The organism is Achromobacter ruhlandii, assembly GCF_902859695.1.
Lineage (GTDB): Bacteria > Pseudomonadota > Gammaproteobacteria > Burkholderiales > Burkholderiaceae_B > Achromobacter > Achromobacter ruhlandii.
On record NZ_CADIJL010000017.1, the window covers coordinates 1 to 111,058 of the forward strand.

Genomic DNA, 111,058 nt, shown 5'->3' on the forward strand with positions numbered 1-111,058 from the left:
GTTGGCGTTGCGCGGCGCGGCGTTGGCCGGGCGCGAACGGGGCGCGCCGGCGTTGCCGCCGCGGCCGCCGTTACGGCCGCCGCCGCCACGCGGCTGGCGCGAGTCTTCGTCGCGTTCCTGGCGTTCGAAGGCGGCGGCGCTGGTGGCGGGCGGGGTCCAGTCGGCCACCGGCTTGCGCTCGATGGTCTTCTTGATCAGGCGCTCGATGTCCTTGAGCAGCTTGATTTCGCTGTTGTCCACCAGCGAGACCGCGGCGCCGGTGGCGCCGGCGCGGCCGGTGCGGCCGATGCGGTGCACGTAGTCTTCCGGCACGTTGGGCAGTTCGAAGTTCACCACCTGGGGCAACTGGTCGATGTCCAGGCCGCGGGCGGCGATGTCGGTGGCCACCAGCACCGTCACGGTGCCGTCCTTGAAGCCGGCCAGCGCGCGGGTGCGGGCCGACTGGCTCTTGTTGCCGTGGATCGCGGCGGCGGTCAGGCCGTCCTTGACCAGCTTTTCGGCCAGGCGGTTGGCGCCGTGCTTGGTGCGCGTGAACACCAGCACCTGGTGCCAACCGCTTTCGCGGATGATGTGGCTGATGAGGTCGCGCTTGTGGTGCTGTTCGACCAGGTGCACCGTCTGGGTGACCAGTTCGGTGGCGGTGTTGCGCGGGGTGACCGAGACTTCGCCCGGGTTGTTCAGCACGCCGCGCGCCAGCGAACGGATCTCATCCGAGAAGGTGGCCGAGAACAGCAGGTTCTGGCGCTGCTTGGGCAGCAGGGCCAGGATCTTGCGGATGTCGCGGATGAAGCCCATGTCCAGCATGCGGTCGGCTTCGTCCAGCACCAGGATCTCGACGCCGGACAGGTCGACCGTCTTCTGGCCGCAGTGGTCCAGCAGGCGGCCGGGAGTGGCCACCAGGATGTCCAGCGGCTTGCGCAGGGCGGAGATCTGGGGGTTGATGTTGACGCCGCCGAACATCACCATGGACGTCAGCGAGGTGTGCTTGCCGTAGGTCTGCACCGATTCGGCCACCTGCGCGGTCAGTTCGCGCGTCGGCGTCAGGATCAGGCAGCGCGGGCGGCCGGCCTTGCGGGCTTCCGGCTTGCGCTGCATCAGCAGATGCAGGATGGGCAGCGTGAAGCCGGCGGTCTTGCCGGTGCCGGTCTGGGCGGCGGCCAGCAGGTCGCCGCCCTTGAGGACCTGCGGAATGGCCTGGGCCTGGATGGGGGTGGGCGCGGTGTAGCCGGTATCGGCAATGGCGCGCAACAGGGAATCGGCCAGCCCGAGGTCGGCGAAAGAGGAAGAGGTAGTCAAAACAACTCCAGCGGCAGCCCGTCGCTCAAGTTGAGAGACTCCAATCCAGGCGGACGAATAAGGAGAAAAGGGAAGCGCCCCTGAGGGCGAAGCTTGGCGGCGAAGTGCCTAGCGGACGCGTGCAGATTGGCAAAGCACGCGAAGCGATTGTAGCCGATGCGGCGCTGCGGCACGCATGGGCCGCCGGGCACGGTATTGCAGGGTAACAATTTGCATAACAATCGCACGAAATTAGTGTAATCCCTAGGCTGCCCTCCCTATAATCCGTCGGCTTACCTCCACCAAAAGAATCAAGGGTTGCTATGAAAAAGGCGGCAATAGCGGGTCTGGTCGTTGCACTGGGCGCAATCTGGACCGGCACGGCCTGGTACACCGGCCAGAAGGCCGAGGCGTTCGTCAAGCAGTCGATCGAAGACGGCAACGTCGAACTGCGCAAATTCGGTGAAAAGTGGGGCGTGACGCCCGTGATCGAACTGATGTCGTTCGAGCGCGGCGTGTTCTCGTCGACCGAGCGCTATCGCGTCAAGTTCACCCTGCCCGCCAAGGATGGCAAGCCGGCGGAGGAGCGCGAGCTGCAGTTCGTCGAACACCTGTCGCACGGCCCCTTCCCGTTCTCGAACCTGGCCTCGGGCAAGCTGGCTCCGGCCATGGTCGCGAGCCGCTTCCAGATCGAGGAAACCCCGGCGATCAAGGGCTGGTTCACGGCCACCAAGGGCGCCACGCCGCTGTCCGGCGCCTATAGCGTCAGCTACGGCAAGCAGGTCACCGGCAGCTTCAATCTGGCGCCGGCCGAGGCCTCCAGCAACCAGACCAAGCTGACCTTCTCCGGCATGACCGGCGATGTCGACTTCGACACCAACACCAAGCATGGCGTCCTGGCGCTCAAGAGCGACAGCCTGGCGCTGGACGGTCCGGCCGGCGAGAGCGATATCGTCGGCATGGCGGTCAAGGGCATCACGCTCAACAGCGACCTGACGCCGGGCAAGAGCGATATGGCCATGGGCAGCCAGAAGCTGGTCTTCAAGGAATGGACCATCACGTCCAAGACCCAGCCGCCGGTGCTGTTCAAGGACACCAGCATCGCCGTGGACCTGGCCGAGGCCGACACCGGTGTGAACGCCAAGATGGTGCTGGATTTCGGCATGATCAATGTCCGGGAAAAGGACATGGCGGGCCTGCAGCTGGCCATCGGCATGAAGAACATGGACCCCAAGGCGCTCAAGGCGCTGAATGACGTCTATGAGGCGTCCTCGCGCCGCATGATGCAAAGCGGCGACGACGAAGCCAAGCCCGAGTTCACGCCCGAAGAGCAGCAGATCCTGAAGACCAACGTCGAACTGCTGCTGGCCGGCAACCCCAGCCTGTCGGTGTCGCCGCTGCAGGTGCGCACCGCCAACGGCACCTCGACCTTCAACCTGGACGTGGACCTGGCCAAGCCGGCCTCGACCGACAAGCCGGCCAGCGATGTGGCCATGGAAGCCATCCGCAAGCTCAACGCCAAGCTGGTGCTGTCCAAGGCCAATCTGGCCGACCTGATGGCGATCGAGCCGCAGATGCGTGGCGTGCCGGCCGACCGCGCGGCCCAGACCGCCAAGGGCCAGGCCGAAATGGTCGGCACCATGGCGGTGGCGATGGGCGTGGCCAAGGCGGAAAACGACAACATCGTTTCCTACCTGAACTACGCCGACGGCCAGGTCGACTTCAATGGCAAGAAGATGCCGCTGCAGCAGTTCGTGATGATGGTCATGAGCGGCGCGATGGGCGGCATGCGCTGAGGCGCGGACAACACCCTGGCGCCGGCATGATGCCGGCGCCCAATGCGGGCTGCGGCGCCATCGGGCGTGGCAGCCCGTTTTTCATGCGGGGCGTATGCTTGCGGAGCCGGCCCATGGGGGGCCGCACGGATGCAGGGGCGGGACGGACATCATGCGGAAATGGGTAGCGGCGGGTTGCACCATGCTGGCGTTGGGCGTTATCTGGACGGGGACGGCCTGGTACACCGGCAGGCAGCTGGAGACCGGCATGGCGCAGTTGGCCGAAAGCGCCGCCGAACAGGCGCGGCTGATCGGCGCGAAGCTGGGCGAAACGCTGTCGTTCGAGCAGCTGTCGTACGAACGCGGCGTCTTCACGTCGCGGGGGCGCTACCGCCTGAAGGCGACGCCGTCGCCCAAGGACGGCCCCGGCGCGGCAGGGCGCGATTTCGAGGTGGTGGTGCGCCTGGACCACGGCCCCTTCCCCCTGTATCGCCTGGCGCGCGGACAGCTGTTCCCGGCGATGGTGGCGGCCCGCGCCGACCTGGCGCAGACGCCGTCGGTCGAAACCTGGTTCATGGCAGCCGGGGGCGCCGTGCCCATGACCGCCGAGGCCGTGGCGGGCTATGGCCGCGACATCCGCGCCACGCTGGAACTGGCGCCGGTCGAGCGCGCGCGCGACGAGTCGCGCTTCAGCTTTTCGGGCCTGAAGCTTGAGGCCGACGTGGCCGCCGGCGGCAGGCACGCCGCGGTGGACATCCGCGCCGACCGCGCCGACCTGTTCGAACCCTACACCGAGGACGGTCAGCGCCATACGCGGCGCCTGGCCATGCGCGATCTGGCGATCAGGTACGACGCGAGCCGCGCCGCCGATGAGGCGGGGACCGCGGCTACCCGCGCGAACCTCAAGCAATGGACCATCGAGATCGACGGCGAACCGGTCACGCTGCGCGATGTCGCCTTGACCGCCGACGCCAGGGGCGCCGAGAGCGCGATGAACGCCAAGCTGGCCGTGCAGGTCGCGGGCATCGACACGCGGGCCGGCCAGGCGGCCAACCTGCGCCTGGCCGCCGAGGCGCGCAACTTCGACATCGTGTCGTTCCGCGCATTCCAGGCGTCGGTGGAGGCGACCCGAGGGAGCGCCAGCCTGGGTGACAAGATGGTGGGCGTGGGCCACCTGATGAAGTTCCTGCTGGCCCAGCCGGGCTTTTCGCTGTCGCCGCTGCAGGTGGATACCGCCAACGGTTCCGCGACCCTGCGGCTGGATCTCGACCTGAGCGCGCCCACGCTGTGGAACCACTCGCCCGGCGCGGTCGTCAAGGAAACCGTGCGCAAGCTCGATGCGCGGATGTCGGTGCCGGTCGTCAGCCTGGCCGACCTGATCGCGGTGCGGATGCAGGCCGAAGGCATGCCCGAGGCCGCCGCGCGCGAGGCGGCTGGCCGGCGGGCCGACGAGATGCGCGATCGCTTCCTGCGCGGCCAGTGGGGGCGCCTGGAGGACGGCAAGCTGGTCGCGAGCCTGAACTATAAGGGCGGCCAGGTGGACCTCAATGGCGAACGCATGCCGGTCGAGAGTTTCCTGAGCTGGCTGATGGCGCGTGGCGTGAAGTAAGGCGCCGGCGCGCGTTGCCGTTCAGGCCGGCAACGCGCCAGCCATGACTTCGCCATTGCGCAACACCGCCACATGGAAGCGCCTGTCGGCGGCCCGCATGATGTCCTCGGTCGGGTCGCCGCGCACCAGCAGCAGGTCCGCCACGGCGCCCGCCTCCACCACGCCGTGACCGGCCATGCCCATCAGGTCATGGCCGCGCGAGGTGGCGGCAATCAGCGCGTCGACCGGCGTCATGCCGAATTCCACCATGTAGGCCAGCTCCATCGCGTTCTCGCCATGCAGGTTGAACGGCGTGCCGGCATCCGTGCCCAGCGCGATGCGCCCTCCCGCCTTGTAGTACATCTGGATCGATTCGCGATGGCGCTGCTCCACCGCGCGCGCCTTTTCCACGGCATAGACGGGTATGCCGTTGTCGGCGTTGGCGACGATGTTGCGCACGGCCGCGATGGTCGGCACCAGGTAGGTTTCGGCCGCCAGCATTTCCTCCAGGCACTGTTCGTCCATGAAGATGCCGTGCTCGATCGAGTCGATGCCGGCGCGCACCGCGTTCAGGATGCCCTGCGTGCCTTGCGCATGGCTGGCGGTGCTCTTGCGAAAGCGCTTGGCTTCGTGCACGCCCGCCTTCATTTCGTCGAAGCTGTAGTGCGCATCCATCGGGCTCACGCCCGGCGTCATGACGCCGCCGGTGGCCATGATCTTGACCAGGTCGCAACCGGCGTGGACCTGCTCGCGCACGGCCTTGACCACCTCTTCGCCGCCGTCGGCGACACGGCCGATGCGGTTGCCGTGGCCCCCCGTCATGCAGATGATGCGGCCCGAGGCCTTGATGGTCGGGCCCGGGAACACGCCGCGCGCGATGGCGTCGCGCACGCCGAACTCCAGGTAGTCCTTGCCGCCGCAATCGCGCAGCGCCGTGAAGCCGCCGCGCAGCGCGGCCTGCGCGTTCTCCAGCGCGGTCAGCGTAATCTGGGCCGGGCCTTGTTTCGACATCTGTGTCTGCGGGTCGGCGCCGCCGGTGTAGACCAGGTGCACGTGGCAGTCGGCCATGCCGGGCATCAGCGTCATGCCCGTGGTGTCGATGCGCCGCCCGGCGAAGCCGTTGAATTCGGCGGCCGGCGCCACCCGCGTGACCTGCTTGCCCTCGACCAGCACGCCATGGCCCGGCAGCATTGCGCCATGTCCGTCGAACACCTTGCCGCCGATGAACAGGGTCTGTGGCAACGCACTCATGTCTCGCTCCTTGTCGTGTGGGTGGGGCTCAGCCTTCCACCTCCAGTCCCTCGCGGGACATGGATTGCAAGCGGGGCATCAGCCCCAGCAGGTGCTGGCTGTAGGGATGTTGCGGATGCTCGAACAGCGCCTCGGTGTCCGCCACCTCCAGCAGTTCGCCGTAGCGCATCACGCCGACGCGGTCGCACATCTGGCGGATCACGGGCAGGTCGTGGCTGATGAACAGCATCGTCAGGCCCAGCTGTTCCTGCAGGTCCTTGAGCAGGTTCAGGATCTGCGCCTGGATCGACACGTCCAGCGCCGAGGTCGGTTCGTCGCAGATCAGAAAACGCGGCCGCGTGGCCAGCGCCCGCGCGATGCAGATGCGCTGGCGCTGGCCGCCGGAAAACTCGTGCGGGAAGCGCTCGGCGGCGCGCTCGCCCAGCCCGACCACGTCGAGCAGGTCCGCCACCACGCGGCGCGTCTCGGCCTCGCTGGCCGCCAGCTTGTGGAAGCGGATCGGCTCGGCCACGATGTCCAGCACGCGCATGCGCGGATTGAGCGACGAGAACGGATCCTGGAAGATCATCTGGATCTGGCGCCGGAACGGGTTGAGCTGCTTTTCGCCCTTGAGCGCGGTCAGGTCGGTGCCGCCGAACGTGACCGAACCGCCGCTGGGCGTGTACAGGCCCGAGATCAGCCGCGCCACGGTCGACTTGCCCGAGCCGGATTCGCCCACCAGGCCGAATACCTCGCCTTCGCCGATCGAGAAGTTGACGCGCTTGACGGCATCCAGCGTGCGCTGGTTGCGCTTGAACAAGGCGCTCTTGAGCACGAAGCGCATGCTCAGGTCCCGGACCTGCACCAGCGGGCCTTCGCCGCGTGCGCCGAAGTCGCGCCGCTGGCCGAGCCAGTGCGTGGCCAGGTCGAGCGGCTGGGCCGGCGTCTTGACGTCCTCGATGTAGGTGACCAGCGGAAAGCGCTTGAGCTTGATGTCCGGGCGCGGCACGGCCGAGATCAGGCTGCGGGTGTAGGGATGATCGGGATCGCCCAGGATCTTGGCGGTGGGCCCCTGCTCGACCAGCTTGCCGTGGTACAGCACCGCCACCCGGTCGGTGACGTCCGCGATCACGCCCATGTCGTGGGTGATGATGATCATGCCGACCTGTTCCTGGCGGCAGAGCTTTTTCAGCAGCTCCAGGATCTGCGCCTGGATCGACACGTCGAGCGCGGTGGTGGGTTCGTCGGCAATGATGACCTCGGGTTCGCAGCACAGCGCCAGCGCGATCACCACGCGCTGCCGCATGCCGCCCGAGAACTGGTGCGGATACTGTTGAACGCGCAGCTCGGGCTGGTCGATGCCGACCTGCGCCAGCAATTGCACCGCGCGCTGCCTGGCCTGGTCGTGCGTCAGGTCCAGGTGCACCAGCATGGTTTCGACCAGCTGGCTTTCCACGGTCTGCAGCGGGTCGAGCGAGGTCAGCGGATCCTGGAAGATCATGCCGATGCGGCGTCCGCGCACCTTGCGCTTCTGTGCCGGGGTAAGGGTGTCGATGCGTTCGCCGTCGAGCAGCACCGCGCCGCCGGCCAGACGGCCGGGCGCTTCGAGCAGGCCGATCACGGCGTTGCCGATGGTCGATTTGCCGGCGCCGGACTCGCCAACCACGCCCAGGATCTCGCCTTTCTCCAGCGACAGCGACACGCCGTCCACCGCCACCAGCGTGCCGCGGCGGCTGGGGAATTCAATGCGGATGTCTTCGATGTTCAACAGGGCCATGGCATCCTCAGCGCAGCTTGGGGTTGAGCGCGTCGCGCAGCCAGTCGCCCAGCAGGTTGACCGACAGCACCAGCGCGACCAGCGCGATGCCAGGGAAGATCGAGATCCACCACATACCCGAGAACAGATAGCTGTTGCCGATGCGGATCAGCGTGCCCAGCGACGGCGCGGTGGGCGGCACGCCCACGCCCAGGAACGACAGCGTGGCTTCGGTGATGATGGCGATCGCCAGGTGGATGGTGGCGATCACCAGCACCGGCCCCATGACGTTGGGCAGGATGTGGCGGCGCAGGATGGTGACCGGGCCGATGCCGATCAGCCTTGCCGCCTGCACGTATTCCTTGTTGCGTTCCACCAGCGTCGAGCCGCGCACGGTGCGGGCATACTGGACCCAGCCCGAGATGCCGATGGCGAAGATCAGCACGTACAGGGCCAGCTGGTCGTGCATGTCGCGCGGCAGCAGGCCGCGCGCCACGCCGTCGATCAGCAGCGCCACCAGGATGGCGGGGAACGATAGCTGAACGTCGGCGATGCGCATGATGAAACTGTCGACGCGGCCGCCGGCGTAGCCGCTGATGAGACCCAGCGTGACGCCCAGCACCATCGAGAACAGCACCGAGGCGAAGCCCACCAGCAGCGACACGCGCGAGCCATACAGCACGGCCGAGAGGATGTCGCGGCCCTGGTCATCGGTGCCGAGCAGGAAGTCGGGGCTGCCGCCCTCCTGCCACGCTGGCGGGGTGTTGGCGTCCATGATGTTCAGGGAAGCCAGGTCGAAGGGGTTGTGCGGCGCGATCACCGGCGCGAACAGCGCGCCCAGCAGGATGGCCAATGTGACCACGGCGGCGATGATGGCGCCGGGCGAGCGCTTGAAGCTGTGCCAGAGGTCGCTGTCGGCGGCGCGCGCGAAGAAGGGAGCGATGCGGGCGTTCATGAGGCGGTTCCCTTATTTGCTCTGCACGCGCAGGCGCGGATCGACGGCGAAATACAGCAGATCGACCACCAGGTTGATGACGACGAACATGAAGGCGATCAGCACCAGGTAGGCGGCCATCACCGGGATGTCCACCATGCTGATGGCCTGGATGAACAGCAGGCCCATGCCGGGCCACTGGAACACCGTCTCGGTGATGATGGCGAAGGCGATGATGGAGCCCAGTTGCAGGCCGGTGATGGTAATGACCGGCACCATGGTGTTCTTGAGCGCATGGCGGAAATTGATCAGCCGCTCCGGCAGGCCGCGAGCGCGCGCGAACTTGATGAAGTCGGCGCGCAGCACTTCCAGCATCTCGGCGCGCACCAGCCGCATGATCAGGGTCATCTGGAACAGCGCCAGCGTGATGGCCGGCATGATCAGCGCCAGCAGGCCGGACTTGGTTAGGAAGCCCGTGGTCCACCAGCCCAGCCCGACCACGTCGCCGCGCCCGAAGCTGGGCAGCCATCGCAACTGCACGCCGAAGAACAGGATCAGCAGGATGCCGATGAGGAAGGTGGGCAGCGAGATGCCGGCCAGCGAGATCGCCATGAAGGTCTTGGACAGCACGCCGTGGCGCTTGAGCGCGGTGTAGATGCCCATGGGGATGCCGAGCGCCAGCGCCATCACGGCGGAGACGAACGACAGCTCCAGCGTGGCCGGCAGGCGTTCTTCCAGCAGTTCGCTGACCGGCCGGCGGTGGCGGTAGGAAATGCCGAAGTCGCCGCGCACCGCGTTGGCGACGAAATGCGCGTACTGCACCACGAAGGGATCGTTCAGGCCCAACTGTCCACGCAGCTGTTCGCGCTGTTCGGGCGTGGTGTCCTGCCCCACCATGCTGGCGATCGGGTCGCCGACATACCGGAACATGGAGAACGCGATCAGCGCCACCGTCAACATCACCAGCACCGACTGGATCAGCCGCTGCGCAATAAAGGAAAGCATGGTTGGATGCCCTCTTGGTCGGATAACGCCGGGCCGCGCGTTGCCGGTCGCGGCAAGCGGGGCTGGGCCGGGCGCGCCCGGACGGCTGGCGCCGTCGCGGGGGCCGCATCAAACACGGCGCCGTGCACGCCCTGCGGCGTGGCGCGGCGCCCGGGGACTACGGCAGGACCACGTCGCGCAGGTCGAGCACGTCGTCGGCGCGCTGGATGACCTTGATGTTGTCCTTCACGCCCCATGACATCGGCTGCTGGTGCAGCGGCAGGTAGCCGAAGTCGCTGCGCACGATGCCGAAGGCTTCCTTGATCATCGCGTTGCGCTTGGCCTGGTCGGTCTCGACGCCGATCTTGGCGGTGAGCTCGTCGACCTTCTTGTTGCAGTAGCCGCCCAGGTTGAACTGGCCCGCCGCCGTCTTGGCGTCGCGGCACGCGGCCAGGTTCAGCAGCGTGTTGTGCGCGTCCGTCGAGCTGGGCGTCCATCCGAGCATGTACATGCTGGTCTGGTTGCCGGCCTGCAGCAGGATCTTGCCGAAGTACTTGGACTTGGTCTGCGCCAGCAGGTTGATCTTGATGCCGACGCGCGCCAGCATGCCGGCCACCGCCTGGCAGACCTTTTCGTCATTGACGTAGCGGTCGTTGGGGCAGTCCATGGTGACGGTGAAGCCCTTCGGATAACCGGCCTCGGCCAGCAGCTTCTTGGCGCGTTCCGGGTCCGGTTTGTAGGGCGCGCCGAACGATTCGTCGTAGCCGTTGATGGCGGTGGCGATCAGCGAACCCAGCGGCTTGGCCGCGTTGCGCATGATCTTTTCATTGATGGCCTTGGTGTCCACGGCCAGCACCACCGCTTCGCGCACCTTCGGGTCCTTGAAGGGGTTCTTGCCCTTCACGTCCGAGAACAGCAGTTCGTCGCGGTCCTGGTCCATGCCGATGAAGATGGCGCGGGCCTCGGGCGCGGTCAGCGGCTTGACGCCCTTGGCGTCTTCCAGGCGCTTCCAGTCCTGCACCGGCACCGGCTGCACCAGGTCCATCTCGCCGGAGATCAGCGCGGCCACGCGCGTGGCTTCCTGCGTGATCGGCTGGAAGATGACCTCATCGACGTTGGTCTTGATGTTCTTGTTCCAGTAGCCGTCGTAGCGCTTGAGCACGGTCTTCACGTCGGGCTGGCGCGACACCAGCATGAAGGGGCCGGTGCCGTTGGCGTTGAGGTTGGCGTAGTTGCCCTGGTTGTCGCCCTTGACGTTGGTGGCTTCGGTGGTCTTGTTCTTCTCCGACCACGACTTGCTCATGATGTAGAGGAACACCCACTCGCGCGGCAGGATCGGGTTGGGCGTGGGGGTGGTGACCTCGATGGTGTAGTCGTCGACCTTCTTGATGTCGGAGGCCTTGGCGCCGTAGCCCTTCATGTCGGAGCCCGGCGTCAGGCTGCGCTTCCAGGAGAAGATCACGTCATCGGCGGTGAACGGCGAGCCGTCGTGGAACTTCACGCCCTTGCGCAGCTTGAAGACCCATTTGGTGGGCTCCGGGTTTTCCCAGCTCTCGGCCAGCAGCGGCGTCAGTTTCAGGTTGCCGTCATAGCCGGCCAGCGTTTCGTAGATGTTGCCCTGGAAGCCCAGCGTGAAGGTTTCGTTCAGCGCCATCGGGTCCATCGACGTGGCGTCGCCCTGGTATGACCAATGGAAGGTCTTGGCGGCCGCGCCGGCGCTGAATGCCAATGAGGCAGTCAGCGCAGCCGCCAGCGCCGCGTGTTTCAGGTGGGGGAAAGTACGCATAGCCCTCATGCTCCGTAATGCGCGGATAGCGCGACAGAAGTGATAGGGCCCTGGCCCCACGGGGAGCCGGGGCATGGCGTTGCTGCTTACGACGAAAGGCGGTTCACGGTAGATCCAACCCCTTGTGATTGTCATGGCGGGATGGACCGCACCGATGCAGAACGAATCTTATAGATCGATTCGTTTAAGCGTCAATCGGTTTGGATTGGGGTTAGTACTTGCTTGCTTCGCGTTGCGAATGGTGGGTTTGGCGCGCCACCGGCAGGCCGGCCTCAGGCCTTGGGCGCGGGATCGGCGGCCAGGGTCCGCGCCAATTCGCGCACGATCTGCTTGCGCCGTTCGCTGTCTTCATGGCCCTTGGCCAGCGCCGACCATTCGGGCCGGCTGCGCGCTTCCTTCAGGGCCTCGGGCAAGGGGCCGCGGCGCAGCGCCTCGTCGTCGGGACGGTCGAGCCGCAGCGGCGCGCGGGCGGCGTGGCCGCGGCGCTCCAGTGCGTCGATCAGCTGCCGCTGGCGCAGCGCCAACAGGCGCAGCACCGCGTCGTCGACGCTGATCTCGCGCCAGCCGCGCAGTTTGCCGGCAACGCGTTTGCCAAGCTTTTCCACGCCCTGCCACAGTCCGCCGGCGGCGGCCCCGATCAGCATGCCGGTGCCCAGGCTGAGGCCGGCGCTGAGCAGGTCCACCGCCGCGCCGGCCATGGCGCCGGCCGCGGCGCCCATGCCGACCTGCACGCCCATGTCCTTGAGGGTCTGAGGGTGGAACAGGTCCATGCCCCAGCGTTCGCCTTGCAGCGGCAACGCATCATCGTCGTAATCCGACGCGCGGAAGTTGTACAGCGCCAGCAACGCGGTGACGCAGGCCTGCTCGCGCTGGCGCACTTGCTCACGCAGTTGCCGCGCCGCGGCCGCCAGCGCGGCTTCGTCGCTGGCGCTGGCGATATGCAGCGCGGCGACATCGACCAGCAGGTCGGCCAGCAGTTCGCAGGCGGCGGCGTGGCGCTCGCGGCGTTGGCGCGCCAGATTGTCGGCCAGGCGCGCCAAGGTGTCGGCGTGGCGGTCCAGCAGCACGCCGAGCTTGGCATACAGCTGTTGTTCGCCATTGAGCGGCGGCGCGACGGTATCGAACTCGACGGCGGCGTGCAGGCCCAGCCGCGCCAGCGCCTCGCGCCACTCGGCGGCGCGATGCGCTGGCGCATTGACGAAATTCAGCACCGGCAGCAAGGGCCGGCCGCAGGCCGCCAGGATGGCGAGTTCGTCGCGATGCTTGCCCAGCACCGGATCGCGCGCATCGATCACGTACAGCGCGGCGTCGCAGTCCAGCATCTTCTTCAGGACTCGGGCTTCCTGCTCGTAGCGGCCGTGCGCTTCGGGCGTGTCGAGAAAGCGCCGGATCCGGGCCGGCCCGTCCAGCCGCTCGCCCGGCGCTTCCAGCCGTTCCAGGTATTCGAGCAGCGCGATGCTGTCTTCCATGCCGGGCGTGTCGAACCATTCCAGCACGGCGCGCCCGTCGAGCCGCAGGCGCGCGCCCTCGACGTGGCGGGTGGTGCCGGGCTGGTCGGCGACCTCGCCGAAACGGGTATCGCGGGTCAGCGTTCGCAGCAGCGAGGTCTTGCCGGTGTTGGTGTGGCCCACCACCGCAATGTTGATGAGGCGTTCAGTCATGGCCGTGCTCCAACCACGCCAGCGCGGCGCCTTGGGCGCCAATGACGGCCTGGGCATCCATTCCCAGGGCCGCCAGCCGCTCGCGCCAGAGCGGTTCGCGCGTGTCCGCGCCGGCCGGCGCCAATAACCAAACCCGGGTCAGCGCGGCATGCGCGGCCAGCTCGGCGATCAGCGCCAGCGTGCCGCGATCGGGCGTCTGGCGCGCGTCGCAGGCGATCACGAGGCGCGAGGCGGCCGCGCGCGACAGCGCATCGAGCAGCTGATTGCGCTGCTCCCGGGTATCCAGCGTGCCCGCCATGCGGACCGAGGCGGGCAGGTCGGGCGGCGGCCAGGACAGGTCCGCGGGCAGTTCCAGGCCCAGCAGCACGGGCTGGCCCCCCAGGCCCTGCGGCGCCGATGAGGCCACGCGGGGCTGATGCAGCGGGTCGACCGGACGATCGATGCCGGTGGACTGCGCGGGCGGATCGAGCCGGTCGCGCAAGGCGGCATGGCCGGCCAGCGTGGGATCGATGGCGATGGCGCGCAGCGCGCGCCGGGCGGCGGCCATGCAGGCGAGCCAGGCCGCCAGCCGAGGCAGGATGCCGTAGGTCACCAGCACGCCGATCAACCATAGCGACCATTGCACCTGGGCATCGGCGGCCAGGGCCTGGCTGCCGTCGCTGGCCCGCACCATGGCGGCGTCGGGCAGCGGAAAGCCCAGTTGCGCCGGCAGCCAGCCCATGGCGTGCGTCAACCAGACAAAGGTGTCGGGCGCCAGCAGCGTGGTGGCCCAGACGAAGCGGTAGCTGGCGGTGGTCAGCAGCGCCAGCAGGGTGGCCAGCGCCGCGCCCAGCCCGGCCAGCCAGAGGCCATGGCTGACCGAACCGAACAGCCAGCGCAACGCGCCGGCGCGGCCGAGCAGGTTGAGGAACGCCTGCGGCACCAGGGCGCCGTCGGGGCCGCGCGCCAGCTTGCGCGTCGCCCAGAGCCAGAGCCGTCCCAATGGCGTCATGGCCGCCGGCCGCAGCAGGAAGCTGGCCAGCCACAGCAGGAAGGTGATGGCGTGCAGGCCCAGCAGCGCGCCCAGCGCCCACAGCACATTGACCGGACGGCTGCCGTCGCCCAGGGCGCCGGCGGCCACGCCAGCGCCCGACAGCAGGGCCAGCAGCACCAGCACGACCAGCACGGCGGCGGCGCTGCGGCGCCAGCCGTCGACCAGCGGCGTCAACTGCTCGCGTTGCGCCAGCAATTGGGCGCGGGCCAGGATGCGTTGCCGCAGGGGGACGTCGAGCTGGCGCACCTGGCGCACCACGCCGCTGTCTTCCAGCGGTCCCCAGTGCGCTTCGCGCAATCGGACCAGTTCGGCCAGCCAATGGGCGCGCAGCGGCGTCTGGCCGGCGGCATCGAGGGGGATGGAAACGTCGCGGGAAGTCGGCGATGGCATCGCGGGCGGGGCAGGCGATCAGGCCGCGAAGGGCGATGCGACATTGTAGACCGCGCGGCCCGCGCGCTTACTGCCGGCGGTGGGCGGCGCGGTACTGGCCGGGCGTGACGCCGATGGCGTCGCGGAACACCCGCGACAGGTGGCTGGCGTTGCCGAAGCCGGCCGCCTGCGCGACGCCGGCCAGATCGCCCTTGCCGCTGGCCAGCAGGCCGCGCGCGTGGGCCAGGCGCCGGGCGCGGACCCAGGCGTGCGGCGGCTCGCCGAACGAGGTGTGGAACATGCGGGCGAAGTGGTAAGTGGACAGCGCCGCCACGCCGGCCAACTGGTCCAGCGTCAGGGGCTCGGCGAGGTGCGCGTCGATGTAGTCCATGATCCGACGCCGCACCGCCGGCGCCAGGCCGCCGCGCGCGGGCGACGCGGCCTTGCGCGACACGCCCTGGCGCAACAGGTGGTGCAGCACCGTCTCGGCCGCGCTGCTGGCCGCCAGGCGGTCGGCGGGCGCGTTCCAGTCGGTGTCCAGCAGGGCCCGGCAGACATCGGTCAGCGAGGCGTCATGGATATAGGTGCGGTCGCGCAGTTCCAGCGCACGCGGTTCGCAGTCGAGCCGCAGCACGGCCTCGCGCGCCAGGCGTTCGGGCGCGATGTACAGGTGCAGGAAATGCACCTTGTCGTTCATGCACCAGCGCGAATGGTGTTCGGCGGGCAGCACGCAGAACTTGCCGGCGCCGCCATGCAGCGGATTGCCGATCCGGAATGATTTCTCGCCGCCATGCAGGTAAAGCGACAGCGTGTGGTGTCCGGGCGTGTCATAGCCCAGCGTTTCGTGGGCGCTGCGGCCCCACTGCGAAATGGCGATGCCATCGCCCAGCGAAGCGGCCCGTGCCAGCGTCGCACTGGACGCGGACAGCGTGCGAAAAACGGAGAAGTCGGACGGAGCCGAAGCGGTGGTGCCCATGGAACCGAAATGCTACTGCGATCCCCGCGCGCGTGGCAGGCGCAGGTGCGGAAAAACCGCAAGAACCGGCAATTTTTCCGTCCGCGGCAGGCGCAGACTGGGCGCCGGAGCCCGCGATTTTCGCGGTCCTGGATGTCATGTCCTTTTTGGCCCTGCCGAGCGTCCCAAAGTGAATCTCTTCCTGTATTTCCTGACCGTCATCATCTGGGGCACCACCTGGATCGCCATCAAGCTGCAGCTTGGGGTCGTGGCGATTCCCGTGTCCATCTTCTACCGTTTCGCGCTGGCCGGCCTGGTGCTGTTCGCCGCGTTGCTGCTGACCCGCAAGCTGCAGCGCCTGGATCGTCGCGGGCACCTGTTATGCCTGGGCCAGGGGCTGTGCCTGTTCTGCCTGAATTTCCTCTGCTTCTACACGGCCACGCAGTGGATTCCCAGTGGCCTGGTATCGGTGGTGTTTTCCGCCGCCACGCTGTGGAACGCGTTGAACGCGCGGCTGTGGTTCGGTACGCGGATCGCGCCGCGCGTCATGGTCGCTGGCGCGGTGGGCTTTTCCGGGTTGGTGTTGCTGTTCTGGCCCGAGCTGTCCGGCCAGGAGGCCAGCCACGAGACGTTGCTCGGGCTGGGCTTCGCGTTGCTGGGCACGTTCTGTTTTTCCACCGGCAACATGCTGTCGTCGCTGCAGCAGCGCGCCGGCATCCGGCCGCTGACGGGCAACGCCTACAGCATGCTGTACGGTGCCGCGGTGTTGCTGGCCGGTTGCGCGGCGGCAGGCGTGCCGTTCCGCTTCGATACCTCGTCGGCCTATGTCGGCGCCCTGCTCTACCTGGCGATTCCCGGATCGGTCATTGGCTTCACCGCCTACCTCACGCTGGTCGGGCGCATGGGCCCGGCGCGCGCCGCCTACTGCACGGTGCTGTTTCCGGTGGTGGCGCTGAGCGTGTCCACCTTCGCCGAGGGCTACCAGTGGACGCCGGCCGCGCTGCTGGGCCTGGGGCTGGTGATGTTCGGCAACCTGCTGGTCTTCACCAGGTGGTCGCCGTTCACGCGGCGGTTGGCGGCATAGGGATCAACGCGCTTGCCGCGCCAGGGTGCGCAAGGCGTCGAGCAGGCGCTCGATCTCGTCGTCGCGGGTCAGGTAGCTGACCGAGGCGCGCGCGATCTGCGCCAGGCCGCGCGCCTGCATGTCGAGCGGCGTGTACGGCACGCCGTTGCTGCCGATAGTGATGCCTTGCGCCGCGAGGGCGCGTTGGACGGCGCCGGCTTCCAGTCCGGCAAGATTGAACGACACCAGGCCAGAGCGTTCGCGGCCCTGGTCCAGCACCTCGATGCCGTCGATCGCGGTCAGTCCGGCGCGCAAGGCTTGCGCCACCGTATCGATGCGCGCGCGGATGGCGTCCAGCCCGATATCGAGCGCCTCGCGCAACGCATTGGCCAGGCCGGCGCGCAACGCCAGCGAGGCTTCGGCCGATTCGAAGCGCGCCGCGTCGCCGCGCAGTTGCGGCTGGCCATCGGCGCCCAGCGGCGCGGAATAGGTGTCGACGAAGGCAGGCGCCAAGCGCGGCAGGAAATCACGCCGCACATACAGCAGGCCGGTGCCACGCGGACCGCGCAAGGCCTTGCGGCCGGCGCCGCTGAGCACGTCGCAGCCTACCTCGGCCACGTCCACCGGCAATTGCCCCACCGCTTGCGCCGCGTCGATGAAATACGGCACGCCGGCCGCGCGCGTGACGCGGCCGATGGCGGCGGCCGGGTTGATCAGGCCGCCATTGGCGGGCAGCCAGGTCAGGGCCACCAGCCGCACCCGTTCGTCCAGCATGGCCTGGAGCGCGGCCGGATCGACACAGCCGCTGTCGTCCGACGGAATTGTCTCGATCGTGGCGCCGGTGTGTTGCGTGGCCAGCCGCATGGCAGCGAGATTGCCGCCCCATTCATGGCGGCCCACCAGGATGCGATCGCCGGCACGCCAAGGCCCGAGCGCCGCGAACGCCGCGCCCCAACCGGGCGAGTTGCCGCCGGTCAGGGCGATTTCGTCGGGTTGGGCATTGAGCAGGCGCGCGGCCAGTTGGCGCGCCTGGTCGGTCTGCGCGCGCGCGGCGACACCCGCTTCCATCGGCCCTTGTTCGGCTTCGCGCCGCAGGTGGGCCTGAATGGCCTCGAGCGTGGCCGTGGACGGCAGCGACGCGCCGGCATGGTTGAAGTGGACGGTGGTGCGCGTGCCGGGCGCGGCGGCGCGCAACGCGTCGAGGGCGGCGGGTGTCAGGATGGCGGCGGTCATGGCGATTCCAGGAAGGGCGCGCCGGGCGTGGCCCGGCGCCAGAGGGACATCAGGCGGGCGTGAGGGCGACGACCGCTTCCACTTCCACCGCCACGCCCTGCGGCAGCGAGGCCACGCCGACCGCGCTGCGCGCGTGGCGGCCGGCGTCGCCGAACACTTCCACCATCAGGTCCGACGCGCCGTTGGCGACCGCGCTCTGGCGGTTGAAATCCGGCGTGCTGGCGACGAACACGCCCAAGCGCACCACCCGTGCCACGCGGTCGAGACGGTCGCCGGTGGCGGCGGCGATCTGCGCCAGGAGGCCCAGCGCCGACAGGCGCGCGGCGGCGACGCCGTCGGCCTCGGAGACCTGGTTGCCCAGCTGGCCCAGGAATGCCGGCTTGCCGCCCGCGCGTGAAATCTGGCCGGAGATGTACAGCAGGTTGCCCTCCTGGACGAAGGGAACGTAATTGGCGGCGGGCGCGGCCGCCGCTTCCAGCGCAAGGCCGAGTTCGGCCACGCGGCCGGAGATCGTACGGGTCATGGGGTCACCTGTGAAATGGACGAGGGAATAAGTGATTCCCATGCTATCGGCGCGCGCGGCGCCTGACCAATCAATTCTTGCGCACTACGTATGAGCAAAAGTAATGCGTCAATCGGCGGCCGCGGCCCGCGCCAGCCATGCGTGGAAGGCCTGCGCGGTGGCATCGGCTTTGCCGCGCGGGCTGACGAACCACCAGCCGATGCGCGGATCGTCCAGCGCCGTGCCGGGCAGCGCTTCCACCAGGGCGCCGCTGGCCAGTTGCGCGGCGATCAGGCGGTGGCGGCCCATGGCAATGCCCTGTCCCGCCAGCGCCGCCTCCACCACGATGTTGTAGTCGTGCAGGTGCACTGTCTGGGCCCGGCCCAGGTCCAGTCCATGCTGGCGGGCCCAGGCATCCCACTCGAACGGCAACTGCGCGTGCGAGACCAGCAAGGGGTAGCGCAACAGGTCCGCCGGCACGCGCGGGCGCCGCCGTCCCGCCACCAGAGCGGGCGCGCACACCACCGACAGCCGTTCCGGCATCAGGCGCCGTGCCCGCAGGCCCGGCCAGGTGCCGCGGCCATAACGTATGGCCACGTCCACTTCGCCCGCCGCCACGTCGGCCAGCCCGATCGCCGGCAGCAGCTGCAGGTCGATGTCCGGATGCGTGGCGGCGAAGTCCGGCAGGCGCGGCGCCAGCCAGCGGGTGGCGAACGAGGCCAGCAGGCCGACCCGCAGCGTGCGTCGCGCGACGGTCGGCGCGCGGATCGCATCCGTACCCTGGCGCAGCAGCTCGAAAGCGGCGTGGACCCGCTCGTAATAGGCCTGCCCGGCCGGCGTCAGCGCCACCGCGCGGGTCCGGCGTTCGAACAGCGGCACGCCCAACTCGGTTTCCAGCCGCTGGATATGGTGGCTGATGGCGCTTTGCGTGACGAACAGTTCCTCGCCCGCCAGGCTGAAGCTCAGGCGCCGGGCCGCCGCCTCAAAGGCGCGCAGCGAGACCAGGGCGGGCAGGGAGCGGTGGGAACGCATGAGGCGGGTATGGGAGGCCTGAAACCGGGGGAGCCCCCATTCTCGCAAATCAGGCGCGGGCGTGGAAACGGTTCAGCGCGGCTGGGCGGTGATGGGCTTGCTGCGCAGGATTTCGTGCCGCACGATCTGCAGCGCCTGGACATGCGGCGGCTGGTCAACGGGGATTTCCCAGGCGCGGGCCGCAAACGGCGACGCCGGATCGAGCAGCCTGAAGGCCAGGTCCGTCAGCAGGTAGGACGCCGTGGCCCGGGTGTCGCGTTGTGTTTGCGTCGGCCAGCCGGTCAGGTCGCCGGTTTCGCAGATCCAGAGAATCGCGTTGACCGCATCGGCCTGATGGGCCTTCATTACCGCGACTTCCGGCAGCGCCCGCGAGGCATCGCGAACCAGCCAGGGCATGGCCTGCAACAGGCCGAACACAAGTTCAAAGGCGGTGGTCGAGTCGACGTTCTTCGTACGTTGGGGCATGCGCGGATCCAGGCTGGGACCAAGGCTTTAGCGATGATTCAGCCGCAATCGTAAAACCTTTCGGCCGCGTATCCGGGCCCTTGTCAGCGCTTGACGGGGTGATCGCGTCCGAGTTCGCGCGTGCCGCAAGCCCCGGGCGCGGGACCCTGCCCTGATGCGCGGCCCCAGATGCAAAAGGCCCGCAACCAGGTTGCGGGCCTTTCAGTACTGCATTCTTTGGCTCCCCGAGCTGGGCTCGAACCAGCGACCTGCGGATTAACAGTCCGTCGCTCTACCGACTGAGCTATCGGGGAACAGGTAGAGGGGGCGAATTATGCACAAATTTCGCGGGGAATGCAAAACGGCCCGGATGACCGCAGGGGTTATGACGGTTGGGCGTCAGGGCGATCCCTTATCATGGCAACCAGAAGGTTCGCGACCTCTCACGTTTTTTCCGGATTTCATACATGTCTTCGTTCGACATCCAATTGTTGCTTACCGCCCTGGTAAGCGTGCTGGTGCTGGTCGCACTCATTGTCTCGCGCATCCGCATGCATCCGCTGCTGGCGCTGCTGATCGTGTCCATCGGCGTCGGTTTCGCCACCGGCATGGAGCCCACCGCCATCGTCAAGAACCTGACCGACGGCGCGGGCAAGACTCTGGGCGCGGTGGGCGTGGTGATCGCGCTGGGCGCCATGCTCGGCAAGATCCTGGCGGATTCGGGCACCACCGAGCGGCTGGCCAATGCGATCCTGGCCCGCACCTCGCCGCGCCTGATTCCGTGGACCATGACGCTGGTGGCGTTCATCATCGGCATCCCGATGTTCTTTGAAGTGGGCCTGGTGGTGATGCTGCCGCTGATCTTCAGCGTGGCCCGCAAGCTGGAAGGCCAGGAACGCTTCAGGGGCTCGGCCTACGTGTACGTGGGCGTGCCGGTGATCTCGGCCCTGGCCGCCATGCACGGCATGGTGCCGCCCCATCCTGGCCCGCTGACGGCGATCGCGAGCCTGAAGACCACGGTCGGGCCGACCATGATCTACGGTTTTCTCGCGGCCCTGCCCGCCATGATCCTGGGCGGCCCGCTGTACGGCGCCTTCATCGCCCCGCGCATGACGACCCGCCCGGACGAAGCGCTGCTTGAGCAATTCACCGCCGTCCGCGCGGCCGATGCCGGCCATTCGGTGCCCGGCGTCGGCCTGGGCGTGCTGGCGGCCCTGCTGCCGGCGTTGCTGATGCTGCTGCACGCGGTGGCCGAGATGCTGTTGCCCAAGGCCTCGCCCCTGATGCACGTGGCGGCCTTCCTGGGCAATCCGCTGGTGGCCATGCTGCTGGGCGTGCTGTTCGCGGCCGTGGCGCTGGTGCTGGCGCGGGGCGGCGACGCCGAGAAACTGCGCGACGCGCTCGGCAAGAGCCTCAAGCCCATTGCCGGCATCATGCTGATCATCGCCGGCGGCGGCGCCTTCCAGCAGGTGCTGACCAGCGCCAAGGTCGGCGACGCCATCGTCCACCTGACCCACCAGTTCGCATTTCCGCCGCTGGTGCTGGGCTGGCTGATCGCCATGCTGCTGTCGGTGTCCACCGGCTCGGCCACCGTCGGCATCGTCGGCGCGGCGGGCCTGCTGGCGCCGCTGGCCGGCGCCGATCCCTCGCTGAACCTGCCGCTGCTGGCGCTGTCGATCGGCTGCGGTTCGCTGTTCTTCAACTACGCCAATCACGCCGGTTTCTGGATGGTGAAGGAATCGTTCGGCATGACCATGGGCGAGGCCACCAAGACGATCTCGGTGGTGCAGTCCATCGTGTCGGTGGCCGGCCTGGTCATGGTGCTGTTGTTCAACATGCTGCCGGCGCTGGGGTGAGCCGCGGCACGGGCGCGCCGGAATGCGGCCGCTGCCTGCGCGCAAGGAAACGCAAAAAAACGGCCGAATGGCCGTTTTTTTGTCGGCTGCACGCCGGAACTCCATCAGACAACGCGCAAGCGCGGGAAAATCAGGTCTTCGATAGCAACAGCCGGATGCCGGCATAGGCGAAGGCCGCAGACAGAATGCCCTCTATCCAGCGCCGTGATCTCTGGTAGGCCCGCACCATCAGCGGCGTGGAAAACACCACCGCGTATCCACCGAACACGAAAAGGCCGAGCACGGCGCAACCCATGACGATGGCGGGGAACGTATAGGAGGGCGAGTCGGCGCGCAGGCCGAGCGACATGATGGCAATCCAGGCCAGCACGGCCTTCGGATTGGTCAGGTGCAACAGCACGCCGCGGCGATAGAGTTGCCATGCGTTCGCGGTCGCGCCGCCAGCCTCGGGCGCAGGGCGCCGCGGGGCGAGCGCCGAGCGGGCCGCCTTGCAGGCTAGATAGAGCAGATACAGGCCGCCGGCGACCTTGATGATGAACAGGGCTTCGGCATAGCTCGCCAGGATCGCCGAAACGCCCGTGGCCGCGAGGACCGCCCAGAACAGGCTGCCCGTCGTGACGCCAAGCGCCAGGGCCAGCGCCGATGCCCGGCCCTGGCTCATTGCCACGCCCATGATGGCCATGTTGCTCGGCCCGGGACTCGCCGTGGCGATCAGATAGGTCGCGTAAACCAGCAGCAGCTGGTACAGGTGTTCGGGCGCCATTGGCATCAGGGAATCACCCTGCCGGTAGTTGACGTCTCGGCGTCCTGGACGATATCGCCTCGATAGACGAGGTGGATCTTGTTGCCGTCGGGGTCGCGCAGGTAGGCCCCATAGTAGCCGTTGCCATAGTGGGGGCGCGGGCCCGGAGCCCCCTCGTCCACGCCTCCCGCGGCAAGCCCGAGGGCATGCGCGTGCCTCACCGCCTGCTCGTCGGGCGCGAGGAACGCCACCATGCTGCCGTTACCCGCGGAGCAGGGCTTTCCATCAAACGGCGCGTAGGCGTAGAACCGAGGCAGCGTGGCGCCGGGAACCACCCAGCAGAGCGATGCCGGCCCGCCGTCGGGTGTGACCTGCCGTTGGCGCAGGCCAAGCGGTGCGAGGATCGCATCGTAGAAAACCGAGGCGCGGGCCAGATCGCTGACGCCGACCGTGATGTGACTGAACATGGATCTGCATTTCCCCAATCAAGTGCTTCACAGGCAAGCGATCCTCGCTGCCATGGCCCATCGTGTTACCGCGGCGTTCGGCCCTGTGCGCGGGACCGGGACAAGTATAGCCACGCCGGACTGGCCGGATGGCCGCACTTTCATCGAATCGATCATTTACCGGTGGCACGGCACGCGACGCAATCGCGTGATTGGCGAACTGGGACGTTCGGCCTGACCTTGTGCGCTGAGGGAGGATCCTGGGGGACGCTGATGGTGCCGGTGAAAGGAATCGAACCCTCGACCTTCTCATTACAAGTGAGCTGCTCTACCAACTGAGCTACACCGGCACGGCGCGCCCGGGGGGCACGCGCAGGGACTGCATTGTAATGAAAAAAGGAGATTCTTTCCGGCTCCTGGCGCGCATGCAGGACGGGTGCGGGATCGTCATGCCTGCCGGGTCGCCGTGGCGCAGCGCCGCCTGGCTTCCCAGCCGTGCAGGCGTTCGGCGCGCAGGGCGCGCCACAATTCGTCCGAGCAGAAATAGCCGCTGATGCCGCTGTGCGCAGAGGCCGGCCTGACACCGAATTGGCGCGGCAGCCGCCAGAAGCAGCGGTTCGCGATGGCGGCCTGGTCCAGCACCAGCGGCGTGCCCTTGAGGAACGAGAAGCCGGCGCTGATTTCGTAGCCGGCCCGGCCCATGCCCTTGGAGAATTCGGTCTTTTCGATGATCACGGCGTCGACGCGGGGCGGGCACAGCAGCAGGTGGTAGGTGCGGAAGGGCCGGCTCTTGCGGCCCGGGAGCATGGTTTCGACGTCGATCGGCAGGAAGCGATGCGTATCGGGCTCCAGCGTTTCCATCAGGTGGCGCACCCTCGCGCTGACCACGAACGGCCCGTCTTCCCAACCCAGGATCGCGGGCGCGCGGCTGGCGCCGCGCAGCGTGAGGCGGATCTGTCGCGGGACCTGTGCCAGATCCTCTTCGGACAGGCCGTCGAACAGGCACAGCTTGGCGAGCAATTGGCGGTCGATCTGCGGGACGAATTGCGTCGACGGGCCGCCGGCGGGTGGCATTCCGATCAGGTACGGCATGGGTCTGTGGCGGCTCCTGGCGGGCCGGGCGGTGCGTTGCGCGCGGACAGCGGGCCCGGGTTCAGGCGTATGAGACCGGATTATGGCGATATTTGCAAATGATACGCACTATCGTTCCAGGTTTCAAAGCCACCGCGTCGGGTCCGCTCCGACCCGGATCCGCGGCCGCGAGGCGGCTATGGCGCGGGGTTGGCCGCGAGCCAGTCGCGGGCCGGGCCATGGCCGCGCTCGGCCGCCGCCTGCATCAGCTGGCGCCCCATGGCGGCATCCTGCGGCACGCCCCAGCCCCGTAGATACAGCTCGGCCAGGTTGCCGAGCGCCTGCGGGTTGCCCTGCCGGGCGGATAGTTCATACCAGCGGGCCGCCTCGGCGTAGTCGCGGGGCACGCCAAGCCCCGCGGCGTAGATGTGGCCCAGGTAGAGTTTGCCGAGATCGTCGTTGCCGTCGGCGGCCTGCCGGTATAGCCGCGCCGCCTCGGCGTAGTCCTGGGTCACGCCCTGCCCGGTGCGATACAGGTCGCCCAGTCCCACATAGGCCTGCGTACCGCCCTGCGCTGCCGCCAACCGGTACAGGCGCAGTGCCTCGGCGTTGTCCTGGCGCACGCCCCAGCCGCGCGCGTAGAGCACGGCAAGATTGGTCTGGGCGTTCATGTGGCCCTGCTCGGCGGCAAGGCGATACAGGCTCGCCGCCGCGGCCGGATCCTGTGGGACGCCGCGCCCTTCGATATGGAGATCGCCCAGGTTGGCCTGGCCCGCGCTGCTGCCACGATCGGCGGCGTAACGGAACAGCCGGGCGGCCTCGGCATCGTCGCGCGCCGCGCCCATGCCGTGCAGCGAGAGCAGACCCAGTCCGACATGGGCGGGAACGTCACCCTGCGCGACGGCCCGCCGGAACCACCCTGCCGCTTGCGGCAGGTCTTGCGCCAGGCCGGCCACGAGGCTGTGCTCGCTGGCGTAGATGAAACCAAGCAGCGCCTGGGCCCGGGCATTGCCCGATTCCGCCAGCGCGCGATAGTCGGCCAGTGGCGCCGCGTTGGCCAGCCGGGCCAGCATGTCGTTGTGCATGGCCACCCATTGCGCGTGCGTCACGGCGTCGAGCGCGGCCCGCGCCGTGGCGCTGTCCGCGGCGTTGGCGGCGGGCGCCGGCCGCGGGGAGGCCTGCGCCATGACGGCGGGAGGAAGGCCTCCCGCCAGCGCCACGCAAAGCCATGCGGTCGGGAGGTGTCTCATCGTTCTCTTCGATCAGGGCGGACATCGAAAACGGACGGAAATGCCTGTCGCGCCCCGCCGTCCGCCCGGCGGGGCGAGGACGATGAGGGACGAAGAAACGCCCCTCGGGAGGGGCGTGCAAGATCGGCCAGGTGGCGCCGGCGCGACTGGCCGGAGCGGTGCGCGGGGATGGCCTGTCGGTTCAAGAGAGCCCGGTCCCCGCGCGGCGCGTCATTTGACGATTGTCAGGCGCGGGCGCTTGGGTTCGTCGTCGCCGCCATCGTCGCCCGGCGCGGTGTCCGCGTCGGCTTCGGTCGTGGCCAGGTCGGACGCGCCCGGCGTACCCGGGGCCGGCGGTTCGTAGGGCTGCACTTCGAAGCCCATGCCGGCGCCGGTTTCGCGCGCATAGATGGCGCTGACGGCGCCCACCGGCACGTAGACGTTTTCGGTCACGCCGCTGAAGCGGGCCTGGAATTCGATGAATTCGTTGCCCAGCACCAGGCGGTTGGTGGCCAGCGTGCCCACGTTCAGGGTGATCTGGCCGTCGCGCACGTGGGCGACGGGCACCATGGTGTGCTCGTCGACCTGCACGGTGATGTACGGCGTGTAGCCGTTATCGGTGCACCATTCGTGCAGCGCGCGGATCAGATACGGTTTGGTCGAAGTTTCACCCATCACGCGACAACCTTAGCGACGCATCACTTTTTCCGAAGGCGTCAGCGCTTCGATGTAGGCCGGGCGCGAGAAGATGCGTTCGGCGTACTTTTGCAGCGGAGCCGCGTTCTTGGGCAGTTCGATGCCGTAGTGGTCCAGGCGCCACAGCAGCGGGGCCACGGCCACGTCGAGCATGGAGAATTCCTCGCCCAGCATGTACTTGTTCTTGAGCAGCATCGGGGCCAGCTGGGCCAGGCGGTCGCGGATGTTCTGGCGGGCGTTGGCCAGCTTCTTCTCGTCGGGCTTGGCGCTGCGGTCTTCCAGCGTCGAGACGTGGACGAACAGCTCTTTCTCGAAGTTGTACAGGAACAGGCGGGTGCGCGCGCGCATGACCGGGTCGGCCGGCATGAGCTGCGGGTGCGGGAAGCGCTCGTCGATGTACTCGTTGATGATGTTCGACTCGTACAGGACCAGGTCGCGCTCGACCAGAATGGGCACTTGACCGTACGGATTCATCACCGAGATGTCTTCGGGCTTGTTGTACAGGTCGATGTCGCGGATCTCGAAATCCATGCCCTTTTCGAACAACACGAAGCGGCAGCGTTGCGAAAACGGACACGTGGTTCCGGAATAGAGCACCATCATGGCGAAAAATCCTTTATGAAAAACGAAAGGCCAGCGCCCTAATCTAGCAGGCGCTGGCCCCGATTGCCAGGCGGGGGGTAGGCATACAGCCCTAACCCGCCATTATCCACCCTGGCGAAAATGGGGGCGGATAAGCCTGGCGGGGCGTTGCGGTTAGCGCACGTGTTTCCAGTAAGAGGCGTTCAGGCGCCACATCACCAGGAAGAACAAGAGCAGGAACAACATGACACCGACGCCCAGCTGGACGCGGAAAGTCTGGACGGGCTCGGCCATCCAGGACATGAACGCGGTCAGGTCGGCGACGTCGTTGTCGTATGTTGCGGTTTGGGCCGGGTTGGCGGCCTTGAATTTGGCCTCGAAGGTGGCATGGCCGTGGTAGCTGGCTACCGGCTCGGCCTTGACCGTGGCAAAACCTTGCGCATCGTACACCGTCGTGACCCGTTCCCACGACTTCGGCGCGCCGTCCTTGCCTTCGACCTCGTGCATCGCCACCGTGGTCAGCTCGCGCGGACCCTGCCGTTCCCACAGCGCGTGCGGCATGCCGACGGCCGGGAACACCAGGTTGTTCCAGCCCGTGGCACGCGAGGTGTCGCGGTAGAACGTGCGCAGGTAGGTGTAGATGTAGTCGGAACCCGAGGGGCCGGCGTTGACGGATTTGGCGCGCGCGATCACGGACAGGTCCGGGGGCGTGGTGCCAAACCACTTCTTGGCGTCCTTGGGCGTCATGGCGACATTCATCATGTCGCCGACCTTCTCGCCGGTGAACAGCAGGCTTTCCTTGATTTGCTGGTCGGTCAGGCCAATGTCCTTGAGCTTGTTGTAGCGCATCGACGATGCGCTGTGACAGTTCAGGCAGTAGTTGACGAACAGCTTGGCGCCGTTTTGCAGCGACGCCATGTCGTTGACGCGGTAAGGCGCCTTGTCCAGCGGATAGCCGCCCTCGGCGGCGAACGTGGCGGTACACGTGAGCAGCATCAACGCCACGGCACCAATCAGCTTCTTGATCATGGTCAGTCCGTTATTTTCGTGGGGCTCAGTGGGCGTGGAACGTCACGCGGTCAGGCACTTTCTTGAAAGTGCCCAGGCGGCTCCAGACCGGCATCAGGAAGAAGAATGCCAGGTACAGCAGCGTGCCGATCTGCGACGTGATGTTCAACGGCGGACTGGGCGGCTGCGTACCGATGTAGCCGAGCACCAGGAAGTTGACCATGAAGATGCCGTAGATCCACTTGTGCCAGGTGGGGCGGTAGCGGATCGACTTGACCGGGGAATGGTCCAGCCACGGCAGGAAGAACAGGATGACCACGGTGCCGCCCATGGCGACCACGCCCCAGAACTTGGCGTCGATCACGCGCAGCAGCACGGCCACGACGATCAGGATGCCGGGCACGGCGATGCGCATGAAGCCCTTCAGGTTGCTCTTGACGAGCAGCGCGATGGCGCCCAGCACCGAAGCGCCGGCCAGCACCCACGTGAACTCGTCGGTGGTGGCGCGCAGCATCGAGTAGAACGGCGTGAAGTACCAGACCGGGGCGATGTGCGGCGGCGTCTTGAGCGAGTCTGCCGGGATGAAGTTGTTGAACTCCAGGAAGTACCCGCCCATTTCCGGCGCGAAGAACACGATGAAGGCGAACACCAGCAGGAAGCCCGCGACGCCGACCAGGTCGTGCACCGTGTAGAACGGATGGAACGGAATGCCGTCCTTCGGGCGACCGTACTTGTCCTTCGGGCCTTCCTTGATCTCGATGCCGTCCGGGTTGTTCGAGCCGACTTCGTGCAGCGCCACCAGGTGGGCCGCCACCAGGCCCACCAGCACCAGCGGAATGGCGATGACGTGGAAGGCGAAGAAGCGGTTCAGCGTGGCGTCGGACACGACGTAGTCGCCGCGGATCCAGATCGACAGCTCGGGGCCGATGAACGGGATGGCCGCGAACAGGTTCACGATCACCTGTGCGCCCCAGTAGGACATCTGGCCCCACGGCAGGAGGTAGCCGAAGAATGCTTCGGCCATCAGACAGAGGAAGATCGCGACGCCGAAGATCCAGACCAGTTCGCGCGGCTTGCGGTACGAGCCGTAGAGCAGGCCGCGCAGCATGTGCAGGTAGACGACGACGAAGAACATCGAGGCGCCGGTCGAGTGCATGTAGCGCACCAGCCAGCCCCACGGGACTTCGCGCATGATGTATTCGACGGATTGGAACGCGCGTTCGGCGTCCGGCTTGTAGTGCATGACCAGGAAGATGCCGGTCACGATCTGCAGCACCAGCACCAACAGCGCCAGTGAGCCGAAGAAATACCAGAAGTTGAAGTTTTTCGGTGCGTAGTATTCGGACAGATGCGCTTTCCAGGTGGAGGTCACCGGGAAGCGCCGATCCAGCCAGCCCAACAGGCCTGTCGTCTCGACGGTTTTCTCGCCAGCCATGTAACGGCTCCTTCTCTAATACGTGGCGTATTTGTTTTACTTACGTAATTCGGGAAAAAAGCGCGACGCGAGCGTCAGGCCTTGTTGTCTTCATCGACGCCCACGATGATGCGGGAGTCGGTGAGATACTGGTACGGCGGGACTTCGAGATTATCGGGAGCGGGCTTGTTCTTGTAGACCCGGCCTGCCAGGTCGAACGTGGAGCCGTGGCACGGACAGAGGAATCCGCCTTGCCAGGAGGCGCCCATGCCGCCACCGCCGCCCGTTTCGAAGTGCGAGGTGGGCGAACAGCCCAGATGAGTACAGATGCCAACACAGACGAAGATCTCGGGCTTGCGCGAGCGACCTTCGTTTTCTGCGTATTTGGGAGTGAAGCCGGGGCGTTTGGATTGAGGGTCCGCCAGGAGCGCGTCCTGGGTCTTGAGGCCGGCGATCTGTTCAGGAGACCGGTGGATGATCCAGACCGGCTTGCCACGCCATTCCACGGTTTTCATGGTGCCGACCGGGATATCGCCGATGTCGACTTCGACGGGAGCGCCGGCCGCGCGGGCTTTTTCAGAAGGGGAAAACGTGCTCACAAGCGGTATTGCCGTTGCGACACCTGCTACGCCACCCACAGCACAGGCGGTGGTTACCCAGAAACGTCGCGAAGGATCGGGCGGCAGATTTGGATCAACCGCACCGTCATCATCATGCACCAGCGTATCCTGACTCATCTTCCTATCCTTGTTGATGCGCCCGCTCTACGAGTAGCATCACTTCTGCGGCATCGGCTTCGCGGGAATATGTAACAACATAGCAACCGCGTATTATAGCGCCAGCCTACTGGTGGGCGTATCACGAAGGGAGTGCTTTTATGAGCAAAGCGACTGGTTTCGTCAAAGAATTCCGAGATTTCGCTGTCAAAGGCAATGCGGTTGATTTGGCGGTTGGTGTGATCATCGGCGCGGCATTCGGGAAGATTGTCGATTCGCTGGTCAAGGATATCGTCATGCCGCTGGTGAACTTCGTGCTTGGCGGATCCGTCGATTTTTCGAACAAGTTCCTGGTGCTGTCGATGCCGGCCGGTTACAACGGGCCGATGACGTATGCCGATCTGACCAAGGCGGGGGCCAACGTTTTCGCGTGGGGGAACTTCGTCACGATCATCATCAACTTCGTGTTGCTGGCGTTTGTGATCTTCTGGATGGTGAAGGCGATCTACAAGGCCCGCACCAAGGCCGAGGAAACGCCGGCGCCCGCCGCGCCTGCCGCGACGCCCGAGGATGTGGCGTTGTTGCGCGAGATTCGGGATTTGTTGAAGAAGCAGCCTTGAGGTGAATGGAAGAGCGCCCTGTGGGGCGCTTTTTTATTGGTTCAGTGGGGTTGTTTGCTTGCGGGGGGGCTTCGTAGGCCGCCCGGCGCGGGTGGTCGCGGGCGGGGCGCGCCTGCGATTGCGGTCCGGAGCGTTCGCTCCGGACTGCCCCGTGCTCAACCTCGTGGCCGCCTGTCGGCGGCTGCCTTCGGTTTCCGCCGGGCGCATCTGACGGCGCGCCCCGCCCGCGACCACCCGCGCCGGGCTACCGGTTTCGAGGTTTCATGCGCTGCTGGACCGAGGCGGCATGGGAGGGGCTTGTGTTGCCCGCCAAAACCGGCTGCGCGGGCAGCCGGTTTTGGCATACGTGCTTCTGGGGAGTGGTAGGGGGTGCGCTGCGCGCTGGCGGTGAGTGTCGCGGGTGGCCCGGCGGCGTTCAGACGCTGCGTGGCTGCGGGTGGGCGAGTACGCGCACGGATCAGCGTTGCGGCCATACCCTTTCGTTGCCGTTACACCGGGTTGTCCAGGTCCACGAATTCCACCTTGATGCCGAAGCGCTCGGCCACGGCCTGGCCCAGGGCCTGGACGCCGTAGCGTTCGGTGGCGTGGTGGCCGGCGCCGAGGAAGGCGACGCCGGTTTCCTGCGCCAGGTGGAAGGTGGATTCGGAGGCTTCGCCGGTGATGTAGGCGGTGGCGCCGGCGTCGATGGCGTCGGCGAGCATGCCCTGGGCGCCGCCGGTGCACCAGGCGATGCGGGCGACGGGCTGGTCGGGGTTGCCGACGACCAGGGGCTGACGGCCCAGGCGTTGCTGGATGCGGGCGGCGAGCTGGCCGAGCGTGGCGAGGTCGGGGGCGGCGCCGAGCCAGACCAGGTTGTCGGGGCCACAGGTGCGCGGGGCGCCGTCGTCGCGGCGTTCGGGTTCGAGGCCGAGGACGCGGGCCAGCTGGGCGTTGTTGCCCAGGGTGGGATGGGCGTCCAGGGGCAGGTGGTAGGCGAAAAGGTTGAGGTCGTTCTTCAGCGCCAGCGCCATGCGGGTACGGCGTGTGCCGATGACGCGGCGGTCCTCGTTGCGCCACATCCAGCCGTGGTGGACCAGCACCGCGTCGGCGCCGCGTTCCACGGCGATACGCAACAGCGCTTCGCTGGCGGTGACACCGGTGATAATGTGTCCGACTTCGGATCGGCCTTCCACCTGCAGCCCGTTGGGGCAGTAGTCCTTGAAACGGGCGGCTTGCAGGGTGTCGTCCAGCCAGGCGGCCAGGACGTGGGAGTCCACTTTACTCATTGCTAGTCCTATCAGAAACATGCGCCGATATTGGCTGATCTTCGCTCAGGCCGTCACGGTCTGCCTGGCTATTCTATTCGTCGTCACCACCTTGCGGCCGGATCTGCTGCGGCTGGTCGGGCCGGACGCCGCGCCGGCGGCGACGCCGCAGGCGGTCCTGGCCCCCGCCAGGCCGCTGGCGGGGGCGGTGTCCTATGCCGATGGGGTGGCGCGCGCCGCGCCGTCGGTGGTCAACGTCTACACCACCAAGCACGTGGATGTGCCGCTGGTGCCGCTGCCGGACGATCCGATCCTGCGCCAGCTGTTCGGCCAGGTGCCGGGCGTGAGCCGGCGGCAGGCCAGCACCAGCCTGGGCTCGGGCGTGGTGGTCAATCATGATGGCTACGTGCTGACCAATTATCACGTGGTGCAAGCCGCGGATGCCATTGAGGTGGCGCTGGCGGACGGGCGCAAGGACTCGGCCAAGGTGGTGGGGGCGGACCCGGACACCGACCTGGCGGTGCTGAAACTGGCGACGCTGCGCAACCTGCCGGCGGCCACGCTGGCGCCGGACCGCGGCCTGCGGGTGGGCGATGTGGTGCTGGCCATCGGCAATCCATTCGGCGTGGGGCAGACCACCACACAGGGGATCGTGTCGGCGCTGGGCCGCAACGGGCTGGGCCTGAATACGTACGAGAACTTCATCCAGACCGATGCCGCGATCAATCCGGGCAATTCGGGCGGCGCGCTGGTGGACGCGCAGGGCAACCTGGTGGGCATCAACACGGCCATCTATTCCGAGTCGGGCGGCTCGATGGGCATCGGCTTCGCCACGCCGATCGACATCGCGCGCAAGGTAATGGACGAGATCGTCAAGACCGGCGGCGTCAAGCGCGGCTGGCTGGGGGTGGAGCCGCAGGACCTGACGCCGGAGCTGGCGCGCGCCTTCCAGATGGACCGCGAAGTCCGCGGCGTGATCATCGCCGGCGTGCTGCGCGACGGGCCCGCCGCCAAGGGCGGCCTGCGGGTTGGCGACATCGTGCAGACGGTGAATGGCAAACCGATGATGGATACTTCCGGGCTGCTGGCCGCGATCGCGCAGTTGACGCCGGGCCAGCGCGCGACGCTGGGCGTGCTGCGTGGCGGCAAGGTGACCGAGGTGACGGTGATGGTGGGAACGCGGCCGGGGCTGCCGCGCTAACGGCGCTGCCGCGCTACGGGACCGCAGGGCTTCGGGATAGCAGGGCTTCGGGATAGCAGGGCTAACGGGACTGCCGAGACGGCCCGGGACGACGTGGCCGGCATGGAGTGTCGAGCACCAGGCGCACGACCTGCAGCACGCGCTTGCGGGTGGTTTCGGGTTGGTGCCGCAGCAGCGCGCAGATTTCGGCGCAATAGGCATCGGTTCGTTCTTCTTCGCGCGGCTCGGGCATGGCGGCGGCCTGCGCCACCATGCCATCGGCCAGCCAGGGGACCTGCGTATCCAGCGCCCGCGCCAGCCGTTGCAGCGTGGCGCGGGTGGGCGCGTAGTGTTCATCGCGGGTAAGGATGCGGTGGATGCAGGACTGCGGCACGCCGGAGATGCGGGCAAGCTGGTTCTGGCTTTTGATGCCGCGCCACCGCATCAGGGTGCGCAGGCGTAGGGCGAGCGACATGGCTGCAATGTAAGTTTGCAGTCACCACCGGACAAGCGGAAACGGTCCGTTTATGCAATGACAACGGGGCCCGCAAGGGGCCCCGTCAGGATCGGCAACGAGGGTTCAGTGGCGCTCGGTCAGCGAGCCGTCGTTCACGGCTTCGTCGGCGCCGGGCTTGGGCGTGACCATGCGCGCGCAGATCAGTCCCAGCTCGTACAGCAGGCACAGCGGCACCGCCAGCATGAACTGGCTGACCACGTCGGGCGGCGTCACCACCGCGGCGATGATGAAGGCGCCGACCACCACGTAGCCGCGCGCGCTCTTGAGCTTGGACAGTTCCACCACGCCCATGCGCACCAGCAGCACCACGGCCACCGGCACCTCGAAGGTGATGCCGAACGCCATGAACATGGTCATGACGAAGCTCAGGTAGGCCTCGATGTCCGGCGCCGGCGTGATCGATTGCGGCGCGAAGGTGGCGATGAAGTGGAAGACCGTGCGGAACACCACGAAATAGCAGAACGCCATGCCCGCGATGAACAGCAGCGTGCTGGAGATGATGAGCGGCAGCGCCAGGCGCTTCTCGTGCTTGTACAGGCCGGGCGCGACGAAGGCCCAGGCCTGGTACAGCACCACCGGCAACGCGACGATGAAGGCGGCCATCATGGTGACCTTGACCGGCACCATGAAGGGCGTGATGACGCCGGTGGCGATCATGCGGGTGCCTTGCGGCAGCGAGGCCAGCATGGGCTGGGCCAGCACGTCGTAGATGGCGGACGCGCCGGGGTAGATGAACAGGATGATGAACACCGCCACCACCGCGCCGACGGCGCGCAGCAGGCGGGTGCGCAGTTCGACCAGGTGGGAGATGAAGCTTTCCTGCTGGCCGTCTTCTTGGGAGGCGTCCTGGGTCACGTTGTCGTTCCGGAGGGCGTGGCGGGCTTGTTGGCCGGCGGGGTCTCGCTGGCGGCCGGGGCGCCGGCGCCAGCCGTATTGGCGGGCACGACGTGCGGGTCGGCGGGGGCGGTGGTTTCGGCGCCGGCCGTCAGCGCGGGCTTGCCGCTGGCTTCACGGGCGACTTCGTCGAGTTCGGCGCGGAATTGCTGCACCGGCTCCTGCAAGGCGTTGTGGGTATCGTTCAGCGACTGGTGCACATCCTGTGCCGCGGTCTCCATTTCGCTCTTGAATTTGCGCAGCTCGTCCAGCTCGATCTCGCGCTGGATATCGGATTTCACGTCATTGACGTAACGCTGCGCGCGGCCCAGCAGGTGGCCGACCGTGCGGGCGACCTTGGGCAGGCGTTCGGGGCCGATGACGATCAGCGCGACGACGCCGATCACCATCAGTTCAGTGAGGCTGACATCAAACATTCGACGGCCGCTCGGGAATTGAGGCTATGAGGGCCGGCCGGTGCAGGCCGGGCCCGGGGGCGCGCAGGCGCTCAGGAGTTGGACTTTTCCTTGGCCTGCACGTCGATGGTGTCGCCGGCCACGCGTTGCTGGGCGATGGGTTCGGCCGGCTTGTCGCTGTTGGCGTCCTTCATGCCTTCCTTGAAGCCCTTGACGGCGCCGCCCAGGTCCGAGCCGATGTTGCGCAGTTTCTTGGTGCCGAAGATCAGCGCCACAATGACCAGAACGACCAGCCAATGCCAAATGCTAAAGCTACCCATGATGGTTCTCCGTATTACGCAGTGGGGGCCATGCGCCCTTTCCAGGGTCGCTGACCGCCGATGATGTGGAAATGCAGATGCGGGACTTCCTGGCCGCCTTCGACGCCAGAATTGATCATGATGCGAAACCCGCCATCAGGGCCCGGGGTGCAACCGTTTTCAGCGGCAAGCCGCGGCGCCAATGCCATCATTCTACCCAACCAACCTGCGTCCTCGGCCGTAATATCCTGCATGGATGTGACATGACGTCGAGGGATCAGCAATAAATGCACCGGCGCGGCCGGGTTGATATCGTGGAATGCAACAAAGTCCTCGTCCTCGTAGACCTTCTTGGACGGGATCTCGCCAGCGGCGATCTTGCAGAAAATACAGTTGGCGCTCATTTTTCCGGTTCCGTGTCAGTCCTGGGGACGGCTGGCCTTCTCGGCCAGGCCCGACAGCCCTTCGCGGCGGGCCAGTTCGGCCAGCACGTCGTCGGGGCGCAGGTTGAAGTGCGTCAGCGCCACCAGGCAATGAAACCACAGGTCGGCGGTTTCGCTGACGATGCGTTCGGGCACGCCGTCCTTGGCGGCCATGACCAGCTCGGTGGCTTCCTCGCCGATCTTCTTGAGGAAGGCGTCGGGGCCCTTGGACAGCAGCTTGGCCGCGTACGAGGCCTTGGGATCGCCGCCATTCTCGGGGCGGCGGGTCTCCAGCGTGTCGGCGATGCGGGCCAGGACGTCGTGGGCGGTCAGGGGCGAGTCGGTCATTTGTAGATCAGTTCGGGGTCTTTCAGCACCGGGTCCACGGTAACCCAGGCGGCCTGGTCGGTCTGCCCTTCCAGGCGGCGGTAGAAACAGCTGGCGCGGCCCGTGTGGCAGGCGATGCCGCCTTCCTGGTGCACCTTGAGCAGCACTACGTCGCCGTCGCAGTCCAGGCGCAGCTCGTGCACCTGCTGCACGTGGCCGGATTCCTCGCCCTTGCGCCACAGGCGCTGGCGCGAGCGCGACCAGTACACCGCGCGGCCGGTGGCGGCGGTCTCGGCCAGCGATTCGCGGTTCATCCAGGCCACCATCATGATCTGGCCGTTGTCGGCGTCCTGCGCGATGGCGGGGATCAGGCCGTTCTCGTCGAAGACGACGTCGGCCATCCAGCTGGGTTCGTTGCTCATCGTCATATCCTTACTTCGATGCCCTGCTCGGCCATGAAGCGCTTGCATTCCCCGACCGTGTGCTGGCCGAAGTGGAAGATGCTGGCGGCCAGCACGGCGCTGGCGCGGCCGGTGGTGACGCCGTCGGCCAGGTGCTGCAGGGTGCCGACGCCGCCCGAGGCGATGACCGGCACCGGCACGGCATCCGACACGGTGCGGGTCAGTTCCAGGTCGAAGCCGGATTTGGTGCCGTCGCGGTCCATGCTGGTCAGCAGGATCTCGCCGGCGCCGTAGGCGGCCATGCGGCGGGCCCAGGCCACGGCGTCCAGGCCGGTGGCCTTGCGGCCGCCGTGGGTGAAGACTTCCCAGCGCGGCGCTTCGCCCGCGGCCGAGACCCGGCGCGCGTCGATCGCCACCACCACGCACTGCGAGCCGTGGTAGTCGGAGGCCGCGCGCACCAGTTCCGGATTGGCCACGGCGGCGCTGTTGATGCTGATCTTGTCGGCGCCGGCGTTCAGCAGGCGCTGGATGTCGGACACCTGGCGCACGCCGCCGCCCACCGTCAGGGGGATGAAGACCTGCGAGGCGACCTGCTCGATGATGGGCAGGATCAGGTCGCGGCCATCGCTGGTGGCGGTGATGTCCAGGAAGGTGAGCTCGTCGGCGCCCTGCTCGTTGTAGCGGCGGGCGATCTCGACGGGGTCGCCGGCGTCGGCCAGGTTGACGAAGTTGACGCCCTTGACGACCCGGCCGGCGGTGACGTCAAGGCAGGGAATGATGCGGCGGGTCAGCGCGCTCTGGGCGGGCGCGCCCGCCCCGGAGGTACTGCTGGAGGTGGTCATTTGGCCAATTCGTCGGCGCGGGCCTGCGCCGCTTGGAAGTTGAGCGTGCCTTCGTAGATGCTGCGGCCCAGGATGGCGCCTTCGACGCCCTCTTCCTCGACGGCGCACAGCGCCTCGATGTCCTGGATGCCGGCGATGCCGCCCGAGGCGTACACGGGGATGCGCACGTGCTGCGCCAGGCGCACGGTGGCCTCGACGTTCACGCCCGACAGCATGCCGTCGCGGCCGATGTCGGTATAGATGATGGCTTCGCAGCCGTAGTCCTCGAACTTCTTGGCCAGGTCGAGCACGTCGTGGCGGGTCAGCTTGCTCCAGCCGTCGGTGGCGATCTTGCCGTCGCGGGCGTCCAGGCCGACGATGATCTGGCCGGGGAAGGCGCCGCAGGCGTCCTGCAGGAAGCCCGGGTTCTTGACCGCGGCGGTGCCGATGATCACGTAGGAGATGCCGGCGTCGAGGTAGCGCTCGATGGTGTCGAGGTCGCGGATGCCGCCGCCGATCTGGACGGGGATGTCGTCGCCGACGGCGTCCAGGATGGCCTTGATGGGCGCTTCGTTCTTCGGTTTGCCGGCGACGGCGCCGTTCAGGTCGACCAGGTGCAGGCGGCGGGCGCCCTGTTCGAGCCATTTGGAGGCCATGGAGGCGGGGTCTTCGGAGAACACCGTTGCATCGTCCAGGTCGCCCTGGCGCAGACGCACGCAGCGTCCGTCTTTGAGATCGATGGCGGGGATCAGCAGCATGGTGGGCAGCGGGAAAATATGGGGTTGAACGGGCTGGCGCGCGTCGGCCGGGTGGGCTTACGGCTGCCAGTCTACAAAATTGCGATACAGGCGCAAACCGTGCTCGGCGCTCTTCTCGGGGTGGAACTGCACCGCGAAAATGTTAGCTGCCGCCACCGCGCAGGTAAAGGCGACGCCATAATCGGTTTCACCAACGGTCAGGCTCGTATCGGCCGGGTCGGCGTAATAACTATGGACGAAATAGAAATGCGTGTCGTCCGGAATGCCGTCCCAGATAGGGTGAGAGCGCGTCTGGCGCACTTTGTTCCATCCCATGTGCGGGACTTTCAGGCGTTCAGGGCGGACATCGACCGGGCCGGCCGTGCCGGTGTCGGCCTCGCAGGCCGCGTCGTCGGCCGCGACCGGGTCGGCGAAGCGCGGACCGGCAAAGCGGCGCACCACGCCGGGGAACAGGCCCAGGCACGGGGTGGCGCCCTCTTCGCTGGACTCGAACAGCATCTGTTCGCCGACGCAGACGCCCAGCAGCGGCTTGGCGCGGGCGGCCTTGACGACCGCTTCGCGCAGGCCGGATTCGTTCAGGGTGCGCATGCAGTCGGCCATGGCGCCCTGGCCCGGGAACACCACGCGGTCGGCCGCGTCGATTTCATGGGGCTGGTTGCAGATGCGGATGTCCGCGTCCGGGGCGGCGTACTTGAGCGCGCGCGCGACGGAGTGGAAGTTGCCCATTCCGTAGTCGACGATGGCGATAGTGGTCACTTCGGTTTACCTGATGCGTGGCGGGAGGTCGCGCAGCTTACAGCACGCCCTTGGTCGAGGGGACGACGTCGCCCATGCGCGGGTCGACTTCGATGGCCATGCGCAGCGCGCGGCCACAGGCCTTGAAGACCGTTTCGCATTGGTGGTGGGCGTTGGTGCCGCGCAGGTTGTCGATGTGCAGGGTGATCAGCGCGTGGTTGACCAGGCCCTGGAAGAATTCGCGCGTCAGGTCGACGTCGAAGGCGCCGATGTGCGAACGGGTGAACGGGATGTGGTATTCCAGGCCGGGACGGCCGGAGAAATCGACCACCACGCGCGACAGCGCCTCGTCCAGCGGCACGTAGGCGTGGCCGTAGCGGCGCAGGCCGGCCTTGGTGCCGACCGCCTTGGCGATGGCCATGCCCAGCGTGATGCCCACGTCTTCCACCGTGTGATGCGCATCGATGTGCAGGTCGCCCTCGGCCTTGATGTCGAGGTCGATCAGGCCGTGGCGCGCGATCTGGTCCAGCATGTGGTCCAGGAAGGGCACGCCCGTGTCGATCGTCTGCTTGCCGGTGCCATCCAGGTTGATGGCCACGCGGATGCGGGTTTCGTTGGTGTTGCGGGTGATCTCTGCGGTACGCATGTCAGGACTCGATTAGGCACTCAGGATGTCTTGCAGTGCCGATAGCAAAGCGGCGTTCTCGTCCGGGGAACCTACCGAGATGCGGAGGCAGCCGGCCAGGAGCGGATGGGCGTTGGAGAAGTTTCGAACCAATATTTTGCGCTGTTTCAGGGCAAGATGCACGGCGTTGCCGTCCAGCTTGCCGGAAAAGCGGGCGAGGACGAAGTTGGCGGCGGACGGGAATACCCTGACGCCGGGCAGCGCCGCCAGGGCCGCGGCCAGCGGCTCGCGGTCGGCGCGCAGGCGGGCGGCCTGCTGGTCCAGCACCGGCTTGTGGCGCAGCACGGTCAGCAGCGCGGCCTGGGTCAGCACGTCCAGGTTGTAGGGCGGACGCACCTTGTCCAGCTCGGCGACCCAGTCGGGATGGCCGGCCAGGTAGCCGAAGCGCAGGCCCGCCAGGCCGATCTTGGACACCGTGCGCATCACCACCACGTTGGGCGCGTCCAGCAGGCGCGGCATCCAGCTGCGGTCGGTGAAGGGCTGGTAGGCCTCGTCCACCACCACCAGGCCGGGGGCGGCTGCGATGATGGCGGCCATGTCGGCGTCCGACCAGGCGCCGCCGGTGGGGTTGTTGGGCACCGCCAGGAACACCACCTTGGGCTGGTGCTCGCGGATCGCCGCCAGCATCGCCGGAAGATCCAGGGACAGATCTTCCGTGAGCGGCACGCCGACGAAGCGGGCGTGGTCGAAGCGCGCCGCCATGTCGAAATAGACGAACGACGGCCACGGCGCCAGCACCACCTCGCCCGGGTTGCAGCAGGCCTGCACCACGATGTGGATCAGCTCGTCCGAACCGTTGCCGAACAGCACGCCGGCGTCAGCCGGCACGCCGAAGGCCGCTTTCACGGCCTGGCGCAGTTCGGACAGGTCGGCGGCCGGGTAGCGGTTCAGCGGCGTATCGCGCAGCACCCGGGCCAGGTCGTCGCGCACCGCCTCGGGCAGTTCGTAGGGCGATTCCATCGCATCCAGCTTGATGCAGCCTTCGGCGTGCGCCACTGGATACGCGCTCAGTTCACGGATATCGGGCCGGATGGTGCCGGCGATGCGGCCGGCGACCTCGCTCATGGCTGGTCGATCCGGTACTGGGCGCTGGCGGCGTGGGCCTGCAGGCCTTCGCCCAGCGCCAGTTCGGCGGCGATGCGGCCGAGCGTCTGGGCGCCCTGGTGCGAAACCTGGATCAGGCTGGAGCGCTTCTGGAAGTCATAGACGCCCAGCGGCGACGAGAAACGGGCCGTGCGCGAGGTCGGCAGCACGTGGTTGGGGCCGGCGCAGTAATCGCCCAGGGCCTCCGAACTGAAACGGCCCATGAAGATGGCGCCGGCGTGGCGGATCCTGGCGGTCCAGATTTCCGGTTGCTCGGTGGAGATCTCCAGGTGTTCCGGGGCGATGTCGTTGGCGATGCGGCAGGCTTCGTCCAGGTCGCGCACCTGGATCAGCGCGCCGCGGTTGGCCAGGCTGGTGCGCAGGATGTCGGCGCGCGGCATGGTCGGCAGCAGGCGCGCGATGGCGGCCTCGACCTCGGCGATGAAGGCAGCGTCCGGGCACAGCAGGATGGACTGGGCCAGTTCATCGTGCTCGGCCTGCGAGAACAGGTCCATGGCGATCCAGTCGGCCGGCGTCTTGCCGTCGCAGATCACCAGGATTTCGCTGGGGCCGGCGATCATGTCGATGCCGACCACGCCGAACACGCGGCGCTTGGCGGCGGCCACGTAGGCGTTGCCCGGGCCGACGATCTTGTCCACGGCCGGCACGGTGGCGGTGCCGTAGGCCAGCGCGCCGACGGCCTGCGCGCCGCCGATGGCGAACACGCGGTCGACGCCGCTGATGGCGGCGGCGGCCAGCACGATCGGGTTGCGCGCGCCGTCCGGCGTGGGCGTGACCATGACCAGTTCCTGCACGCCGGCGACCTTGGCCGGGATGGCGTTCATCAGCACGGACGACGGATACGCGGCCTTGCCGCCCGGCACGTACAGGCCGACGCGGTCCAGCGGCGTGACCTGCTGGCCCAGCACCGTGCCGTCGGCTTCGGTGTAGGTCCAGGTCTCGGCGCGCTGGCGTTCGTGGTAGCGGCGCACGCGCTCGGCGGCGGCCTGCAGCGCGTCGCGCTGGGCGGCCGGCAGCGCCGCCAGGGCCGCATGCCAGTCGGCCTTGGGAATTTCCAGCGTGTCCGCGGACGCGTGCGGCATGCGGTCGAAGCGCTGGGTGTATTCCACCAGCGCGGCGTCGCCGCGGGCGCGCACGTCGGCCAGGATGCCGGCGGCGGCGCGGTCGATGGACTCGTCCTCGGTGGCCTCGAAGGCCAGCAGCTTGGACAGGGCGGATGCGAATCCGGGATCGCGGGAGTCGAGACGATTGATCAGGGCCATGGCGTTCAGGCGGGTGGCGGTCGCCGCGCGGGGGCGGCGAGCCGGTTTCAGGCGTTGCGGGAAGCGGCGCGCTCGAAGGCGTCCAGCAGCGGTTGCAGGCGTTCGCCGCGGGTCTTCAGCGCGGCCTGGTTGACGATCAGGCGCGAGGAGATCGGCATGATGTCCTCGACCGCGACCAGGTCGTTGGCGCGCAGCGTGCCGCCGGTCGACACCAGGTCCACGATGCAGTCGGCCAGGCCCACCAGCGGCGCCAGTTCCATCGAACCATACAGCTTGATGATGTCGACGTACACACCCTTGGATGCGAAGTGTTCACGGGCTGACTGCACGTACTTGGTGGCCACGCGCAGGCGCGCGCCCTGGTGCACCGCGGCTTCGTAGTCGAAGCCGTTGCGCACGGCCACGGCCAGGCGGCACTTGGCGATGTTCAGGTCGATCGGCTGGTACAGGCCGCCGGGCTGCTGCGCGGCGTGCTCGATCAGCACGTCCTTGCCGGCGATGCCGAGGTCGGCCGCGCCGTACTGCACGTAGGTCGGCACGTCGGAAGCGCGCACGATGATCAGGCGCAGGCCGGGATCGCTGGTCGGCAGGATCAGCTTGCGCGAGCTTTCCGGGTTCTCGGGCACCTCGATGCCGGCTTCCGCCAGCAGAGGCATGGTTTCTTCGAAGATGCGCCCTTTGGACAGAGCCAGGGTCAGGGGGGGGAGCGGGGCATTGCTCATGCCGATTCCTTACCGCTAGTGCGTTCAACGACGCGTTGAATATTGGCGCCCAGGGCGCGCAGCTTGACTTCCATCCGATCGTAGCCGCGATCCAGATGGTAGATGCGGTCGACCAGCGTGTCGCCATCGGCGGCCAGGCCGGCGATCACCAGGCTGGCCGAGGCCCGCAGGTCGGTGGCCATCACGGTCGCGCCCGACAGGCGGGCGATGCCGCGGACGACGGCGGTGTGGCCGTCGATGTCGATGTCCGCGCCCATGCGGCGCAGTTCCTGCACGTGCATGTAGCGGTTCTCGAAAATCGTTTCGACGATGACCGAGGTGCCCTCGGCCACGGTGTTCAGGGTCATCAGCTGGGCCTGCATGTCGGTGGCGAAGCCCGGGTATTCATGCGTCCGGAAGCCCACGGCCTTGGGGCGTTTCGACATGGCGCCGCGGATCCAGTCGGGGCCGGTCTCGATGGTCAGGCCGGCCTCGGCCAGCTTGTCGAGCGTGGCGCCGAGGATGCCGGCATCGGTGTTGCGCAGCACGATGTCGCCGCCGGCCGCGCCCACGGCGCACAGGAAGGTGCCGGCCTCGATGCGGTCGGAGATCACGCGGTGTTCCGCGCCGTGCAGGCGCTCGACGCCGTCGATCACGATGCGGTCGGTGCCGTGGCCCTGGATGCGGGCGCCCATCTTGATGAGCAGTTCGGCCAGGTCGACGACCTCGGGCTCGCGCGCGGCGTTTTCCAGCACGGTGCGGCCTTCGGCCAGCACCGCGGCCATCAGCAGATTCTCGGTGCCGGTGACGGTGACCATGTCGGTGCGGATCGAGGCGCCCTTGAGCCGTTTGGCGCGCGCCACCACGAAGCCGTGCTCGATGCTGATGTCGGCGCCCAGGGCGGCCAGGCCCTTGATGTGCTGGTCCACCGGCCGCTGGCCGATGGTGCAGCCGCCCGGCAGGCTGACGCGGGCTTCGCCGAAGCGCGCCACCAGCGGGCCCAGCACCAGGATCGAGGCGCGCATGGTCTTGACCAGGTCGTACGGCGCTTCAAGGCTGTCGACGCGGTCGGCCTGCAGGGTCACGATGCCGTCGTTGGCGCGTTCGGCGCGCACGCCCATGCGCCCCAAGAGGCGCAGCATGGTGGCGGTGTCATTCAGGTGCGGCACGTTGGCGATGGTCAGCGGGTCCGCGGTCAGCAGGCCGGCGCACAGGATCGGCAGGGCCGAGTTCTTGGCGCCGGAGATGGTGACTTCGCCGTGCAGGCGCGCACCGCCGGTAATGCGTAGCTTGTCCATGGTTACTTGCCCGCCTGGGCGTATTCGGCGGGGGTCAGGGTGCGCATCGACAAGGCGTGGATCTCGGCCTTCATGCGGTCGCCCAGCGCCGCGTAGACCAGTTGGTGGCGCTGGATCAGGCGCTTGCCTTCGAAGGCCGTGCTGACGATGACCGCGTCGAAATGCGAGCCGTCGCCCTGTACGTCAAGGTGTTCACAGGGCAGGCCGTCCGCGATGTATTGGCGGACTTGCGCGGGAGTGGGAAGCATGGACGTCAGTTCCTGAGTTTGTAGCCGCTGGCCAGGAGCCGCAGCGCATAGATCGAAAGCGCGAGGAACACCCCCGTCACCACCGCCAGGCTGCGCCAGGGGGAGACGTCCGACACCGAGAAGAATCCGTAGCGGAAACCGTCGATGGTGTAGAAGATGGGGTTCCAGTGGGACACGCCCTGCCAGAAGGCCGGGAGCGTGTGGATGGAATAGAACACGCCGGACAGGAAGGTGGCCGGCATGATGAGGAAGTTCTGGAACGCCGCCAGCTGGTCGAATTTCTCGGACCACAGGCCGGCGATCAGGCCCAGCACGCCCATGATGCCGCAGGCCAGCACCGCGAACACCAGCAGCCACAGCGGGTTGGACGGCACCAGCGAGACGAAGAACAGCGCCACCACCCACACGCACAGGCCCACGGCCAGGCCGCGCACCACGGCCGCCAGCACGTAGGCGGCGAAGATGTCGCGGTGCGACAGCGGCGGCAGCAGCATGAACACCAGGTTGCCGGTGATGCGGCTCTGGATCAGTGACGACGACGGGTTGGCGAAGGCGTTCTGCAGCATGCTCATCATCATGAGCCCGGGGATCAGGAACGCGGTGTACGGCACGCTGCCGTAGACCATGACGCGTCCTTCCAGCACGTGGGCGAACACCAGCAGGTACAGCAGCGCGGTGATGACGGGCGCGGCGATGGTCTGGAAGCTGACCTTCCAGAAGCGCAGCAATTCCTTGCGCAGCAGGGTCGGAAAGCCCGAGCCCGCGTCCAGGCGGGGCTGCACCAGCGGCTGGCTGGCATTGGCGGCGGGCTGCGTCATTGCGGAATCTCTTCGGTTTGCGGAGCGTCGTCCTGGTGCATGATGCGCACGAAGGCGTCCTCGAGGTCGACGCCGCCGACACGGGCCAGCAGCGCCTGGGTGGTGTCCAGCGCCACGATGCGGCCGCCCTTGAGCATGGCGATGCGGCCGCACAGGGCTTCCGCTTCTTCCAGGTAGTGGGTGGTCAGCATGATGGTGTGGCCGGCTTTGTTCAGGCGCGAGATGAATTCCCACAGGGTGCGGCGCAGGTCGACGTCGACGCCGGCGGTGGGTTCGTCCAGCACGATCACCGGCGGGCGGTGCACCAGCGCCTGCGCCACCAGCACGCGGCGCTTCATGCCGCCGGACAGCGCGCGCATGTTCGAGTTGGCCTTGTCGGCCAGGCCCAGGTTGAAGAGGATCTCGTCGATCCAGTCGTCGTTCTTGCGCAGGCCGAAGTAGCCCGACTGGATGCGCAGCGTCTCGCGCACGGTGAAGAACGGGTCGTAGACCAGTTCCTGGGGCACGACGCCCAGCGCCCGCCGTGCCGACTTGTAGTCGGCCACGACGTCGTAGCCACAGACGGTGGCGCGGCCGGCGGTGGCATGCGCCAGCCCGGCCAGGATGGAGATCAGGGTGGTCTTGCCGGCGCCGTTGGGGCCGAGCAGGCCGAAGAACTCGCCGTGCTCGATGTTCAGGCTGACATTGTCCAGCGCCTGGAAGCCGGCGCCAGGCGCGCGCCCGGTGAGCCTGCCCCAGCCGCTGCGGCGCGGCGAGTAGATTTTGGAGACGTTCTCAAGACTGACGGCAGACATGACGGCGGCGAGGGTGCCCGGCAAAGAGCGAATTGATCATTATATAAGCGCCCCGTTACGCGAGGCGCCGATAGCCCCGGCGGCCGTGGGGGCGTGGCGCGATGGTCTGTCCCCAAAAATGACAGGCCCGGCGGACCGCAGGGGCGCGCCGGGCCGGGACAAGCCGGACGGGATCGTTACTTGTTGCGCTGGTTCAGCGCCTGGATCAGGCCGTCGATGCCGTTCTGGTTGATCTGCTGGGCGAACTGGTTGCGGTAGTTCTCGATCAGCCAGATGCCTTCGACGTTCATGTCGTAGATCTTCCAGCCCTGGGGCGTCTTTTCCAGGCGGTAGTCGACGCCGACCGGCTGGCCGTTGGGCTGGCTGATGAGCGTGCGCACGACCGCGTCGTCGGCCTTGGGGTCGCCGCGGAACGGCAGGGCCGTAATGGTGGTGCCGGACGTGACGCGGGTCAGCGCGCCGCTGTAGGTGCGCACCAGGGTGCCGCGGAAGGCGTCGGCCAGCGCCGTCTTCTGCTGCTCGGTGGCCTGGCGCCAGTAGCGCCCGGCGGCCAGGCGCGTGGTCTTCTGGAAGTTGACGTAGGGCAGGATGTGCTCGTTCACGACCTGGTTGATGCGGGCCGTGTTGCCGGCCTTGACGGCGCCGTCGGCCTTCAGGACGTCCAGCGCCTCATTGGCGGCGGCCAGCACGAACTCGTTGGGCGTGCCGTTCGCATTGGGTTGCGCCTGCACGGCGGGCGTTGCCGCCAGTCCCAGCAGCCCGGCAAAGGCCAGGCGTTGGAGCAGGGGGAAAAAAGAAAACCGCATGGAAACTCCTTGCTGTACTGAAATCGCAATCCGACAGCTTACTTGGTTGCGGGGTTGGCGACCGGAGCGGGCGCGCCCTTGGCCTTGGCGGCGTCGTCCTCGTCGTCTTCGTAGTTGGGCAGGCTGGATTCGTCGTCCACGCGCTGGCCGGCGACCATGGCGGCGCGGCGCTGCAGGTAGGCATCGCGCACGAAGCTGTACGGATCCAGCGCGACGCGGTCGACGGTGTCGGTGGCGTTGAGCAGGCTGGCGCGGGTATCGACCACTTCCAGGCCCCACAGCGAGTTGCGCAGCGCCACGTTGTCGATGGCGCTCACGCCCATGTAGCCGTGCATGCGGCCCTGCCAGTCGCCCACCAGGCCGACGCCGTCGCGCACGCTGGCCGAACCGAAGAACGGCAGCACCAGGTACGGACCCTGGCCGAAGCCCCACACGCCCAGCGTGGTGCCGAAGTCGTTGGGGATCTTGCGCGCGCCGTTGGCCGAGGCGACGTCGAAGCAGCCGCCCACGCCCATGGTGGTGTTGAACAGGAAGCGGCCGAGCGTATTGACGAAGTCGTGGCCGCGGCCCTGCAGGAAGCTGTTGGTGCCCGACCAGAGGTCGCCGACGTTGCTGAAGATGTTGTGCACGCAGCTGCGCACCGGTTCCGGCGTGACGTAGGTGTAGGCCTGCGCCACCGGCTTGAAGACGGCGCGGTCGACGGTGTCGTTGAACTTGTAGACGCCGCGGTTGAAGCCTTCCCAGGGATCGCGCGGATCCGGGTGTTGCGGCGCGGCGCAACCCGCCATCAGCGCGCCGGCGGCGGCCACGGTGGCGATTCGGGAGAGAGCTTTCTTGTTCATGATCAGGGCATCCCTATCAACAGATTTGTATTCTTATTGCAGCGTGCGTCAAGCGTCCGATTGTTGCCGGGGGTGACGCATCCTCTTTAATTTGCCGGGGCTTTCGTTTCCGGCGCGCCAGCCGCGTTCGAGCCTTCTTTTTCCGCCGAGCCATACAGGAACTTGCTGATCAGCTGTTCCAGCACCACGGCGCTCTGGGTGTAGCGGATCTTGCCGCCGTCGGCCAGGTTGTCCTCTTCGCTGCCCGGGGTCAGGCCCAGGTACTGCTCGCCCAGCAGGCCGGACGTCAGGATCGCCGCGGACGAGTCCTTGGGGAACTGGTAGGCGGTTTCCAGGTTGATCGCGACGACGGCCTGGAAGGTCTTGTCGTCAAAGGAAATCTTGGCGATCCGGCCCACCACGACCCCGGCGCTTTTCACCGGGGCGCGCACCTTGAGGCCGCCTACGTTATCGAAATTGGCCGTCAGCGTATAGGTGGGCGCGAAAGAAAAGGTGCTCAAGTTGCCGGCGCGCAACGCCAGGAACGCCAGCGCGGCCGCGCCCAGCAAGACGAACAGGCCTACCCAGAAATCGGTTTTTTCACGAGACATGATCGATCCGTAATCAGTTTCCAAACATCAAGGCGGTCAGCAGGAAGTCCAGCCCCAGCACCGCCAGCGAACCCACCACGACCGTGCGGGTGGTGGCGCGGGCGACGCCTTCGGGCGTGGGCTTGGCCTGCCAGCCTTCGTAAAGCGCCACCAGCGTCACCGTGACACCGAACACCAGGCTCTTGATGACGCCGTTGACGACGTCGTTCCAGACATCCACGCCGCCCTGCATCTGCGACCAGAAGGCGCCGGCGTCCACGCCGATCATCAGCACCCCGACCACCCAGCCGCCCAGGATGCCCACCATGGAGAACACGGCGGCCAGGATCGGCATGGCGATGATGCCGCCCCACAGGCGCGGCACCAGCACGCGGCGCATCGGGTCGACCGCCATGACTTCCATGGCCGACAGTTGCTCGCCGGCCTTCATCAGCCCGATCTCGGCGGTCAGCGACGTGCCGGCGCGGCCGGCGAACAGCAGCGCCGTCACCACCGGCCCCAGTTCGCGCACCAGCGACAGCGCCACCAGCAGGCCGAGCGATTCCTCGGCGCCATAGCGGTTCAGCGTGTAGTAGCCCTGCAGGCCCAGCACGAAACCCACGAACATGCCGGACACGGCGATGATCAGCAGCGAGTAGTTGCCGATGAAATGGATCTGCTGCGACACCAGCCGCGGCCGCGACAGGGCGATGCCGCTGCGCGCCAGCATGGCGCCGAAGAAACGGGTGAAGTAGCCGATGCCGGCGATGCGGGTGCGCACCCAGCCGCCCAGCGCGCCGATGGCGTTGTTGGATCCGCTCATGCCTTGCGCCCTTGTTGTTGCGAAAGCCACTTCTGGAAAGCCGGCGTTTCGGGATACTGGAACGCGACCGGGCCGTCGGGTTCGCCCTTGAGGAACTGCTGCACGTACGGGTCCTGCGACGCCGACAAGCTGTCGGGCGTGCCGGCGGCCTTGAGCTGGCCCTGACCGACCAGGTAGACCTGGTCGGCGATCGCGAACGATTCGTGCACGTCGTGGGTGATCAGCACCGAGGCGCAGCCCAGGCGGTCGGCCAGGTTGCGGATCAGGCGGGCGGTGATGCCCAGCGAGATCGGATCGAGCCCGGCGAAGGGTTCATCGTACAGGATCAGTTCGGGTTCCAGCACCACCGCGCGGGCCAGCGCCACCCGGCGCGACATGCCGCCGGAGATCTCGGCCACCTTCAGGTGGGCGGCGGCGCGCAGGCCGACGGCGTCGAGCTTGTCCAGCACGCGGGCGGTGATCTCGGGTTCGGCCAGCTGGGTGTGTTCGCGCAGCGGGAAGGCGACGTTCTCGAATACGTTCAGGTCGGTGAACAGCGCGCCCTGCTGGAACAGCACGCCCATGCGCTTGCGCAGCGATTGCAGTTCGGCGGGCGTGGCGCGGGCGATGTCCTGGCCGAACGCCAGCACGGTGCCCTGCTGCGCCGTGAGCTGGCCGGTGGCGGCCCGCAGCAGCGTGGTCTTGCCCGAGCCCGAGCCGCCCATGATGGCGACCACCTGGCCCGGACGCGCTTCCATGGAAATGTCGCGCAAGACGGTGAAATCACCGTAGCCTAGCGCCACACCTTCCAGGCGCAGGGCGAATTCCGAGGTGCTGCGGGTTTGATCGGGCATGGGCAACAAAAGGGTGTTTCGGTGGCGGATGCCCCGCCGCCACGCTCATGCGGGGGCGGGGAACCGGCCGGCGCGAGCGAGGCGGGCTGCGTCGGGAAGCGCCCTGTTACTCATAAGCCGGGGACGTGAAAAGACCCGTCGTACCCGGCGGCGAGGGGCCATTGTAGCCCGATGAATTGTCACCGCAGTGGGATATGGCTGTCCGTGGAACAGTGTTTTCGCCTGGGGGAACAATCCGGGGACGCTCCGGATCCTCCCCGGGAAGGCCGGGAGTCAGCCCCGGCCGCGCGCGGCGGCGGTCTCGCGCGCCAGCCGCGCCACCAGCGCGGCCGTGCTTTCGCGCCGGGCGAGCGGCGCGCCCTGGCCGGCCCATAGCGACAGGACGGCGATGTTGCCGGCCTTGCCGCCCGCCGTGCGCATGGGGCGGGTCAGCGCGTTCTGCAACGGGTACGGCAGGATATCGTCCGATAGTTGGTCGGCGTCGCGCATGAAGGCATTCACGATGCCGCGCGCCGGCCGGCCGGAAAAGGCCCGGGTGATGCGCGATTGTTCCGGCCGGGACGCCGGCAGTGCCGCCTTGTAGGCATCGCCGATGCCGGCTTCGTCCGTGGCCAGGAAGGCCGTCCCCATTTGTGCGGCATCCGCGCCCAGGGTCAGCGCGGCGGCGATGCCGCGGCCATCCATGATGCCGCCGGAGGCGATCACCGGGATCGACACCGCGTCGGCCACCTGGGGCACCAGGGCCATGGTGCCGATCAGCGAATGCTCGAAATCGTCCAGGAAGGTGCCGCGATGTCCGCCCGCCTCGGCCCCCTGGGCCACGACGGCGTCGACGCCGTCCTGCTCCAGGGCCACGGCTTCGCGCACGGTGGTGGCGGTGCCGACCGTCAGGATGCCCAGTTCGCGGCAGCGCGCCAGCACGTCCGCCGGCAGGCGGCCGAAGGTGAAACTCAGGACCGCCGGTTTCACGCGCAGCACGGCCTCGATCTGGCCGGGCAGCGGGTCGGCCTGCGGGCCGGGCGCGACGGGCGCTGGCAGGCCCAGCTGGGCGTGGTAGCGCGCCAGCAGCGCCAGCATGCGGCTGGCGTCGCCCTGGTACGGTTGCTCGGGCACCGCCGCGAACAGGTTGATGCCGAACGCCCGGTCGGTGCGCGCGCGGATCCCGGCGGCCGCCGTCTCGATCTGCTCGGGCGTCAGGTAGGCCGCGCCCAGCGAACCCAGGACACCCGCCTTGGAGGCCTCCGACACCAGTTCCACCGTCGTCGCGCCGCCCGCCATGGGCGCCTGGATGATGGGGTGGTCAAGCTTGAGCAGATCGGAAAGGCGGGATGTCATGGGGAAACCTCCTGGTTGGCTTATTGCAGCTGGATGTTTCCAGCCTGGATGACGTGCGCCCACTTGGCCGTTTCGCTCTTGATGAACGCGCCGAATTCCTCGGGCGTGCCGCCGCCGGCCTGGCTGCCGGTGTCGGCGATGGCCTTCTGCACGTCGGGTTCCTTCAGGATGCGGTTGAACTCGGCATTGAGCTTGGCGATGATGGGCGCGGGGGTCCCGGCGGGAGCGACGATGCCCTGCCAGTTGTACGACTCGAAGCCCGGCAGGCCGGATTCGGCCATGGTCGGCACGTCCGGCAGCACCGCGAGGCGCTTGGCGGAGGTCACCGCGATCGGGTGGATCTTCTGGCCCTGGATGGCCGGCAGCGCCGAGTAGCCCATCTCGAACATCATCGAGATATGGCCGCCCATCAGGTCGGTCGCGGCCAGGCTGCCGCCTTTGTAGGGGACGTGCACGATGTCGATCTTGGCCTGCTCGCGGAACATCTCGCCGGACAGGTGATGGGCGCCGCCCACGCCGGACGAGCCGAACGACAGCTTGCCCGGCTGCTTCTTGGCCATGGCGATCAGGTCGGCCAGGGTCTTGACCGGCAGTTCGTTGTTCACGCTCAGCACCAGCGGGCTGTTCTCGATCAGGATGACCGGCGCCAGATCCTTTTGCGGGTTGTACGGCATGTCCTTCATCAGCGACGGGTTGACCGCCATCGGCGCCAGGTTGCCGGTGCCGATGGTGTAGCCGTCGGGCGCCGCCTTGGCGATCAGGTTGGTGCCGACCACGCCGCCCGCGCCCGCCTTGTTCTCGACCACGATCGGCTGGCCCAGCGATTCGCCCAGCTTGCGCGCCAGCAGGCGCACGCGGGTATCGGCAAAGCCGCCCGGGGCGTAGGGCACGATCATGGTGATGGGCTTGGCGGGCCAGTCGGCGGCCTGGGCGTGGGCGGTGCCGCTCAGGGCGGCAAAGGCGGCCAGGGCGGCGACCAGGGGGCGTAGCGATTTCATGCTGGGTGACTCCTCTTTCTCTTAATGTGATGGTTCCCGGGAACCGATCGCATTATGCCCAGCGTTGCCGCCCGTGGTGCTGATTTTCCCCAAGCGCCAGGCCGACAGCGCCAGCAATGCCGCGCCTGCCGCCAGCACTTGCGGCAGCGTGGCGCCCCAGCGCGCGGCGGCGGAGGCCAGCAGCGGCCCCACGATCTGGCCGGCGGCGAAGGCCGAGGTCATGACGGCCGCGGCGCGCGGCGCGGCATTGCCGGCCAGCCGCTGCGCCACCAGCATGCCCGATTGCGTGATGACCATGAAGGTGCCGCCCACCAGCAGCGCGGCGACGATGATCGCGGCGATGTCGTGCCACAGCGCCACCGCCAGCATGCCCAGCGCCATCAGCGCCTGCGCGCCGCGCCATACCGTCTTGTCGTCGCGGGCCTGCGCCACGCGCGGCGCCACCAGGCAGGAGAGCGCGGCGGCCAGACCGAACAGCGGCCAGGCCCAGCCGAACACCGCGGGATCGGGGATGATCTCGCGCGCCATGGCGGGCAGGAAGGTGGCGGGAATGATGTAGCCGGCGCCGAACACGCCGTAATGCAGCGCCAGGCGGCCGATGCCTGGCGACAGGCGCTCGGGCGCGGGCGCGGCGGCCAGGTGGCGGGCCGGCCCGGGGCGCTTCAGCCCGGGCCAGGCCAGGGCCGACAGCAGCAGCGCCAGCGCGCCCAGCGCGATCCAGTTTGCGTTGGCGCCAGCGCCGGCGGCCATCAACCCCAGGCAGGCCAGGCCGGTCAGCGCGATGCCCGCGCCGACGCCGGCGTAGGTGATGGCCGACACCGCTGGCGCGCGCGGGTCGCCCGGGGCGACCGCGCGCGACGCGGCCACGCAGATGAAGGCGCTGGCGCTGCCATAGCCCGCCGCCAGCCGCAGCAGGCTCCAGGCCAGGACGCCGTGGAACGCCGGCATGGCCAGCGTCAGCACGGCCACGGCCAGCAGGCTGATGGCCAGCATGGCGCGCGGATGGCGCGGCGGCCGCACCGCCGCCGCCAGCGCGCCCAGCAGGTAACCCGCGTAATTGGCCGACGCCAACCAACTGCCCTGAGCCAACGACAAGCCGGCTTCCTGCGCCATCAACGGCCAGACCGGCGTGAAGGCGAAGCGGCCGATGCCCATGGCGGCGGCCAGCGCCAGCGCGGCCGGCAAGGCCAGGCTGAGGGCGCCGCGCGGGGGCGCGGGATCGGGGTGGGCGGCTATTGACATGGCTCCCACTCTACGGCTGTACTAATATCTTGAATAGTGAATTATTCAGAACATGAGTTCTTGAAATGAGAAACTTAGACCTCGACGCGCTGCAGATCTTCAAGGCGGTGGCCGACCACGGCGGTGTGGCGCGCGCCGCGGCCCACTTGAACCGGGTGCAGTCGAATGTCTCGACCCGCCTCAAGCAGCTGGAAGCGACGCTGGAGGCGCCGCTGTTTCGCCGCCAGAACCGGCGCCTGGTGCTGTCGGAACAGGGGCGCGTGCTGCTGTCCTACGCCGACCGCATGCTGCGCCTGTCGGCCGAGGCCCAGGCGGCCGTGCGCGACGGCGCGCCGCAGGGCCTGCTGCGCATCGGCACCATGGAAAGCACGGCCGCGGCGCGCCTGCCCCCTATCCTGGCGGCGTATCACGCGGCCTGGCCGAAGGTGCGGATCGAACTGGTCACGGGCACGTCGGGCGCGTTGGCGGCCATGGTGCGCAACTACGAGATCGAGGCCGCCTTCGTGGCGCAGCCCTTCGACGCGCAGGGTCTGGCGCAGCAACCGGCTTTCGAGGAAGAACTGGCGCTGATCTCGCCGCTGGCCTGGCCCGAGATCCGTGGCCCCAAAGACGTCGGCGATCGCAGTGTCATCGCGTTCGCGGCGGGCTGCTCGTACCGCCGCATCCTGGAATCCTGGTTCGGCCAGGAAGGCGTGGCGCCGGGCAAGGTGATGGAATTCGCGTCGTACCACGCCATCGTCGCGTGCGTGGCGGCAGGCTCGGGCGTGGCGATCGTGCCGCGCTCGGTGCTGGCGCTGCTGGGCGCGGAGCCGTCGCTGCGCGTGACGCCGCTGGCTGGCAGGCATGGCCGCGCGCAGACGCGATTGATCTGGCGCGCGGATGACGAAACGCCTGCATTGCAGGCGTTGCGGCAGCTACTGGCGCAGCGGCGCCAGTAGCCGATGGGGCGTGGGTATCAGAAGCGGTAGCCGACGCCCAGCGTGGCGACCCACGGGTTGATGCGGGCGGTGCCGATGTGTTCGCCGTTGAGCTTCACCTTGGACTTGATGTCGATGTAGCGGATGTCGGCGTTCATGAACCAGCGTTCGCTGATCTTGATGTCCGCGCCCAGTTGCGCGGCCACGCCCCAGGAATCGCCCATCTTCAGGTCGGAACCCTTGAGCGCGCCTTCGGCCTTGGTGTCGAAGAACTTGGTGTAGTTGATGCCGACGCCGATGTAGGGCTGCACCATGCTGTCGGGCAGGATGTGCCATTGCAGGCTGAGGGTCGGCGGCAATTGCTTGCTGGAGCCGATCTTGCCCAGGCCGCTGCCGCGCACGTCGTGCTGGAACGGCCAGGCGCCCAGCAGTTCGATGCCGATGTTGCGCGTGGCCATGTAGGCCAGCGTGAAGCTGGGGCGCACGTTGTTGTTGGCGTCGAGCTTGACGGTGCCATCGAGCACCGTGCCGTTGTTGGACGCGGGGCGTACCTGGGTCGCGCCGACCCGGAACAGGATGTCGCCGGCTTCGTGGGCATGGGCGGGGGCGGCAAGCATCAGGGGGGCGCCGCAGGCAGTGGCCAGGGCAAGGGCGCGCAGGCGCCGAGACATCGCGAACATTTTCCTCTCTCCGTGTATTGCATGAATGCAGGCATTCAGGTTCGCAGAGGCGGGAAAAGCGGGCCTTGACGTGTATCAAGCGGCAACGCGGCGCGTGGTAGCGGCGCCACAACTACGTACGAATCGGACTCAACGCAAGTTGTCGGTGCCGCGCGGCACGGCATAGGCGTGGCGGAAATAATCGCGCACCGCGCGCATCGGGCCGGTGATGTCCGCGCCCTTGCGCCACGCCAGCCCCACGTTCATCGGCGGGATCGGGTCCTTCAACTGGATGGTCTCGATGCGCCGGCCTTCCAGCGACCACGGCCGATAGACCATGTCCGACAGCACCGCCACGCCGCCGCCGTTGGCCACCATGCTGCGCACCGCTTCCACCGACGAAGTGCGCAGGCGCACGTCGGGGCGGAACGGCGTCTCGCTCCAGTACCGCAGCGCGGTGTGCGCGGCCTCGTCGACGGTCAGCATGATGAACGGTTCATGCGCCACGTCTTCCAGCGTGACGGTGTCGCGCGCCAGCAGCGGATGGCGCGCCGGCACCCACAGCCGCCGCGGCGAACCGAAGAAGTGCTCGACCGCCAGTTCCGGGTTCACCACGTTCGAGGTCAGCAGCACCGCCATGTCGTAGCGGTGCGCGATCAGGCCTTCCTCGATGGCGTTGCGGTTGAGCTCGTGCAGCTGGATGTCCAGGTTGGGATAGAGCTGCGACAGGCGCTGCAGGTGGTACGGCAGGAAGTAGCCGATCACGGTATAGGACGCCGCCAGCAGCAGGCGCCCGCTCTCGCGCCCGTCGGCGCTGGGCATGCGCAGCGCCTCGTCGACCGACGACAGGATGTTGTAGGCGTGGTTGAGGAAGCCGCGCCCGGTCTCGGTCAGCGCCACGCCGCTGGCGCTGCGCTGGAACAGCGGCGAGCCCACGATCTCTTCCAGTTCGCGGATGGCGGTGGTGACGGCGGATTGTGAGATGGCCAGCTGGATCGCCGCCTGCGAGATCTGCCCGAGTTCGGCGGCCGCGACGAAATATTTGAGCTGCCGGAGGGTAAGCGACATGGCGGCAATATCTGATTAATAGATAGTCAGCCACCAGAATATCTGTTTATCCGCGCCATGGGGGTGCGCCGAATCTCAGGGAAATCCCTGAAATTTCATAGGAATCCGGTAATCGCCCTGATTTGGTGCGCAACGCGGGGCATCAAAAATTCAGATAACCATTGATCCGAAAAAAGAACTTTTTATCCCCCGGGCGCTTCGCTACTGTGCAGGCATTGCGCGGGCCACCGGCCCGCAAACGGAAGGAGATCCTGTTTCATGAGCAAGGCGACGATAGACCTGAACTCCGATATGGGCGAGGGCTTTGGTTCCTGGAAGATCGGCGATGACGTGGACGACGCCATCATGCCGCTGATCAGCTCGGCCAACATCGCCACCGGCTTTCACGCCGGCGATCCCAACATCATGAACCGCACCGTGGTGATGGCGCGCGAGCATGGCATCGGCATCGGCGCGCATCCCGGCTTTCGCGACCTGGTCGGCTTCGGCCGCCGCGACCTGAACGAGAACGCCGAGGGCCTGGTCAACGACATCGTCTACCAGGTCGGCGCGCTGCGCGAATTCGCCCGCCTCTATGGCCTGCGGTTGCAGCACGTCAAGCCGCATGGCGCGCTCTACATGCGCGCCGCGCGCGATGAAACCCTGTCGCGCCGCCTGGTGCAGACGCTGCGCGACCTGGAGCCCACGCTGATGCTGTATTGCATGGAGAACTCGCTGACCTGCAAGGTGGCGCGCGAGCTGGGCCTGCCGGTGGTGCGCGAGTTCTACGCGGACCGCGACTACGACGCCAGCGGCTCGATCGTGTTCACGCGCTACACCCAGGCGCTCGATCCGGAGCAGGTGGCCGACAAGGTGCTGCGCGCGTGCACCGACGGCAAGGTGCGCACCGTGGATGGCCGCGACATTCCGATCGGCTTCGACTCCGTCTGCATCCACAGCGACACCCCCGGCGCGCTGGCGCTGGTGCAGGCCACCCGCGCCCGCCTGGAGGCGCACGGCATCCGCATCGCGCCGCCGCGGCTGTCCTGATCCGTCCATCATTCCCATACATTCCAAGGAGAAAACCCATGTCGCAGCAAGAAATCCAGAGCCCCCTGCCCGGCACCTTCTATCGCCGTCCCAGTCCCGACGCCGCGCCGTTCGTCGAGGTGGGCGCCGCCATCCAGCCCGGCGACGTGGTCGGCATCGTCGAAGTGATGAAGCAGTTCAACCAGATCGAGGCCGAGATCGGCGGCGTGGTCGCCGAGATCCTGGTGGCCGACGGCGACCCGGTCGAACCCGGCCAGGCGCTGCTGCGGATCGAGGGCTGAGGCATGGGCGTGCATTCCTTCTACCGGCCGCGCCGCATCCACACCCTGCTGGTCGCCAACCGCGGCGAGATCGCGCTGCGGGTCATTCGCGCCGCGCGCGAGCTGGGCATGCGTACGGTGGCGGTCTATAGCGACGCCGACCGCGACGCGCTGGCGGTGCGCCTGGCCGACGCGGCGGTGCACATCGGGCCGGCGCACGCCACGCGCAGCTATCTGAACGCCGAGGCCCTGTTGGCGGCGGCGCGTGACAGCGGCGCCGACGCGATCCATCCGGGCTATGGCTTCCTGGCCGAGAACGCCGACTTCTCGCAGGCCGTGACCGACGCCGGCCTGGTGTTCGTTGGTCCCGACGCCCGCACCATCCGCGGCATGGGCGACAAGGCCGCCGCGCGCGCCTGCGCCAAGGCGGCGGGCGTGCCCACCGTGCCGGGCAGCGAGGGCGTGGTCGGCTCGCTGGACGAGGCCCTGAGCCACGCGGCGCAGATCGGTTATCCCCTGATGATCAAGGCGAGTGCCGGCGGCGGCGGACGCGGCATCCGCGTGGCGGCCGACGAGGCGCAGCTGCGCGAGGCCATCCCGATGGCCCAGGCCGAGGCGCGCGCCGCGTTCGGCGATGGCGGCGTCTACCTGGAGCGATACCTGCCGCGCGCCCGCCATATCGAGGTGCAGGTGCTGGGCGACGGCGAGCGCGCGGTGCACCTGTTCGAGCGCGAATGCTCGCTGCAGCGCCGCCGCCAGAAGGTGTTCGAGGAAGCGCCGTCGCCGGCGCTGAGCCCCGCGCTGCGCCAGGCGCTGTGCGAATCGGCGCTGCGCCTGACCGAATCGGTGGGCTATCGCGGCGCCGGCACGCTGGAATACCTGTACGACGAGGCCCGCGGCGAGTTCTACTTCATCGAGATGAACACGCGTATCCAGGTCGAGCATCCCATCACCGAGGCCATCACCGGCATCGACCTGGTGCGCGAGATGCTGCGCATCGCCGACGGCGAGCCGCTGCGTTTCAAGCAAGCGGACATCGTCATGCGCGGCGCCGCCATCGAATGCCGCCTGAACGCCGAAGACCCGGCGCGCAACTTCGCGCCCGGCCCCGGCACCGTGTCGCACGTGCGCTGGCCGGCCGGTCCGGGCGTGCGCATCGACTCGATGGTGTATGCCGGCAGCGTGGTGCCGCCCTATTACGATTCGCTGCTGGCCAAGTTGATCGTGTGGGACGAGGATCGCGGCGCCGCGCTGGCGCGGATGGCGCGCGCGCTGGATGAAACCGAATTCGAAGGCGTGCCGTCGACGCTGGCCCTGCACCGCGCCCTGGTGGCCGATGCGGGCGTGCTGGCCGGCGACTATCACACCAACTATCTGGAAAGCTGGATGCAGCAGCGGGAGGGGACCCAATGACGGTGCGATACACCCATGGCGGCGATGAATTCATCTTCGCCGAGATCAGCGAATCGATGTCGCTGGCGGCGTTCTTCAAGGGCATGGCGATCACGCGCGCGCTGCGCGAACGCGCCGTGCCCGGCGTCAGCGAGATCTGCCCGGCCAACGCTTCGTACCAGATCCGCTACGACCCCGAGCAGGTCGCGCCCGAGGCCATGCTGGCCATCCTGCGCGAGATCGAGGCCACCATCGATCTGGACAACCTGCGGCTCGACACCCGCGTCATCCAGGTGCCGGTGCTCTACAACGACCCCTGGACCCACGAGACGCTGATGCGCTTTCGCGAGCGCCACCAGGACCCGGACTCGACCGACCTGGAATACGCCGCGCGCATCAACGGCTTTGCCGATACCGATGCATTCATCGCCGCGCATTCCAGCGCGCCGTGGTTCGTGTCGATGGTCGGCTTCGTGGCCGGGCTGCCGTTCATGTTCCAGATGGTCGAACGTGACCGCCAGCTGGAAGTGCCCAAGTACCTACGGCCGCGCACCGACACGCCCAAGCACACGGTGGGACATGGCGGTTGCTTCGCCTGCATCTATTCCGTGCGCGGCGCGGGCGGCTATCAGATGTTCGGCGTGACGCCCGCGCCGATCTTCGAGCCCGCGCAGCGCCAGGCGCACCTGCGTGACTCGATGGTGTTCTTCCGTCCCGGGGACATCGTCAAGTTCAAGCCGATCAGCCGCGCCGAGTACGACGCCGCGGTGGCGCGGGTCGAGGCCGGCACCTTCCAGCTCGACATCCGTCCCGTGTCGTTCTCGCTGTCCGAATTCATGGCGGCGCCCGACCAGTACAACGCCCGCCTTCTGGAGACGCTCCATGTCGCATGACGAACCGCTCATCGAAGTAATCAAGCCCGGGCTGGCGACGTCGGTCCAGGATCGTGGCCGCCAGGGCTACTACCACCTGGGCATTCCACCCTCGGGCGCGCTGGACCAGTACGCGCTGGCCGCCGCCAATCTGCTGGTGGGCAATCCCGAGGACGCGGCGGTGCTGGAATGCACGCTGATGGGCCCCGAATTGCGCTTCACCCGCGCCGCGGTGATTGCCGTCACCGGCGCCACCATGACGCCCAAGATCGATGGCCAGGCACAGGCCTGCAACACCGCGCTGGCGGTGCCGGCCGGCGCCCGGCTGTCGTTCGATTTCGTGCAGGCCGGCGCGCGCGCCTGCCTGGCGATCGCCGGCGGGATCGACGTGCCCGAGGTGCTGGGGAGCCGTTCGACCTACACGCTGGGCGCCATTGGCGGCTTCGAGGGCCGCCGCCTGCAGGCCGGCGACCGCCTGCGCGTGGGCGCGCCGCGCCCCGGGACGCGGGTCGGCCGCGCGCTGCCGGCGGCGCTCGCCAGCGAGTGTCCCAAGGAACAGGTGCTGCGCGTGGTGCCGGGCCTGTATGACCATCGCCTGATGCCGGAATCGGCCGCCTCGTTCTACGAGGACGCCTGGAGCGTGACCTCGGAAGCCGACCGCATCGGCTACCGCTACAAGAAGGGCCGCGCGCTGAAGTTCCAACCGCGCGAACAGCCGTTCGGCGCCGGCGCCGATCCGTCCAACATCGTCGACGCCTGCTATCCCATTGGTTCGATCCAGGTGCCGGCGGGGGTGGAACCCATCATCCTGCATCGCGATGCCGTGTCCGGCGGCGGCTACGCCATGATCGGCACCGTGATCAGCGCGGATCTCGACAAGGTCGGCCAGATGCAGCCCAACCAGCAGGCCCGCTTCGAGCGGGTCACGTTGGAGACGGCCTTGCAGGCCCGCAAGGACTACCGCGCCCGCCTCGAGCGGCTGCGCGCCGCCCTGGGCTGATCCCCGCCCCGCTTTCCCGTTGATTGCTGTTTTCCTTCCGGCCCGTTCCGACGGGCCGGACGGGCGCGCTCGCGCCTGTGCATTTGAGTTTCACACGCTGCACGCCGTACCCGTCCGCATTCCGCGGTTCTTCAGCACGTCAGGAGAGCCTCCATGGCCAACCTTGCTTCCAGCTCGTCGTCCTCCGACCGGGACACTTCCCTAGCCACCGTGGCCGATGCCGACCGCATGGGCCGATTCCCGCTCACCATGGCCTGGTGGGCCGTGTGCAGCGCCATCTTCTACATCGTGGTCGGCGCCACGCTGGCGCTCAACTACGGCGCCCGCAACGCCATCATCGGCATGGTGCTGTCGGTGATTTCCTATGGCCTGATCAACGCCGTAATCTCGCGTTACGCCATCCGCACCGGCCAGTCGGTGGCGCTGTTCTCTCGCAGCGTGTTCGGCACCTCGGGCGCGGCGCTGGCCACCCTGATCTTCTTTGCCACCGCCATCTACTACGCCGTGTTCGAGGGCTCGGTGATGGCGGTCGCCGCGCACCACATGTTTCCGGCCGTGCCCTATTGGGCCTTCGCGCTGCTGGTGGTCGTCTACAGCGTGCTGCTGATCTTCGGCAGCGTGCAGCGCTGGCTCGACAAGTTCAACGGCGTGCTGCTGCCGTTCTACCTGGGCGGCCTGCTGCTGGCGGTGGCGCTGGCCACGCGCGAGTACGGCTACAGCGACGCCTGGCTGGCATTCGGCCCGGCCGGCGGGCCGGTGGCGGGCGGCTGGTGGGACGCCTACGTGTACTACATGGGCGTGTGGATCCTGATGATGTTCACCTTCGACTACGCGCGCTTCGGCCGTCGCGAAGACGCGCGCTACCACGGCCGCTACAACTTCGGCATGCCGTTCTACCTGGTGACCTTCCTGCTCAACGGCGTGGCCGGCATCTACCTGGTCGCCATCATTCCCGGCGACGGCGCCCTGAGCGAAGTGTCGGTGGTGCTGGCGCTGCTCAAGCTGATGGGGCTGGGCGGCCTGTTCTTCGTCTGGGTGACGCAGACCCGCATCAATACCGCCAACTACTACCTGGCCACCATCAACATGCAGGCCTTCTTCGCGCGCTTCGGCCAGGCGCGCCTGTCCAAAGCCGCCTGGGCGGTGATCGTGGGCGCGGTGTCATACGCGCTGATGCTGTTCGACGTGTTCGCCTATCTGCTGCAGGCGCTGGCCTACCAGGGCATCTTCGTGGTGGCGTGGGTCGCCGTGGCGCTGGTGCACATCCTGGCGGTGGACGAAGCCGCGCCGGCGCCAGGCGGGGGCAGCGCCTACAACCGCCGCGGCCTGGGCGCCTGGTTCGCGGGCGCGGCCAGCGGCCTGGTGCTGATGCACCTGAACGGTATCGCCGCGACCTTCGCGGCGCCGGCCAGCTTTGTGGTGGCGGGCGCGGTGTACTGGCTGGGGCAGGCGGCGGTCTCGGGGCCGCGCATGCAGCGCGGCGGCGCCTAGCCGCGCGGCGTCCGGCGCTGGTTGGGGCGCCGGCTCAGGCCAGCGCGGCCAGGAATACGAGCGCGCCCAGCGCCAGCATCAGAAATGGGCTGACGCGGGTATAGACCAGCGCCAGCGTGGAGGCCGCGGCCATGCCCCAGGCCCAGGCCCCGCCTTCGGCGGCCCGCAGTACCGTGCACGACGAGGCCAGGATCATGCCGGCGGCCACCGGCACCAGGCCCGCCTCGATGGCGCGGACGCAGGTGGCGTGGCGGTAGCGCGCCCAGACCCGCGCCAGCGCGTAGATCAGCAGCGAGCAGGGCAGGAAGATCGCGATCGAGGCGGCCATCGCGCCCAGCCACCCGCCCACCTGCCAGCCGATCAGCGTCACCAGCAGCGACGCCGGGCCCGGCGTGATGCGGGACAACGCAAAGTAATCCAGGAACTGCGATTCGCTGATCCAGCCATAGCTGTCCACCGCCTGGCGGTGGATGTCGGGCAGGATGCTCTGGCCGCCTCCGACCGTCAGGAACGACAGCGGCGTGAACACCGAGAACAGGTCGTGCAGCGTGGCCAGGTTCATGGTTGCCGCTCCCGGCGCCGCAGTCGCGCGTAGGCGATGCCGATCGACAGGGGCGCCATCGCGCCCACCACCCACAGCAGCGGCAGGCGCAGCAGGAAGATGGCGGCGAAGGTCACGCCCATGACGGCGGCCGGCACCCAGCCCTGCAACGCGCGCCGGGCGGCGCGCAGGCCGGTCTGCAGCGACACCCCGACCGCCGCCGCCGCCACGCCCGCCATGGCCACGTGCAGGCCCTGCGACTGCGCCATGCTGGCGAACAGCGCGGCCGCGCCGATCGCCACCAGCATGGGCGGCACGGTGATGCCCAGTCCGCCCAGCAGCGCGCCGGCGCCGCCGCGCAGGCGAAAGCCGATCCAGATGGCCAGGTTCACCACGTTCACCCCCGGGAACGACTGCGCCAGCGCCAGGCCGCTGAGGAAATCGGCTTCGGACAGCCAGCGCCGCTGCTGCACGAATTCGCGCATCATCCAGCCGCTCAGGCCGCCGCCGAAGCTGGTCAGGCCGACCTTGGCGAAGGCCAGGAAAATCTGCGGCAGTGTCGGCGGGGCGGCAACGGCGGGGTCAGCGGAGGACATGGCAGGCAGCGCGATGGGGCGATGACCGCATCTTACGCAATGCGAAATGTCGGCTGGCTGAAAGAATTTCGCCGCCGGGCACGACGTGCCCGGCGGCGAAAGCGGGGGCCGGTCGGTGACCGGCGCGGCAGCGCGGCGCGCTCAGCGCGGCAAGTCGCTCGACCCCATCAGGTAGGCGTCCACCGAGCGCGCGCACTGGCGGCCTTCGCGGATGGCCCAGACCACCAGCGACTGGCCGCGACGCATGTCGCCGGCGGTGAAGACCTTTTCCACGTTGGTGCGGTAGTCGTCGGTGTTGGCGCGCACGTTGCCGCGCGCGTCGCGGTCGACGCCGAAGGCATCCAGCACGGCCTGCACCGGCGACACGAAGCCCATGGCCAGCAGCACCAGGTCGGCCTTGATCTCGAATTCCGAGCCCTCGACCTCGCGCATCTTCATCTGGCCGGTCGATTCATCCTTGAACCACTCGACGCGGGCGCCGACCAGCTTCTCGACCTTGCCGTTGCTGCCCTTGAGCAGCTTGGTGGTCACCGACCAGTCGCGTTCGCAGCCTTCCTCGTGCGAGGACGAGGTGCGCATCTTCAGCGGCCAGTAGGGCCAGGTCATGGCCTTGTTCTCGGACTCGGGCGGCTGCGGCAGCAGTTCGAACTGGGTGACCGAGGCGGCGCCATGGCGGTTGCTGGTGCCGACGCAGTCGGAACCGGTGTCGCCGCCGCCGATCACCACCACGTGCTTGCCCTTGGCCAGCGTCTGGTTGGTGAGGCGGTCGCCCGCCACGGCCTTGTTCTGCTGGCGCAGGAAGTCCATGGCGAAATAGACGCCCGACAGCTCGCGGCCCGGCACCGGCAGGTCGCGCGGGGTTTCCGAACCGCCGCTCATCACCACGGCGTCGAATTCGGCCAGCAGCGAGTCGGGGGTGCGCACGGTCAGGCCGTCGGCCACCGGGTCGGACGGGTTGCCGACGTAGGTGGAGGGCGCGAATTCCACGCCTTCGGCTTCCATCTGCGAGATGCGGCGGTCGATCTGGTGCTTTTCCAGCTTGAAGTCGGGGATGCCGTAGCGCAGCAGCCCGCCGATGCGGTCGCTCTTCTCGAACAGCGTCACCGAGTGGCCGGCGCGCGCCAGTTGCTGCGCGCAGGCCAGGCCGGCGGGGCCGGAGCCCACCACGGCGACCTTCTTGCCGGTCTTGCGCGCCGGCACTTGCGGCGTCACCCAGCCCTCGGCCCAGCCCTTGTCGATGATGGCGTGCTCGATGGACTTGATGCCCACGGCGTCGCTGTTGATGTTCAAGGTACAGGCGGCCTCGCACGGCGCCGGGCAGATGCGGCCGGTGAATTCCGGGAAGTTGTTGGTGGAGTGCAGCACGTCCAGCGCGCGGCGCCAGTCCTGCTTGTACACCAGGTCATTCCAGTCGGGGATGATGTTGTTGACCGGGCAGCCGTTGTTGCAGAACGGGATGCCGCAGTCCATGCAGCGCGCCGCCTGCTGCTTGGCCTGGTCGTCGGTCAGGTGCAGCACGAATTCGCGCCAGTTCTTCAGCCGCTTCTGCGGGGCCTCGGCGGCCTCCTGCAGGCGCTGGTATTCCATAAAGCCGGTAATCTTTCCCATGGTATCCCTCACGCAGCCAGTTGTTGCGGGTTGGCTGCACGCCACATTTCACCCAATGCGCGGCGGTAGTCCGTCGGCATGACCTTTACGAATTTGCCGCGCGAGGCTTCCCAGTCGCCCAGGATTTCGCGGGCGCGGAAGCTGCCGGTGTAGCGGAAGTGGTCTTCCACCAGGCGGCGCAGGATGGCTTCATCCGTCTCGCGCTCGCCGCCGCGCTGCGCGCTGTGCCAGACGTCGATGTTGTTCTGGGCCTGCTGTTCCGCGTGCGGCAGCACGGCTTCCAGTTCGACCATCGACAGGTTGGCGCGCTGCTTGAGCGTGCGTTCCGGATCCCACACATAGGCCACGCCGCCCGACATGCCGGCGGCGAAGTTGCGGCCGGTGGCGCCCAGCACCACCACGGTGCCGCCCGTCATGTATTCGCAGCCGTGGTCGCCGGTGCCTTCCACGACCGTGGCGGCGCCCGAGTTGCGCACCGCGAAGCGTTCGCCGGCCACGCCGTTGAAGAAGGCCTCGCCCGCCAGCGCGCCGTACAGGACGGTATTGCCGGCGATGATGTGGTCGGGGCCGAAGCCGCGGAAGTCATTGGGCGAGCGCACGATGATGCGGCCGCCCGACAGGCCCTTGCCGACGTAGTCGTTGCCTTCGCCCACCAGGTCCATGGTGATGCCATGGGCCAGGAACGCGCCGAAACTCTGGCCGGCGGTGCCGTTGCACTGGATGTGGATGGTGTCGTCCGGCAGGCCGTCGTGGCCGTAGCGCGCGGCCACGGCGCCCGACAGCATGGCGCCGATGGTGCGGTTGCGGTTGCGCACCGGCACGATGAACGAGACCTTCTCGCCGCGCTCCAGCGCCGGCTTGCTGCGTTCGATCAACTGGTGATCGAGCGCGCCGGCCAGGCCGTGATCCTGTTCTTCGGTCTGGCGCACTTCGGCGTCGGACTGCGTCTGGTGGAACACGCGGGTGAAGTCCAGGCCCTGCGCCTTCCAGTGCTCGACGCCCGAGCGCATGTCCAGCAGGTCGGCGCGGCCGATCAGGTCGTCGAACTTGCGGATGCCCAGCTGGGCCATGATCTCGCGCACTTCCTCGGCAATGAAGAAGAAGAAGTTGACGACGTGCTCGGGCTTGCCCTGGAACTTCTTGCGCAGCACCGGATCCTGCGTGGCCACGCCCACCGGGCAGGTGTTCAGGTGGCACTTGCGCATCATGATGCAGCCTTCGACGACCAGCGGCGCCGTGGCGAAGCCGAATTCGTCCGCGCCCAGCAGCGCGCCGATGACGACGTCGCGGCCGGTCTTCATCTGGCCGTCGGCCTGCACGCGGATGCGGCTGCGCAGACGGTTCAGCACCAGCGTCTGCTGGGTTTCGGCCAGGCCCAGTTCCCAGGGCGTGCCGACGTGCTTGATGGACGAGACCGGCGAGGCGCCCGTGCCGCCGTCATGGCCGGCGATCACGACGTGGTCGGCCTTGGCCTTGGCCACGCCCGCGGCCACCGTGCCGACGCCGACTTCCGACACCAGCTTGACCGAGATCGAGGCCTTGGCGTTGACGTTCTTCAGGTCGTGGATCAGCTGCGCCAGGTCTTCGATCGAGTAGATGTCGTGGTGCGGCGGCGGCGAGATCAGGCCCACGCCCGGCACCGAGTAGCGCAGCTTGGCGATGTATTCGGAGACCTTGTGGCCGGGCAACTGGCCGCCTTCGCCGGGCTTGGCGCCCTGCGCCATCTTGATCTGGATCTGGTCTGCCGACGACAGGTACTCGGCGGTGACGCCGAAGCGGCCGGAGGCCACCTGCTTGATCTTCGAGCGCAGCGAGTCGCCCTTCTTGAGCGCGACGTCGGCTTCGATGCGATCGGAACCGAGCACCGAGGCCAGCGTGTCGCCGTCCTTGATGGTGCTGCGGCCTTCGCGCATTTCGGCGCGGTAGCGCAGTTCGTCTTCGCCGCCTTCGCCGGTGTTGGACTTGCCGCCGATGCGGTTCATGGCCACGGCCAGCACCGAGTGGGCCTCGGTCGAGATCGAGCCCAGCGACATGGCGCCGGTGGCGAAGCGCTTGACGATGTCCTTGGCCGGTTCGACGTCATCGAGCGGGATGGCGCGCGACGGATCGAAGCGGAACTCGAACAGACCACGCAGCGTCATGTGACGGCGGCTCTGGTCGTTGATGATCTGCGCGTACTCCTTGTACGTGCGGTAGTTGTTGGCGCGCGAGGCATGCTGCAGCTTGGCGATGGAGTCGGGCGTCCACATGTGCTCTTCGCCGCGCACGCGGTAGGCGTACTCGCCGCCCGCTTCGAGGTCGTTCGCCAGGACCGGGTCGCTGCCGAAGGCGGCGCGGTGCTGGCGCAGCGCTTCCTCCGCCACCTGGAAGATGCCGATGCCTTCGATGTTGGAGGCGGTGCCGGTGAAGTACTTGTTCACCAGGCTGCTCTGCAGGCCGACCGCTTCGAAGATCTGGGCGCCGGTGTAGGACATGTAGGTGGAGATGCCCATCTTGGACATCACCTTGTTCAGGCCCTTGCCGATCGCCTTGATGAAGTTCTTGACGGCCTTTTCCGGGTCGCTCATCTTGCCCAGCGATTCCAGCGCCAGGTAGGGGTGGATGGCTTCGGCGCCATAGCCGCCGAGCAGCGCGAAGTGGTGCACTTCGCGGGCCGATCCGGTTTCCACCACCAGGCCGGTGTTGGTGCGCAGGCCGGCGCGGATCAGGTGCTGGTGCACCGCCGAGGTGGCCAGCAGCGCCGGAATCGCCACGCGCTCGCTGTCGACCAGGCGGTCCGACACGATCAGGATGTTGTAGCCGCTTTGCACCGCGTCCACGGCGCGCGCGCACAGCGCGGCCACGCGGGCTTCGATGCCCTCGGGACCCCAGGCGGCCGGGTAGGTGATGTCCAGCTCGAAGCTGCGGAATTTCTTGCCCGTCACCTGCTCGATGTCGCGGATCTGCGCCATCGCGGCGAAGTCCAGCACCGGCTGCGACACTTCCAGGCGCAGCGGCGGGTTGACGTTGTTGATGTCCAGCAGGTTGGGCTTGGGGCCGATGAACGACACCAGCGACATCACCATCTGCTCGCGGATCGGGTCGATCGGCGGGTTGGTGACCTGGGCGAACAACTGGCGGAAATAGTTGTAGAACGGCTTGGCGCGGTCGGACAGCACGGCCAGCGGGGCGTCGTTGCCCATCGAGCCGATCACTTCCTCGCCGGTCGAGGCCATGGGTTCCAGAATGAACTTGTAGTCTTCCTGGGTCCAGCCGAAGGCCTGCTGGCGATCCAGCAGCGACACCGACGATTGCGTGGCGACGGCGGCCTGGCGCGGGGCCGGCAGCGATTCCAGCTTGATCTGCAGGCGTTCGATCCACTGGCGGTACGGACGGCTGTTGGCCAGTTGCAGCTTGATCTCGGCGTCGTCGATGATGCGGCCCTGTTCCAGATCGATCAGGAACATCTTGCCCGGCTGCAGGCGCCACTTCTTGACGATGCGGTTCTCGGGGATCGACAGGGTGCCGGCTTCCGAGGCCAGGATGACCATGTCGTCGTCGGTCACCAGGTAGCGCGCCGGGCGCAGGCCATTGCGGTCGAGCGTGGCGCCGATCTGGCGGCCGTCGGTGAACGCGACCGCGGCGGGGCCGTCCCACGGCTCCATCATGGCGGCGTGGTATTCGTAGAAAGCGCGGCGGCTTTCGTCCATCTGCGTGTGCTGTTCCCAGGCTTCCGGGATCATCATCATCATGGCGTGGGCCAGCGAGTAGCCCGAGTTCACCAGCAGTTCCAGGCAGTTGTCGAACGTGGCGGTGTCCGACTGGCCTTCATAGACGATGGGGTACAGCTTTTTCAGGTCGTCGCCCAGCACGGCCGACTGCATCATGCCTTCGCGGGCGCGCAGCCAGTTGAAGTTGCCCTTGACCGTGTTGATTTCGCCGTTGTGGGCGATCATGCGGTACGGGTGGGCCAGCGGCCAGGCCGGGAAGGTATTGGTCGAGAAGCGTTGGTGCACCAGCGCCAGCGCCGACACGGTGCGCGGGTCGGCCAGGTCGCGGTAGTAGCGGCCGACCTGGTCGGCCAGCAGCAGGCCCTTGTAGACCACGGTGCGCACCGAGGCCGAGGGCACGAAGTATTCCTTGCCGTGCGCCAGGTGCATGTTCTGGATGGCGTGGCTGGCGGTCTTGCGGATCACGTACAGCTTGCGTTCGAGCGCGTCGGGCACCATCACATCGGCGCCGCGGCCGATGAACAGCTGGCGGATCACGGGTTCGCAGTCGCGCACGGTGGGCGACATGGGCATGTCGACGTCCACGGGCACGTTGCGCCAGCCCAGCACGACCTGGCCCTCGGCGCGCACCGAGCGCTCCAGTTCCTGTTCGCAGGCCAGGCGCGAGGCGGTTTCCTTGGGCAGGAACACCATGGCCACGCCGTATTCGCCGGGCGGCGGCAGGGTGATGCCGTGCTGGGCGAACTCGTCGCGGTAGAGCGTGTCGGGGATCTGGATCAGGATGCCGGCGCCGTCGCCCATCAGCTTGTCCGCGCCCACCGCGCCGCGGTGATCGAGGTTTTCCAGGATCTTCAGGCCCTGCTGGATGATGGCGTGGCTTTTCTTGCCCTTGATGTGCGCCACGAAGCCCACGCCACAGGCGTCATGCTCGTTGTTGGGGTGGTACAGGCCCTGGGCCGGCGGCAGGCCGATGCGGCTGGCATCGATCGGGGTCGCCTTGGGGGTGGGACAGGATTCGTTCGGGGTGATTTGGGGCATGGCGCGCTCCGCAGTAAGACTGCGTTCTAATGTTGCAGTGCAGGAACGGACAATACCCCCGCGCGCAGTAGGGTGCAATAGGAATATAAGGGGTGTGACCCTAAATAATACGCCGCACCATCATGGAGCATTAATATGGGGACAAAACAACGGCCGCGCCAATAAAGGCTCTCCCGGTGGTGTCGTATGGGAGTCGAGTGCCGAGGGTAGTGAAACCCCTATTTTTCCTGTTTTGTGTCCCCCATTTATTTTGATGTTTTTTCGCTGATCGAGTAACGGTCGCCCGCAGGCGCCGGCCGTGCCATCACCTTGCGCAGGCTCGCGCGAAGCGGGCATGAAAAAGCGCCCGAAGGCGCTCTGTCAGGAAGTGGAGCCGGGGTTGCCGGTCCCGGAGCCAGTACCGGGCCCATTGCCAGGGCTGATCGGCGCCGGCGATGGGGCCGGTGAGGGGGGGGCCGCCTGATCGGTGTCGGCCGTGGCCGGCGCGGCGGGCTTCTTGCGCGGGCGTCCGCGCTGGCCAGGGGCCACGCGCCGGCTGGCGGTGTGGGCCAGGCTGGCGATGAAGCTCGGGCCGCCCAGCGCCCATTGGCCCGAGACGGCTTGATCGATGCGCTGGGTTTCCTCGCGCGACAGGCCATCCTGCAGGCGCTTGCGATAGTTGGCCTGGCGGTCGAACGGCGTATTGCCGCAGGCCCAGTAGTCGGCGTGGTCGGACTGCCACTGCGCCGGAGCGGCGGTGGTGTTGCCGGTGTGGCTGGAGGCCGACGACCAGGGCCAGGAATCGGGGTCTTGGGAAGCGCCGCTACGCACCGGGTAGGTTTCCAGCCAGACCAGCGCCGGCAGCACCCACGCGCCGGGCTCGAGCAGGGCCGAGCGGTAGCGGCCGGCGAACACGCGGCCGCCCCGCAGGCGCGCGGCCAGGTTGCGGCCCAGCGTCTGCATCAGGCGCGGCAGGCCTTCCTCGTCGGCCGGGGTGGCCAGCAGCAGGATGCGGTCGTTGGCCAGCAGCCAGCCGTGCACCGACACCCGATGGCGCTGGGCGGATTCGCCGAGCCACGCGGCCAGTTGGTTGAGGATATCGGCCGGGGCGGGCTGGGACGGCGCCGCCAGCGGCTGAATGAAGTTGGCCTGCACCAGTTGGGGCAGCCCAGGGGCGTACAGACGGGGCAGACGGGCCATAGTGTCAGGGCTTGCGCTTCCAGAAGAACGGGTTGTCTTCTCTCACGTATATAAATAGTGCCACGGTGGACGCTGGTCAAGCCCCGTGATCACAATATGGGCACGGAATCGATACTTTTTGTGGGAAGGACTCCGTTTCGGGCAGGTTAACATTCGGCGACGGATCGTCGTAACGTGGATATACCCTAATCCCGCCCGAATTTTCTTCACTTTCAGACCCGGAGACCCCCGCCATGCCCGCCGCCCTGGAACTCATTTCCCAGCATCGCTGTTTCGGGGGCTCGCAGCGCTATTACCGCCACGAGTCGGCCGAGATCGGCCTACCGATGCGCTTTTCCGTGTTCGTGCCGCCGCAGGCCGAACAGGGCAAGGTGCCGGTGCTGGTCTACCTGGCCGGCCTGACCTGCACCGAGGAAACCTTCATGATCAAGGCGGGTGCCCAGCGCCTGGCCGCCGAGTTGGGGGTGATGCTGGTGGCGCCCGACACCAGCCCGCGGGGGGCCAACGTGCCCGGCGAAGATGAAAGCTGGGACCTGGGCACCGGCGCCGGTTTCTACCTGGACGCTACCACCGGCCCGTGGCGCGCCCATTACCGCATGGACAGCTACGTGACCCGCGAGCTGCACGCCCTCGTTACCAGCGCCCTGCCCGGCGACGCCGACCGGGTCGGCATCTTCGGGCATTCGATGGGCGGCCACGGCGCGCTGGTGCTGGCGCTGCGCAACCCGGGCAAGTACCGCTCGGTCTCGGCCTTTGCCCCGATCGCGGCGCCCAGCCTGTGCCCTTGGGGCAAGAAGGCGTTCGGCGCCTACCTGGGCGACAACCCCGACGATTGGGCCGCCTACGACGCCTCGGCGCTGATGCGCGGCCTGCGCCAGCCGTTTCCGGCAGGCATCCTGGTCGACCAGGGCACGGCCGACCAGTTCCTGGCCGAGCAGTTGTATCCCGAGGTATTCGAGGCCGCCTGCGCCACCGCCGGCCAGCCGCTGGAACTGCGCCGCCATGATGGTTACGACCATGGCTATTACTTCATCTCGACGTTTATCGAGGATCACATCCGGTTTCACGTCGAACGGCTTGGAAAACCGGCCGCCTGACGCCCCGCTTCTATACTGGGCGGCCTGTCGTGGCAGGCCCGGTGCCCGGCCACGGCGTTCCCTGCATAGGATCGCCTGATTTGATCAACGGAATCGCTCCCTTCGTCTGGATCCTGCTGGCCGCGGTGATCGTGTTTCTGCCGGGCCTGGCGATGCTGCTGGGCCGGGGCGGCCCGCGCGACGAGCGCGGCCGGCGGACCTTCCAGTTCCGCCCGGTGCGGCGCCTGTTCGGCCTGATGCTGTTGCTGCTGGGCGGCGTGTCGGGGCTGCTGGCCCTGTCGCTGGTGCAATTCTTCCGCTTGACCACCGACGAGCCCGTGGCCCGTATCGAGGTGCGCCAGCAGGCCGAGGGCCAATACCAGGTCAACGCCACCGCGCCCGGGGTCGGCGCCAAGCAATATGTGCTGTACGGAGACCAATGGCAGATCGACGCTCGCGTGGTGCGCTGGCGCCTGCCCGCCCTGATGGCCGGCGCGCCGCCGCTGTACCGCCTGGAACGCCTGTCCGGCCGCTATAGCGACGCCGCGCGCGAAGCCACGGCCACGCGCTCGGTCCATGCCCTGGATGACTGGCCGGCGCCTGACCTGGGCTCGCTCAAGCAGAGTTTCCCGAACTGGTTCCCCTTCGTCGATGTCCAATTCGGCAGCGCGGCCTACATGCCGCTGTTCGACGGCGCCAAGTACCAGGTGTTCATGGATCCGCGCGGCGCGCTGTTCGTGCGCCCGGACGGCGAAGCCACCGCGGCGGGATTGAAGCGCCTGGGGTGGTAGCCAGCGGCGTCCAGCTCCGTGGCGGACCCGCCCGGCGAAGGCGGCATAGCCCTGGGACCAAGTCGGAAATTAAAATGGGGTCGCATTGCGTGGAGGAAACTTTGACGCGCCGCAATAGTCGAATTAGCACTCCCTTTACTAGAGTGCTAACATCGAATCCATGTCTTTACCCCTTCGCCTTCCGGAGACCGCCGCAATGAAGCAACCCAGTACCTCGTTGGCCACGTCCGGCAACGCCCTGGCGTTGGCCATCGCCAATCCGGGCGCGCTCGGCACCATCGACGCCTACATCTCGGCCGTGAACCGCCTGCCGGTCCTGTCGGCCGAACGTGAAACCGAACTCGGTCGCCGCCTGCGCGACAGCGAAGACCTGGGCGCCGCGCGCGAACTGGTGCTGTCGCACCTGCGCCTGGTGGTGTCGGTGGCGCGCCAGTACCTGGGCTATGGATTGCCCCACGCCGACCTGATCCAGGAAGGCAACGTCGGCCTGATGAAGGCCGTCAAGCGGTTCGACCCCGAGCGCGGCGTGCGCCTGGTGTCGTTCGCCGTGCACTGGATCAAGGCCGAGATCCACGAATACATCATCCGCAACTGGCGCCTGGTCAAGGTGGCCACCACCAAGGCGCAGCGCAAGCTGTTCTTCAACCTGCGCAGCATGCGCCCGGACGGCCAGACGCTGGATCCGGAACAGGTGGACCACATCGCGCGCGAACTCAACGTGCGCCGCGAAGACGTCAGCGAAATGGAAGTGCGTCTGTCCGGCCGCGACATGTCGCTCGAGAACCAGGACGACGATGACGACAGCTACGCGCCCATCGCCTACCTGTCCGACGAAGGCCGCCAGGAACCGACCCGCGTGCTGGAGCGCGCCGCCCGCGACCAGTTGCAGAGCTCGGGTCTGTCGAGCGCGCTGGAAGCGCTCGACCCGCGTTCGCGCCGCATCGTCGAGGCCCGTTGGTTGCAGGACGACGGTGGCGCCACCCTGCACGAACTGGCGCAGGAATTCGGCGTGTCGGCCGAACGCATCCGCCAGATCGAGGCCGCCGCGTTGAAGAAGATGCGTGGCAACCTGGCCGCCTGAATCTCCCCGCCGCAAGCATGCACAGGGCCGCGAATTCGCGGCCCTTTTTCTTGCGACGGCCGCATGGCGGCCGGATTGGACGTCGAGGCGGGGTTATCCTGGCGCGCCAATAAATTGATACAAATTCGCCTCGAATTAACGCGCAATTTCAGAAACTTAATGAAGTTCGGGCCGCCTAACTTCACGTAGACCGCGAACTTCGGTTAGCAGTCTTGTCATCCGTCTCGGCTTCTCCTCTTTCCCCTCCCCTATGAGACGGATGCTTGCGGGGCACCACGCATATGGTGCCCCGTTTTTTATTGCGCGCGCGCAACGCGCGCGGCCGGTTCAGGCCGCCTGCGCACTGTCCGGCCCGGCCTGCGCCGCCTGCCACAGCGCGTCCTGCACGCGTCGCACGCCGGTCGCCATGGAGCCGTCCTGGTAGAGCTTGATCCAGCGGTAGCCGGGCGCGAGGTTGTCGACCACATGCTTGCCGTCGCGGATGCTGAACTGGAAGCAGGTGGACGGCGTGGCCAGCAGGCGCAAGTTGTGGCGGCGGCGATCGAATTCGTGGTGCACATGGCCCCACAGCAGTACCCGCACCTGCGGCCAGCGGGTCAACCGCTTGAACAGCGCCTGCGGGTTGTCGATCATCATCGAGTCGTGCCAGTGGCTGTCGATCTGCATCGGGTTGTGGTGCATGGCCAGCAGCGTATGGCGTCCCGGGGCTTCGGCCAGGGCAGCCTCCAGCATGTCCAGTTGGCTGTCGGGCAGGTGGCCGGCGTTCGAGCCGGGCACCGTGGTGTCCAGCGAGATCACGCGCCAGGCGCCGACGTCGCTCACCGGCGTCGACCATTCGGGCAGTTCCTGGCGCATCGCGGACGGCAGGTCGTGGTTGCCGGGCAGGCAGCGGATGCGGGCGCGCTCCAGCGCGGGCGCGGCCTCCAGCAGCGCGGCCAGGCGTCGGTAGGCGGCGGGTTCCCCATCCTGGGACAGGTCTCCGGTGGCCAGGAGCAGGTCGGGGTGCTTGCCGTCGGCTTCGATCTGGCGCAGCACGGCACGCAGGCTGGCGTCGGTATTGACGCCCAGCATCACGGTGTCGGGCTCGCCGAACAGATGGCAATCGGTCAATTGGACAAGCATGGCCGGGGCATCGTTGCGCCGGGCCAGGGTGTGGACGCGTGCCAAGTGCGGCTCCTGCGAAGTTTCTGCACGGTCCCCTACCTTACCGAAAAATCGCGTCGCGGCGCGTATCGCGTGGCCCGATCGGGGTAACGAAACGTGCGTCCGAACAATCTGTTCGCCGGAATCGACCGGAAAACCCGCTATTCTTGTCGAACTTCTCACAAGCTTCATGATCGGGACGCGGCGCTATCCATGGATGTAGGTTTTCTCGTATTCGGCCTGGCCGGGCTGTTGACCCTGGTGTGCTTCATGCCGCCGCTGGCTGGTCGCCTCAAGCTGCCGTACTCGGTGCTGCTGGCGATCGTCGGCTGCCTGCTGGGCATCATCGTGCACGTCCATGGCTGGGCGCCGAGCTGGATCGGCGATTTCCTCGACTCGCTGGAACGATTCGAGATTTCCTCCGAGACCTTCCTGATGGTGTTCCTGCCGGTGCTGCTGTTCGAGACCGCGCTGTCCATGAACGTGCGGCGCCTGATGGACGACATCGGCCCGATCCTGATGATGGCGATCGTGGCCGTGGTGGTGTGCACCGTGGTGGTGGGCGTGACGCTGAACGCGATCTCGCCCTATGGCCTGGTGGTCTGCCTGCTGCTGGGCGCCATCGTGGCGACCACCGATCCGGTGGCGGTGGTGGGCATCTTCCGCGAGGTGGGCGCGCCCAAGCGCCTGACCACGCTGGTGGAAGGCGAAAGCCTGTTCAACGACGCCGCGTCCATCGCCTTGTACTCGGTGCTGCTGGCGGTGCTGGGCGGCCATGGCGAGTTGACGGCCAGCGGCATCTTCAATGATTTCATCGTGCACTTCATCGGCGGCGGCATCGCCGGTTTCGCCATGGGGCGCCTGGCCTGTTTCCTGTTCGCCTGGCTGCGCGGCTTTCCCACGGCCGAGATCACGCTGACGCTGACGCTGGCCTATCTGTCCTTCTTCATCTCCGAGCACTACCTGAACGTGTCGGGCGTGGTCGCCACGGTGATCGCCGGCCTGGTGGTGGGGTCGACCGGCCGCACCCGCATGTCGCCCACCACCTTCGAGTACCTGTCGAGCGCCTGGGAACAATTCGGCTTCTGGGCCAACTCCCTCATCTTCCTGTTCGCGGCCATGCTGATCCCCAAGCTGATGGCGGCGGCCGACTGGCAGGAACTGGTGCTGGTGGCGGTGGTGTTCGTGGCGACGCTGGTGGCGCGGGCCATCGTGGTGTTCGGGCTGCTGCCGTTGCTGGGGCTGACCAAGTTGGGCACCAAGGTCAGCAATCCCTACAAGGTGGTGATGCTATGGGGCGGCCTGCGCGGCGCGGTGTCGCTGGCGCTGGCGCTGGCCGTGACCGAGCAGACCGGCGTGGCCGAAGAGGCGCGCCAGTTCATCGCGGTGGCCACCACCGGCTTCGTGCTGCTGACGCTGTTCGTCAACGGCATCAGCCTGCGCCCGCTGATCCGCATGCTGGGGCTGAACCAGCTGTCGCCGGTCGAGCGCACCATCCGCAACCAGGCGCTGGCGGTGGCGCTGGAGGACCTGCAGGGCAAGACCGAGGAAGTGGCCAAGACCGAGCACATCGGCAGCGAGGTGCGCGACCGCATCCGCGCGGTGTTCGACGCCAGCCTGACCAGCGTGCACGACGGCCAGGTCAGCCAGATGAGCGACGAGCAGCGCGTGGCCGTCGGGCTGGCGATCGTGGCGCAGCGCGAGGAGGAAATGTTCTTCGACATCCTCAAGGCGCAGATCGTCGACTGGCGCATGGCGGAAACGCTGCTGGCGCGGGCCGAACGGCTGGAGGACGCGATCCGCATGGGCGGGGTGCCGGGTTTCGAGCGCGCCATCGTCGCCGACGTGCGCTATTCCACCGGCTTCCGGCTGGCCCTGCGGGTGCACTACCTGTTCGGTTTCCAGGGCTGGCTGGCGCGCGAACTGGGCCAGCGTTTCGCCAACCTGATGAGCAAGCGGTCGGTGGCGCAGCGCCTGATCGTGTTCGCGCGCGAACAGATTACGCCGCTGCTGGGCGAGACCGCCACACAGCGCATCGTGGCGCTGCACCAGCGCCGCCTGGACCTGATCGAGAACGCCATGCAGGCGCTGAACCTGCAATATCCGTCGTACGCGCAGTGGTTGCAGGAAAGCTATCTGGGCCGGGTGGCGCGCGAGCTGGAGCGGATCCGCTACCGCGACATGCTGGAACAGTTCCTGATCAGCGGCGAGGTCTACGCCGACCTGATGGCGCAGTTGAAGAGCCGCTGGGCGCACATCGACACGCATCCGCCGCTGGACATCGAGATGAGCGCGGCCGACCTGATCAAGCGCGTGCCGCTGTTCGAGGGGTTGTCGGCCGATTCGCTGCGCGCCATCAGCAAACTGCTCAAACCGCGCCTGTCGTTGCCCGACCAGCGCGTGCTGACCAAGGGCCGGCATGGCGAAGAGATGTGTTTCGTGGCGTCGGGCGCGGTGGCGGTGCACCTGCCGGACAACACCATGATCGAGCTGGGCAGCGGCGAGTTCTTCGGCGAACTCGGGCTGTTGGGCGAACAGCAGATCGCGCCCGAGGTGACCTCGCTGGGCTACAGCAAGCTGCTGATGCTGTCATCGCGCGATTTCCATGCCCTGCTGGCGCGCGACGAACATCTGCGCGAGCGCATCCAGGTGGTGGCCAAGCAGCGCCTGCGCGCCATCGAGGTGTGGAAGCAGTTCTCGCAGGCCAATGCGGCGCAGGCGCAGGCGCCCAGCCAGGCGCCGGTGCCCTCGCCGGCGCAGGCGGCGGAAGCGGCCGAGGCCGCGGGCGCCGACAGCGAGCTGGATACGCGGGCGGTGCAGGCGCTGCGGGCGGCCGAACCGGGCGCACCCCGCGCGTCCGAGGCACGGCCGGCCGTGCCGCAGCAGGTCGAGACCCATGCCGCCACGCCGCGGCAGGTCGAGACGCAGCCGGCCGAAACGCCGTCGGTCACGCCGCGGCAGGTCGAGACGCGCCAGGTTGAAACGCGTGAATCGGACGCGGCGCCGGGGGGCGCCAGCGCCTGACGGCGGGCGGCGCGCGGGTTCAGATTTCGCCGGCCGCGCGGCGCCGCATGATGTCTTCGAGGATCACCAGCGCCGCTTCCAGCGTGAATTCGCCTTCGGCCACGCGGCGCACGACCGTGTCGACGTCGGCCGCGTCGATTTCCATGACTTCGCCATCGCGGTTCGCCGGCCGGGCGTCGGCCGCCAGCACACAGGTGCTGGTGAGCACGTCCTCGACCTGGTAGCCCTCGGGCAGCCGGCGATGGATGCGCAGGATGGTGCGCAGCGGCGTGCGCTGCGTCAGGTCCGGCGCGTCCAGGCCGGCTTCCTCCCCGCATTCGCGCACCAGGGCGGTTTCCAGGGATTCTCCGCTGCCGGCCAGTCCGCCCACCAGGGTGTCCCACATGCCGGGGTCGGTGGACTTGCTGAGCGCGCGCCGGGCGATCCAGATGCGGCCATCCGGGGTCCAGGCGTTCAGGTGCACGGCCTTGGTCAGCAGGCCCAGCGGCCGCACCGCGGCGCGCTCGATGACGCCCAGCGCGGTATCGCCATCCAGCACATCCAGCAGTTCATCGCGCCAGCCGCGCAGGCAGTTGGCTTGGCGCAACAGTTGCGCGACCTGTTCGAGCGCCGCGTCCAGGGCCGGGCCGGGCGACAGCCTCGCGCCGATGTGCAAGGCGTCGGCATCGGAATCGATATGGGCGGCGCCCTGCAAGGCATCGCAGGCGGCATGCGTGGCCCAGCCGCAGCGGCGCCCCGCTATATAGAGCGCGTGCGCGCCAACCGGGGCGGGCTCCTGGGCCCGTGCGCTCAGGGCGGCATACAGATCGGACAACTGTTTGGGCATCGTGAGGCGGTGTTAATAAGACTGTCCGCGATTTTATGCCACCCCTGTTTACCCTGGGTCGTGAACGAACGCGCGCAGATGGGGGCGGGCGGTATGAATTCAAGAGCACAAACTTACATCCATTTGCGCGTCCGCTATAATCCGCCAGTTTCTTTGTGATTTCGAGTGGGAACGCGGGGGCCGCTCTATCTCCCCCTGCCTAACCCTGCCATCTAATAATTGCGCGTAGTCCTGTTGCAGTGACATCCGTGCCAACAGGCGACAAGGGCCCTCGCGCCGTGTTTCGAGGTAAGCATGAAGAAGTGGAGAGGGATACTGGGCGCTTGTGCGCTGCTGATTGGCAGCGCGGCCATTGCCCAGGTGCAAGACATGCCCGGCGGCCCGAAGGTCAATCAGCTAAACCTGCATGAAGGCGTTACGCAGATCACGCGTGATGTCATGTGGTTGCACTGGCTACTGCTCACGATCTGTATTGTGATTTTCGTGGGCGTCTTCGGAGTGATGTTCTACTCCATCTGGGCGCACCGGAAATCCCGCGGACACAAGGCCGCGACCTTCCACGAACACCTCGGCGTGGAAGTGGCCTGGACGGTCATCCCCTTCATCATCGTCATCGCCATGGCGCTGCCGGCCACCAAGACGGTCGTCGCCATGAAAGACACTTCCAGCGCCGACCTGACCATCAAGGTCACCGGCTACCAGTGGAAGTGGGGCTACGAATACCTCGACGGCCCCGCCGCTGGCGTCAAGTTCCTCGCCACCCTGTCCACGCCGCGCGCCCAGATCGAAGGCCGCGAGCCCAAGGGCCAGTTCTACCTGATGGAAACGGACAACCACATGGTGGTGCCCGTGGACAAGAAGGTGCGCGTCGTCCTGACCGCCGCCGACGTCATCCACTCCTGGATGATCCCGGACTTCGGCGTCAAGCAGGACGCGATCCCCGGTTTCCTGCGCGACGCCTGGTTCCGCGCCGAAAAGCCCGGTATCTACCGTGGCCAGTGCGCCGAACTGTGCGGCAAGGACCACGCCTTCATGCCCATCGTCGTGGAAGTCCTGGCGCAAGCGGACTACGATAAGTGGGTTGAGGACCAAAAGAAGAAGATGGCGGCAAACGCCGACGATCCCAATAAAGAGTGGACGGAAGCCGAACTGGTTGCCCGTGGCGAGAAGGTCTTCGCCGCCAATTGCGTGGCCTGTCACCAGGCCAACGGCAAGGGCATCCCGGGCAGCTTCCCCGCCCTCGATGGAGACAAGGTTGTGCTGGGCCCGAAAGCCGCCCAGATCAACACCGTGCTGAAGGGCAAGCCCGGCACCGCCATGGCGGCGTTCGGTCCCCAGCTCAATGATGTCGAGATCGCCGCGGTCATCAGCTATACGCGCCATGCCTGGAGCAACGCCGGCAAGGGGCAGGACCCGACAGTGATGCCGAAGGACGTGGCGGCCGCGCGTTGATCGCGCCCGCTTCCCAACGCAGAGCTGGTTCCGTTTAGTCAGAGATACCCTGCCGGTTCCGTGGAACGGAGCCGGCACTCAGCAGGAAGGAGTCCATCATGAGCAGCGTCACTGTAGACCACGTGTCGCCGGGCCACGGCCACGGTCACGATGACCACCACCACGCCACCCCCACCGGCTGGCGCCGCTGGCTTTTCGCCACCAACCACAAAGACATCGGGACGATGTATCTCATCTTCTCGTTCGTCATGCTGCTCGAAGGCGGCACGCTGGCGCTGCTGCTGCGTACCGAGCTGTTCGAGCCGGGCCTGCAGTTCTTCCGCCCCGAACTGTTCAACCAGTTCACCACCATGCACGGCCTGATCATGGTGTTCGGCGCCATCATGCCGGCGTTCGTGGGCTTCGCGAACTGGATGATCCCGATGCAGATCGGCGCGTCCGACATGGCATTCGCCCGCATGAACAACTTCAGCTTCTGGCTGCTGCCGGTGGCCGCGATCATGCTGACGGCCTCGTTCTTCGTGCCGGGCGGCGCCACCGCCGCCGGCTGGACGCTGTACGCGCCGCTGTCGCTGCAGATGGGTCCGGGCATGGACCTGGCCATCTTCGCCATGCACATCATGGGCGCGTCCTCGATCATGGGCGCCATCAACATCATCGTGACCGTGCTGAACATGCGCGCGCCGGGCATGACGCTGATGAAGATGCCGCTGTTCTGCTGGACCTGGCTGATCACCGCGTTCCTGCTGCTGGCCGTGATGCCGGTGCTGGCCGCCGCCATCACCATGGTGCTGACCGACCGCCACTTCGGCACCGGCTTCTTCAACGCCGCCGCCGGCGGCGACCCGGTGCTGTACCAGCACGTGTTCTGGTTCTTCGGGCACCCCGAGGTCTACATCATGATCCTGCCGGCGTTCGGTATCGTGTCGGCCATCGTGCCCGCGTTCGCCCGCAAGAAGCTGTTCGGCTACGCCTCGATGGTGTATGCCACCGCCTCGATCGCCGTGCTGTCGTTCATCGTCTGGGCCCACCACATGTTCACGACGGGCATGCCGGTGACCGGCCAGCTGTACTTCATGTACGCCACCATGCTCATCTCCATCCCGACCGGGGTGAAGGTGTTCAACTGGGTCGCCACCATGTGGCGCGGCTCGATGACGTTCGAGACGCCGATGCTGTTCTCGATCGGCTTCATCTTCGTGTTCACCATGGGCGGCTTCACCGGCCTGATCCTGTCGGTGGCGCCGATCGACATCCAGGTGCACGACACGTATTACGTGGTGGCCCACTTCCACTACGTGCTGGTGGCCGGCTCGCTGTTCGCGCTGTTCGCCGGCACCTACTACTGGCTGCCCAAGTGGACCGGCCGCATGTACAGCGAAAAGCTGGGCAAGCTGCATTTCTGGTCGACGCTGATCTCGTTCAACGTGACCTTCTTCCCGATGCACTTCCTGGGCCTGGCCGGCATGCCGCGCCGCTATGCCGACTACGCCGCGCAGTTCACGACGTTCCACCAGATCGCCACCATTGGCGCCTTCTGGTTCGGCCTGTCGCAGCTGATCTTCCTGTGGGCGGTGCTGCGCTGCTACATGGGCAAGGGCGAGAAGGCCACCGCCAAGCCGTGGGAAGGCGCCGAAGGCCTGGAATGGACGGTGCCGTCGCCCGCGCCGTTCCACACCTTCGAGACGCCGCCCGAAGTCAAGTGAGCGCCGATTCCAACCCCGCAACAGGCAGCATGGCAATGACCCCCGAGCAGCGCCGACGCAACAAGATCGCAGGACTGATTCTGCTGGTATTCGTCATTGCCGTGTTCGCCTGGACCGTATTCCGCGGTTCGGCGCTGTTGACGGGCAAGGCCATCGGCGGCTAGCGAACCATGAGCGACGACCTGCGTGAATCCGCCCAGCGCAAGCTGAGTTTTCTTCAGACGATGAAGGCGGTGGCGTGGGGGTTTTTCGGCGTCCGCAAGGGCGCGGGCTACCGCGAGGACAGCGCCAGGCTCAATCCCGTGCACGTGATCGTGGCGGGACTGTTGGCGGCGGCGATCTTCGTGACCGTGCTGGTGTTAATTGTGCGTTGGGCGGTTTCCAGCCTGACTTGAATCACTTAATTCTATAAATCAGTACCAGGGAGAAAGCCATGAGTGCAAGCCACTCGGTTCAAGGTAAAGAGGCACCCTATTACTACGTGCCCGCCGATTCGGGGCATCCCGTGCGCACGGCGGTGGCGCTGCTGCTCATGGGCCTGGGCGCCGCCGGCTGGATCAACGGCGTGAGCTGGGCCAAGTGGTCGGTGCTGGCCGGCTTCATCGCGCTGATCGTGGTGCTGTACTACTGGTTCGGCGACGCCATCCAGGAATCCGAGGCCGGCATGAACAGCAAGCGCATCGACGGGTCGTACCGTTGGGGCATGAGCTGGTTCATCTTCTCGGAAGTGATGTTCTTCGCGGCGTTCTTCGGCGCCCTGTGGTACGTGCGCACCATCACCACGCCGTGGCTGGGCGACATGGACCACCGCCTGATGCTGTGGCCCGATTTCCAGGCGGTGTGGCCCAATTTCGGCCCGGCCGGCGTGGTCGAGCACTTCCAGACCGTGGGCCCCTTCTGGCTGCCGACGATCAACACCGCGCTGCTGCTGAGCTCGGGCGTGACGCTGACCATCGCCCACCACGCGCTGCGCGAGAACCATCGCGGCAAGACCATGTTCTGGCTGGCCGCCACGGTCATCCTGGGTTTCATCTTCGTGGCCTGCCAGGCCGCCGAATACCACCATGCGTACACCGAGCTGAACCTGAAGTTCAATTCGGGCGCCTACGGTTCGCTGTTCTATATGCTGACCGGCTTCCACGGCTTTCACGTGATCCTGGGCGCCACGATGCTGACGGTCATCCTGATCCGCCTGATGCGCGGCCATTTCCGGCCCGATCACCACTTCGGCTTCGAAGGCGCCGCCTGGTACTGGCACTTCGTGGACGTGGTGTGGCTGGGCCTGTACCTGTTCGTCTACTGGTTCTGAGGCGCGAGCCCGGCGCTGCCGGGCCGGCGGCTGGACGGGGCGAGGCTGGCGGGCCGCCGGGAAACCGGCGCCGCGGGCCTCGCCCTTCGCTCGACGGCGGTCCGTGTTCCAATAGGCGGCTGGACGCGCGCCGGGAACCGGCGGCCAGCGGGGCTATCTAAGCCCGGTGCTTTCGATCCAGCCCATGTGGTGGGCGAACAGCACGAACAGAAACAGGGCCACCGACAGGCCGATGCGCACCGTCAGCGCGTTGACCGTGCGGTTGGTGCTGCCTTTGTCCCGCATCAGGTAGACCAGGGCGGATGCCAGACTGGCCAGGATACCGATGAAGGCCAGTACGACGAAAACGCGCATGATGGTCTCCGGACAAAATCGATTGATTCAATACAGATGGCCCGACCGCATTCAACCCGCTACACGGTAGCCGCTTTGCTCCTGCTGGGGATCGCCGTGGTGATCCTGGCCTCGCTGGGCCAATGGCAACTGCGGCGGGCCGACGAGCGACGCGACATTCTGGCGGCTATCGAGGCCGGCCGCAAGCAAGCGCCGCTGGTGCTGGCGCCGTCAACCGCGCCGGCCGACCTGAAGCCGTGGCGCGTGGCGCAGGCCAGCGGCACCTGGCTGCCTGAATTCAGTGTACTGCTGGACAACCGCAACCACGATGGCAAGCCGGGCTACTGGCTGGCCACGCCGCTGCTGCTGGATGCGGAAAAGCGCACGGCGGTGCTGGTGCTGCGCGGTTGGCTGCCGCGGGTGATCCAGGGCCAGGGCGCTCCGGTGCTGCCCGCCGCGCCTGAAGGCGTACAGACCATCAAGGGCGAGCTGTCGCCGCGCGTGCCGCGCATGTTCGAGCTGTGGTCGCTGGGCGGCCAGGATGCCTCCAGCCTGCCTGCCACGCTGCCGGCCGCCGGTGGCGTCGTGCCGCAGGTGCAGAACCTGCCGCTGGAGGCCTACGCAAAGGCCACCGGACTGACCCTGCTGCCCACGGTGGTGAGCCAGTTTGGCCTGGGCGAGGACGACGGGCTGGTGCATGACTGGCCGCAGCCGTCGGTGAATTTCCAGCAGAACACGATCTACGCGGTAGAGTGGTTCTCTTTTGCCTTGTTCGCCGCGATTGCGTGGCTGGTGGTGCTGGGGGGCGCCATCAAGCGCATGCGCCAACGCGCGGCCAACGACCCGGCGGCCTGAACGGCGGCCTTCCCGACAACAGGATTCCGAATCAACGTGGCTCGCGACATGACTGCTTCCCAACCCGCCCGGCGCTCGCTGACGCCGATGGTGCTGGTGTTCCTGTGCACGCTGGCGCCTATCGTGGCGGCCTTCGTGGTCTATATGAACCCGCAATGGTGGCCGGCGGACGCCAGCAACTACGGCCGGCTGGTCGAGCCGCAGCGGCCCGTGCCGGCGCCCGAGGCGCTCAAGCTGACCACGCTGGACGGCAAGCCGTTCGACCTGCAGAGCCTGAAGGGCAAGTGGCTGCTGGTCGCGGCCGACGGCGCGGCCTGCCCGGAAAGCTGCGCCCGCAAGCTCTACATCACCCGCAATACCCACGCCAGCCAGGGCAAGAACGTCGATCGCCTGGCGCGCGTCTGGTTTATCACCGACGACGGCCCGGTGCCGGACAAGGTGTTGGAGGCCTACCAGGGCACGATCATGCTGCGCGCCGATCCGGACCAGCTGGCGCGCTTCCTGCTGGCGCGCGACGCCGCGGCCGGCCAGCCCGGCCTGGCGCAGCCGATCTGGGTGATCGATCCCCTGGGCAACCTGATGATGCAGTATCCCGCCGACGCCGACGGCGTGAAGGTGCGCAAGGACATCAGCAAGCTGGTCTATAACTCGCGCATCGGTTGAATCGGTATTTCGTTGATTTCCATGGAACGCATCAAAGCGCGGTATCGCAAACTCGTCTTCTTCACCTGGTTCCTGACGCTGGACCTGATCATGTTCGGCGCCTTCGTGCGCCTGACGGACTCGGGCCTGGGCTGCCCGGACTGGCCCGGCTGCTACGGCAGCGTCACGCCGCTGGGAGCGATGGGCGATATCCACGAGGCCTCGCAGGCCATGCCGTTCGGGCCGGTGACCTTGTCCAAGGCCTGGATCGAGATGATCCACCGCTACGTCGGCTCGATCCTGGGCATGCTGATCATCGGCATCGTCTACATGGCCTGGCGCTACCGCCGCGAACTGGGCCGCTCGCCGGCCCTGGCGGTGACGACGCTGGTGGCCGTGTGCGTGCAGGGCGCGTTCGGCGCCTGGACCGTGACCCACAAGCTGATGCCCGCCGTGGTCACGGCGCACCTGGTGTTCGGCCTGTCGGTGCTGGCGCTGATGACCTGGCTGTCGGCGCGCGAGCGTCCGCACCATGCCGTGGCCGCCGCGGCGCGGCGCTTCAAGCCCTGGGTGATCGGCGGCTTCGTGCTGCTGCTGATCCAGGTGACGCTGGGCGGCTGGGTCAGCACCAACTACGCGGCGCTGGCCTGCATGGATTTCCCCATGTGCCACGGCAAGTGGGTGCCGGACATGGACTTCCATGGCGGCTATTCCATCATCCGCGGGCTGGGCGAACTGCCGTCCGGGGAAATGATTTCGCAGCCGGCGCTGACGGCGATCCACTGGGTGCACCGCAATTTCGCTTTCGTCGTGTTCGCGTACCTGGGCGTGCTGGCCTGGCGCCTGCGGGCCGACCGCGGCCTGCGCGGGCCGGCCACGCTGATGCTGGCGCTGCTGGGCGCCCAGTTGCTGACCGGCCTGACGACGATCTTCTTCCAGTGGCCTTTGTTGATCGCGGTGTTGCACAATGGCGGGGCCGCCGGCCTGACGCTGGCCGCGGTGGTCCTGATGGTGCGCCTGTCCACCGCGGGCGGGGCGCCGGCCGGGGGCTACGGCCCCAATTCGGTGCGCGTTTAAAATAGGGTGCATGATGACCAGTCTTGCCGCTCCCCAATCCGGATTGCTCCGCCAGTATTTCGTTCTCACCAAGCCGCGCGTCACCCAATTGGCGGTGTTCTGCGCGGTGATCGGCATGTTCCTGGCCGTGCCGGGCGTGCCGGACATGCGTCGCGTGCTGTTCGGCACCCTTGGCATCTGGCTGCTGGCCGCGGCCGCCTTCGCCATCAACTGCCTGATCGAGCAGGAAGTCGACGCCCGCATGCTGCGCACGGCGCGGCGCGCCACCGCGCGCGGCACCATTTCCGCCTTCCAGGTGCTGAGCCTGTCGGGCCTGCTGGGCGGCGCCGGCATGTTCGTGCTGTACACGCTGGTCAACCCGCTGACCATGTGGCTGACCTTCGCCACCTTCGTCGGTTACGCGGTCATCTACACCATCATCCTGAAGCCGCGCACGCCGCAGAACATCGTCATCGGCGGCCTGTCGGGCGCCATGCCGCCGGCGCTGGGCTGGGCGGCGGTGGCCGATTCCGTGCCGGCCGAGGCCTGGCTGCTGGTGCTGATCATCTTCATCTGGACGCCGCCGCATTTCTGGGCGCTGGCCCTGTATCGCAACCATGACTACGTCAAGGCCGGCCTGCCGATGCTGCCGGTGACGCATGGCCAGCAGTTCACCCGCCTGCAGATCCTGCTCTACAGCATCGCGCTGGTCGCCACCACGCTGCTGCCCACCGCGATCCGCATGAGCGGCGCGCTGTACCTGGCGTCGGCGCTGGTGCTGGGCGGCATGTTCGTGTCGTACGCCTGGCGGCTGTACCGCAACTACAGCGACGAGCTGGCGCGCAGCATGTTCCGTTTTTCCATTCTCTACCTGGCGCTGCTGTTCGGCGCCCTGCTGGTGGACCACTGGGTCGCGCTGATCTGACCCCCTGGAGAGAGTCGATGTCCGTATTTTCCGCCAGCCGGCGCCTGGCCCTGCGCCTGGCCACGGCCGCCGCGTTCACCGCCGCCCTGGCCGCCTGCGGCGACAATGCGCCCCAATTCAAGGGCAGCGACATCAGCGGCACCCAGCTGGGCCGCGGCCTGGAGCTGTCCGACTACAACGGCAAGACGCGTACGTTGCAGGACTTCGCCGGCAAGGCGGTGGTGGTGTTCTTCGGTTTCACGCAATGCCCGGACGTCTGCCCGACGTCGCTGGCCGAACTGACCGAAGTGATGAAGAAGCTGGGCCCGGACGCCGACCGCGTCCAGGTGCTGCTGATCACGGTGGATCCCGAGCGTGACACGCCGGAAGTGCTCAAGCAATACGTAACCGCGTTCGACCCGCGTTTTCTGGGTTTGACCGGCACGCCGGACCAGGTGAAGAAGGCGGCGGCCTCGTTCAAGGCCTATTACGCCAAGGCGCCGACCAAGGACGGCAACTACACCATGGACCACACCGCGGCCTTCTACCTGCTGGACGGCAAGGGTGAATCGCGGGTGCTGGCCAACAACAACATCGGGGTCGACGCCCTGGTGCACGACATTCAGGCCCTGCTCAAGGGCTGAACCAGCGGCCGGGGGCCGCGCCCGGCGCGGTTTTCAGGCGCCGCCGGCGGCGATCCAGCCCGCCAGCGCGGCGCGCGCCTTGTCGCCGAGTTCCCCGGCCGGGATTTCGCGGCGGTGCGACATGATCATCAAGGCATAGGGCGCCGCCAGCGCGGCCGCCTCGGGGCACAGGCGGGATTCGTCGCCGGTCGAGGGCGAGAGATTGCGCCAATAGTTGATGGCCGCTTCGATCTGAGGCATGGTGATGACATTCATGGTCCTATTTTCCACGAATGGCGCGGCCTGTCCAACCGCACGCGTGCAGCAATGAAGCGTCACCATCGCAACATGCCGAAACCGCATCCGGGTGCTATACCACTGCCGGTTAGTAACGATGGAGCATCGTCATGAATTATCCCGCCCCTACCGAATCTCCCCGCCGTGGCCTGCATCCCCTGTTCGCGGCCGCCGCCATTGCCGTGATCGTCATGTGCTCGGTCGGCGTGGCCGCCGTGATGGGCTGGCTGCCGACGCCGTCGGCCACGCCGCACCCCGAGGATCCGGCGCTGGTCCAGGCCGGTCCCGAGGGCGCCAACCTGGCCCCGGCCCAGCCCGGAGCCCCCGGCCAGCCGCAGGCGCCGGCCGCGCGACCGCCGGCGGCCCAGGCCCAGGCTCCCGCCCAGGCGCAGGGCCGGCCAGCGCCCGCGCCGGCGCCGGCCACGCAGGCCTGCCGCACTTGCGGCGTGGTGGAAACCATTCGCCAGGTGCAGGTGCCGGTCAAGGACAATAGCGACCACCTGGTCGGCACTATCGCCGGCGGCGTCGCCGGGGGCGTGGTCGGCAACCAGTTTGGCGGCGGCAACGGCAAGACGGCGCTGACCGTGCTGGGCGCGGTGGGCGGCGCTTTGGCAGGCCGTGAAGTTGAGCGTAATATCAGGCAGCAACAAACGGTGACGCACTACGAGCTCACGGTACGCATGAACGACGGCAGCACGCGCCAGTTCCGCAGCGCGCAGCCGTTCGCCTTTGCGTCCGGCGACCACGTGCGCGTGGAGAATAATCAGCTGCTGCCGGGATGACCGTGCCGGCCGGCAGCGTTTTGGGATCTATGGGAAGACAGGAATGAGCGATCAACACACCAACCCGTTCGTCCTGCCCGGCATGGGCCAGAATTCCGACCTGTCGGGCAACCCGCTGCTGGCCAGCATGGAAATGATGCGCCAGGCCTGGGCAGGCCTGACCGGGCCGGGCGGGCTGGCGAGCAGCCTGCCGATGGCGCCGCCCATGAACCTGGAAGACCTGGATCGCCGTATCGCCGAGCTGCGTTCGGTGGAGAACTGGCTGCGCATGAACCTGTCGATGCTGTCCAGCACGATCCAGGGCATGGAAGTGCAGCGCTCCACCATCAGCACGCTGCGCGCGTTTGTCGATTCGGCCGCCAACCTGGACCTGGGCGCGGTGCGCGACAGCGGCGCGGCGTCGCCGCTGGAAGTGGTGCTGGGCCTGAAGCCGGCCCCGGCCGCCAAGAGCGCGCCGAAAGGCGCGTCGCAAGATTCGGCGGGCGCGGCGCAGGCCGAGGCCAAGGCGTCCGAGGCCGAAGGCGGCGATGCCCGTGCCCAGCCCGGCATGAGCGAGCAGATGGGCGCGGCGGCGCAGTCGGCCTCCAAGGCCTGGTGGGACCTGCTGCAACAGCAGTTCAACCAGATCGCGGCGGCCACGGCCGCATCGATGCCGGGCAGCCAGCCTGCCCCCGCGGCCGACAAACCCAAGGCCAAGCCGGGCGGGCCGCAGGCCGCGGCCGCCCCGGCGGCCAAGGCCGTCAAGACGGTCGCCAAGCCCGCCCGCAAGGCCGCGCGCAAACCGGCCGCCAAGGCGGCCGCCAAGAACAGCGGGCCTGCCGACGGCAAGCCCTGATATTTTCAATCCAGTCCCGGACCGTCGGACGGCGGTTGCGGGCGCATTCACATACCGGAACCTATGCTCAATGTAGTGATTCTCGCAGCCGGACTCGGCAAGCGCATGCAGTCCGATCTGCCCAAGGTGCTGCACACCCTGGCCGGCAAACCCATGCTGGCGCACGTGCTGGACAGCGCCCGCCAGCTTGAGCCGGCCCGTATCATCGTGGTGGTCGGCCATGGCGCCGACCGCGTCAAGCAGGCTTTCGCGGGCCAGGACGACCTGCAATTCGCGTTGCAGCAACCGCAGCAAGGCACCGGCCACGCGGTCCAGCAGGCCGTGCCGCTGCTGCGCGAGGGCGACGGCAAGGACGACGTGACCCTGGTGCTGTACGGCGACGTGCCGCTGGTGCAGCCCGAGACGTTGCGCCGCCTGCTGCAGGCGCGCGGCGCTGGCGCCGCGGTGCTGACCGAAGTGCTGGCCGATTCCACCGGCTACGGCCGCATCGTGCGCGACGCCGCCGGCAACGTCTGCCGCATCGTCGAGCACAAGGATGCCTCCGAGGCCGAACGCGCCATCAAGGAAGTGAACACCGGCATCCTGGCCGCGCCGACCGCGCGGCTCAAGGACTGGCTCTCGCGCATCGACAACAACAACGCCCAGGGCGAGTACTACCTGACCGACGTGGTCGGCCTGGCCGTGGTGGACGGCGTGCCGGTGGGCGCGGCCCAGCCGGGGGCATCGTGGGAGACGCTGGGCGTGAACAGCCGCGTGCAGCAGGCCGAACTGGAGCGCCGCTGGCAGGGCGAGCAGGCGCGTCGCCAGCTCGAGGCCGGCGTGACGCTGGCCGATCCCGCCCGTTTTGACGTGCGCGGCACGCTGACCTGCGGCCGCGACGTGTTCATCGACGTGGGCTGCGTGTTCGAGGGCCAGGTGACGCTGGCCGACGGCGTGCGCGTCGGCCCGCATTGTGTGCTGCGCGATGTGAGCATCGGCGCGGGCACGCAGATCGAGGCCTTCAGCCATCTGCAACAGGCCCAGGTGGGCGGCGATGCGCGCATCGGCCCGTATGCCCGCCTGCGGCCGGGCGCCGAGCTGGGCGACCGCACCCATGTGGGCAACTTCGTCGAGATCAAGAAGAGCGTGCTGGGCGCCGACAGCAAGGCCAACCACCTGGCCTACATCGGCGACGCCGACATCGGCGCGCGCGTGAACGTGGGCGCGGGCACCATCACCTGCAACTACGACGGCGTCAACAAGCACCGCACCGTGATCGAGGACGACGCCTTCATCGGCTCGGACACGCAACTGGTGGCCCCGGTGCGCGTGGGCCGCGGCGCCACGCTGGGCGCGGGCACCACCCTGACCCGCGACGCGCCGGCCGACAAGCTGACGGTGTCGCGCGGCAAGCAGGTCACTGTCGACGGTTGGCAACGGCCGGTCAAGAAGTCGTGACCGGGCCGGCGTCCCAGGCGCCGGCGGGCAGCGCCAAGCCCGCCGCCGCCGACGGCCTGCCGGCGCCGCGCCGCTACTGGGCGGCCGCGACCGTGATGACGGGCATCAGCCTGTCAGTGCTGGACACCACCATTGCCAACGTCGCCCTGCCGACCATCGCGGCCGACCTGAACGCCTCGCCGGCACAGGCGGTGTGGGTGGTCAATGCCTACAACCTGGCGGTGGTGATGATGCTGCTGCCGTTGTCGGCCCTGGCCGAGCGCATCGGCTTTCGCCGCATGTTCACCTTCGGGTTGATGCTGTTCACGCTGGCCTCGCTGGGGTGCGCGCTGGCCGGCACGCTGGCGCAGCTGACGGCGGCGCGCGTGTTCCAGGGCGTGGGCGCGGCGACGCTGATGTGCCTGTTTGGCGGCCTGGTGCGCAACATCTATCCGCTCAGGATGCTGGGGCGCGGCATCAGCATCAACGCCACCACGGTGGCGGTGATGTCGGTGCTGGGTCCCACCATCGGCTCGGCGATCCTGTCGGTGGCGCCGTGGCCGTGGATCTTCGCGGTCAACCTGCCCATTTGCGTGCTGGCCATGTTCGGCCTGCGCCACCTGCCGGAAGTGCCGCGCAACGATGTGCGGCTGGACGGGATCAGCGCGCTGCTGTGCATGGCGACGCTGGGCGTGTTCATTTCCGGCGTCGACATGATGGGCGAGGACCTGCTGCGCGGCATCGGCCTGGTGGCGATCGCGGCGGTGGCCGGCCTGGTGCTGGTGCGCCGCGCCAGCCGCCAGCCCGCGCCGCTGGTGCCGGTGGACCTGCTGCGCATCCGGCCGCTGGCGTTCGCGGTGGGGGCGTCGGCCTGCACCTTCGCGGCGCAGATGGCCTCGTATGTGTCGCTGCCCTTCTATTTCCAGCAGGTGCTGGGCCGGCCCTACCTTGAGGTGGGCATGCTGATGGGCGCCTGGCCGGTGGGCACGGCCCTGATCGCGCCGCTGGCCGGACGCCTGTCGGACCGCTATTCCGCCGCCACCCTGAGCGGCATCGGCGCGGCCACCATGGTGGCCGGCATGCTGTGGCTGGCGGCGCTGCCGGCCGCCGTGGGCAACGTGCCCATCATTGCCGGCATGTTCGTGGCCGGCGTGGGCTTCGGTTTCTTCCAGACGCCGAACAACCGCGCCATGCTGTCGGCGGCGCCGCGCGCCCGCAGCGGTGCCGCGGGCGGCCTGCAGGCCACCACCCGGGTGTTCGGGCAGAGCTTCGGCACCGCGCTGGTGGCGATCGCCTTCAGCGTCAGCGCGGCGCATGGCCCGGGGCTGGCGCTGGTGCTGGGCACGATCTGCGCCGGCCTGGCGGTGGTGGTGAACACGGTGCGCTTCAGCAAGCTGCGGGCGCCCTAGCGCGTAGCGGCCGCCGCGCGCCGGGCGGCCGGCCCGCCCTTCTATAATGGCCACCGGCGCCGGGGCGGGATGTCCCGGCGCGATGATTACCTATTCTTAAGGCGTTCAGGCATGAAAATCACGGTCGTGGGTACCGGTTACGTAGGGTTGGTGTCGGGAGCGTGCCTGGCCGACATGGGCAACGACGTCATGTGCCTGGACGTGGACGCGGCCAAGATCGCCCTGCTGCGCCAGGGTGGCATCCCCATCTACGAGCCCGGCCTGGAAGACCTGGTGCGGCGCAACGTGCAGGCCGGCCGCCTGCATTTCACCGACGACGTGGCCCAGAGCGTGGCCTTCGGCGACGTGCAGTTCATCGCCGTGGGCACACCGCCCGGCGAGGACGGCTCGGCCGACCTGAAATACGTGCTGGCCGCGGCCCGCAACATTGCCCGCCATATGACCAGCCGCAAGCTGATCGTGGACAAGTCCACCGTGCCGGTCGGCACCGCCGACAAGGTGCGCGCCGCGGTGGCCGAGGAATTGGCCAGGCGCGGCGTCGAGGTACCGTTCAGCGTCGCCTCCAACCCGGAATTCCTGAAGGAAGGCGCGGCGATCAACGACTTCATGAGCCCGGACCGGGTCATCGTCGGCGCCGACGACGACTACACCATCGGCGTCATGCGCCGCATCTACGAGCCGTTCCAGCGCACCCACGATCGCCTGATGGTGATGGACGTGCGCTCGGCCGAGCTGACCAAGTACGCCGCCAACGCCATGCTGGCCACCCGCATCTCGTTCATGAACGAGATGGCCAACCTGGCCGAAGCGCTGGGCGCCGACATCGAGCAGGTGCGCCGCGGCATCGGCGCCGATCCGCGCATCGGCTATCACTTCCTGTATCCGGGCGCCGGCTATGGCGGCTCGTGTTTCCCCAAGGACGTGCAGGCGCTGGTCAACACCGCCGCCGAGAATGCGTTGCCGATGCGCGTCATCGAGGCGGCCGAGGCCGCTAACCACGCGCAGAAGTTCCGCCTGTCGGAAAAGCTGGTGGCTCGCTATGGCGAGGACCTGAGCGGCCGCAGGATCGCGCTGTGGGGCCTTTCGTTCAAGCCCAACACCGATGACATGCGCGAGGCGCCCAGCCTGACCGTGATCGCCGAGCTGACGCGCCGCGGCGCCACCGTGCGCGCCTACGATCCGGTGGCCATGCACGAGGCCGCCCGCGTCCTCGACGGCAAGCCCGGCGTGAGCTTCGCCACCGACATGTACGACGCGCTGGACGGCGCCGACGCGCTGCTGATCGCCACCGAGTGGAAAGTCTTCCGCGCGCCCGACTTCGACCGCGTCAAGGCCTTGCTCAAGACCCCGCTCATCATCGACGGCCGCAACCTCTACACGCCGGCCGACGTGCGCGCGCAGGGCTTCGAGTACTCGGGCATCGGCCGCGCATGAAGATCCTGCAGCTCAACTTCGAAAAGGGTTGGCGCGGGGGCGAACGCCAGACGCTGTACTGCATGCGCGCGTTCCGCAACGCCGGCCACCAGGTCGAAGTGCTGTGCCGCGAAGGCGGCCCGCTGGCCGAGCGCGTGCGCCAGGAGGGCTTCGTGGCGCACACCGTCCGCAACGTGCCGGCGCAGCTGGCGTTCCTGGCGCGCGCGGGCAGCGGCTACGACATCATCCACGCCCAGACCGCCAACACCGTCACCTGGGCGGTGCTGACCAAGTGGCTGCACCGGCGCCCGGTGGCGTTTTCACGCCGCACCTCGTTCGTGGTCAAGCCCAACGAGGAATGGAAGACCGGCTTCAAGTGGCGCCACACCGACCTGTTCGTGGCGATCAGCGACATGGCCGCGAGCGAGCCGCGGCGCCTGGGGCTGGACCCGGTCATCATCCGCAGCGCGGTCGAGCCGCACCAGATCAACCAGGAGAACGTCGCCGCGCTGGTGCGTGAGTTCGATCTGGAAGGCAAGAAGGTCATGGCCACGTCGGCCGCGCTGATCCGCGACAAGGACCCGGTGACGCTGGTGCGCGCGGTGGCCGAACTGGCCAGGACGCGGCGCGATTTCGTCTTCCTGCATTTCGGCGCCGGCGGCGACCGCGAACAGCAGGCGCGCGACGAGGCGCGCGCGCTGGGCGTCGAGGACGTCTACCGCTTCGCGGGCTTTCGCAAGGGCGTCGAGGATTTCTACAGCGTCCTCGACGTCTTCGTCATGAGCTCCGAGGAAGAGGCGCTGGGCAGCAGCGTGCTGGACGCCTTCCTGCAGCGGGTGCCGGTGGTGTCCACCGACGCTGGCGGCTTGAAGGAAAGCCTGGCCGACGGGCGCGGCGTGCTGTGCGCGGTGGCCGATTTCCATGCCATGGCCCGGGGCATGGCGCGTTGCCTGGACGATGCCGCGTTCCGCCAGGAGATCACCGACCGCGCCTATGACTACGTGCGCGACGAGCACGACGTGCAGAAGATGGGCAATCGTTACCTGGCGCAGTTCGAGCGGTTGCTGGCGGCCCGCTGAGGCGCGTCGCTATGGCGTCCGCACGTCGATGCGGGTCTCGAACTTGGCGCGGTGCACCGAGAAGAACGTGCGCACGTTGCGCACGTTGGCGTGCGCGGTGAAGGCGCGGTGCGCCAGCGCGTGATAGGCGGGCATGTCCCGGACCTGCGCGATCACCACGAAATCCGGCCCCGGCGACACGCGGTAGCACTGCAGCACCGCCGGTTCCGCCAACATGATCTGTTCGAAGGCGTCCAGGCTTTCGGCTGCCTGCACGTCCAGCGTGATCTCGACGATGGCGGTCAGCGTGCTGCCCAGCTTCCCGGCCGCCAGGATGGCCACCTGGCGCGCGATCACCCCTTCTTCCACCAGGCGCCGCACCCGCCGCAGGCAGGTCGGCGGCGAGGCGTGCACGCGCGCGGCCAGCTCCTGGTTGGTCAGCGAGTTGTCGTCCTGCAGCTGTTCCAGGATGCGCAGGTCCAGATCGTCCAATTCCGGCAGGGTGATCGACTGGTTTTGCATGATTAATTCATGAATGGATGATTGGTGAAATATTATTTAATCACAAATATGTAAGTGAATAAACTGTCAAATATACGCAGATAAAGAAATCAAATTTCTTGTGGCTGCGCGCACAATGCGTTCCGTACTCGAACTTTCCGGAGTCTCTCCTATGTGCGGCATTGTTGGCGCCGTCGCCCAGCGCGACATCACCCCGATCCTGGTCGAAGGCCTGAAGCGGCTGGAATACCGCGGCTATGACTCCTGCGGCGTCGCCGTGTACGCCGACGGCCACCTGCGCCGCACGCGCAGCACCCAGCGCGTGGCCGAGCTGGCCGAGCAGGTCGCGCAGGACAAGGTGCAAGGTTTCACCGGCATCGCCCATACCCGCTGGGCCACCCACGGCGTGCCGGCCACGCACAACGCCCACCCGCATTTCTCGCATCTGGGCAACGACGAGCCGCGCATCGCGCTGGTGCACAACGGCATCATCGAGAACCACGACGAACTGCGCGCCGAGCTGCAGGCCGTGGGCTACGTCTTCGAAAGCCAGACCGACACCGAAGTGATCGCGCATCTGGTCAACCACCTGTACGCCGGCGACCTGTTCGAAGCCGTGCAGAACGCCGTGCGCCGCCTGCATGGCGCCTACGCCATCGCCGTGTTCTGCCGCGACGAGCCGCACCGCGTGGTCGGCGCGCGCCAGGGCTCGCCGCTGGTGGTGGGCGTGGGGCAGAACGAGAACTTCCTGGCCTCGGACGCGCTGGCGCTGGCCGGCACGACCGACCAGATCATCTACCTGGAAGACGGCGACGTCGTCGACCTGCAGCTGTCGCGCGTCTGGATCGTGGACGCCAACGGCAAGAACGTGGAACGCCAGGTGCACACGGTGCAGGTGCATACCGGCGCGGCCGAACTCGGCCCCTACCGCCACTACATGCAGAAGGAGATCTTCGAGCAGCCGCGCGCCGTGGGCGACACGCTGCAGGACATCGAGGCCATCACGCCCGAACTGTTCGGCGACGACGCCTACAAGATCTTCAAGGACATCGATTCGTTGCTGATCCTGGCCTGCGGCACCAGCTATTACGCCGGCCTGACCGCCAAGTATTGGATCGAATCGATCGCCAAGATCCCCGTGGCCGTCGAAATCGCCAGCGAATACCGCTACCGCGACAGCGTGCCGAATCCGCGCTCGCTGGTGGTGACGATCTCGCAGTCGGGCGAGACCGCCGACACCCTGGCCGCGCTCAAGCACGCCCGTTCGCTGGGCATGGAAAACACGCTGACCATCTGCAATGTGTCCACCAGCGCCATGGTGCGCGAGTGCAAGCTGTCGTACATCACGCGTGCTGGCGTCGAAATCGGCGTGGCCTCGACCAAGGCTTTCACCACGCAGCTGACCGCGCTGTTCCTCTTGACGCTGGCGCTGGCGCAGGTGCGCGGCCGCCTGACCGACGAGCAGGAGGCCGAACACCTGAAGGCGCTGCGCCACCTGCCCGTGGCCATCGGCTCGGTGCTGGCGCTGGAACCGCAGATCATGGCCTGGGCCGACCGCTTTGCCTCGAAGGAAAACGCGCTGTTCCTGGGCCGCGGCATGCATTACCCGATCGCGCTGGAAGGCGCGCTCAAGCTCAAGGAAATCAGCTACATCCACGCCGAGGCCTACCCGGCCGGCGAACTCAAGCACGGCCCGCTGGCCCTGGTGACCGAGCACATGCCCGTGGTCACCATCGCGCCCAAGGACGAGCTGCTGGAAAAGCTGAAGTCCAACATGCAGGAAGTGCGCGCGCGCGGCGGCGAGCTGTACGTGTTCGCCGACGCCGACAGCAAGATCCAGAGCGCCGAAGGCATGCACGTGATCCGCATGCCCGAGCACTACGGCAAGCTGTCGCCGATCCTGCACACGGTGCCGCTGCAGCTGCTGTCGTACCACACGGCCTGCGCCCGCGGCACCGATGTGGACAAGCCGCGCAACCTGGCCAAGAGCGTGACGGTGGAGTGATATCGCGGCGTGGGCTTGGGGCCGCCGCCGTGGCGGCCCTTTCGATTGCCGGGCGGCGCCGACCCGAGCCGGCCCCGGCGGCTAGTCGATAATCGGGACGTGCGCGGCGGCAGTTCTCGGCAAGTCGCCGCTCAACCTCGGATCTCTCTGCACTTCCACGCGGATTGCGTAGGGTTTGAAGCCCGCTTTCATGTAGAAGCGCAGGGCCGAGGGATGGTCGTAGGTGCAGGTGTGGACCCACATCCGGTTGATGGGCCGCGCCCAGGCCAGTTCTACCGCCTTGCTCATCAGCGCGCGGCCGACACCCCGGCCTGTGCAGTCCGCGGTGAGCCCCAGGAACGCCAACTCGCATTCCCCCTCCGTGCGGAAGTCCAACTCCAGAATGCCAACGTCCCCGAGTCCGTTCCGGACAATGTGGATGTCGACGTCGGGGTGCGCCAGGATGGAGGCCAGCTCGCCGTCTTCCATGAAAAGGCGCGAAAACCACAGCCAGTCGGCCCCGACCTTGCGGAACAGCGCGCGGTAGGCATCCAGGCCGATTTCGGCAACCGGGGCCAGCTCGAAACCTTGGGGCAAGGAAGCGCCGGGCAAGTCGGGCCTGGACAGCATTTCGAGGTCGGTGACGACACTGGCAATGTGTCCGCGGGGGATGGCGGTGTAGCCGATGGGAATGGGCGAAGAGGCGGCGGTCATAGTCTGCTCGTTCAGTAACGGCAGCACTATGCCCGCGGGCGCGCGGCCCTGTCTTGAACGCTATTTCAGCCGTTGCGCCATTGGCCGGGCGGGACGCCGACGACGGCCCGGAACCTGCGCGTCAGGTGGGACTGGTCGGCAAATCCCAGGTCCAGCGCCACCGCCGCAATGTTCTCGCCTTGGGCGATTCTCTTGCGCGCTTCGACAACCCGTTGGTTCCAGCGCCACGCCAGCGGGGGCATGCCATAGACCCTGGAAAAGGCCCGAACGAGCTGCACGGGCGTCATCCCCGCCGATGCCGCCAGGTCCGTCAGCGTCGGCAAGGCAGGGTCGTCGCGCAGGCGGTCGGCGACGCCGCCGATGGACGCCGGCACGTGCCTGGATGTCGCGGGTCCGCCCGATCCCGCCATCTGCAACAGTTCGTCGAAAACGTGGACCAGCCCTTCCTGCGCCACGCTCTCGGGCGTGTTCCGGTTCAGCGCTGACAGGATGGCGCCGCGCAGCCTGGCTGCAATGCCTGGCGCTTGCAGCAGGGGCTTGTCGAAAACGGTTTCCGGGTGGATGCCGAGCAGGACCGGGAGGGCGGCCGGGTCCACATACATGCTCGCGAATTGCCACGACTCGCTGATGACATGGGAGCTTTGGACCTGCGCCGGGTTGTAGAGCGTGACATCGCCCTCGGCGGCGTCGAAGCATTTCCTGTCTAGCTTGATTTTTTCCCAGCCCCGCACATTGACGCTGATCACGAATTCGTCGTGGAAATGGGGCGCAAAGCCGCGCGTGCCGTCCGCGATGTGCGCGACCTCGATACCGGTGAATTGACGGCGATTGAACGACCCCATGGCGGCCATGTTAGCGCGACGCCCTGGCGCGCCGCGCGGCCGGGCGCTGCCCTGCCGGACCATGTCCCGCCGGCATGGGGGCGCCCGGCCTCGGCCGGAGCATGAGCGGAACTAATGATTTGATCCAAATAAAATCATTTTTATTCATGGAGGGCGCAACATAAAATACGGCTCGAATATTGAAAGTGTCAAGACTGCCAAATCAAAAATCCGAAGAAATTTGGAAATAAATGACGGCAGAAAATAGACGCGAGCTTTTTGTCAGAAATTTGAGCGCCGGATCAGAATGAGTAAAGAGTTTACATTTGCCATCAAGAGCATTTGTTTCGATGAGGATTATCGTCCCGCGGACAATACGCGAATCACGACCAACTTCGCCAATTTGGCCCGGGGAGCGAGCCGTCAGGAGAATCTGCGCAATACGCTCAGGATGATCGACAATCGCTTCAACGCCTTGGCGCACTGGGATAATCCCAAGGGCGATCGCTATTCCGTAAATCTTGAGATCATTTCCGTCGAATTGAATATCGAAGGCCAAAGCAGCGGTAACGGCCTGCCGCTGATCGAAGTGCTGAAGACGAGCATTTTCGACCGGCACACCAATGAACGCTTCGAGGGCATCGTAGGCAATAACTTTTCCTCGTACGTGCGGGATTACGACTTCAGCGTGCTGCTGCTGGAACACAACAAGAACACGACCGCCTTCAGCACGCCGGAGAATTTTGGCGACCTGCACGGCAAGCTCTTCAAGAGCTTCGTGAATTCGAGCACATACAAAGAGAACTTCCACAAGGCGCCCGTCATCTGCCTGAGCGTTTCGAGCAGCAAGGTCTATCAGCGCACCGAAAACCAGCATCCCGTGCTGGGCGTCGAATACCTGCAGGACGAGTATTCGTTGACGGACGAGTATTTCAAGAAAATGGGCATGAAGGTGCGCTACTTCATGCCGCCCAACAGCGCCGCGCCGCTGGCGTTCTATTTCACCGGCGATCTGCTGGGCGATTACACCAATCTCGAGCTGATCAGCACCATCAGCACGATGGATACCTTCCAGAAGATCTATCGGCCCGAGATCTACAACGCCAACTCGGCCGCGGGGAAGTCCTACCAGCCGAGCCTGAAGCACCAGGATTATTCCCTGACCCGCATTGTCTACGATCGGGAAGAGCGTAGCCGGCTGGCTGTCGAGCAGGGCAAGTTCGTCGAGGAAAACTTCATCAAGCCGTATCAGACGGTTCTTGAGCAGTGGTCCGCGGCCACCCCACATTGATTAATAAAGAGCATCAGGTCTTATTGTGAAAAAACTGCTTCCCACCTCCACCGCCGGCAGCCTGCCCAAACCTTCCTGGCTGGCAGAGCCCGAGACCCTGTGGTCGCCCTGGAAATTGCAGGATGGCGGACTGATCGAGGGCAAACAGGATGCCCTGCGCCTGTCGCTGCAGGAACAGCAGCACGCGGGCATCGACATCGTCAGCGATGGCGAACAGACGCGCCAGCATTTCGTGACGACGTTCATCGAGCACCTGGACGGCGTCGATTTCGAGAACCGCAAGACCGTCCGTATCCGCGACCGCTATGACGCGAGCGTGCCGACGGTGGTGGGCGCGGTGGCGCGCAAGAAACCGGTCTTCGTCGAGGATGCCAAGTTCCTGCGCCAGCAGACCAAGCAGCCGATCAAGTGGGCCCTGCCCGGCCCGATGACGATGATCGACACGCTGTATGACGATCACTACAAGAGCCGCGAGAAGCTGGCTTGGGAATTCGCCACGATCCTCAACCAGGAAGCCAAGGAGCTGGAAGCGGCCGGCGTCGACATCATCCAGTTCGACGAGCCCGCCTTCAATGTCTTCTTCGACGAGGTCAATGACTGGGGCGTCGCCACGCTGGAACGGGCCATCGAAGGGCTGAAGTGCGAAACCGCCGTCCACATCTGCTATGGCTATGGCATCAAGGCCAACACGGATTGGAAGAAGACGCTGGGTTCGGAATGGCGGCAATACGAGGAAGCCTTCCCCAAGCTGCAGAAGTCCAATATCGACATCGTTTCGCTGGAGTGCCACAACTCCCACGTGCCGATGGAGCTCATTGAGCTGATTCGCGGCAAGAAGGTGATGGTGGGCGCCATTGACGTGGCGAGCAATACCATCGAGACGCCCGAGGAAGTGGCCAACACCTTGCGCAAGGCGCTGCAGTTCGTGGACGCCGACAAGCTCTATCCGTGCACCAACTGCGGCATGGCTCCGCTGTCGCGTGCGATCGCGCGCGCCAAGCTGAGCTCGCTGAGCGCAGGCGCGGAGATCGTCCGCAACGAACTCTCGAACTGATTTCGAGACGGGAAATGGCCGTCGCAAGCTGCTTGCGACGGACCTGCCCGCAAGGCCTTACATAGCATTCGCGCTGCACCCAGTCGCCAGTTTTGGCAGTCCCTACCATGTCACTCCCCAGTCCCGCCATCGAGCCGTTGCGCTTTCGTGAAGCGCTCGGGCACTACGCGTCCGGTATCACGGTGGTCACCACCCACATCGATGGCGAGCCGATCGGCTTTACCTGCCAGTCGTTCCACAGCGTGTCGATGAGCCCGCCGCTGGTGTCGTTCAGCGTGATGTCCAATTCGGCCAGTTATCCCAAGATCCGCCAGGCGGGCCGCTTTGCCGTGAACATCCTGTCGGATGCGCAAGTCGAGGTGTCCAACCAGTTCGCCCGGCGTGGCACAGACAAGTGGCGCGGCATCGACTGGAAGGAATCGCCGCTGGGCAATCCGCTCATTGCCGGCAGCCTGCACTGGATCGATTGCGAGATCCACGCGGAATACGCCGCCGGTGACCACGTGATCGTGATTGGCGAAGTGAAGGCGCTGAATCTGCAGGAAGCGGCGGCCACGCAGCCATTGCTGTATTTCAAAGGGCAATATCGCAACATCGCCGCGCACGGCGCGGCTTGAGCGCCAATCGCCGCTGGCCGAATCCGTTGCGGCGCGAGGTGGCGCGGCGCCCCTGAACGACTTGGTATCGAGCTGTCTTGAGTGCATTGAAACAGGCGTTGAACGCGAGACGCTTCGCCTGCGTGCTGGAGATCATTCCTCAACAGTCTCCCGCGCGCCGGGCCGCGCTCGAGCGGATCGTGCAACGCGGGCACCTGGCCGGCTGGCCGTTGCTGCCTGCCTTCGCCGACCGCGTCGGCCTGCATTCCGACCTGAGCCCCCTGCAGGGGGCAGGGGCGCTGGGCGATCCGGCTTCATCGCTGTTGCATTTCTCGGGCAAGGATCGCGCGCGCGCCGACCTGCTGGGCCAGATGGACGCGATGCAGGCGCGGGGCCTGTCGCAACTGCTGCTGCTCAGTGGGGACCGCCTGCCTGGCCATGATCCGGGACGGGCGCCCGTGCGCTATCTGGAGTCGGTGCCCGCGCTGCAGATTGCCCGCGAGCACGGCCCGGACTGGCTGCTGGGCGCGGCGTTGAACCCGTTCAAATACCGCGAGGAAGAAGGCGCCGCGCAGTACCTGAAGGCGCAGAAGAAACTGCTGGCCGGCGCGGATTTCCTGACCTTGCAACTGGGCTTCGACGCCGCCAAGCATCTCGAAGCCCAGGCCTGGATGCGCGCCCAGGGCCGCGTCAAACCCATGCTGGCCTGTGTGATGCGGCTGACCCACAGGCGCGCGGCGGCGTTGCAGGATGTGCCCGGCATCGTCATCACCGACGCCATGCGCGAATTGCTGGGCAGGGAGCAAGAGATTTCGCCCGCCGATGCCAGCGCGCGCAGCCTCGAGCGGCTGGCGCTGCAGATCGTGGGCCTGCAATGGATGGGTTATGCCGGTGTGCATCTGTCCGGAGTGCACACGCTGGACGAACTGTTGTTGCTGGAGCAGGCGATCGCCGAGCAACGGGATGCGGTGACCTCGCTGTCCGACTGGATGGATCGATGGCAGGCGAGTTGGCGGATGCCCGGGATGCCCCAGACAGGCTTCGCCCCTGGCATTGACGCGTGGGAGCTGGGGCAGTCCGATGTCGCGGCCACTCCCGGGGAGCGTTTGCGCTATACGCTGCTTTCCACGGTGCATGAACAGCTCTTCAATCGCACGGGATGGCTCGGCAGCGCCTTTGGCTGGAGTGTGACGCGGCCGTTCTGGAAGACCGGCGTGGCGGCGCGGGCGCTGCTCGCGGTCGAACGGACATTCAAGCGGCCGCTGGTGGGTTGTGACACCTGTGGCACCTGCCGCTTGCAGGACACACTCTACGTCTGCCCCGAGACCTGTCCCAAAGGCCTGGCGAACGGCCCCTGCGGCGGCACCCGGCTCAATCGATGCGAATTCGGCGACCGGGAATGCGTGCACAGCGTCAAGTATCGGATCGCCAAGTCCGCGGATCGGTTGCCTGCGCTGGCGCAGACGTTGATTCCCTGTATCGAGGCGGGCGACCGGCATCGCAGCTCGTGGCCCGAATGGTTCGAGCCGGAGGATCCGACGCCGGGCAATGATTGCCAATCGTTGCCAAAGTCTGGTTGATACCTCGACGCTCCCTCAGAATGCACCACGCCTTGGCGTTTGCCTGCCTGTTGCCTGACGTGGAGCCCATCCCATGCGTATCGAGACGATTTCCAGATTGGCCGTGCTGGCCGCCGTTACCGTGCTGGCGGGCTGCGCGCAACCCGTGTCGACCCGCGAAGTCGCGCTCAATGCCGATGCCTACACCGCGCGCACCCTGTTGCCCGATGCCCTGCCGCCCGCGGTGCGGGCCAGGCTGCCGGCGGCGGGCACGCAGCCCATGGGGTTTCGCGCCTTGCGCATGACGGGCACCCAGCATACCGTCGGCATCGACAACGTCGCGGTGGACAGCGAGTACGAATTGACGTTCCACAATGATCGCGACGACGGCACGTTGCGCAGTATCTATATCGGCAAGCTCAATGGCCTGCCGGTCAACTACGTGTTGGCGCTCAACTATCGCAGCCTGGCGCTGCTGATCCATCAGGCCGGCGGATTCAAGGCCGCGCAGGTGCCGCCGCGCTGGATGGCGCGCGACATCCAGCAATGGCCGGGCGATGTGTTGGCCAATCCGCCGGAAAATGCCCGGTTCACGCTCGAGAGCGAGGGCGGATGGGAAGGGCGGCGAACCGGGCCCAGGCAAACGCTCACCTGCGCCAGCGGCACGGATTATCCCGCCAGCCGGGTCCTGACGCAGATCCCGGGGCAGGCGCTCGATGTGAACTGCGTCGAGACCAGCGAGAACGGCGTGCCGGTCCGCAAGCTGCATTACGTCTTCCTGCGCCGATTCGGCCTCACCATTACCGCCGAGATCGCGACGGCCAGGTCGGTGACTAACATGACGGTCAAATCGGTTCGGGTGGAGTAGGCGCGGAAATGGCGGGCGAACCGAACCGCCCGCGACAACGGGCGTCGACGCTTGCCAGGTTCACACGCGGAAAATACAATGAGAATCGTTTTCATTGATACGGTGCGGCCTGGAAGACCTTCCGGGGCCGCCATGCTCCCATGGCTAGCGTTCTGTCTGGCGCGCCCGGTGCCACCGGCGCGCCGCCCTTGCGGAAGATCCACCACTTGCGCCCCGGCCTGAGCCTGCAACTGGCCTGCGAGACCGATAGCGACGCGTCCACCGGGCTGGCGATGGTCGATGATCATCTGCGGATCGTGCTGGTGCTCGACGGCCGCATCGACGTCAGCTACGGACGCAGCGCCCTGCGGCTGGCTCGCGGGCAAGGAGTCGACGCGGGGGTGGTGACGTTGCGCGAGCCCGAGGAATGCAGGCGAGTGGTGCTGGGCGGCGAATCGTCGCGCCGCGTCAGCATCGGCGTGAATCGGCAGTGGCTGGAAGAATCGTTTGGCGAGACCCGGGCGCTCGCACCACATGGGGTTCCCCATCTGGCCACGCGCAGCTGGCGCGCCTCGACACGGGCCCGGCTGCTGGCCGAGCAACTCCTGAATCCACCGTCGCTGTCGCGGCAGATCGCCGGCCTGTATCTCGAAAGCCGTGCCATCGAATTGGTTATCGAGGCGTTGTCGCTCGATGGCGGGGCAGCCGGGCAGGCGACGGATCCGGCGCCGCAGCCCGCCGTTCTGCGTCGCCGCATGGTGGACCTGACGCAGTGGTTGCGGCGCCACGCCGGCGAGCCCCTGAGCATCGAGCAGATCGCGCGCCATATGAACACCACGCCCACCACCTTGCAGCGCCATTTCCGCCAGGCGCTGGGCATGACGGTATTCGACTTCCTGCAACAGGAACGCCTGCGCCTGGCGCGCCAGGCGCTCGAAGCGGAGGGGATCAACGTGACGCAGGCGGCGGCAATCGCCGGGTACGCCAATCCCGGCAGTTTTTCGACAGCGTTCCGGCGCCATTTCGGCCTGACGCCGCGGCAAGTGCGGGCGCGTCTGTAGCGGCGCCGGCGCTGGCGGCAGATCGCCGTTCGCGCGAACAAATCCGCCGTTTTCACGAACGACGCGTATCGGCACCCCATGCTCTACTCGAGTGAGAACAAATCTTATTTACTCGCAGGAGAAGTCCCGTGCCAGCCCTCGCGCCGAAGCGCCTCCCCTTCCGCCGCGCCGCTCGTCCGGCCAGGCGCCGCGCAGTCTATCCGCTGTTGCTCGCCCTGTTGGGGCAGGCTGGCGTCGCCTTCGCGGTCGACGAACCGGTCAGCCTGGAAGCCGTAACGGTCAATGCCTACCGGCCCGCCGAGACGATTGGCGGCTCGACCAAGACCGACACGCCGCTGCGCGAAGTGCCGCAATCGGTGTCGGTGATCGAGCGGCGCGAAATGGACCTGCGCGGCGTGCGTAACCTGAATGAGGCGACCCGCTACACGGCGGGTGTATTGCCCGAGAGCCAGGGCATCGACAACCGGGTCGATGATCTCTATATCCGCGGCTTCGATGCCGGCAGCTTCGGCGCGAACGTGATGCTCGACGGATTGCGCGCGCCGTCGGACAGCAGCCTGAGCTGGAACCGCACCTCGTTCAACACCTGGAACCTGGAGCGCGTCGAGGTGTTGAAAGGCCCGTCTAGCGTGCTGTACGGGCAGTTGGCGCCGGGCGGCATGGTGAACCAGGTCAGCAAGCTGCCGACGCTGGGAGAGGAGCAGGTGGTGCAGTTGCAGGTCGACGGTCACGGACGCAGGCAGACCGCGTTCGACCTGGGCGGCGCCAACGGCGACGAGAACGTGCTGTGGCGGCTGGTGGGCCTGTATGGCGACGGCGCGACACAGATCAGGCACACCGACCACGAGCAGTGGTTCATTGCGCCCAGCGCCACGATGTATTTCAACGATCACGCCACGAGGTTGACGCTGCACGGCCTGTACCAGAAGGATCGGGGCGGCAGCACCTTCCAGTTCCTGCCCTACCAGGGAACGGTGGTGCCGGCCGCCGAGGGCTACATCAAGAACACCACGTTCCTGGGCGAGCCCGACTGGAACACCTACAACCGCGATATCTGGACCGCCGGCTGGCAGCTCGAACATCAGTTCAACAACGCATGGAAGTTCAGCCAGAACGCGCGCTACACGCACGTGGATTCGCTCTACCGCGCGACGGTGGGCAACGGGGTGCGCGGCGCCGCGCTCACCAACCTGAATACGCTCATCGGCGGCCGCATCCTCAATCGTCGCGCGGTGCAGGGCGAAGGCGATTCCGACGCGCAGACCATCGACACGCGCATCGAGGGCAAGTTCGGAACCGGGCCGCTTACCCACACGATGATCGCCGGCTTCGATTGGCAGAAGACCGACTGGACCTTCCTGCGCCAGGCCGCGACCGTTTCGCCGGCCGTCATCGCCATCAATGTATACGACCCGGTCTACAGCCACTACGATTTCGAGCCGACGCTGGCCAAGCAGATGTCCACTCGCGAGACCGACTCGCAGTACGGCGTGTACCTGCAGGACCAGATTGCGCTGGACCGCTGGCGCTTCACCCTGGGCGGGCGACAGGACTGGACGCGCATGGATTCCCTGAACCGTCTGACCGGTGTGCGTCAGGTGACCCGCGACGAGGCATTTACAGGCCGCGCCGGCGTCACCTACCTGTTCGACAATGGCCTGGCGCCCTACTTCAGCTATTCGGAGTCGTTCCAGCCCACGGGCGGCACGACGCGCGCAGGCAATGCCTTCAAACCGACCACCGGCACGCAATGGGAGGCGGGCCTGAAGTACGAACCGCGCTATATCGACGGCATGATCACGTTGTCGGCCTACGAGCTGTCGCAACAGAACGTGCTGACGGCCGATCCGCTCAACGAGGCCGATGAGGCCTACCAGGTGCAGACCGGCAAGGTGCGCGTACGCGGCGTTGAGCTGGAGGGCCGCATCACGCCGCTGCGGGGGCTGAGCGTCATCGGCGCCGTGACGCGCATGGATTCGAAGGTGGTGCGCAACAACGACGGCTATGCCGGCAATCGCATGATCCGGGTGCCCGACTGGATAGGCTCGATGTGGGTGGACTACACCTTCCATAGCGGTCCGCTGGCCGGCCTGGGCATGGGGGCGGGCGTACGCTATGTCGGCGCGACCTATGGCGACCTGGCCAACAACCTGCACATTCCGGCCTACACGCTGTTCGATGCCGCCCTGCGCTATGACGCGGGCAAGATCGGCGGCATGAACCTGCAGTTGGCGCTCAATGGCAGCAACCTGGCCGACAAGCGCTACGTGGCGACGTGCTCGGCGGCCACCTCTTGCTACTACGGCACCGGACGTACGGTCATGGCGACCGCGCGACTGTCGTGGTGACGGCGTGCCGCGGGCTGGCCGCGTGGCTGATGGCGCTTGCGCTGGGCCTGGGGGCGGCGGCGCATGCGGAGACGGCGCCGGATTGGCCACGACGCTTCGATAATGCCGATGGTACGCAGACCACGCTGGTTGCCGCCGCGCGGCGCGTGCTGTCGACGTCGGTGACGGTGACCGGGACACTGCTGGCCATTGAGGCTCCCCTCGTGGCCAGCGCCGGCGGCGCCAATGGCCGCTTCTTCGATCAATGGGCGGCGGTCGCGCGCGAACGCGGCCTCAAGGCGCTGTGGCCGGCCGGGCAGGTCGACCTGGAAGCGGCGTACGCGGCCCGGCCCGATCTGATCATCGTCTCGGCCACCGGCGCGGACTCGGCGCGCGAGCAGCTCGATGCGCTGCGCGCCATTGCACCGGTAATCGTGGTGGATTACAGCCACCAGACCTGGCAGGAACTCGCCATGCAACTGGGCCGGGCGCTCGGCATCGAGGCCGCCGCGGCGCGCACCATTGCGGGCTTTGACGCGCGGGTCGCCGCGGCCCGCGCCCGCTTGCGCATTCCCGAGGGCGCCGTCAATATCGTCAGCTACAACGGCCCGGGCACCAATAATCCCATCGCCACGCCCGCCAGTCCGCATGCGCGCCTGCTGGCCTCGCTGGGCTTCCGCATCGAGGTGCCCGATCCGGCCTGGCACGTGGCGCTGGGCGCGCCGGGCGATTTCGTCTGGGCGCCCTATGAGGCGCTGACACGCCTGACCGCGCGCACCACTTTCGTGCTGCGCGCCGACGCCGCGGGCGCCGGCGCCCTGTTGCGCGATCCGGTGCTGGCCAACCTGCCGTCGGTGCGGGCGGGGCAGGTCTACGGCCTTGGCCGCGACGCCTTTCGCATCGATGCGTACAGTGCTGGCCAGATCATCGACACGCTGCTCGAACACTTCGGCACATGACCTCCCCGCACCCGCCAGCCGCGCGCCACCGCCTCGCATGGGCCTTGCTGCCGGCCTGCATCATCGCGATTGTCCTGCTGGCGTTGGCGAGCCTGATGGCAGGCGCGCGGCCGTTGTCGCTGGCGACGGTGGAGCACGCGCTCACCGCCTTCGATGCGCGTGACAACGAGCATCTGCTGCTGCGCCATCTGCGCTTACCGCGTACAGTGCTGGCGCTGGTCGCAGGCGGGGCGCTCGGCGTAGCGGGGGCGCTCATGCAGACCTTGACGCGCAATCCGTTGGCCGATCCCGGTCTGCTGGGTGTCAATGCGGGCGCGGCGGCGGCGATCGCCGCCGCCATGGCGCAGGGGGCCGCGCACGGGCCGGCGGGGCAGGTGATGGCGGGCTTTGCCGGCGCGGCGGCGGCCGGCGCGCTGGTCTACGCGGTGGGCGGGCTGCATCGCCGGCACGATCCCGTGCGGCTGGTGCTGGCGGGCGCAGCGATGTCGGCGATCCTGTTGGCCGTCACGCAGATCATCACCCTTAACAGCGAGGATCGGGTTTTCGATCAGTTCCGCCATTGGGTGGTCGGTTCATTGCAGGGGCGTTCCGGGCAGGTGCTGGTGGCCGTGCTGCCGGCCGTGGCGCTAGGCGCCGTTGGCGCATTGGCGTTGGCGCGCGCGCTGGATGTGCTGGCGCTGGGACAGGACCTTGGCAAGTCTCTGGGCGCGTGGCCGCGCCTGGTCTGGATCGGGACAGCCGTCGTCATTGTGTTGCTGGCCGGCGCGGCCACGTCCGCCGCCGGTCCGCTCGCCTTCGTCGGGCTGGCCGCGCCCCACGTGGCGCGCCATGTCTGCGGCCCCGGACATCGGCGCGTGATCCCCTACGCCGGGCTGGTGGGAGCCTGCCTGCTGCTGGCCGCAGATACCCTGGGCCGGGTGGTCGCGGCGCCTGACGAGATCGGCGCCGGGATCATGGCGGCGGTGCTGGGCGGACCGCTGTTCGTGGCGTTGGCGCGCCGTGCCGGGATGGGCTGACATGCGCGACACGGTCCATTCGACTGCCCGGTGGGGGCCGCGCGTGGCCGGCGCTGCGCCGCGCGCCGCGCTGGCCGGTCTGGCGTTGCTGATGTCGGCCGGGATCCTGGCGCTGGTCGCGCTGGGGACGGGCAGTGGCGGGCTGTCGCTGGGCCGCATGCTCGACATGCTGGCCGGCGGTTCGCCCGCCACGGCCGGCGAGCAACTGATCCTGGGCTTTCGCCTGCCACGCGTGCTGACCGGCCTGTTCGTGGGGGCCGCACTCGGTGTATCGGGGGCGGTGTTCCAGTCGCTGTCGCGCAATCCGCTGGGTTCCCCCGATCTCATTGGCTTCACCACGGGCGCGGCTTCCGGCGCCTTGCTGCACATCATCCTGTATGGCCCGTCCGTGATAGGCGCGGCCGGGGGCGCGGCCCTTGGCGGCCTGCTGACCGCAGCCATGGTCTGGATGCTGGCCTATCGTCGCGGCGGGATGAGCGCGCGGCGGCTGGTGCTGGTCGGTATCGGCGTGGGCACGATGCTGCATGCCGTGAACGGCCTGTTGCTGGTCAAGGGCGACCTGGATCATGCGCTGCTGGCGAATCTCTGGTTGTCCGGCTCCCTCAATGCGCGCACCTGGACGCATGCCTGGCTGGCGGGGGGCGCCCTCGCGTTGTGCCTGCCCCTCGTGTGCGCGTCGGCGCGCGGTCTGGCTTTGCTGGAAATGGGCGATGATCTGGCCAACCAGCTGGGCGTGCCGGTGGCGCGGGTGCGCGTGACGATGTTCTTCTGCGCGGTGATGCTGGCGTCGCTGGCCACGGGCGCGGCCGGGCCGATCGCCTTCATCGCGTTGGCCGCGCCGCAACTGGCCCGGCGCCTGCTGGGCGGCGCGGGCCCCTCGATCATCGGCTCGGCCGCCATGGGCGCCTGCCTGGTGATCGGCGCTGACGTGCTCGGCCAGTGGCATCCGTGGCAATTGACCCTGCCCATCGGCAAGCTGACCGGCTTGCTGGGGGGGCTTTATCTGATCTGGCTGCTGCTGCGCCGCGGCCCCCGCTGACACTATCCGATTGCGACGAGCCTGCATGCGCGACTGCCCTCCCTCCCCGCCCGCCGATGTCGTGCTGCGCGCGCGCAGACTCACGCTGGCACATGAGCTGTCGCCCGTGTGCCAGGACCTGGACCTGGATATTCCCGCCGGACGCATCACCGTCATCCTGGGGCCCAACGGCTGTGGCAAGTCGACGCTGCTGCGCGGATTGGCCCGCCTGCTGGCGCCCCAGGCGGGTCGGGTGGAACTTGAGGGCAAGGCGCTGCAGCGGTATGGCGCGCGCGAGCTGGCGGTCCGGTTGAGCCTTCTGCCCCAGGCGCCGCAAGCGCCGGACGGCATCCGGGTGCGGGAGCTGGTCGCGCGCGGCCGTTATCCGCACCAGACCTTCTGGCGGCCCTGGTGCGCGGCCGACGACGACGCGGTGCTACAGGCCCTGGCGCAGACCGGCCTGGCCGCGCTGGCCGACCGGCCGGTGCACACCCTGTCGGGCGGGCAGCGCCAGCGCGCCTGGCTGGCGTTCGCGTTGGCGCAGAACGCGCCGGTGATGCTGCTCGACGAACCCACTACCTATCTCGATATCGCCCACCAGCTCGACGTGCTGGACCTGTGCCGCCGGTTGAACCGGCAGCAGGGCAAGACGCTGGTGATGGTGCTGCATGACCTGAACCAGGCGGCGCGCTATGCCGATCACATCATCGCGCTGCGCGACGGCAAGGTCGAGGCCTGCGGGCCGCCTGTCGATGTCCTCACGCCGCAGCGGGTGCAGCGCCTGTTTGGCATCCGCTGCGTGGTGACGGCCGATCCCGTTTCCGGCACGCCGCTGGTCGTGCCCATTGCCAGCGCAGCCCGCGATTGAACGCGTATTTCAAGGAGTCCCGCGTCATGCATTCATCCCCCTTGTGCATCGGATTGTCCCTGGCCGCCACGTGGCTGTCCGCCTCGGCATGGCGGCGGTCCGACAGCCGGGTCGAGCAGTTGTGCGACCTGGATTTCTACCGTCTTATCGCGCAGCGCGCGGAGGCAGCCTGCCTGGACTTCGTGTTCCGCCCCGATGCGTTGTTCCTGGACCTGCCGGCCCTGGCGCAAGGCCCTGGTTTCAGCAGCCTCGATCCGGCGCTGTTGTTGGCTGCGTTGGCGCGGGATACGCGGCACATCGGCCTGGTGACGACCGCCGCCACCTCGTTCAATCCTCCCTACGTGGTGGCGCGGCAATTGCAATCGCTCGATTGGATCAGCGACGGCCGCGCGGGCTGGAACATCGTCACGGCGCTCGACGGCAGCCAGAACTTTGGCGATGCGCCGCTGCCGCCGTCGGCGCAGCGCTATCGCAAGGCGTTGGAGTTCACCGAGGTGGTGCAGGCGCTGTGGCGCAGCTATCCGCAGGACGCGGTGCTGGCGGACCGGACATCCGGGCGGTACGCCGATCTGGCCCGCATCGGCCCGATCGCGCATCGCGGCGAGTATTTCAGTGTGCAGGGGCCGTTGAATGTGCCCGCCCGCGCCGGCGGCCGCATTCCCCTGTTCCAGGCGGGCGCCTCGGACTGGGGGCGGGATTT

At 67.5% G+C, this 111,058-nt stretch carries 110 protein-coding genes and 2 tRNA genes (1 of these 112 cut by a window edge); 47 read left to right on the forward strand and 65 right to left on the reverse strand.

What is annotated here, in order from left to right; all coding sequences use genetic code 11:
• A partial coding sequence (locus tag HV742_RS19625) for a DEAD/DEAH box helicase (RefSeq protein WP_175146189.1) occupies positions 1-1,296 on the reverse strand: 1,296 nt, incomplete at its 3' end.
• 302 nt (positions 1,297-1,598) lie between these two features.
• Here HV742_RS19625 and HV742_RS19630 point away from each other — a divergent pair.
• Both HV742_RS19630 and HV742_RS19635 read left to right on the forward strand, forming a co-directional pair.
• Positions 1,599-3,071 (forward strand): YdgA family protein, encoded by a 1,473-nt coding sequence (locus tag HV742_RS19630; protein ID WP_054515606.1) that lies wholly within the window; start codon positions 1,599-1,601, stop codon positions 3,069-3,071.
• Between the two features lie 151 nt (positions 3,072-3,222).
• Positions 3,223-4,659, forward strand: coding sequence for a YdgA family protein (locus tag HV742_RS19635; protein ID WP_254601195.1), 1,437 nt, complete (start codon positions 3,223-3,225; stop codon positions 4,657-4,659).
• 21 nt (positions 4,660-4,680) lie between these two features.
• On the opposite strand, the gene HV742_RS19640 is transcribed toward HV742_RS19635, so the two are convergent.
• The 8 genes from HV742_RS19640 to HV742_RS19675 form a co-directional block, all read right to left on the reverse strand.
• Positions 4,681-5,889, reverse strand: coding sequence for a metal-dependent hydrolase family protein (locus tag HV742_RS19640; RefSeq protein WP_175146191.1), 1,209 nt, complete (start codon positions 5,887-5,889; stop codon positions 4,681-4,683).
• Between the two features lie 28 nt (positions 5,890-5,917).
• Positions 5,918-7,645: an ABC transporter ATP-binding protein gene (locus HV742_RS19645; RefSeq protein WP_049070514.1), complete on the reverse strand. Its 1,728-nt coding sequence runs from the start codon at positions 7,643-7,645 to the stop codon at positions 5,918-5,920.
• 7 nt (positions 7,646-7,652) lie between these two features.
• Entirely contained in the window at positions 7,653-8,579 is a 927-nt protein-coding gene (locus HV742_RS19650) for an ABC transporter permease (protein ID WP_054418367.1), read from the reverse strand.
• A 12-nt stretch (positions 8,580-8,591) separates the two neighbouring features.
• The gene (locus tag HV742_RS19655) at positions 8,592-9,563 is read right to left on the reverse strand and encodes an ABC transporter permease (protein WP_175146192.1); all 972 of its coding nucleotides are present in this window, start codon (positions 9,561-9,563) and stop codon (positions 8,592-8,594) included.
• Between the two features lie 157 nt (positions 9,564-9,720).
• Positions 9,721-11,328 (reverse strand): ABC transporter substrate-binding protein, encoded by a 1,608-nt coding sequence (locus tag HV742_RS19660; RefSeq protein WP_175146193.1) that lies wholly within the window; start codon positions 11,326-11,328, stop codon positions 9,721-9,723.
• 272 nt (positions 11,329-11,600) lie between these two features.
• Positions 11,601-12,989: a GTPase/DUF3482 domain-containing protein gene (locus tag HV742_RS19665; protein WP_175146194.1), complete on the reverse strand. Its 1,389-nt coding sequence runs from the start codon at positions 12,987-12,989 to the stop codon at positions 11,601-11,603.
• Positions 12,982-14,412 (reverse strand): DUF2868 domain-containing protein, encoded by a 1,431-nt coding sequence (locus HV742_RS19670; RefSeq protein ID WP_175146195.1) that lies wholly within the window; start codon positions 14,410-14,412, stop codon positions 12,982-12,984. Before HV742_RS19670 ends, HV742_RS19665 begins: the two co-directional genes overlap by 8 nt.
• Before the next feature lie 67 nt (positions 14,413-14,479).
• Positions 14,480-15,367, reverse strand: coding sequence for a helix-turn-helix domain-containing protein (locus HV742_RS19675; protein ID WP_175146196.1), 888 nt, complete (start codon positions 15,365-15,367; stop codon positions 14,480-14,482).
• A gap of 169 nt (positions 15,368-15,536) precedes the next feature.
• Between HV742_RS19675 and HV742_RS19680 the strand changes: the two genes are divergently transcribed.
• Positions 15,537-16,430 (forward strand): DMT family transporter, encoded by an 894-nt coding sequence (locus HV742_RS19680; protein ID WP_049070520.1) that lies wholly within the window; start codon positions 15,537-15,539, stop codon positions 16,428-16,430.
• Between the two features lie 3 nt (positions 16,431-16,433).
• Here HV742_RS19680 and HV742_RS19685 read toward each other — a convergent pair whose 3' ends face one another.
• From HV742_RS19685 to HV742_RS19705, 5 genes are all read right to left on the reverse strand, one after another.
• Positions 16,434-17,642 (reverse strand): aminotransferase class V-fold PLP-dependent enzyme, encoded by a 1,209-nt coding sequence (locus HV742_RS19685; RefSeq protein WP_175146197.1) that lies wholly within the window; start codon positions 17,640-17,642, stop codon positions 16,434-16,436.
• Between the two features lie 49 nt (positions 17,643-17,691).
• Positions 17,692-18,165 (reverse strand): RidA family protein, encoded by a 474-nt coding sequence (locus tag HV742_RS19690; protein WP_049070525.1) that lies wholly within the window; start codon positions 18,163-18,165, stop codon positions 17,692-17,694.
• 108 nt (positions 18,166-18,273) lie between these two features.
• Positions 18,274-19,176: a transcriptional regulator GcvA gene (gene gcvA / locus HV742_RS19695; protein ID WP_175146198.1), complete on the reverse strand. Its 903-nt coding sequence runs from the start codon at positions 19,174-19,176 to the stop codon at positions 18,274-18,276.
• 72 nt (positions 19,177-19,248) lie between these two features.
• A complete protein-coding gene (locus HV742_RS19700) occupies positions 19,249-19,641 on the reverse strand; it encodes a hypothetical protein (RefSeq protein ID WP_054418378.1) in 393 nt (130 codons plus the stop codon).
• Between the two features lie 217 nt (positions 19,642-19,858).
• Positions 19,859-19,934, reverse strand: a tRNA-Asn gene (locus HV742_RS19705).
• A 153-nt stretch (positions 19,935-20,087) separates the two neighbouring features.
• Between HV742_RS19705 and HV742_RS19710 the strand changes: the two genes are divergently transcribed.
• Entirely contained in the window at positions 20,088-21,476 is a 1,389-nt protein-coding gene (locus HV742_RS19710; protein ID WP_169536717.1) for a GntP family permease, read from the forward strand.
• Positions 21,477-21,606: 130 nt separating this feature from the next.
• Here HV742_RS19710 and HV742_RS19715 read toward each other — a convergent pair whose 3' ends face one another.
• Entirely contained in the window at positions 21,607-22,239 is a 633-nt protein-coding gene (locus tag HV742_RS19715) for a LysE family translocator (RefSeq protein WP_198513029.1), read from the reverse strand.
• Between the two features lie 5 nt (positions 22,240-22,244).
• On the reverse strand, positions 22,245-22,685 hold the full coding sequence (locus HV742_RS19720; RefSeq protein ID WP_175146199.1) for a VOC family protein: 441 nt from the start codon (positions 22,683-22,685) through the stop codon (positions 22,245-22,247).
• Between HV742_RS19720 and HV742_RS19725 the strand changes: the two genes are divergently transcribed.
• Positions 22,684-22,902 carry a hypothetical protein gene (locus HV742_RS19725; protein ID WP_175146200.1) on the forward strand — a complete coding sequence of 73 codons (219 nt, stop codon included), beginning with the start codon at positions 22,684-22,686 and terminating at the stop codon, positions 22,900-22,902. The two genes, HV742_RS19720 and HV742_RS19725, sit on opposite strands and share 2 nt — an antisense overlap.
• A 36-nt stretch (positions 22,903-22,938) precedes the next feature.
• Here the strand turns inward: HV742_RS19725 and HV742_RS19730 are convergent.
• The 8 genes from HV742_RS19730 to petA all read right to left on the reverse strand — a co-directional run bounded on the left by HV742_RS19730 (position 22,939) and on the right by petA (position 29,401).
• A tRNA-Thr gene (locus HV742_RS19730) sits at positions 22,939-23,014 on the reverse strand.
• A gap of 97 nt (positions 23,015-23,111) precedes the next feature.
• Complete coding sequence (locus HV742_RS19735) at positions 23,112-23,756, reverse strand: imm11 family protein (protein ID WP_175146201.1); 645 nt, start codon at positions 23,754-23,756, stop codon at positions 23,112-23,114.
• Between the two features lie 176 nt (positions 23,757-23,932).
• Positions 23,933-24,985 (reverse strand): tetratricopeptide repeat protein, encoded by a 1,053-nt coding sequence (locus HV742_RS19740; protein WP_175146202.1) that lies wholly within the window; start codon positions 24,983-24,985, stop codon positions 23,933-23,935.
• Positions 24,986-25,195: 210 nt separating this feature from the next.
• Positions 25,196-25,639, reverse strand: a complete 444-nt coding sequence (locus tag HV742_RS19745; protein ID WP_049070547.1) for a ClpXP protease specificity-enhancing factor — start codon at positions 25,637-25,639, stop codon at positions 25,196-25,198.
• A gap of 12 nt (positions 25,640-25,651) precedes the next feature.
• Positions 25,652-26,263 (reverse strand): glutathione S-transferase N-terminal domain-containing protein, encoded by a 612-nt coding sequence (locus HV742_RS19750; protein ID WP_006388039.1) that lies wholly within the window; start codon positions 26,261-26,263, stop codon positions 25,652-25,654.
• A gap of 153 nt (positions 26,264-26,416) precedes the next feature.
• Positions 26,417-27,271, reverse strand: a complete 855-nt coding sequence (locus HV742_RS19755; RefSeq protein ID WP_049070548.1) for a cytochrome c1 — start codon at positions 27,269-27,271, stop codon at positions 26,417-26,419.
• 25 nt (positions 27,272-27,296) lie between these two features.
• A complete protein-coding gene (locus tag HV742_RS19760; RefSeq protein WP_049070550.1) occupies positions 27,297-28,685 on the reverse strand; it encodes a cytochrome b in 1,389 nt (462 codons plus the stop codon).
• 74 nt (positions 28,686-28,759) lie between these two features.
• Complete coding sequence (petA, locus tag HV742_RS19765) at positions 28,760-29,401, reverse strand: ubiquinol-cytochrome c reductase iron-sulfur subunit (protein WP_006388042.1); 642 nt, start codon at positions 29,399-29,401, stop codon at positions 28,760-28,762.
• A gap of 140 nt (positions 29,402-29,541) precedes the next feature.
• Between petA and mscL the strand changes: the two genes are divergently transcribed.
• Complete coding sequence (gene mscL / locus HV742_RS19770; RefSeq protein WP_175146203.1) at positions 29,542-30,000, forward strand: large conductance mechanosensitive channel protein MscL; 459 nt, start codon at positions 29,542-29,544, stop codon at positions 29,998-30,000.
• A gap of 488 nt (positions 30,001-30,488) precedes the next feature.
• On the opposite strand, the gene HV742_RS19775 is transcribed toward mscL, so the two are convergent.
• On the reverse strand, positions 30,489-31,265 hold the full coding sequence (locus HV742_RS19775) for a Nif3-like dinuclear metal center hexameric protein (protein WP_049070551.1): 777 nt from the start codon (positions 31,263-31,265) through the stop codon (positions 30,489-30,491).
• Between the two features lie 19 nt (positions 31,266-31,284).
• Here HV742_RS19775 and HV742_RS19780 point away from each other — a divergent pair, with 19 nt between their 5' ends.
• The gene (locus HV742_RS19780; RefSeq protein ID WP_175146204.1) at positions 31,285-32,445 is read left to right on the forward strand and encodes a trypsin-like peptidase domain-containing protein; all 1,161 of its coding nucleotides are present in this window, start codon (positions 31,285-31,287) and stop codon (positions 32,443-32,445) included.
• Between the two features lie 61 nt (positions 32,446-32,506).
• Here the strand turns inward: HV742_RS19780 and HV742_RS19785 are convergent, their stop codons facing one another.
• From HV742_RS19785 to HV742_RS19910, 26 genes are all read right to left on the reverse strand, one after another.
• A complete protein-coding gene (locus HV742_RS19785) occupies positions 32,507-32,899 on the reverse strand; it encodes a helix-turn-helix domain-containing protein (RefSeq protein WP_054418384.1) in 393 nt (130 codons plus the stop codon).
• 105 nt (positions 32,900-33,004) lie between these two features.
• Positions 33,005-33,796 carry a twin-arginine translocase subunit TatC gene (gene tatC, locus HV742_RS19790; RefSeq protein ID WP_049070557.1) on the reverse strand — a complete coding sequence of 264 codons (792 nt, stop codon included), beginning with the start codon at positions 33,794-33,796 and terminating at the stop codon, positions 33,005-33,007.
• Positions 33,793-34,251, reverse strand: coding sequence for a Sec-independent protein translocase protein TatB (gene tatB / locus HV742_RS19795; protein WP_175146205.1), 459 nt, complete (start codon positions 34,249-34,251; stop codon positions 33,793-33,795). The genes tatC and tatB overlap by 4 nt, the downstream gene beginning before the upstream one ends.
• 71 nt (positions 34,252-34,322) lie before the next feature.
• Entirely contained in the window at positions 34,323-34,550 is a 228-nt protein-coding gene (gene tatA, locus HV742_RS19800) for a Sec-independent protein translocase subunit TatA (RefSeq protein WP_049070561.1), read from the reverse strand.
• A gap of 14 nt (positions 34,551-34,564) precedes the next feature.
• Positions 34,565-34,933, reverse strand: coding sequence for a histidine triad nucleotide-binding protein (locus tag HV742_RS19805; RefSeq protein WP_049070563.1), 369 nt, complete (start codon positions 34,931-34,933; stop codon positions 34,565-34,567).
• Between the two features lie 15 nt (positions 34,934-34,948).
• Positions 34,949-35,299 (reverse strand): phosphoribosyl-ATP diphosphatase, encoded by a 351-nt coding sequence (locus tag HV742_RS19810; RefSeq protein WP_006392326.1) that lies wholly within the window; start codon positions 35,297-35,299, stop codon positions 34,949-34,951.
• Entirely contained in the window at positions 35,296-35,700 is a 405-nt protein-coding gene (hisI, locus tag HV742_RS19815) for a phosphoribosyl-AMP cyclohydrolase (RefSeq protein ID WP_025139940.1), read from the reverse strand. Before hisI ends, HV742_RS19810 begins: the two co-directional genes overlap by 4 nt.
• 2 nt (positions 35,701-35,702) lie before the next feature.
• Positions 35,703-36,521, reverse strand: coding sequence for an imidazole glycerol phosphate synthase subunit HisF (gene hisF, locus HV742_RS19820; RefSeq protein WP_006388053.1), 819 nt, complete (start codon positions 36,519-36,521; stop codon positions 35,703-35,705).
• Positions 36,518-37,258, reverse strand: coding sequence for a 1-(5-phosphoribosyl)-5-[(5-phosphoribosylamino)methylideneamino]imidazole-4-carboxamide isomerase (hisA, locus tag HV742_RS19825; RefSeq protein WP_049070564.1), 741 nt, complete (start codon positions 37,256-37,258; stop codon positions 36,518-36,520). The genes hisF and hisA overlap by 4 nt, the downstream gene beginning before the upstream one ends.
• Before the next feature lie 57 nt (positions 37,259-37,315).
• Positions 37,316-38,014: an imidazole glycerol phosphate synthase subunit HisH gene (gene hisH, locus HV742_RS19830; protein WP_020925619.1), complete on the reverse strand. Its 699-nt coding sequence runs from the start codon at positions 38,012-38,014 to the stop codon at positions 37,316-37,318.
• Positions 38,015-38,051: 37 nt separating this feature from the next.
• Complete coding sequence (gene hisB, locus HV742_RS19835; RefSeq protein WP_006388056.1) at positions 38,052-38,639, reverse strand: imidazoleglycerol-phosphate dehydratase HisB; 588 nt, start codon at positions 38,637-38,639, stop codon at positions 38,052-38,054.
• A 12-nt stretch (positions 38,640-38,651) separates the two neighbouring features.
• Positions 38,652-39,743 carry a histidinol-phosphate transaminase gene (hisC, locus tag HV742_RS19840; protein ID WP_063584839.1) on the reverse strand — a complete coding sequence of 364 codons (1,092 nt, stop codon included), beginning with the start codon at positions 39,741-39,743 and terminating at the stop codon, positions 38,652-38,654.
• Positions 39,740-41,044 carry a histidinol dehydrogenase gene (hisD, locus tag HV742_RS19845; RefSeq protein WP_020925617.1) on the reverse strand — a complete coding sequence of 435 codons (1,305 nt, stop codon included), beginning with the start codon at positions 41,042-41,044 and terminating at the stop codon, positions 39,740-39,742. The genes hisC and hisD overlap by 4 nt, the downstream gene beginning before the upstream one ends.
• 47 nt (positions 41,045-41,091) lie before the next feature.
• The gene (gene hisG / locus HV742_RS19850; RefSeq protein WP_054418392.1) at positions 41,092-41,766 is read right to left on the reverse strand and encodes an ATP phosphoribosyltransferase; all 675 of its coding nucleotides are present in this window, start codon (positions 41,764-41,766) and stop codon (positions 41,092-41,094) included.
• Positions 41,763-43,043, reverse strand: coding sequence for a UDP-N-acetylglucosamine 1-carboxyvinyltransferase (murA, locus tag HV742_RS19855; RefSeq protein WP_054418394.1), 1,281 nt, complete (start codon positions 43,041-43,043; stop codon positions 41,763-41,765). Before murA ends, hisG begins: the two co-directional genes overlap by 4 nt.
• A gap of 2 nt (positions 43,044-43,045) precedes the next feature.
• A complete protein-coding gene (locus HV742_RS19860; RefSeq protein WP_049070574.1) occupies positions 43,046-43,291 on the reverse strand; it encodes a BolA family protein in 246 nt (81 codons plus the stop codon).
• Between the two features lie 5 nt (positions 43,292-43,296).
• Complete coding sequence (locus HV742_RS19865) at positions 43,297-44,109, reverse strand: ABC transporter permease (protein WP_006388063.1); 813 nt, start codon at positions 44,107-44,109, stop codon at positions 43,297-43,299.
• Entirely contained in the window at positions 44,106-44,903 is a 798-nt protein-coding gene (locus tag HV742_RS19870; protein WP_059272880.1) for an ABC transporter ATP-binding protein, read from the reverse strand. Before HV742_RS19870 ends, HV742_RS19865 begins: the two co-directional genes overlap by 4 nt.
• A 176-nt stretch (positions 44,904-45,079) precedes the next feature.
• Positions 45,080-45,709, reverse strand: a complete 630-nt coding sequence (locus tag HV742_RS19875; RefSeq protein ID WP_049070577.1) for an MlaC/ttg2D family ABC transporter substrate-binding protein — start codon at positions 45,707-45,709, stop codon at positions 45,080-45,082.
• A gap of 38 nt (positions 45,710-45,747) precedes the next feature.
• Entirely contained in the window at positions 45,748-46,551 is an 804-nt protein-coding gene (locus HV742_RS19880; protein WP_049070579.1) for an MlaA family lipoprotein, read from the reverse strand.
• Between the two features lie 86 nt (positions 46,552-46,637).
• Positions 46,638-47,141, reverse strand: a complete 504-nt coding sequence (mlaD, locus tag HV742_RS19885) for an outer membrane lipid asymmetry maintenance protein MlaD (protein ID WP_049070581.1) — start codon at positions 47,139-47,141, stop codon at positions 46,638-46,640.
• 13 nt (positions 47,142-47,154) lie between these two features.
• Entirely contained in the window at positions 47,155-47,943 is a 789-nt protein-coding gene (gene mlaE / locus HV742_RS19890; protein WP_020925611.1) for a lipid asymmetry maintenance ABC transporter permease subunit MlaE, read from the reverse strand.
• Positions 47,940-48,776, reverse strand: a complete 837-nt coding sequence (locus HV742_RS19895) for an ABC transporter ATP-binding protein (RefSeq protein WP_049070585.1) — start codon at positions 48,774-48,776, stop codon at positions 47,940-47,942. Before HV742_RS19895 ends, mlaE begins: the two co-directional genes overlap by 4 nt.
• A 273-nt stretch (positions 48,777-49,049) precedes the next feature.
• Positions 49,050-50,111 carry an NAD(P)H-dependent flavin oxidoreductase gene (locus HV742_RS19900; protein ID WP_049070588.1) on the reverse strand — a complete coding sequence of 354 codons (1,062 nt, stop codon included), beginning with the start codon at positions 50,109-50,111 and terminating at the stop codon, positions 49,050-49,052.
• A gap of 20 nt (positions 50,112-50,131) precedes the next feature.
• Positions 50,132-51,109, reverse strand: a complete 978-nt coding sequence (locus HV742_RS19905) for a Bug family tripartite tricarboxylate transporter substrate binding protein (RefSeq protein WP_059268905.1) — start codon at positions 51,107-51,109, stop codon at positions 50,132-50,134.
• Positions 51,110-51,130: 21 nt separating this feature from the next.
• Complete coding sequence (locus HV742_RS19910; protein ID WP_175146206.1) at positions 51,131-52,351, reverse strand: YbfB/YjiJ family MFS transporter; 1,221 nt, start codon at positions 52,349-52,351, stop codon at positions 51,131-51,133.
• Positions 52,352-52,416: 65 nt separating this feature from the next.
• Between HV742_RS19910 and HV742_RS19915 the strand changes: the two genes are divergently transcribed.
• On the forward strand, positions 52,417-53,289 hold the full coding sequence (locus HV742_RS19915; RefSeq protein ID WP_059268909.1) for a LysR family transcriptional regulator: 873 nt from the start codon (positions 52,417-52,419) through the stop codon (positions 53,287-53,289).
• A gap of 17 nt (positions 53,290-53,306) precedes the next feature.
• Here HV742_RS19915 and HV742_RS19920 read toward each other — a convergent pair whose 3' ends face one another.
• Both HV742_RS19920 and HV742_RS19925 read right to left on the reverse strand, forming a co-directional pair.
• Complete coding sequence (locus HV742_RS19920; protein ID WP_049070597.1) at positions 53,307-53,948, reverse strand: OmpW/AlkL family protein; 642 nt, start codon at positions 53,946-53,948, stop codon at positions 53,307-53,309.
• A gap of 129 nt (positions 53,949-54,077) precedes the next feature.
• Entirely contained in the window at positions 54,078-54,995 is a 918-nt protein-coding gene (locus HV742_RS19925; RefSeq protein ID WP_049070599.1) for a LysR family transcriptional regulator, read from the reverse strand.
• A gap of 258 nt (positions 54,996-55,253) precedes the next feature.
• Between HV742_RS19925 and HV742_RS19930 the strand changes: the two genes are divergently transcribed.
• From HV742_RS19930 to HV742_RS19955, 6 genes are all read left to right on the forward strand, one after another.
• A complete protein-coding gene (locus HV742_RS19930; RefSeq protein ID WP_049070601.1) occupies positions 55,254-56,024 on the forward strand; it encodes a 5-oxoprolinase subunit PxpA in 771 nt (256 codons plus the stop codon).
• 38 nt (positions 56,025-56,062) lie between these two features.
• Positions 56,063-56,305, forward strand: a complete 243-nt coding sequence (locus HV742_RS19935) for an acetyl-CoA carboxylase (RefSeq protein ID WP_049070603.1) — start codon at positions 56,063-56,065, stop codon at positions 56,303-56,305.
• A gap of 3 nt (positions 56,306-56,308) precedes the next feature.
• Positions 56,309-57,697 (forward strand): acetyl-CoA carboxylase biotin carboxylase subunit, encoded by a 1,389-nt coding sequence (locus HV742_RS19940; RefSeq protein WP_068951056.1) that lies wholly within the window; start codon positions 56,309-56,311, stop codon positions 57,695-57,697.
• Complete coding sequence (locus HV742_RS19945; protein ID WP_059268915.1) at positions 57,694-58,569, forward strand: 5-oxoprolinase subunit B family protein; 876 nt, start codon at positions 57,694-57,696, stop codon at positions 58,567-58,569. The genes HV742_RS19940 and HV742_RS19945 overlap by 4 nt, the downstream gene beginning before the upstream one ends.
• Positions 58,559-59,548: a 5-oxoprolinase subunit C family protein gene (locus HV742_RS19950; RefSeq protein WP_049070609.1), complete on the forward strand. Its 990-nt coding sequence runs from the start codon at positions 58,559-58,561 to the stop codon at positions 59,546-59,548. The genes HV742_RS19945 and HV742_RS19950 overlap by 11 nt, the downstream gene beginning before the upstream one ends.
• A 153-nt stretch (positions 59,549-59,701) precedes the next feature.
• Positions 59,702-61,039 (forward strand): purine-cytosine permease family protein, encoded by a 1,338-nt coding sequence (locus tag HV742_RS19955; RefSeq protein WP_049070611.1) that lies wholly within the window; start codon positions 59,702-59,704, stop codon positions 61,037-61,039.
• A 34-nt stretch (positions 61,040-61,073) separates the two neighbouring features.
• Here HV742_RS19955 and HV742_RS19960 read toward each other — a convergent pair whose 3' ends face one another.
• The 5 genes from HV742_RS19960 to HV742_RS19980 form a co-directional block, all read right to left on the reverse strand.
• The gene (locus HV742_RS19960; protein WP_049070613.1) at positions 61,074-61,601 is read right to left on the reverse strand and encodes a chromate transporter; all 528 of its coding nucleotides are present in this window, start codon (positions 61,599-61,601) and stop codon (positions 61,074-61,076) included.
• On the reverse strand, positions 61,598-62,176 hold the full coding sequence (locus tag HV742_RS19965; protein ID WP_049070615.1) for a chromate transporter: 579 nt from the start codon (positions 62,174-62,176) through the stop codon (positions 61,598-61,600). The genes HV742_RS19960 and HV742_RS19965 overlap by 4 nt, the downstream gene beginning before the upstream one ends.
• A gap of 141 nt (positions 62,177-62,317) precedes the next feature.
• Positions 62,318-63,784, reverse strand: a complete 1,467-nt coding sequence (locus HV742_RS19970) for a glutamate synthase subunit beta (protein ID WP_049070617.1) — start codon at positions 63,782-63,784, stop codon at positions 62,318-62,320.
• A gap of 8 nt (positions 63,785-63,792) precedes the next feature.
• Complete coding sequence (locus tag HV742_RS19975) at positions 63,793-68,532, reverse strand: glutamate synthase-related protein (protein ID WP_063582464.1); 4,740 nt, start codon at positions 68,530-68,532, stop codon at positions 63,793-63,795.
• Between the two features lie 360 nt (positions 68,533-68,892).
• Positions 68,893-69,711 (reverse strand): hypothetical protein, encoded by an 819-nt coding sequence (locus HV742_RS19980; RefSeq protein ID WP_175146207.1) that lies wholly within the window; start codon positions 69,709-69,711, stop codon positions 68,893-68,895.
• Positions 69,712-69,944: 233 nt separating this feature from the next.
• Here HV742_RS19980 and fghA point away from each other — a divergent pair, with 233 nt between their 5' ends.
• The 3 genes from fghA to rpoH all read left to right on the forward strand — a co-directional run bounded on the left by fghA (position 69,945) and on the right by rpoH (position 72,659).
• A complete protein-coding gene (gene fghA / locus HV742_RS19985) occupies positions 69,945-70,808 on the forward strand; it encodes an S-formylglutathione hydrolase (RefSeq protein WP_175146208.1) in 864 nt (287 codons plus the stop codon).
• An 80-nt stretch (positions 70,809-70,888) separates the two neighbouring features.
• Positions 70,889-71,578 carry a hypothetical protein gene (locus HV742_RS19990; RefSeq protein WP_054418416.1) on the forward strand — a complete coding sequence of 230 codons (690 nt, stop codon included), beginning with the start codon at positions 70,889-70,891 and terminating at the stop codon, positions 71,576-71,578.
• Positions 71,579-71,774: 196 nt separating this feature from the next.
• Positions 71,775-72,659: an RNA polymerase sigma factor RpoH gene (gene rpoH, locus HV742_RS19995; protein WP_006388088.1), complete on the forward strand. Its 885-nt coding sequence runs from the start codon at positions 71,775-71,777 to the stop codon at positions 72,657-72,659.
• A gap of 327 nt (positions 72,660-72,986) precedes the next feature.
• Here rpoH and HV742_RS20000 read toward each other — a convergent pair whose 3' ends face one another.
• Entirely contained in the window at positions 72,987-73,781 is a 795-nt protein-coding gene (locus tag HV742_RS20000; protein WP_496350040.1) for a phosphodiesterase, read from the reverse strand.
• A gap of 234 nt (positions 73,782-74,015) precedes the next feature.
• Between HV742_RS20000 and HV742_RS20005 the strand changes: the two genes are divergently transcribed.
• Positions 74,016-76,826 carry a cation:proton antiporter gene (locus tag HV742_RS20005; RefSeq protein WP_175146209.1) on the forward strand — a complete coding sequence of 937 codons (2,811 nt, stop codon included), beginning with the start codon at positions 74,016-74,018 and terminating at the stop codon, positions 76,824-76,826.
• A 19-nt stretch (positions 76,827-76,845) separates the two neighbouring features.
• On the opposite strand, the gene HV742_RS20010 is transcribed toward HV742_RS20005, so the two are convergent.
• Positions 76,846-77,652 (reverse strand): NUDIX hydrolase, encoded by an 807-nt coding sequence (locus HV742_RS20010; RefSeq protein ID WP_175146210.1) that lies wholly within the window; start codon positions 77,650-77,652, stop codon positions 76,846-76,848.
• Positions 77,653-77,946: 294 nt separating this feature from the next.
• Here HV742_RS20010 and coxB point away from each other — a divergent pair, with 294 nt between their 5' ends.
• From coxB to HV742_RS20030, 5 genes are all read left to right on the forward strand, one after another.
• On the forward strand, positions 77,947-79,104 hold the full coding sequence (coxB, locus tag HV742_RS20015; RefSeq protein WP_049070634.1) for a cytochrome c oxidase subunit II: 1,158 nt from the start codon (positions 77,947-77,949) through the stop codon (positions 79,102-79,104).
• A gap of 98 nt (positions 79,105-79,202) precedes the next feature.
• Positions 79,203-80,810: a cytochrome c oxidase subunit I gene (gene ctaD, locus HV742_RS20020; protein WP_049070636.1), complete on the forward strand. Its 1,608-nt coding sequence runs from the start codon at positions 79,203-79,205 to the stop codon at positions 80,808-80,810.
• Between the two features lie 35 nt (positions 80,811-80,845).
• Positions 80,846-80,974 (forward strand): cytochrome oxidase small assembly protein, encoded by a 129-nt coding sequence (locus HV742_RS32130; protein ID WP_006392370.1) that lies wholly within the window; start codon positions 80,846-80,848, stop codon positions 80,972-80,974.
• A gap of 6 nt (positions 80,975-80,980) precedes the next feature.
• On the forward strand, positions 80,981-81,205 hold the full coding sequence (locus HV742_RS20025) for a DUF2970 domain-containing protein (protein WP_006392371.1): 225 nt from the start codon (positions 80,981-80,983) through the stop codon (positions 81,203-81,205).
• A gap of 38 nt (positions 81,206-81,243) precedes the next feature.
• Positions 81,244-82,119, forward strand: coding sequence for a cytochrome c oxidase subunit 3 (locus HV742_RS20030; RefSeq protein ID WP_024067442.1), 876 nt, complete (start codon positions 81,244-81,246; stop codon positions 82,117-82,119).
• Between the two features lie 153 nt (positions 82,120-82,272).
• On the opposite strand, the gene HV742_RS20035 is transcribed toward HV742_RS20030, so the two are convergent.
• A complete protein-coding gene (locus tag HV742_RS20035) occupies positions 82,273-82,473 on the reverse strand; it encodes a twin transmembrane helix small protein (RefSeq protein WP_006392373.1) in 201 nt (66 codons plus the stop codon).
• Between the two features lie 36 nt (positions 82,474-82,509).
• Between HV742_RS20035 and HV742_RS20040 the strand changes: the two genes are divergently transcribed.
• The 5 genes from HV742_RS20040 to HV742_RS20060 are packed head-to-tail and all read left to right on the forward strand — an operon-like array spanning position 82,510 to position 86,553.
• On the forward strand, positions 82,510-83,307 hold the full coding sequence (locus tag HV742_RS20040; RefSeq protein ID WP_175146211.1) for an SURF1 family protein: 798 nt from the start codon (positions 82,510-82,512) through the stop codon (positions 83,305-83,307).
• Between the two features lie 48 nt (positions 83,308-83,355).
• A complete protein-coding gene (locus HV742_RS20045; RefSeq protein ID WP_049070640.1) occupies positions 83,356-83,970 on the forward strand; it encodes an SCO family protein in 615 nt (204 codons plus the stop codon).
• Positions 83,971-83,991: 21 nt separating this feature from the next.
• Positions 83,992-85,026: a COX15/CtaA family protein gene (locus HV742_RS20050; protein WP_049070642.1), complete on the forward strand. Its 1,035-nt coding sequence runs from the start codon at positions 83,992-83,994 to the stop codon at positions 85,024-85,026.
• 13 nt (positions 85,027-85,039) lie between these two features.
• A complete protein-coding gene (gene cyoE / locus HV742_RS20055) occupies positions 85,040-85,930 on the forward strand; it encodes a heme o synthase (RefSeq protein ID WP_006392377.1) in 891 nt (296 codons plus the stop codon).
• Positions 85,931-85,947: 17 nt separating this feature from the next.
• Positions 85,948-86,553, forward strand: coding sequence for an SCO family protein (locus tag HV742_RS20060; RefSeq protein WP_049070643.1), 606 nt, complete (start codon positions 85,948-85,950; stop codon positions 86,551-86,553).
• Between the two features lie 33 nt (positions 86,554-86,586).
• Here HV742_RS20060 and HV742_RS20065 read toward each other — a convergent pair whose 3' ends face one another.
• A complete protein-coding gene (locus tag HV742_RS20065) occupies positions 86,587-86,808 on the reverse strand; it encodes a DUF3717 domain-containing protein (RefSeq protein ID WP_049070645.1) in 222 nt (73 codons plus the stop codon).
• A gap of 131 nt (positions 86,809-86,939) precedes the next feature.
• Between HV742_RS20065 and HV742_RS20070 the strand changes: the two genes are divergently transcribed.
• The 6 genes from HV742_RS20070 to HV742_RS20095 all read left to right on the forward strand — a co-directional run bounded on the left by HV742_RS20070 (position 86,940) and on the right by HV742_RS20095 (position 93,763).
• On the forward strand, positions 86,940-87,611 hold the full coding sequence (locus tag HV742_RS20070) for an outer membrane lipoprotein (RefSeq protein WP_175146212.1): 672 nt from the start codon (positions 86,940-86,942) through the stop codon (positions 87,609-87,611).
• A gap of 43 nt (positions 87,612-87,654) precedes the next feature.
• Positions 87,655-88,446, forward strand: a complete 792-nt coding sequence (locus HV742_RS20075) for a PhaM family polyhydroxyalkanoate granule multifunctional regulatory protein (RefSeq protein ID WP_175146213.1) — start codon at positions 87,655-87,657, stop codon at positions 88,444-88,446.
• 63 nt (positions 88,447-88,509) lie between these two features.
• Entirely contained in the window at positions 88,510-89,883 is a 1,374-nt protein-coding gene (glmU, locus tag HV742_RS20080) for a bifunctional UDP-N-acetylglucosamine diphosphorylase/glucosamine-1-phosphate N-acetyltransferase GlmU (RefSeq protein WP_049070648.1), read from the forward strand.
• Complete coding sequence (locus tag HV742_RS20085; RefSeq protein ID WP_169535676.1) at positions 89,880-91,271, forward strand: MFS transporter; 1,392 nt, start codon at positions 89,880-89,882, stop codon at positions 91,269-91,271. The genes glmU and HV742_RS20085 overlap by 4 nt, the downstream gene beginning before the upstream one ends.
• Before the next feature lie 111 nt (positions 91,272-91,382).
• Entirely contained in the window at positions 91,383-92,705 is a 1,323-nt protein-coding gene (locus HV742_RS20090; RefSeq protein ID WP_063582477.1) for a UDP-glucose dehydrogenase family protein, read from the forward strand.
• Complete coding sequence (locus HV742_RS20095; protein ID WP_175146214.1) at positions 92,702-93,763, forward strand: glycosyltransferase family 4 protein; 1,062 nt, start codon at positions 92,702-92,704, stop codon at positions 93,761-93,763. The genes HV742_RS20090 and HV742_RS20095 overlap by 4 nt, the downstream gene beginning before the upstream one ends.
• 9 nt (positions 93,764-93,772) lie before the next feature.
• Here HV742_RS20095 and HV742_RS20100 read toward each other — a convergent pair whose 3' ends face one another.
• Positions 93,773-94,264 (reverse strand): Lrp/AsnC family transcriptional regulator, encoded by a 492-nt coding sequence (locus HV742_RS20100; RefSeq protein ID WP_068951043.1) that lies wholly within the window; start codon positions 94,262-94,264, stop codon positions 93,773-93,775.
• Between the two features lie 151 nt (positions 94,265-94,415).
• On the opposite strand from HV742_RS20100, the gene glmS reads away from it, so the two are divergent.
• A complete protein-coding gene (gene glmS / locus HV742_RS20105) occupies positions 94,416-96,248 on the forward strand; it encodes a glutamine--fructose-6-phosphate transaminase (isomerizing) (protein WP_049070654.1) in 1,833 nt (610 codons plus the stop codon).
• An 81-nt stretch (positions 96,249-96,329) separates the two neighbouring features.
• On the opposite strand, the gene HV742_RS20110 is transcribed toward glmS, so the two are convergent.
• Both HV742_RS20110 and HV742_RS20115 read right to left on the reverse strand, forming a co-directional pair.
• Positions 96,330-96,941: a GNAT family N-acetyltransferase gene (locus HV742_RS20110; protein ID WP_175146215.1), complete on the reverse strand. Its 612-nt coding sequence runs from the start codon at positions 96,939-96,941 to the stop codon at positions 96,330-96,332.
• Positions 96,942-97,006: 65 nt separating this feature from the next.
• Positions 97,007-97,792 (reverse strand): helix-turn-helix domain-containing protein, encoded by a 786-nt coding sequence (locus HV742_RS20115; protein WP_175146216.1) that lies wholly within the window; start codon positions 97,790-97,792, stop codon positions 97,007-97,009.
• A 277-nt stretch (positions 97,793-98,069) separates the two neighbouring features.
• On the opposite strand from HV742_RS20115, the gene HV742_RS20120 reads away from it, so the two are divergent.
• The 12 genes from HV742_RS20120 to HV742_RS20175 form a co-directional block, all read left to right on the forward strand.
• Positions 98,070-99,053 (forward strand): DUF1852 domain-containing protein, encoded by a 984-nt coding sequence (locus HV742_RS20120; protein ID WP_054495597.1) that lies wholly within the window; start codon positions 98,070-98,072, stop codon positions 99,051-99,053.
• A gap of 25 nt (positions 99,054-99,078) precedes the next feature.
• Positions 99,079-100,107, forward strand: coding sequence for a methionine synthase (locus HV742_RS20125; protein ID WP_175143653.1), 1,029 nt, complete (start codon positions 99,079-99,081; stop codon positions 100,105-100,107).
• 107 nt (positions 100,108-100,214) lie between these two features.
• Complete coding sequence (locus HV742_RS20130; RefSeq protein WP_054503695.1) at positions 100,215-100,724, forward strand: flavin reductase family protein; 510 nt, start codon at positions 100,215-100,217, stop codon at positions 100,722-100,724.
• 86 nt (positions 100,725-100,810) lie between these two features.
• On the forward strand, positions 100,811-102,283 hold the full coding sequence (locus HV742_RS20135) for a methylenetetrahydrofolate reductase C-terminal domain-containing protein (RefSeq protein WP_217482413.1): 1,473 nt from the start codon (positions 100,811-100,813) through the stop codon (positions 102,281-102,283).
• Positions 102,284-102,380: 97 nt separating this feature from the next.
• On the forward strand, positions 102,381-103,130 hold the full coding sequence (locus HV742_RS20140; protein WP_175146218.1) for a hypothetical protein: 750 nt from the start codon (positions 102,381-102,383) through the stop codon (positions 103,128-103,130).
• Positions 103,131-103,270: 140 nt separating this feature from the next.
• Positions 103,271-104,170 carry an AraC family transcriptional regulator gene (locus tag HV742_RS20145; protein WP_064524588.1) on the forward strand — a complete coding sequence of 300 codons (900 nt, stop codon included), beginning with the start codon at positions 103,271-103,273 and terminating at the stop codon, positions 104,168-104,170.
• Positions 104,171-104,298: 128 nt separating this feature from the next.
• Positions 104,299-106,518: a TonB-dependent siderophore receptor gene (locus HV742_RS20150; RefSeq protein WP_254601197.1), complete on the forward strand. Its 2,220-nt coding sequence runs from the start codon at positions 104,299-104,301 to the stop codon at positions 106,516-106,518.
• Positions 106,515-107,456 carry a Fe2+-enterobactin ABC transporter substrate-binding protein gene (gene fepB / locus HV742_RS20155; RefSeq protein WP_254601199.1) on the forward strand — a complete coding sequence of 314 codons (942 nt, stop codon included), beginning with the start codon at positions 106,515-106,517 and terminating at the stop codon, positions 107,454-107,456. The genes HV742_RS20150 and fepB overlap by 4 nt, the downstream gene beginning before the upstream one ends.
• Complete coding sequence (locus HV742_RS20160; protein WP_175146220.1) at positions 107,453-108,472, forward strand: FecCD family ABC transporter permease; 1,020 nt, start codon at positions 107,453-107,455, stop codon at positions 108,470-108,472. The genes fepB and HV742_RS20160 overlap by 4 nt, the downstream gene beginning before the upstream one ends.
• 1 nt (position 108,473) lies before the next feature.
• The gene (locus tag HV742_RS20165) at positions 108,474-109,511 is read left to right on the forward strand and encodes a FecCD family ABC transporter permease (protein WP_064524590.1); all 1,038 of its coding nucleotides are present in this window, start codon (positions 108,474-108,476) and stop codon (positions 109,509-109,511) included.
• Positions 109,512-109,536: 25 nt separating this feature from the next.
• A complete protein-coding gene (locus tag HV742_RS20170; protein ID WP_175143658.1) occupies positions 109,537-110,358 on the forward strand; it encodes an ABC transporter ATP-binding protein in 822 nt (273 codons plus the stop codon).
• Between the two features lie 26 nt (positions 110,359-110,384).
• A protein-coding gene (locus HV742_RS20175; RefSeq protein WP_175146221.1) for an NtaA/DmoA family FMN-dependent monooxygenase crosses the window boundary here: on the forward strand, positions 110,385-111,058 show its 5' portion. It continues 631 nt past the right edge of the window; only the first 674 of its 1,305 coding nucleotides appear in the window; it begins with the start codon at positions 110,385-110,387; its stop codon lies off the right edge, out of view.

Excerpts from the sequence above, each read along its gene's own strand:
- HV742_RS19635 (WP_254601195.1), top strand. The coding sequence starts at position 3,223 with ATGCGGAAATGGGTAGCGGCGGGTTGCACCATGCTGGCGTTGGGCGTT.
- HV742_RS19900 (WP_049070588.1), bottom strand. The coding sequence starts at position 50,111 with ATGACATCCCGCCTTTCCGATCTGCTCAAGCTTGACCACCCCATCATC.
- HV742_RS19930 (WP_049070601.1), top strand. The coding sequence starts at position 55,254 with ATGAGCAAGGCGACGATAGACCTGAACTCCGATATGGGCGAGGGCTTT.
- tatA (WP_049070561.1), bottom strand. The coding sequence starts at position 34,550 with ATGGGTAGCTTTAGCATTTGGCATTGGCTGGTCGTTCTGGTCATTGTG.
- HV742_RS20000 (WP_496350040.1), bottom strand. The coding sequence starts at position 73,781 with ATGCTTGTCCAATTGACCGATTGCCATCTGTTCGGCGAGCCCGACACC.
- HV742_RS20110 (WP_175146215.1), bottom strand. The coding sequence starts at position 96,941 with ATGACCGCCGCCTCTTCGCCCATTCCCATCGGCTACACCGCCATCCCC.
- rpoH (WP_006388088.1), top strand. The coding sequence starts at position 71,775 with ATGAAGCAACCCAGTACCTCGTTGGCCACGTCCGGCAACGCCCTGGCG.
- mlaE (WP_020925611.1), bottom strand. The coding sequence starts at position 47,943 with ATGAGCGGATCCAACAACGCCATCGGCGCGCTGGGCGGCTGGGTGCGC.
- HV742_RS20045 (WP_049070640.1), top strand. The coding sequence starts at position 83,356 with ATGACTGCTTCCCAACCCGCCCGGCGCTCGCTGACGCCGATGGTGCTG.
- HV742_RS19630 (WP_054515606.1), top strand. The coding sequence starts at position 1,599 with ATGAAAAAGGCGGCAATAGCGGGTCTGGTCGTTGCACTGGGCGCAATC.
- hisD (WP_020925617.1), bottom strand. The coding sequence starts at position 41,044 with ATGGCCCTGATCAATCGTCTCGACTCCCGCGATCCCGGATTCGCATCC.
- HV742_RS19970 (WP_049070617.1), bottom strand. The coding sequence starts at position 63,784 with ATGGGAAAGATTACCGGCTTTATGGAATACCAGCGCCTGCAGGAGGCC.
- HV742_RS19955 (WP_049070611.1), top strand. The coding sequence starts at position 59,702 with ATGGCCAACCTTGCTTCCAGCTCGTCGTCCTCCGACCGGGACACTTCC.
- HV742_RS19940 (WP_068951056.1), top strand. The coding sequence starts at position 56,309 with ATGGGCGTGCATTCCTTCTACCGGCCGCGCCGCATCCACACCCTGCTG.
- HV742_RS20040 (WP_175146211.1), top strand. The coding sequence starts at position 82,510 with ATGGCCCGACCGCATTCAACCCGCTACACGGTAGCCGCTTTGCTCCTG.
- HV742_RS20065 (WP_049070645.1), bottom strand. The coding sequence starts at position 86,808 with ATGAATGTCATCACCATGCCTCAGATCGAAGCGGCCATCAACTATTGG.
- HV742_RS20170 (WP_175143658.1), top strand. The coding sequence starts at position 109,537 with ATGCGCGACTGCCCTCCCTCCCCGCCCGCCGATGTCGTGCTGCGCGCG.
- HV742_RS19700 (WP_054418378.1), bottom strand. The coding sequence starts at position 19,641 with ATGCCCCAACGTACGAAGAACGTCGACTCGACCACCGCCTTTGAACTT.
- HV742_RS19650 (WP_054418367.1), bottom strand. The coding sequence starts at position 8,579 with ATGAACGCCCGCATCGCTCCCTTCTTCGCGCGCGCCGCCGACAGCGAC.
- HV742_RS19860 (WP_049070574.1), bottom strand. The coding sequence starts at position 43,291 with ATGCTTCCCACTCCCGCGCAAGTCCGCCAATACATCGCGGACGGCCTG.
- HV742_RS19670 (WP_175146195.1), bottom strand. The coding sequence starts at position 14,412 with ATGCCATCGCCGACTTCCCGCGACGTTTCCATCCCCCTCGATGCCGCC.
- HV742_RS20070 (WP_175146212.1), top strand. The coding sequence starts at position 86,940 with ATGAATTATCCCGCCCCTACCGAATCTCCCCGCCGTGGCCTGCATCCC.
- HV742_RS19750 (WP_006388039.1), bottom strand. The coding sequence starts at position 26,263 with ATGATGGTGCTCTATTCCGGAACCACGTGTCCGTTTTCGCAACGCTGC.
- HV742_RS19975 (WP_063582464.1), bottom strand. The coding sequence starts at position 68,532 with ATGCCCCAAATCACCCCGAACGAATCCTGTCCCACCCCCAAGGCGACC.
- HV742_RS20145 (WP_064524588.1), top strand. The coding sequence starts at position 103,271 with ATGGCTAGCGTTCTGTCTGGCGCGCCCGGTGCCACCGGCGCGCCGCCC.
- HV742_RS19980 (WP_175146207.1), bottom strand. The coding sequence starts at position 69,711 with ATGGCCCGTCTGCCCCGTCTGTACGCCCCTGGGCTGCCCCAACTGGTG.
- HV742_RS19945 (WP_059268915.1), top strand. The coding sequence starts at position 57,694 with ATGACGGTGCGATACACCCATGGCGGCGATGAATTCATCTTCGCCGAG.
- HV742_RS19905 (WP_059268905.1), bottom strand. The coding sequence starts at position 51,109 with ATGAAATCGCTACGCCCCCTGGTCGCCGCCCTGGCCGCCTTTGCCGCC.
- hisG (WP_054418392.1), bottom strand. The coding sequence starts at position 41,766 with ATGAGCAATGCCCCGCTCCCCCCCCTGACCCTGGCTCTGTCCAAAGGG.
- hisA (WP_049070564.1), bottom strand. The coding sequence starts at position 37,258 with ATGCTGCTGATCCCCGCCATCGATCTCAAAGACGGACGCTGCGTGCGT.
- HV742_RS20060 (WP_049070643.1), top strand. The coding sequence starts at position 85,948 with ATGTCCGTATTTTCCGCCAGCCGGCGCCTGGCCCTGCGCCTGGCCACG.
- HV742_RS20075 (WP_175146213.1), top strand. The coding sequence starts at position 87,655 with ATGAGCGATCAACACACCAACCCGTTCGTCCTGCCCGGCATGGGCCAG.
- hisC (WP_063584839.1), bottom strand. The coding sequence starts at position 39,743 with ATGAGCGAGGTCGCCGGCCGCATCGCCGGCACCATCCGGCCCGATATC.
- hisI (WP_025139940.1), bottom strand. The coding sequence starts at position 35,700 with ATGAGCAACGAACCCAGCTGGATGGCCGACGTCGTCTTCGACGAGAAC.
- hisF (WP_006388053.1), bottom strand. The coding sequence starts at position 36,521 with ATGACCACCTCCAGCAGTACCTCCGGGGCGGGCGCGCCCGCCCAGAGC.
- cyoE (WP_006392377.1), top strand. The coding sequence starts at position 85,040 with ATGACCAGTCTTGCCGCTCCCCAATCCGGATTGCTCCGCCAGTATTTC.
- HV742_RS19810 (WP_006392326.1), bottom strand. The coding sequence starts at position 35,299 with ATGACCGACTCGCCCCTGACCGCCCACGACGTCCTGGCCCGCATCGCC.
- HV742_RS20100 (WP_068951043.1), bottom strand. The coding sequence starts at position 94,264 with ATGCAAAACCAGTCGATCACCCTGCCGGAATTGGACGATCTGGACCTG.
- HV742_RS19690 (WP_049070525.1), bottom strand. The coding sequence starts at position 18,165 with ATGACCCGTACGATCTCCGGCCGCGTGGCCGAACTCGGCCTTGCGCTG.
- HV742_RS20050 (WP_049070642.1), top strand. The coding sequence starts at position 83,992 with ATGGAACGCATCAAAGCGCGGTATCGCAAACTCGTCTTCTTCACCTGG.
- gcvA (WP_175146198.1), bottom strand. The coding sequence starts at position 19,176 with ATGCGTTCCCACCGCTCCCTGCCCGCCCTGGTCTCGCTGCGCGCCTTT.
- HV742_RS19760 (WP_049070550.1), bottom strand. The coding sequence starts at position 28,685 with ATGGCTGGCGAGAAAACCGTCGAGACGACAGGCCTGTTGGGCTGGCTG.
- HV742_RS19895 (WP_049070585.1), bottom strand. The coding sequence starts at position 48,776 with ATGCCCGATCAAACCCGCAGCACCTCGGAATTCGCCCTGCGCCTGGAA.
- HV742_RS19880 (WP_049070579.1), bottom strand. The coding sequence starts at position 46,551 with ATGAACAAGAAAGCTCTCTCCCGAATCGCCACCGTGGCCGCCGCCGGC.
- HV742_RS19960 (WP_049070613.1), bottom strand. The coding sequence starts at position 61,601 with ATGAACCTGGCCACGCTGCACGACCTGTTCTCGGTGTTCACGCCGCTG.
- petA (WP_006388042.1), bottom strand. The coding sequence starts at position 29,401 with ATGAGTCAGGATACGCTGGTGCATGATGATGACGGTGCGGTTGATCCA.
- ctaD (WP_049070636.1), top strand. The coding sequence starts at position 79,203 with ATGAGCAGCGTCACTGTAGACCACGTGTCGCCGGGCCACGGCCACGGT.
- HV742_RS19640 (WP_175146191.1), bottom strand. The coding sequence starts at position 5,889 with ATGAGTGCGTTGCCACAGACCCTGTTCATCGGCGGCAAGGTGTTCGAC.
- tatB (WP_175146205.1), bottom strand. The coding sequence starts at position 34,251 with ATGTTTGATGTCAGCCTCACTGAACTGATGGTGATCGGCGTCGTCGCG.
- HV742_RS19780 (WP_175146204.1), top strand. The coding sequence starts at position 31,285 with ATGCGCCGATATTGGCTGATCTTCGCTCAGGCCGTCACGGTCTGCCTG.
- HV742_RS20130 (WP_054503695.1), top strand. The coding sequence starts at position 100,215 with ATGTCACTCCCCAGTCCCGCCATCGAGCCGTTGCGCTTTCGTGAAGCG.
- HV742_RS19920 (WP_049070597.1), bottom strand. The coding sequence starts at position 53,948 with ATGTTCGCGATGTCTCGGCGCCTGCGCGCCCTTGCCCTGGCCACTGCC.
- HV742_RS20090 (WP_063582477.1), top strand. The coding sequence starts at position 91,383 with ATGAAAATCACGGTCGTGGGTACCGGTTACGTAGGGTTGGTGTCGGGA.
- HV742_RS19715 (WP_198513029.1), bottom strand. The coding sequence starts at position 22,239 with ATGGCGCCCGAACACCTGTACCAGCTGCTGCTGGTTTACGCGACCTAT.
- HV742_RS19665 (WP_175146194.1), bottom strand. The coding sequence starts at position 12,989 with ATGACTGAACGCCTCATCAACATTGCGGTGGTGGGCCACACCAACACC.
- HV742_RS20115 (WP_175146216.1), bottom strand. The coding sequence starts at position 97,792 with ATGGCCGCCATGGGGTCGTTCAATCGCCGTCAATTCACCGGTATCGAG.
- hisB (WP_006388056.1), bottom strand. The coding sequence starts at position 38,639 with ATGCGTACCGCAGAGATCACCCGCAACACCAACGAAACCCGCATCCGC.
- HV742_RS20120 (WP_054495597.1), top strand. The coding sequence starts at position 98,070 with ATGAGTAAAGAGTTTACATTTGCCATCAAGAGCATTTGTTTCGATGAG.
- HV742_RS19645 (WP_049070514.1), bottom strand. The coding sequence starts at position 7,645 with ATGGCCCTGTTGAACATCGAAGACATCCGCATTGAATTCCCCAGCCGC.
- HV742_RS20095 (WP_175146214.1), top strand. The coding sequence starts at position 92,702 with ATGAAGATCCTGCAGCTCAACTTCGAAAAGGGTTGGCGCGGGGGCGAA.
- HV742_RS19870 (WP_059272880.1), bottom strand. The coding sequence starts at position 44,903 with ATGTCTGCCGTCAGTCTTGAGAACGTCTCCAAAATCTACTCGCCGCGC.
- HV742_RS19685 (WP_175146197.1), bottom strand. The coding sequence starts at position 17,642 with ATGACCGCCGCCATCCTGACACCCGCCGCCCTCGACGCGTTGCGCGCC.
- HV742_RS19735 (WP_175146201.1), bottom strand. The coding sequence starts at position 23,756 with ATGCCGTACCTGATCGGAATGCCACCCGCCGGCGGCCCGTCGACGCAA.
- HV742_RS19935 (WP_049070603.1), top strand. The coding sequence starts at position 56,063 with ATGTCGCAGCAAGAAATCCAGAGCCCCCTGCCCGGCACCTTCTATCGC.
- HV742_RS19675 (WP_175146196.1), bottom strand. The coding sequence starts at position 15,367 with ATGGGCACCACCGCTTCGGCTCCGTCCGACTTCTCCGTTTTTCGCACG.
- HV742_RS19785 (WP_054418384.1), bottom strand. The coding sequence starts at position 32,899 with ATGTCGCTCGCCCTACGCCTGCGCACCCTGATGCGGTGGCGCGGCATC.
- HV742_RS19660 (WP_175146193.1), bottom strand. The coding sequence starts at position 11,328 with ATGCGTACTTTCCCCCACCTGAAACACGCGGCGCTGGCGGCTGCGCTG.
- coxB (WP_049070634.1), top strand. The coding sequence starts at position 77,947 with ATGAAGAAGTGGAGAGGGATACTGGGCGCTTGTGCGCTGCTGATTGGC.
- HV742_RS19720 (WP_175146199.1), bottom strand. The coding sequence starts at position 22,685 with ATGTTCAGTCACATCACGGTCGGCGTCAGCGATCTGGCCCGCGCCTCG.
- HV742_RS19710 (WP_169536717.1), top strand. The coding sequence starts at position 20,088 with ATGTCTTCGTTCGACATCCAATTGTTGCTTACCGCCCTGGTAAGCGTG.
- HV742_RS20165 (WP_064524590.1), top strand. The coding sequence starts at position 108,474 with ATGCGCGACACGGTCCATTCGACTGCCCGGTGGGGGCCGCGCGTGGCC.
- HV742_RS19925 (WP_049070599.1), bottom strand. The coding sequence starts at position 54,995 with ATGTCGCTTACCCTCCGGCAGCTCAAATATTTCGTCGCGGCCGCCGAA.
- HV742_RS20035 (WP_006392373.1), bottom strand. The coding sequence starts at position 82,473 with ATGCGCGTTTTCGTCGTACTGGCCTTCATCGGTATCCTGGCCAGTCTG.
- HV742_RS19745 (WP_049070547.1), bottom strand. The coding sequence starts at position 25,639 with ATGGGTGAAACTTCGACCAAACCGTATCTGATCCGCGCGCTGCACGAA.
- murA (WP_054418394.1), bottom strand. The coding sequence starts at position 43,043 with ATGGACAAGCTACGCATTACCGGCGGTGCGCGCCTGCACGGCGAAGTC.
- HV742_RS19865 (WP_006388063.1), bottom strand. The coding sequence starts at position 44,109 with ATGACGCAGCCCGCCGCCAATGCCAGCCAGCCGCTGGTGCAGCCCCGC.
- HV742_RS19740 (WP_175146202.1), bottom strand. The coding sequence starts at position 24,985 with ATGAGACACCTCCCGACCGCATGGCTTTGCGTGGCGCTGGCGGGAGGC.
- HV742_RS19655 (WP_175146192.1), bottom strand. The coding sequence starts at position 9,563 with ATGCTTTCCTTTATTGCGCAGCGGCTGATCCAGTCGGTGCTGGTGATG.
- HV742_RS20005 (WP_175146209.1), top strand. The coding sequence starts at position 74,016 with ATGGATGTAGGTTTTCTCGTATTCGGCCTGGCCGGGCTGTTGACCCTG.
- mscL (WP_175146203.1), top strand. The coding sequence starts at position 29,542 with ATGAGCAAAGCGACTGGTTTCGTCAAAGAATTCCGAGATTTCGCTGTC.
- HV742_RS19965 (WP_049070615.1), bottom strand. The coding sequence starts at position 62,176 with ATGTCCTCCGCTGACCCCGCCGTTGCCGCCCCGCCGACACTGCCGCAG.
- HV742_RS32130 (WP_006392370.1), top strand. The coding sequence starts at position 80,846 with ATGACCCCCGAGCAGCGCCGACGCAACAAGATCGCAGGACTGATTCTG.
- HV742_RS19775 (WP_049070551.1), bottom strand. The coding sequence starts at position 31,265 with ATGAGTAAAGTGGACTCCCACGTCCTGGCCGCCTGGCTGGACGACACC.
- HV742_RS19725 (WP_175146200.1), top strand. The coding sequence starts at position 22,684 with ATGGATCTGCATTTCCCCAATCAAGTGCTTCACAGGCAAGCGATCCTC.
- fghA (WP_175146208.1), top strand. The coding sequence starts at position 69,945 with ATGCCCGCCGCCCTGGAACTCATTTCCCAGCATCGCTGTTTCGGGGGC.
- HV742_RS19805 (WP_049070563.1), bottom strand. The coding sequence starts at position 34,933 with ATGAGCGCCAACTGTATTTTCTGCAAGATCGCCGCTGGCGAGATCCCG.
- HV742_RS20025 (WP_006392371.1), top strand. The coding sequence starts at position 80,981 with ATGAGCGACGACCTGCGTGAATCCGCCCAGCGCAAGCTGAGTTTTCTT.
- HV742_RS20010 (WP_175146210.1), bottom strand. The coding sequence starts at position 77,652 with ATGCCCAAACAGTTGTCCGATCTGTATGCCGCCCTGAGCGCACGGGCC.
- HV742_RS19875 (WP_049070577.1), bottom strand. The coding sequence starts at position 45,709 with ATGCGGTTTTCTTTTTTCCCCCTGCTCCAACGCCTGGCCTTTGCCGGG.
- HV742_RS20030 (WP_024067442.1), top strand. The coding sequence starts at position 81,244 with ATGAGTGCAAGCCACTCGGTTCAAGGTAAAGAGGCACCCTATTACTAC.
- HV742_RS19950 (WP_049070609.1), top strand. The coding sequence starts at position 58,559 with ATGTCGCATGACGAACCGCTCATCGAAGTAATCAAGCCCGGGCTGGCG.
- glmU (WP_049070648.1), top strand. The coding sequence starts at position 88,510 with ATGCTCAATGTAGTGATTCTCGCAGCCGGACTCGGCAAGCGCATGCAG.
- HV742_RS19755 (WP_049070548.1), bottom strand. The coding sequence starts at position 27,271 with ATGATCAAGAAGCTGATTGGTGCCGTGGCGTTGATGCTGCTCACGTGT.
- HV742_RS19915 (WP_059268909.1), top strand. The coding sequence starts at position 52,417 with ATGAGAAACTTAGACCTCGACGCGCTGCAGATCTTCAAGGCGGTGGCC.
- HV742_RS20160 (WP_175146220.1), top strand. The coding sequence starts at position 107,453 with ATGACCTCCCCGCACCCGCCAGCCGCGCGCCACCGCCTCGCATGGGCC.
- HV742_RS19910 (WP_175146206.1), bottom strand. The coding sequence starts at position 52,351 with ATGTCAATAGCCGCCCACCCCGATCCCGCGCCCCCGCGCGGCGCCCTC.
- glmS (WP_049070654.1), top strand. The coding sequence starts at position 94,416 with ATGTGCGGCATTGTTGGCGCCGTCGCCCAGCGCGACATCACCCCGATC.
- mlaD (WP_049070581.1), bottom strand. The coding sequence starts at position 47,141 with ATGTCTCGTGAAAAAACCGATTTCTGGGTAGGCCTGTTCGTCTTGCTG.